The sequence below is a fragment of the Allobosea sp. 05T433 genome, from assembly GCF_056396065.1.
Genome location: NZ_JBFTKS010000025.1, coordinates 1 through 107,845 on the forward strand (window position 1 = coordinate 1; position 107,845 = coordinate 107,845).

The 107,845-nt window shown below is 66.2% G+C and carries 92 protein-coding genes and 2 pseudogenes; 42 read left to right on the top strand and 52 right to left on the bottom strand.

Features of this window, described 5'->3' with window-relative positions; translation table 11 throughout:
* Nucleotides 1-248 precede the first annotated feature (248 nt).
* A complete protein-coding gene (locus tag AC1DGP_RS26715) occupies nucleotides 249-941 on the bottom strand; it encodes a LuxR C-terminal-related transcriptional regulator (RefSeq protein ID WP_476776510.1) in 693 nt (230 codons plus the stop codon).
* A 697-nt stretch (nucleotides 942-1,638) separates the two neighbouring features.
* Here AC1DGP_RS26715 and gspD point away from each other — a divergent pair.
* The 10 genes from gspD to AC1DGP_RS26765 all read left to right on the top strand — a co-directional run bounded on the left by gspD (nucleotide 1,639) and on the right by AC1DGP_RS26765 (nucleotide 13,772).
* Nucleotides 1,639-3,912, top strand: coding sequence for a type II secretion system secretin GspD (gspD, locus tag AC1DGP_RS26720; RefSeq protein ID WP_441504846.1), 2,274 nt, complete (start codon nucleotides 1,639-1,641; stop codon nucleotides 3,910-3,912).
* A 51-nt stretch (nucleotides 3,913-3,963) separates the two neighbouring features.
* Nucleotides 3,964-5,718 (top strand): GspE/PulE family protein, encoded by a 1,755-nt coding sequence (locus AC1DGP_RS26725; RefSeq protein ID WP_476776509.1) that lies wholly within the window; start codon nucleotides 3,964-3,966, stop codon nucleotides 5,716-5,718.
* The gene (locus tag AC1DGP_RS26730) at nucleotides 5,715-6,935 is read left to right on the top strand and encodes a type II secretion system F family protein (RefSeq protein ID WP_441488823.1); all 1,221 of its coding nucleotides are present in this window, start codon (nucleotides 5,715-5,717) and stop codon (nucleotides 6,933-6,935) included. The genes AC1DGP_RS26725 and AC1DGP_RS26730 overlap by 4 nt, the downstream gene beginning before the upstream one ends.
* Nucleotides 6,932-7,390, top strand: a complete 459-nt coding sequence (locus AC1DGP_RS26735; RefSeq protein ID WP_476776508.1) for a GspH/FimT family pseudopilin — start codon at nucleotides 6,932-6,934, stop codon at nucleotides 7,388-7,390. Before AC1DGP_RS26730 ends, AC1DGP_RS26735 begins: the two co-directional genes overlap by 4 nt.
* Entirely contained in the window at nucleotides 7,371-7,802 is a 432-nt protein-coding gene (locus AC1DGP_RS26740) for a prepilin-type N-terminal cleavage/methylation domain-containing protein (RefSeq protein WP_476776507.1), read from the top strand. The genes AC1DGP_RS26735 and AC1DGP_RS26740 overlap by 20 nt, the downstream gene beginning before the upstream one ends.
* A 50-nt stretch (nucleotides 7,803-7,852) precedes the next feature.
* The gene (locus AC1DGP_RS26745) at nucleotides 7,853-8,431 is read left to right on the top strand and encodes a hypothetical protein (RefSeq protein WP_476776506.1); all 579 of its coding nucleotides are present in this window, start codon (nucleotides 7,853-7,855) and stop codon (nucleotides 8,429-8,431) included.
* Nucleotides 8,432-8,722: 291 nt separating this feature from the next.
* Nucleotides 8,723-11,125 carry a multicopper oxidase domain-containing protein gene (locus AC1DGP_RS26750; RefSeq protein WP_476776505.1) on the top strand — a complete coding sequence of 801 codons (2,403 nt, stop codon included), beginning with the start codon at nucleotides 8,723-8,725 and terminating at the stop codon, nucleotides 11,123-11,125.
* A gap of 67 nt (nucleotides 11,126-11,192) precedes the next feature.
* Nucleotides 11,193-12,164 carry an SCO family protein gene (locus tag AC1DGP_RS26755; RefSeq protein ID WP_476776504.1) on the top strand — a complete coding sequence of 324 codons (972 nt, stop codon included), beginning with the start codon at nucleotides 11,193-11,195 and terminating at the stop codon, nucleotides 12,162-12,164.
* A 192-nt stretch (nucleotides 12,165-12,356) separates the two neighbouring features.
* Nucleotides 12,357-13,223: a hypothetical protein gene (locus AC1DGP_RS26760; protein WP_476776503.1), complete on the top strand. Its 867-nt coding sequence runs from the start codon at nucleotides 12,357-12,359 to the stop codon at nucleotides 13,221-13,223.
* A gap of 27 nt (nucleotides 13,224-13,250) precedes the next feature.
* The gene (locus tag AC1DGP_RS26765) at nucleotides 13,251-13,772 is read left to right on the top strand and encodes a prepilin peptidase (protein WP_476776502.1); all 522 of its coding nucleotides are present in this window, start codon (nucleotides 13,251-13,253) and stop codon (nucleotides 13,770-13,772) included.
* A gap of 56 nt (nucleotides 13,773-13,828) precedes the next feature.
* Here the strand turns inward: AC1DGP_RS26765 and AC1DGP_RS26770 are convergent, their stop codons facing one another.
* From AC1DGP_RS26770 to gspG, 4 genes are read right to left on the bottom strand one after another with little or no spacing between them, the layout of a single operon-like run.
* On the bottom strand, nucleotides 13,829-14,380 hold the full coding sequence (locus AC1DGP_RS26770) for a hypothetical protein (RefSeq protein ID WP_476776501.1): 552 nt from the start codon (nucleotides 14,378-14,380) through the stop codon (nucleotides 13,829-13,831).
* Nucleotides 14,365-14,925 carry a type II secretion system protein GspM gene (gspM, locus tag AC1DGP_RS26775; RefSeq protein ID WP_476776500.1) on the bottom strand — a complete coding sequence of 187 codons (561 nt, stop codon included), beginning with the start codon at nucleotides 14,923-14,925 and terminating at the stop codon, nucleotides 14,365-14,367. Before gspM ends, AC1DGP_RS26770 begins: the two co-directional genes overlap by 16 nt.
* A gap of 1 nt (nucleotide 14,926) precedes the next feature.
* Nucleotides 14,927-16,024, bottom strand: coding sequence for a PilN domain-containing protein (locus tag AC1DGP_RS26780; RefSeq protein ID WP_476776499.1), 1,098 nt, complete (start codon nucleotides 16,022-16,024; stop codon nucleotides 14,927-14,929).
* The gene (gene gspG / locus AC1DGP_RS26785; protein WP_476776498.1) at nucleotides 16,021-16,680 is read right to left on the bottom strand and encodes a type II secretion system major pseudopilin GspG; all 660 of its coding nucleotides are present in this window, start codon (nucleotides 16,678-16,680) and stop codon (nucleotides 16,021-16,023) included. Before gspG ends, AC1DGP_RS26780 begins: the two co-directional genes overlap by 4 nt.
* 392 nt (nucleotides 16,681-17,072) lie before the next feature.
* Here gspG and AC1DGP_RS26790 point away from each other — a divergent pair, with 392 nt between their 5' ends.
* Nucleotides 17,073-17,630, top strand: coding sequence for a peptidylprolyl isomerase (locus tag AC1DGP_RS26790; protein WP_476776497.1), 558 nt, complete (start codon nucleotides 17,073-17,075; stop codon nucleotides 17,628-17,630).
* Between the two features lie 110 nt (nucleotides 17,631-17,740).
* Here AC1DGP_RS26790 and AC1DGP_RS26795 read toward each other — a convergent pair whose 3' ends face one another.
* Genes AC1DGP_RS26795 through argH form a run of 4 tightly spaced genes read right to left on the bottom strand, consistent with a single transcriptional unit; the run spans nucleotide 17,741 to nucleotide 21,674 of the window.
* Entirely contained in the window at nucleotides 17,741-18,571 is an 831-nt protein-coding gene (locus AC1DGP_RS26795) for an ABC transporter substrate-binding protein (RefSeq protein WP_476776496.1), read from the bottom strand.
* 21 nt (nucleotides 18,572-18,592) lie between these two features.
* On the bottom strand, nucleotides 18,593-19,372 hold the full coding sequence (locus tag AC1DGP_RS26800; RefSeq protein ID WP_441504836.1) for an amino acid ABC transporter ATP-binding protein: 780 nt from the start codon (nucleotides 19,370-19,372) through the stop codon (nucleotides 18,593-18,595).
* Entirely contained in the window at nucleotides 19,369-20,262 is an 894-nt protein-coding gene (locus AC1DGP_RS26805) for an amino acid ABC transporter permease (RefSeq protein WP_441504835.1), read from the bottom strand. The genes AC1DGP_RS26800 and AC1DGP_RS26805 overlap by 4 nt, the downstream gene beginning before the upstream one ends.
* Nucleotides 20,259-21,674 (bottom strand): argininosuccinate lyase, encoded by a 1,416-nt coding sequence (gene argH / locus AC1DGP_RS26810; protein ID WP_476832674.1) that lies wholly within the window; start codon nucleotides 21,672-21,674, stop codon nucleotides 20,259-20,261. Before argH ends, AC1DGP_RS26805 begins: the two co-directional genes overlap by 4 nt.
* A gap of 97 nt (nucleotides 21,675-21,771) precedes the next feature.
* Here argH and AC1DGP_RS26815 point away from each other — a divergent pair, with 97 nt between their 5' ends.
* Nucleotides 21,772-22,761: a LysR family transcriptional regulator gene (locus AC1DGP_RS26815; RefSeq protein ID WP_476832675.1), complete on the top strand. Its 990-nt coding sequence runs from the start codon at nucleotides 21,772-21,774 to the stop codon at nucleotides 22,759-22,761.
* Nucleotides 22,762-22,798: 37 nt separating this feature from the next.
* Here AC1DGP_RS26815 and AC1DGP_RS26820 read toward each other — a convergent pair whose 3' ends face one another.
* Nucleotides 22,799-24,679 (bottom strand): TRAP transporter large permease, encoded by a 1,881-nt coding sequence (locus AC1DGP_RS26820; RefSeq protein ID WP_476832676.1) that lies wholly within the window; start codon nucleotides 24,677-24,679, stop codon nucleotides 22,799-22,801.
* A 215-nt stretch (nucleotides 24,680-24,894) separates the two neighbouring features.
* Here AC1DGP_RS26820 and AC1DGP_RS26825 point away from each other — a divergent pair, with 215 nt between their 5' ends.
* The gene (locus AC1DGP_RS26825; protein ID WP_476832677.1) at nucleotides 24,895-25,608 is read left to right on the top strand and encodes a spermidine synthase; all 714 of its coding nucleotides are present in this window, start codon (nucleotides 24,895-24,897) and stop codon (nucleotides 25,606-25,608) included.
* Nucleotides 25,609-25,653: 45 nt separating this feature from the next.
* Entirely contained in the window at nucleotides 25,654-26,811 is a 1,158-nt protein-coding gene (locus tag AC1DGP_RS26830; protein ID WP_476832678.1) for a winged helix-turn-helix domain-containing protein, read from the top strand.
* Between the two features lie 22 nt (nucleotides 26,812-26,833).
* On the opposite strand, the gene AC1DGP_RS26835 is transcribed toward AC1DGP_RS26830, so the two are convergent.
* The 8 genes from AC1DGP_RS26835 to AC1DGP_RS26870 form a co-directional block, all read right to left on the bottom strand.
* Complete coding sequence (locus AC1DGP_RS26835; RefSeq protein WP_476832716.1) at nucleotides 26,834-27,931, bottom strand: NADH:flavin oxidoreductase/NADH oxidase; 1,098 nt, start codon at nucleotides 27,929-27,931, stop codon at nucleotides 26,834-26,836.
* Nucleotides 27,932-28,053: 122 nt separating this feature from the next.
* Nucleotides 28,054-29,010 (bottom strand): AEC family transporter, encoded by a 957-nt coding sequence (locus AC1DGP_RS26840; protein WP_476832679.1) that lies wholly within the window; start codon nucleotides 29,008-29,010, stop codon nucleotides 28,054-28,056.
* 148 nt (nucleotides 29,011-29,158) lie between these two features.
* Complete coding sequence (locus AC1DGP_RS26845) at nucleotides 29,159-30,502, bottom strand: YncE family protein (protein ID WP_476832680.1); 1,344 nt, start codon at nucleotides 30,500-30,502, stop codon at nucleotides 29,159-29,161.
* A gap of 75 nt (nucleotides 30,503-30,577) precedes the next feature.
* Nucleotides 30,578-33,499 (bottom strand): FAD-binding and (Fe-S)-binding domain-containing protein, encoded by a 2,922-nt coding sequence (locus tag AC1DGP_RS26850; protein WP_476832681.1) that lies wholly within the window; start codon nucleotides 33,497-33,499, stop codon nucleotides 30,578-30,580.
* 88 nt (nucleotides 33,500-33,587) lie between these two features.
* Entirely contained in the window at nucleotides 33,588-35,117 is a 1,530-nt protein-coding gene (locus tag AC1DGP_RS26855) for a tripartite tricarboxylate transporter permease (RefSeq protein ID WP_476832682.1), read from the bottom strand.
* Nucleotides 35,118-35,127: 10 nt separating this feature from the next.
* The gene (locus AC1DGP_RS26860) at nucleotides 35,128-35,625 is read right to left on the bottom strand and encodes a tripartite tricarboxylate transporter TctB family protein (RefSeq protein ID WP_476832683.1); all 498 of its coding nucleotides are present in this window, start codon (nucleotides 35,623-35,625) and stop codon (nucleotides 35,128-35,130) included.
* A gap of 164 nt (nucleotides 35,626-35,789) precedes the next feature.
* Entirely contained in the window at nucleotides 35,790-36,773 is a 984-nt protein-coding gene (locus AC1DGP_RS26865; protein ID WP_476832684.1) for a Bug family tripartite tricarboxylate transporter substrate binding protein, read from the bottom strand.
* Nucleotides 36,774-36,937: 164 nt separating this feature from the next.
* Nucleotides 36,938-37,675: a GntR family transcriptional regulator gene (locus AC1DGP_RS26870; protein WP_476832685.1), complete on the bottom strand. Its 738-nt coding sequence runs from the start codon at nucleotides 37,673-37,675 to the stop codon at nucleotides 36,938-36,940.
* A gap of 160 nt (nucleotides 37,676-37,835) precedes the next feature.
* On the opposite strand from AC1DGP_RS26870, the gene AC1DGP_RS26875 reads away from it, so the two are divergent.
* The 3 genes from AC1DGP_RS26875 (at nucleotide 37,836) to AC1DGP_RS26885 (ending at nucleotide 40,675) form a co-directional block, all read left to right on the top strand.
* The gene (locus AC1DGP_RS26875) at nucleotides 37,836-39,035 is read left to right on the top strand and encodes a pyridoxal-phosphate-dependent aminotransferase family protein (RefSeq protein WP_476832686.1); all 1,200 of its coding nucleotides are present in this window, start codon (nucleotides 37,836-37,838) and stop codon (nucleotides 39,033-39,035) included.
* Nucleotides 39,036-39,195: 160 nt separating this feature from the next.
* Complete coding sequence (locus AC1DGP_RS26880; RefSeq protein WP_476832687.1) at nucleotides 39,196-39,987, top strand: enoyl-CoA hydratase/isomerase family protein; 792 nt, start codon at nucleotides 39,196-39,198, stop codon at nucleotides 39,985-39,987.
* Nucleotides 39,988-39,997: 10 nt separating this feature from the next.
* Nucleotides 39,998-40,675, top strand: a complete 678-nt coding sequence (locus tag AC1DGP_RS26885) for a transglutaminase-like domain-containing protein (protein WP_476832688.1) — start codon at nucleotides 39,998-40,000, stop codon at nucleotides 40,673-40,675.
* Between the two features lie 38 nt (nucleotides 40,676-40,713).
* Here the strand turns inward: AC1DGP_RS26885 and AC1DGP_RS26890 are convergent, their stop codons facing one another.
* The 5 genes from AC1DGP_RS26890 to AC1DGP_RS26910 all read right to left on the bottom strand — a co-directional run bounded on the left by AC1DGP_RS26890 (nucleotide 40,714) and on the right by AC1DGP_RS26910 (nucleotide 46,653).
* Entirely contained in the window at nucleotides 40,714-41,451 is a 738-nt protein-coding gene (locus AC1DGP_RS26890) for a 2OG-Fe(II) oxygenase (RefSeq protein ID WP_476832689.1), read from the bottom strand.
* 189 nt (nucleotides 41,452-41,640) lie between these two features.
* Nucleotides 41,641-42,912, bottom strand: a complete 1,272-nt coding sequence (locus AC1DGP_RS26895) for an acyl-CoA dehydrogenase family protein (RefSeq protein ID WP_476832690.1) — start codon at nucleotides 42,910-42,912, stop codon at nucleotides 41,641-41,643.
* A gap of 12 nt (nucleotides 42,913-42,924) precedes the next feature.
* Nucleotides 42,925-43,965, bottom strand: a complete 1,041-nt coding sequence (locus AC1DGP_RS26900; protein ID WP_476832691.1) for a phosphotransferase family protein — start codon at nucleotides 43,963-43,965, stop codon at nucleotides 42,925-42,927.
* Nucleotides 43,966-43,996: 31 nt separating this feature from the next.
* Complete coding sequence (locus AC1DGP_RS26905) at nucleotides 43,997-45,238, bottom strand: MFS transporter (protein WP_476832692.1); 1,242 nt, start codon at nucleotides 45,236-45,238, stop codon at nucleotides 43,997-43,999.
* A gap of 11 nt (nucleotides 45,239-45,249) precedes the next feature.
* Nucleotides 45,250-46,653 (bottom strand): amidase, encoded by a 1,404-nt coding sequence (locus AC1DGP_RS26910; protein WP_476776488.1) that lies wholly within the window; start codon nucleotides 46,651-46,653, stop codon nucleotides 45,250-45,252.
* A gap of 169 nt (nucleotides 46,654-46,822) precedes the next feature.
* Here AC1DGP_RS26910 and gcvA point away from each other — a divergent pair, with 169 nt between their 5' ends.
* Complete coding sequence (gene gcvA, locus AC1DGP_RS26915) at nucleotides 46,823-47,725, top strand: transcriptional regulator GcvA (RefSeq protein WP_476776487.1); 903 nt, start codon at nucleotides 46,823-46,825, stop codon at nucleotides 47,723-47,725.
* A gap of 24 nt (nucleotides 47,726-47,749) precedes the next feature.
* Here the strand turns inward: gcvA and AC1DGP_RS26920 are convergent, their stop codons facing one another.
* Complete coding sequence (locus AC1DGP_RS26920; RefSeq protein ID WP_476832693.1) at nucleotides 47,750-48,613, bottom strand: DMT family transporter; 864 nt, start codon at nucleotides 48,611-48,613, stop codon at nucleotides 47,750-47,752.
* 134 nt (nucleotides 48,614-48,747) lie between these two features.
* On the opposite strand from AC1DGP_RS26920, the gene ftrA reads away from it, so the two are divergent.
* Nucleotides 48,748-49,728: a transcriptional regulator FtrA gene (gene ftrA, locus AC1DGP_RS26925; RefSeq protein WP_441488785.1), complete on the top strand. Its 981-nt coding sequence runs from the start codon at nucleotides 48,748-48,750 to the stop codon at nucleotides 49,726-49,728.
* 77 nt (nucleotides 49,729-49,805) lie between these two features.
* Here ftrA and AC1DGP_RS26930 read toward each other — a convergent pair whose 3' ends face one another.
* Nucleotides 49,806-51,044 (bottom strand): aspartate kinase, encoded by a 1,239-nt coding sequence (locus AC1DGP_RS26930; RefSeq protein ID WP_441488784.1) that lies wholly within the window; start codon nucleotides 51,042-51,044, stop codon nucleotides 49,806-49,808.
* A 148-nt stretch (nucleotides 51,045-51,192) separates the two neighbouring features.
* On the opposite strand from AC1DGP_RS26930, the gene ubiG reads away from it, so the two are divergent.
* Nucleotides 51,193-51,948, top strand: a complete 756-nt coding sequence (gene ubiG / locus AC1DGP_RS26935) for a bifunctional 2-polyprenyl-6-hydroxyphenol methylase/3-demethylubiquinol 3-O-methyltransferase UbiG (RefSeq protein WP_476769602.1) — start codon at nucleotides 51,193-51,195, stop codon at nucleotides 51,946-51,948.
* A 12-nt stretch (nucleotides 51,949-51,960) separates the two neighbouring features.
* On the opposite strand, the gene AC1DGP_RS26940 is transcribed toward ubiG, so the two are convergent.
* Together AC1DGP_RS26940 and AC1DGP_RS26945 are read right to left on the bottom strand one after the other, a co-directional pair.
* The gene (locus AC1DGP_RS26940) at nucleotides 51,961-52,332 is read right to left on the bottom strand and encodes a DUF4180 domain-containing protein (protein WP_441488782.1); all 372 of its coding nucleotides are present in this window, start codon (nucleotides 52,330-52,332) and stop codon (nucleotides 51,961-51,963) included.
* A 42-nt stretch (nucleotides 52,333-52,374) separates the two neighbouring features.
* On the bottom strand, nucleotides 52,375-52,683 hold the full coding sequence (locus tag AC1DGP_RS26945) for a hypothetical protein (RefSeq protein WP_441504815.1): 309 nt from the start codon (nucleotides 52,681-52,683) through the stop codon (nucleotides 52,375-52,377).
* A 381-nt stretch (nucleotides 52,684-53,064) separates the two neighbouring features.
* Between AC1DGP_RS26945 and ccrA the strand changes: the two genes are divergently transcribed.
* Nucleotides 53,065-54,339 carry a crotonyl-CoA carboxylase/reductase gene (gene ccrA, locus AC1DGP_RS26950; protein WP_441504814.1) on the top strand — a complete coding sequence of 425 codons (1,275 nt, stop codon included), beginning with the start codon at nucleotides 53,065-53,067 and terminating at the stop codon, nucleotides 54,337-54,339.
* Nucleotides 54,340-54,571: 232 nt separating this feature from the next.
* Nucleotides 54,572-55,501 carry an acetamidase/formamidase family protein gene (locus AC1DGP_RS26955; protein WP_476776484.1) on the top strand — a complete coding sequence of 310 codons (930 nt, stop codon included), beginning with the start codon at nucleotides 54,572-54,574 and terminating at the stop codon, nucleotides 55,499-55,501.
* A gap of 57 nt (nucleotides 55,502-55,558) precedes the next feature.
* Here the strand turns inward: AC1DGP_RS26955 and aac(6') are convergent, their stop codons facing one another.
* From aac(6') to AC1DGP_RS26970, 3 genes are all read right to left on the bottom strand, one after another.
* Nucleotides 55,559-56,005 (bottom strand): aminoglycoside 6'-N-acetyltransferase, encoded by a 447-nt coding sequence (gene aac(6'), locus AC1DGP_RS26960; protein ID WP_476776511.1) that lies wholly within the window; start codon nucleotides 56,003-56,005, stop codon nucleotides 55,559-55,561.
* A gap of 62 nt (nucleotides 56,006-56,067) precedes the next feature.
* Nucleotides 56,068-56,580, bottom strand: a complete 513-nt coding sequence (locus AC1DGP_RS26965; protein ID WP_476776483.1) for a GNAT family N-acetyltransferase — start codon at nucleotides 56,578-56,580, stop codon at nucleotides 56,068-56,070.
* A gap of 50 nt (nucleotides 56,581-56,630) precedes the next feature.
* Nucleotides 56,631-57,488 (bottom strand): YihY/virulence factor BrkB family protein, encoded by an 858-nt coding sequence (locus AC1DGP_RS26970; protein ID WP_476776482.1) that lies wholly within the window; start codon nucleotides 57,486-57,488, stop codon nucleotides 56,631-56,633.
* A gap of 204 nt (nucleotides 57,489-57,692) precedes the next feature.
* Here AC1DGP_RS26970 and AC1DGP_RS26975 point away from each other — a divergent pair, with 204 nt between their 5' ends.
* Nucleotides 57,693-58,577: a DMT family transporter gene (locus AC1DGP_RS26975; protein WP_441478411.1), complete on the top strand. Its 885-nt coding sequence runs from the start codon at nucleotides 57,693-57,695 to the stop codon at nucleotides 58,575-58,577.
* 79 nt (nucleotides 58,578-58,656) lie between these two features.
* On the top strand, nucleotides 58,657-60,333 hold the full coding sequence (locus tag AC1DGP_RS26980) for an acyl-CoA dehydrogenase family protein (protein WP_441504811.1): 1,677 nt from the start codon (nucleotides 58,657-58,659) through the stop codon (nucleotides 60,331-60,333).
* A gap of 83 nt (nucleotides 60,334-60,416) precedes the next feature.
* Here AC1DGP_RS26980 and AC1DGP_RS26985 read toward each other — a convergent pair whose 3' ends face one another.
* From AC1DGP_RS26985 to AC1DGP_RS27000, 4 genes are all read right to left on the bottom strand, one after another.
* The gene (locus tag AC1DGP_RS26985; RefSeq protein WP_476832694.1) at nucleotides 60,417-61,502 is read right to left on the bottom strand and encodes an ABC transporter ATP-binding protein; all 1,086 of its coding nucleotides are present in this window, start codon (nucleotides 61,500-61,502) and stop codon (nucleotides 60,417-60,419) included.
* Complete coding sequence (locus AC1DGP_RS26990; protein ID WP_441488774.1) at nucleotides 61,499-63,088, bottom strand: ABC transporter permease; 1,590 nt, start codon at nucleotides 63,086-63,088, stop codon at nucleotides 61,499-61,501. The genes AC1DGP_RS26985 and AC1DGP_RS26990 overlap by 4 nt, the downstream gene beginning before the upstream one ends.
* Before the next feature lie 56 nt (nucleotides 63,089-63,144).
* Nucleotides 63,145-64,140, bottom strand: a complete 996-nt coding sequence (locus tag AC1DGP_RS26995) for an iron ABC transporter substrate-binding protein (protein WP_476832717.1) — start codon at nucleotides 64,138-64,140, stop codon at nucleotides 63,145-63,147.
* A gap of 236 nt (nucleotides 64,141-64,376) precedes the next feature.
* Nucleotides 64,377-66,329 carry a bifunctional 2',3'-cyclic-nucleotide 2'-phosphodiesterase/3'-nucleotidase gene (locus AC1DGP_RS27000; RefSeq protein WP_476832695.1) on the bottom strand — a complete coding sequence of 651 codons (1,953 nt, stop codon included), beginning with the start codon at nucleotides 66,327-66,329 and terminating at the stop codon, nucleotides 64,377-64,379.
* A 267-nt stretch (nucleotides 66,330-66,596) separates the two neighbouring features.
* On the opposite strand from AC1DGP_RS27000, the gene AC1DGP_RS27005 reads away from it, so the two are divergent.
* Nucleotides 66,597-67,223 (top strand): glutathione S-transferase family protein, encoded by a 627-nt coding sequence (locus AC1DGP_RS27005; RefSeq protein WP_476832696.1) that lies wholly within the window; start codon nucleotides 66,597-66,599, stop codon nucleotides 67,221-67,223.
* A 105-nt stretch (nucleotides 67,224-67,328) separates the two neighbouring features.
* Here AC1DGP_RS27005 and AC1DGP_RS27010 read toward each other — a convergent pair whose 3' ends face one another.
* The 3 genes from AC1DGP_RS27010 to AC1DGP_RS27020 are packed head-to-tail and all read right to left on the bottom strand — an operon-like array spanning nucleotide 67,329 to nucleotide 70,497.
* On the bottom strand, nucleotides 67,329-68,180 hold the full coding sequence (locus AC1DGP_RS27010) for an HTD2 family dehydratase (protein ID WP_476832697.1): 852 nt from the start codon (nucleotides 68,178-68,180) through the stop codon (nucleotides 67,329-67,331).
* Nucleotide 68,181: 1 nt separating this feature from the next.
* Nucleotides 68,182-69,336: an acyl-CoA dehydrogenase family protein gene (locus AC1DGP_RS27015; protein ID WP_476832698.1), complete on the bottom strand. Its 1,155-nt coding sequence runs from the start codon at nucleotides 69,334-69,336 to the stop codon at nucleotides 68,182-68,184.
* A 15-nt stretch (nucleotides 69,337-69,351) separates the two neighbouring features.
* The gene (locus tag AC1DGP_RS27020; protein WP_476832699.1) at nucleotides 69,352-70,497 is read right to left on the bottom strand and encodes a CaiB/BaiF CoA transferase family protein; all 1,146 of its coding nucleotides are present in this window, start codon (nucleotides 70,495-70,497) and stop codon (nucleotides 69,352-69,354) included.
* Nucleotides 70,498-70,745: 248 nt separating this feature from the next.
* Between AC1DGP_RS27020 and AC1DGP_RS27025 the strand changes: the two genes are divergently transcribed.
* From AC1DGP_RS27025 to AC1DGP_RS27050, 6 genes and pseudogenes are all read left to right on the top strand, one after another.
* Nucleotides 70,746-72,047, top strand: coding sequence for an ABC transporter substrate-binding protein (locus tag AC1DGP_RS27025; RefSeq protein ID WP_476832700.1), 1,302 nt, complete (start codon nucleotides 70,746-70,748; stop codon nucleotides 72,045-72,047).
* 186 nt (nucleotides 72,048-72,233) lie between these two features.
* Nucleotides 72,234-73,139, top strand: coding sequence for a branched-chain amino acid ABC transporter permease (locus AC1DGP_RS27030; RefSeq protein WP_476832701.1), 906 nt, complete (start codon nucleotides 72,234-72,236; stop codon nucleotides 73,137-73,139).
* Nucleotides 73,139-74,080 carry a branched-chain amino acid ABC transporter permease gene (locus tag AC1DGP_RS27035; protein WP_441488766.1) on the top strand — a complete coding sequence of 314 codons (942 nt, stop codon included), beginning with the start codon at nucleotides 73,139-73,141 and terminating at the stop codon, nucleotides 74,078-74,080. The genes AC1DGP_RS27030 and AC1DGP_RS27035 overlap by 1 nt, the downstream gene beginning before the upstream one ends.
* Nucleotides 74,077-74,826 carry an ABC transporter ATP-binding protein gene (locus tag AC1DGP_RS27040; protein ID WP_476832702.1) on the top strand — a complete coding sequence of 250 codons (750 nt, stop codon included), beginning with the start codon at nucleotides 74,077-74,079 and terminating at the stop codon, nucleotides 74,824-74,826. The genes AC1DGP_RS27035 and AC1DGP_RS27040 overlap by 4 nt, the downstream gene beginning before the upstream one ends.
* 2 nt (nucleotides 74,827-74,828) lie before the next feature.
* Nucleotides 74,829-75,530 (top strand): ABC transporter ATP-binding protein, encoded by a 702-nt coding sequence (locus tag AC1DGP_RS27045; RefSeq protein ID WP_476832703.1) that lies wholly within the window; start codon nucleotides 74,829-74,831, stop codon nucleotides 75,528-75,530.
* Between the two features lie 17 nt (nucleotides 75,531-75,547).
* Nucleotides 75,548-76,981, top strand: a pseudogene (locus tag AC1DGP_RS27050) (aldehyde dehydrogenase family protein).
* Between the two features lie 396 nt (nucleotides 76,982-77,377).
* Here the strand turns inward: AC1DGP_RS27050 and AC1DGP_RS27055 are convergent.
* Both AC1DGP_RS27055 and AC1DGP_RS27060 read right to left on the bottom strand, forming a co-directional pair.
* Nucleotides 77,378-78,502 (bottom strand): zinc-dependent alcohol dehydrogenase family protein, encoded by a 1,125-nt coding sequence (locus tag AC1DGP_RS27055; RefSeq protein ID WP_476832704.1) that lies wholly within the window; start codon nucleotides 78,500-78,502, stop codon nucleotides 77,378-77,380.
* Nucleotides 78,503-78,585: 83 nt separating this feature from the next.
* Nucleotides 78,586-79,548, bottom strand: coding sequence for a LysR family transcriptional regulator (locus AC1DGP_RS27060; protein WP_476832705.1), 963 nt, complete (start codon nucleotides 79,546-79,548; stop codon nucleotides 78,586-78,588).
* 365 nt (nucleotides 79,549-79,913) lie between these two features.
* Between AC1DGP_RS27060 and AC1DGP_RS27065 the strand changes: the two genes are divergently transcribed.
* Complete coding sequence (locus AC1DGP_RS27065) at nucleotides 79,914-80,912, top strand: MBL fold metallo-hydrolase (protein WP_476832706.1); 999 nt, start codon at nucleotides 79,914-79,916, stop codon at nucleotides 80,910-80,912.
* Between the two features lie 107 nt (nucleotides 80,913-81,019).
* Here AC1DGP_RS27065 and AC1DGP_RS27070 read toward each other — a convergent pair whose 3' ends face one another.
* From AC1DGP_RS27070 to AC1DGP_RS27110, 9 genes are all read right to left on the bottom strand, one after another.
* Nucleotides 81,020-82,894 carry a bifunctional sugar phosphate isomerase/epimerase/4-hydroxyphenylpyruvate dioxygenase family protein gene (locus AC1DGP_RS27070; protein WP_476832707.1) on the bottom strand — a complete coding sequence of 625 codons (1,875 nt, stop codon included), beginning with the start codon at nucleotides 82,892-82,894 and terminating at the stop codon, nucleotides 81,020-81,022.
* Nucleotides 82,891-83,961 (bottom strand): Gfo/Idh/MocA family protein, encoded by a 1,071-nt coding sequence (locus AC1DGP_RS27075; RefSeq protein WP_441488758.1) that lies wholly within the window; start codon nucleotides 83,959-83,961, stop codon nucleotides 82,891-82,893. Before AC1DGP_RS27075 ends, AC1DGP_RS27070 begins: the two co-directional genes overlap by 4 nt.
* Nucleotides 83,958-84,695: an ABC transporter ATP-binding protein gene (locus tag AC1DGP_RS27080; RefSeq protein ID WP_476832708.1), complete on the bottom strand. Its 738-nt coding sequence runs from the start codon at nucleotides 84,693-84,695 to the stop codon at nucleotides 83,958-83,960. The genes AC1DGP_RS27075 and AC1DGP_RS27080 overlap by 4 nt, the downstream gene beginning before the upstream one ends.
* 12 nt (nucleotides 84,696-84,707) lie before the next feature.
* Nucleotides 84,708-85,451 (bottom strand): ABC transporter ATP-binding protein, encoded by a 744-nt coding sequence (locus AC1DGP_RS27085; protein WP_441488756.1) that lies wholly within the window; start codon nucleotides 85,449-85,451, stop codon nucleotides 84,708-84,710.
* A complete protein-coding gene (locus tag AC1DGP_RS27090) occupies nucleotides 85,448-86,506 on the bottom strand; it encodes a branched-chain amino acid ABC transporter permease (RefSeq protein WP_476825982.1) in 1,059 nt (352 codons plus the stop codon). The genes AC1DGP_RS27085 and AC1DGP_RS27090 overlap by 4 nt, the downstream gene beginning before the upstream one ends.
* Nucleotides 86,503-87,381 carry a branched-chain amino acid ABC transporter permease gene (locus AC1DGP_RS27095; RefSeq protein WP_441488754.1) on the bottom strand — a complete coding sequence of 293 codons (879 nt, stop codon included), beginning with the start codon at nucleotides 87,379-87,381 and terminating at the stop codon, nucleotides 86,503-86,505. The genes AC1DGP_RS27090 and AC1DGP_RS27095 overlap by 4 nt, the downstream gene beginning before the upstream one ends.
* A 185-nt stretch (nucleotides 87,382-87,566) precedes the next feature.
* Complete coding sequence (locus AC1DGP_RS27100; protein ID WP_441488753.1) at nucleotides 87,567-88,703, bottom strand: ABC transporter substrate-binding protein; 1,137 nt, start codon at nucleotides 88,701-88,703, stop codon at nucleotides 87,567-87,569.
* 57 nt (nucleotides 88,704-88,760) lie between these two features.
* Nucleotides 88,761-88,985: a hypothetical protein gene (locus tag AC1DGP_RS27105; RefSeq protein ID WP_441504791.1), complete on the bottom strand. Its 225-nt coding sequence runs from the start codon at nucleotides 88,983-88,985 to the stop codon at nucleotides 88,761-88,763.
* A gap of 101 nt (nucleotides 88,986-89,086) precedes the next feature.
* Nucleotides 89,087-90,028 (bottom strand): LysR family transcriptional regulator, encoded by a 942-nt coding sequence (locus AC1DGP_RS27110; protein ID WP_476832709.1) that lies wholly within the window; start codon nucleotides 90,026-90,028, stop codon nucleotides 89,087-89,089.
* A gap of 87 nt (nucleotides 90,029-90,115) precedes the next feature.
* On the opposite strand from AC1DGP_RS27110, the gene AC1DGP_RS27115 reads away from it, so the two are divergent.
* Both AC1DGP_RS27115 and AC1DGP_RS27120 read left to right on the top strand, forming a co-directional pair.
* Nucleotides 90,116-90,535, top strand: a complete 420-nt coding sequence (locus tag AC1DGP_RS27115) for a GNAT family N-acetyltransferase (RefSeq protein WP_476832710.1) — start codon at nucleotides 90,116-90,118, stop codon at nucleotides 90,533-90,535.
* A 74-nt stretch (nucleotides 90,536-90,609) separates the two neighbouring features.
* Complete coding sequence (locus AC1DGP_RS27120) at nucleotides 90,610-91,143, top strand: putative immunity protein (RefSeq protein ID WP_476832711.1); 534 nt, start codon at nucleotides 90,610-90,612, stop codon at nucleotides 91,141-91,143.
* 103 nt (nucleotides 91,144-91,246) lie between these two features.
* Here AC1DGP_RS27120 and AC1DGP_RS27125 read toward each other — a convergent pair whose 3' ends face one another.
* The 3 genes from AC1DGP_RS27125 to AC1DGP_RS27135 form a co-directional block, all read right to left on the bottom strand.
* Nucleotides 91,247-91,744 carry a DUF4142 domain-containing protein gene (locus AC1DGP_RS27125; protein WP_441488748.1) on the bottom strand — a complete coding sequence of 166 codons (498 nt, stop codon included), beginning with the start codon at nucleotides 91,742-91,744 and terminating at the stop codon, nucleotides 91,247-91,249.
* Between the two features lie 73 nt (nucleotides 91,745-91,817).
* Nucleotides 91,818-92,504, bottom strand: a complete 687-nt coding sequence (locus AC1DGP_RS27130) for a GntR family transcriptional regulator (protein ID WP_441488747.1) — start codon at nucleotides 92,502-92,504, stop codon at nucleotides 91,818-91,820.
* Nucleotides 92,505-92,549: 45 nt separating this feature from the next.
* Complete coding sequence (locus AC1DGP_RS27135) at nucleotides 92,550-93,968, bottom strand: SAF domain-containing protein (protein WP_441488746.1); 1,419 nt, start codon at nucleotides 93,966-93,968, stop codon at nucleotides 92,550-92,552.
* A 181-nt stretch (nucleotides 93,969-94,149) separates the two neighbouring features.
* Between AC1DGP_RS27135 and AC1DGP_RS27140 the strand changes: the two genes are divergently transcribed.
* The 5 genes from AC1DGP_RS27140 to AC1DGP_RS27160 all read left to right on the top strand — a co-directional run bounded on the left by AC1DGP_RS27140 (nucleotide 94,150) and on the right by AC1DGP_RS27160 (nucleotide 99,369).
* The gene (locus AC1DGP_RS27140) at nucleotides 94,150-95,178 is read left to right on the top strand and encodes a 4-hydroxythreonine-4-phosphate dehydrogenase PdxA (RefSeq protein ID WP_476826810.1); all 1,029 of its coding nucleotides are present in this window, start codon (nucleotides 94,150-94,152) and stop codon (nucleotides 95,176-95,178) included.
* Nucleotides 95,179-95,242: 64 nt separating this feature from the next.
* Nucleotides 95,243-96,238 (top strand): Bug family tripartite tricarboxylate transporter substrate binding protein, encoded by a 996-nt coding sequence (locus AC1DGP_RS27145; protein ID WP_476832712.1) that lies wholly within the window; start codon nucleotides 95,243-95,245, stop codon nucleotides 96,236-96,238.
* A 137-nt stretch (nucleotides 96,239-96,375) separates the two neighbouring features.
* Entirely contained in the window at nucleotides 96,376-96,864 is a 489-nt protein-coding gene (locus AC1DGP_RS27150) for a tripartite tricarboxylate transporter TctB family protein (protein WP_476832713.1), read from the top strand.
* 30 nt (nucleotides 96,865-96,894) lie between these two features.
* Nucleotides 96,895-98,406, top strand: coding sequence for a tripartite tricarboxylate transporter permease (locus AC1DGP_RS27155; protein WP_441504783.1), 1,512 nt, complete (start codon nucleotides 96,895-96,897; stop codon nucleotides 98,404-98,406).
* 45 nt (nucleotides 98,407-98,451) lie between these two features.
* On the top strand, nucleotides 98,452-99,369 hold the full coding sequence (locus tag AC1DGP_RS27160; protein ID WP_441488741.1) for a dihydrodipicolinate synthase family protein: 918 nt from the start codon (nucleotides 98,452-98,454) through the stop codon (nucleotides 99,367-99,369).
* A 266-nt stretch (nucleotides 99,370-99,635) separates the two neighbouring features.
* On the opposite strand, the pseudogene AC1DGP_RS27165 reads toward AC1DGP_RS27160, so the two are convergent.
* Nucleotides 99,636-99,980, bottom strand: a pseudogene (locus AC1DGP_RS27165) (VOC family protein); the annotation flags it as partial.
* A gap of 197 nt (nucleotides 99,981-100,177) precedes the next feature.
* On the opposite strand from AC1DGP_RS27165, the gene AC1DGP_RS27170 reads away from it, so the two are divergent.
* The 3 genes from AC1DGP_RS27170 to AC1DGP_RS27180 all read left to right on the top strand — a co-directional run bounded on the left by AC1DGP_RS27170 (nucleotide 100,178) and on the right by AC1DGP_RS27180 (nucleotide 107,454).
* Complete coding sequence (locus tag AC1DGP_RS27170; protein ID WP_441504781.1) at nucleotides 100,178-100,933, top strand: fumarylacetoacetate hydrolase family protein; 756 nt, start codon at nucleotides 100,178-100,180, stop codon at nucleotides 100,931-100,933.
* Nucleotides 100,934-101,185: 252 nt separating this feature from the next.
* Nucleotides 101,186-103,135, top strand: a complete 1,950-nt coding sequence (locus AC1DGP_RS27175; RefSeq protein ID WP_476832714.1) for an autotransporter assembly complex protein TamA — start codon at nucleotides 101,186-101,188, stop codon at nucleotides 103,133-103,135.
* The gene (locus AC1DGP_RS27180; protein ID WP_476832715.1) at nucleotides 103,135-107,454 is read left to right on the top strand and encodes a translocation/assembly module TamB domain-containing protein; all 4,320 of its coding nucleotides are present in this window, start codon (nucleotides 103,135-103,137) and stop codon (nucleotides 107,452-107,454) included. The genes AC1DGP_RS27175 and AC1DGP_RS27180 overlap by 1 nt, the downstream gene beginning before the upstream one ends.
* Nucleotides 107,455-107,845: the final 391 nt, after the last annotated feature.

The following is a 107,845-nucleotide window of genomic DNA, read 5'->3' on the forward strand; positions in this document are numbered from 1 at the left end:
ACGGCGATCTCGTCGCCGCCCTCGGCGACCGCAAGCTCCAGCCCGGAATGCCGGTCGAGGTCTTCATCACCACCGAGGAACGCACCGCGCTCTCGTTCCTGACGAAACCCTTCGCAGACCACGCCAACAGGATCTTCAAGGAGAGGTGAAACGGAGCCGACACGAGGGGAGGGGCGTGGCAATGCTTCAGACAGGCGTGGCCCGTGGCCACGATCCCATCAGGGCAAGGCGCCTTGCCAAGCCTGCTTCTAACCGAACGGCCCTGACAGGGTGTCATTCTCGATATCGCCACGCAGTGTAGCTGCTTGGCTGAGACCTTGCACGGCAATGACGGCCTCCAGGCGATTGCGGGCGCGGAGCTTTTGCATCAGCAGCGTCATGTAGCCCTTCACGGTCCTTTCGCTCAGCGACAGGGCGCTTGCGATCTCCCTGTTTCGCTTGCCGCTGGAAAGCAGCCTGACGATCTGATGTTCCCGGGCACTGAAGTTCGGCATGGGCGTCGGTCGCGTGTTGGCGGGCTTGTGTTTCAGGGCGCCGATGATCCGGGCTGCGAATGAGGGGGAAATGAACACCTCGTCGCGGCGTATTGCATCGATCGCCGTACAGAGTTCATCCGTCGAGCTTGATTTCAGCACGAAGCCGCTGACACCCGCATCAAGAAGCGCGATGGCGAGATTGGTATCGCTCGAGGCGGTGAAGACCAGGACCTTCATTGCTGGCCAGCCCGAGAGAACTTCCAGAAGCGCGCGGAAGGCGTCTCCGGGCATATTGAAGTCGAGGATCATCGCATCGGGGCGGTGATCGGTGGCGATGGAGCGGATGTGCCCGACAGTGGAGCCCATCGCGCTCAATGTCAGGCCGGGTTTGCGCCGGACGAGCGCAGCCATGCCCTCCAGGAGAAGAGGGTGGTTGTCTATGATGGATATTCTGTATTCGGCCATTGATGTTCCCCTGAGGCTGCGGAGAAATCAATTTTTGTGTCTATGAATATTTGAGTGTTGAGAATTTTGTCTGGATTTTGGGGGGCGAATGAATGGGCGTCTCTGCGCATGATCGTTCGAATGATCGAAGCGCGGAGCTGAATTTCAAGCCGTCTTGTTGTTGGGAGGATTGGCGGCGAAGGGCGGTCTCTCAAGGAGTTTGCTCCGCAATCTGGCCCTGCACGCGCCCATCTGCATGACCAGCCTGCAGAGTACCACGTGGCAGAGGCCCCACGAAGCGACGTTTCATCCTGCAGAAGCCGATGCAAGCCTGCCGTCGCGGCTGCAGTCCAGTCCGGCCGTCGGAGTTGCCAATGCGTCGGCGAGCCGAGGTTTCGTCCGGTCATCTCTTCTACTGCGGATTCCCGGTTACTGTCTCATATTTGTCTTCGCGTGCTTGGCGTGCGTTGCCTGCAGGGAAATCGGCCGAAGAGCCCATGAATACGGCTCGGGGGCACTGTTGCGCAGACGCTTATTATCCAAGGAATAAGATCACGCCCGATCGAATTTAATTGGAATCGAACGAATCGTTCGCCAAACTCGCGAGGCGTACCAGCAAAGCGTTGCCTACCTCATTATCAGTAGTTGGCGGGACATGGCTCGTACATCCGTAGATGGCAGGAAGCCGCCCCTCTCTAAAAGCCCCAGATGCATTGCGTTGGCTCTGCTTGGGGCGCTGCTGTTGAGCGCCTGCCAGGAATCCGGAATCGTCTCCTTCGAGAAGCAGGTCAACGCCACTCACTCGACGCGTTCGGTCGACGATGACGGCAAAAGGCGCCCCTTCGGACCCTATGCGAGCCTGCCGGACCCGAGTGGCGCCGGGCCGGCGCAGGCCGCCAAGGTCTTTTCGGGGGGAGAGTTCACCGGCAATCCCGACCAGTCGCGGATGCCGAGCGCTCTTCCGCGGGCGTCCGGGGGGCAGACTTATACACTCAATCTCGTCGATGCCTCGGTGACCGAAGGCGCGAAGGCCGTGTTGGGTGATATCTTCAAGACCAGCTTCACCGTCGATCCGAAGATCGAGGGCCGGATCACGATTCAGACGACGAGGCCGGTCGACAGTGCCGGCATCGCTGAACTCTTCGAGGCGTCCCTGCGGACCGTCGGCGCCGCGATCGTTCAGAACGGCAACATCTATCGGGTGGTGACGGCCGATCAAGCGGCGATGGGGGCGAGACTCGGCGGATCGGATAGCGGCGGCCAACAGATCGGGAACTCGGTCAAGGTGGTGCCGATGAGGTACATCGCGGCGACGGAAATGAAGCGCATCCTCGAGCCGATCGTGTCGTTCGGCGGAGTGGTGCGGGTCGACACATCCCGCAATGCGCTGCTGATCTCGGGCACGGCCCAGGAAATGAACTCCATCGAGGAGGCCATTTCAGTCTTCGACGTCAACGCCATGAAGGGTATGTCGTTCGCGCTCGTCCCAGTGCGAGGCGGAGAACCCGATGCCATTGTCGATGGGGTCAACCGCATCTTCTCATCGAATGCCGAAGGCGCGATGAGCGGCATGGTCCAACTGGTGCCGAACGCGAAGCTCAAGTCCATCCTGATCATAGCGAGGCAGCCGCAATATCTGCGTGAGGCCCAGCAATGGGTTCGCCGCCTCGACGATCAGGCCGCCGGGCCACAGCGGGAAATCCACAGCTACGTGCTCCGCAACCGGCAGGCCAAGGAACTCGTGGAGGTCCTGAATTCGATCTTCGCCAATGAGGTTACAGGCGGCGGAGATGCAGGCAGACGCGGCGGGCAGAGGGTGCGCAGCTCCGAGCCGGATGCCGCGGGCGTGCCGGGCCAGCTGGCCCAGGCCACGGGATTCTCGGGTGGCGGCTCGGGCGGTGACCGATTCGCAGGCGCTTTCGGGGGCGGCGCAGCACGCCGCAGCTTCGACATGTTCTCGGGCCTGCCCATCGGCGGTGCGACCCTGGCCACGGGAGGCCAGGAGAATGGCGCTGCCTCCGAAACGGCCGCGACGGGGTTCGGAGCGGGTGGGCCGGGCGGCGAGCCGCGGATCAAGGTCGTGGCCGACCCGGCGCAGAATGCGCTTCTCATCCTCGCCTCCCAGGAAGACTTCAAGCGGGTGGCCCGGGTCATCGCCAATCTCGACATCGTTCCCAATCAGGTCCTGATCGAGGCGACGATCGCCGAGGTGACGCTGAACGACGACCTCAAATTCGGCGTCCGCTGGTTCTTGCAGAACCAGCGCGGCAATCAGACGGGAACCTTCACCAACGCGATCGACGGGGCCATCAGCGCCGCGTTCCCGGGCTTCTCCTACGTTTTCAGGGCAGCCCAGGCCAACGTCACGATCAATGCGCTCGCCGAGGTCGGGCGGGTCAACGTTCTCGCTTCGCCGAGTCTCATGGTCGTCGACAAGAAGACCGCGACCCTGCAGATCGGCGATCAGGTGCCGATCACGACCCAGTCTGCGGTGAGCGTGCTGACGCCCGGCGCTCCGGTCGTGAACTCGGTCTCCTACAAGGACACGGGCGTGATCCTCAACATAACCCCGCGGATCAATGAATCGGGCCGCGTCCTGCTCGATATCGAGCAGGAGGTCTCGACCGTGCAAAGAACAACCACCTCCGGCATCGACTCGCCCACATTCGGGCGCCGGCGGGTGCGCACCACCGTTGTCGTCAATGATGGCGAGGGCATCACGCTGGGCGGCCTGATCCAGGACAGGACATCGCGGGTGGCGACGCAGGTTCCGGTCCTTGGCGACATCCCGCTGCTCGGCAATGCGTTCAAGGACAAGCGGGATCAGGTCGAGAAGACCGAACTCGTCATCATGCTGACGCCGCGTGTCGTGCGGGACCTGAACGAGGCGAAGGCGGTCACCGACGAATACCGGCGCAAGGTCGAGGCCTTTGCCCCGACGCGCGATCCCGGCCGCGTCGTGATCCAGAACGCCAAGCGCGTGCTACGATGATACGGAGATCATCAGGGCGATCTCCGGCACTGGGCTTCCGATGGAGGGAGCATGACCGAGCACGCTCGAACCGCACTGGCAGAAAACGATCCGCATAGCCGATCGTTTTCGGAGAAATTCGGAGCCTTCCTGCTGTCGCAGGGCCTTCTGGATGCGACATCGATAGGCCGCGCTCAACGCGCCGCGGCGACCGCCGGAGATCGCTTCGACCTCGTTCTGGCCAAACTCGGCATCATGTCCGAAGCGGATCTCGCGCTCAGCCTCGCACGCTATCTCGGGCTCCCGCTCTACGCGCCTGGTGACGAGAGCCTGCAGCCGCTTCTCACCGAGAAACTGCCGCCCTCCTTCGTGATCCAGAACCGGATTCTGCCGATCCGGCTGGAGGCGGGTACGCTGACGCTCGCCGTCGTCGATCCGCTAGACCAGATGCCGCTGGATTCGGTGCGCTTCGTCGTCGACCACGCGATCCGCCACGAAGTCATCACGCTTGCCGAGTTCGAGCGGCTCGCAGCGGTACTCTATGGCGAGATGAGCGCTGCCGAAGCGCTGGCGACACCTGTTCACGCGGGCGAGGATCCCAGCGAACACGACCTGCAGCGGTTGCGAGACAGCGCCAGCGAGGCGCCGGTGATCCGCCTTGTCAACCAGATCATTTCCGCTGCGGTCGATGCCCGCGCCTCGGATATCTATGTCGAACCGATCGGGAACGGGCTCTCCGTCCGGTACCGGATCGACGGGATGCTGCGCGTCACCGAAGAGGTGCCCGCGCGGCTGCGGGCCGCCGTCATCTCGCGCATCAAGATCCTGGCGAGGCTCGACATTGCCGAGCGCCGCCTGCCGCAGGACGGGCGCATCAAGCTCGCGATCCGCGGCAATGATATCGATTTCCGCGTCGCCACCATCCCCACCATCGACGGTGAGACGGTCACGATGCGCGTGCTCGACCGCAGCCGGGTCAAACTCGACTTTTCGAGCCTCGGCTTCGAGCCGGCACAGATCGCGGTGCTGCACAAGGTCATGGAGCAGCCGAACGGGATCATCCTCCTCACGGGGCCGACCGGCAGCGGCAAGACGACGACGCTCTACACCATGCTGAAACACGTCAATCGCCCGACGGTGAAGATCTTCACCGTCGAGGACCCGATCGAATATCAGCTCGCGGGCATCAGCCAGGTGCAGGTCCAGCAGACCATCAACCTCGATTTCCCGGCCTGCCTGCGGGCTATCCTGCGGCATCACCCCAACATGATCATGATCGGCGAGATCCGTGACACGGAGACCGCCCGGATCGCCGTGCAGGCGTCGCTGACCGGCCATCTCGTGTTCTCGACCTTGCACACCAACAGCGCCGCCGAGACGGTGACGCGCCTGATCGACATGGGGATCGAGCACTTCCTGCTCGGCTCGACCTTGCGCGGGATCATGGCCCAGCGGCTGGTGCGACGCTTGTGCATCTCCTGCGCAGAGCCGCACGAGGTCGCGCACGAGATCGCGGAGCAACTGACTGAAACGGTTCCGGCACTTCGCCAACTCGGCCCCGCGAAACTGCTGCGGCCCCATGGCTGCGAGAAATGCGGCTTCAGCGGGTTCCGCGGCCAGCTGTCGATCGCGGAGCTGCTGGTCGTCGACGATAGCGTGCAGCGGGCGATCCTGCAGCGCCTGCCCGCGATCGAGATCGAGCGCATGGCGCGCAGGGCTGGCGGAGGATCGATGTATGAGGACGGCGTCGCCAAGGCCTGGCGGGGGCTGACGACGGTCGAGGAAGTGCTGCGCGTGACGACCGCGCTGACGGTGGAGCAGCCATGAGGTTCCACTTCGAGGCCTTCGATGGGGCGGGAAACCTCATCGAGGATGATGTCGAAGCCGCGTCCACCGACGAGGCCCGAGACATCATTCGCGCTCGCGGTGTCACCCCCTACGAGGTTCGGGCCTCGGGGGGAGGGGATTTCCTGTTTCGCGAGATCAGCCTGGAGCGCGGCTCGCGGCGGGTCAACGATGCGCAACTCGCGCGCCTGGCTCGCGATCTTGCTGTGCTCCTGCAGGCCGGCCTGCCGCTCGACACCGTCTTGCGCATCGCCTCGACGACCACGGAAGAGCCGCGGATGCGGGCCCTCGCGCTTCAGTTGATGGAAGGGGTTCAGCAGGGCTCGATGCTTGCGGAGATCATGGAGGGAATGCCGGGCCGCTTCCGGCCCGAATACATCCGCATCGTTCAGGCGGGCGACGTCGGCGCCGATCTCGGCGGCGCCATGCAGGAACTGGCCGAACTGCTTGACCGGCGGGTCGAGATCAGGAGCCGGATTCGCTCCGCCATGGCTTATCCGGCCCTCCTGGTCTGCCTTGCCGCGGTGTCGATCTCGATCGTTCTGGGATTGCTGGTCCCAGCGGTGACGCCGCTCTTCCTGGAGAACGGCATGCCGCTACCCACGGTCCTGGCGGCCATGGAAGCGGTTCGGCAGAATGGAGCGTGGATCCTGGGCCTTGCCGCCGCGATACTGGTCATCGGTGGGTTGGGCATTCTCGCGGCCCGGCGGAGTACTGCGCTTCGGATCAAGCTGGACAGGCTCTACCTGTCTCTCCCCGTCATCGGGCGCATTGCGGAACTCCGCGAGGCGGGGCGCTTCATGCGCACGCTTGCGACCCTGGTCAAGGCCGGTGTCCCGCCGCTGCAGGCGCTGCAGGCCTCCTGTCCCCTGGTCAGGAACCAGCATACGCGCGAGCGGCTTGACCGGGCCGTCACGGATGTTCGGGCAGGCGTCAGCATCGGAGAGGCGGTCTCGGCAGCCGAGGCGCTGCCCTCTGTTGCTCAGCAGATGATCACGGTCGGCGAAGAAAGCGGCCGTTTGCAGGACATGCTGCTGCGCGCTGCCGTGATCCTCGAGCGCCAGGAACAGGTCCGGACCTCCCGCGCGCTCGCGGCGCTGACCCCGGTCATCACGATTTTCGTTGCGGGCATGATCGCGGTCATCATCTTCTCGGTGATGGGAGCGGTCCTCTCGATCAATGAATTGGCATTACGATGACCCGCACAGCACGCGCCATACCCGCCAACGCAGGCTTCACGCTCATCGAGGTGCTGATCTGCCTCGCCATCCTGAGCCTTGCCGTGACCATGGCTGCGCCCTTGCTGAGACGCACACCGTCGCAGGCACAGGTGACGGCTGACGCGACCCGTCTGGCGGCCGCACTTCGGGTCACCCGCGCTGCCGCCATGGCGCAGAGCCGGGACATGCTCTTCCTGATTGATGCGGACAGGCGTATCTACGCCTCGCCCGTGATCGGGGAAACGCAGATGGCGCCCCGTACCAGCATCGACATGGCGCTGGCCGAGGCCGAGCGCCGCTCCTCCAGCGTCGGCGGTATCCGCTTCCTGCCGAGCGGGCGTTCGACCGGTGGCGACATCCACTTGCAACTGAGCCAGGTCGGCGCGCGCGTTCGGGTCAGCTGGGCCACCGGCCATGTCACGCTCGATCAATAGCGGCACGCAGCGCGGCGTGAATGACCGTGCCCAGGCCGGCTATACGCTGCTCGAGTTCCTTGTCGCTTTTGCGATCCTGGTCGTAGTCCTGGCCTCGCTCCTGACAGCCTTTGCCGTCGCGATGCGCGGCGACCGCCAGGCCAGCTTCCTGACCTTTGCGACGCTGCTGGCCAGGAGCAAGCTGGCATCTGCCGGGCAGGACTTCCCCCTCAGGCCGGGAACGACGGCCGCGAGATTCGACAATGGCTATGAATGGCGCGCAGTTGTGCGCAGCTACGGCTCGGTCAAGCTGGGCGAGAACCGGCAGGTCGAGAGCCTCTGGGTCGATGTTACAGTCTCCGATCCCGCCAGCAACGGCACCCGCTCGGTGACCTTGTCGTCCCTCGAGGTCGCGCCGAGGTCCGGACCATGACCGTGGGGACCCATTCCGGAGCGCGGACCGGTGGCTTCATCCTTCTCGAGGTGCTGGTCGGGCTGATTCTGCTCTCCCTGACGCTCGGGCTTTTTGCCCTGACGCTGGGTTTTGCGAGCAGGATCGCCGAGGCGGGGCGTCTGCGCGACCGCGGCGCCGAGATCGCGGTCGGCGCTGCCGCAATCTCCGGCTGGCTGGCCGGCGCGCTGCCGCTCATTCAACCGCGTGCGACGGAGCGGCCGCTGGTGATGTTCGAAGGTCTCGCCGACAGGGTGTCTTTCGTCACCTTGAGCAACGGAGACGCACAGCCAGGGGGAATACTTGCGATCACGATTGCGAGTGAGAACGCAGATGCCCAGGGCGCCGGCGCCCTGGTCTTCGGCTCATCGCTCATGTCGATTGGTGCCGCCGCGTTGTCGGCCCAGAACACGGGAGAGGTCCTTGCACGGGGCGTGGCTTCGGCAACATTCAGCTATTTCGGCTCGCGGGAAGAGGGCGCCCCCGGGCGTTGGCATGATGAATGGAGAAATTCCGAGCGGCTGCCGCGTCTCGTCAGTCTACGTGTCAGGGTTATCGTCGAGCATAGATTTGAGGATTTTGAGCTAAATTTTCCTATTTTTACAGATTGATAGAATTGTATCTGTATTATTGTCGAAACTACTTGCTGCGAGGATCGGGTCTGGTGGATGGATTTTTTTTATATTTTTGATGTTATTCTTCGTCATAGGCTGTTTGGCAATCTGACGGTTCTGTAGAACCGTCTCGCTGTGATAGCATTCACGCGAGAGAAGAGGGTATTACGACCAAGGTCACGGACTTTGGTTCCATGCGCGGACCGACCTTCGCCCCTTCAGTTGCTTCCTCCTGAAAACTAGAATTCCTGCGATATTTTGCACGTTTTCAGCTCGGGGGAGGCGGTCGTGTATCTTCCACGCGAAACCACTGGCATCCGGTTGAGAGAAGCTCAGCGAGCCCTCGAGAACCGGCTCGAGATCGTCAAAGCCCTCTCGCTGGGCGAAATCACCAAACGCGACCTGCTGCGCTGGGGCTTTTTCACCGCCGGCGGGTTGCTGGTAGCGAAAAACGGGCTCAGTCCCTTCGCCAAGAGTGCCTATGCCCAGGTCCCGACCGGGGCGCCACGCAGCCCCACCTTTGGCGCGGTCAGGTATCACGACGCCATGCGGCGGCCCGAAGTCCAGAAGCCTGTGCCGCTTCTGCGTATGCCCAATGGCGATGCCGCCTGGCAGTTCGCCTCAGGAGGCCAGGAGCCGCCTGCCAAGAATTTCTCGTATCACACCGATTTCAGCAATTCCCGTGGCGCTGCCTACCGCAATCCGGTGACCGGAGTCGGACCCATGGAAGGGCGTCCGCCAGGCGAGTTCTTCGCCCATCAGCGCTGGGAGGAACTCTATCCGAAGCAGGGCTATCTGCTGTCGCTAGGGCAGGCTCGAGTGGGCAACAAGTTCTGCGATGGCATGCCTGACCAGAACCCGAACGCGATGTGGAGCTTTGGCCCTCGGCAGCCAGGACAGGCGGGCAATATGGCCGGCACACGCAACGGTCTCGGCATGCCGATCCTGATCAAGGCGCGCTATGGCGAACCGGTCCTCACCCGGATGTACAATGATCTCCCGGTCGACCGGGCGGCCAATGGCGGCTTTGGCCGGAACGAGGTCTCGATCCATTTCCACAACGCGCATAATGGCGCCGAGAGCGATGGCGCCTGCAACGCCTTCCACTTCCCCGGGACTTTCTATGACTATCACTGGGGAATAACCATGGCCCGGCGCGACATGCCGAGCCTCTGGCCGACGGGCGACCGCGACTATGTGCGCAAATGCTCCGGCCCCGACGACGGCGATGGTCTCGTCCCCGTTCCCGGAGATTTCCGGGAAATCCAGGGCAGCCTCTGGTTCCACGATCACCGCTTCTTCTTCACCGCCGAGAACGTCCACAAGGGCATGTTCGCGGTCTGCAATTTCTACAGCGGGCCCGACCGCGGGCGGGAGGATCTCGACGACGGCATCAATCTTCGATTGCCGAGCGGCACGCAGCTGAAATGGGGCAATCTCGACTTCGACGTCAACATGGTCATTTCGAACCCGGCCTTCGACGCCGATGGCCAGTGTCGGTTCGACATCTTCGACACCGACGGCTTCCTTGGCGACATGCTCTGCGTCAACGGCACCTATTATCCGCATTTCGAGGTGCTGCCGCGGCGCTACCGCTTCCGCTTCTTGAATGCGTCCATGTCGCGCTTCATCAAGCTCGCTCTGGGCGTGAACAAAAGCGCGCGGTTCTCGCAAGGCACGAAGGTGCCGTTCTACTTCATCGCCAATGACGGCAACCTGGTGGTCAACCCGATTCTGCTCACCGAACTGGACGAGCAGGGCGTTGCGGAGCGCTACGACATCGTTGTCGATTTCTCGGCCTTTGCGCCGGGCGACAGCGTCTTTCTGGTGAATCTGCTGGAGCAGACCGACGGGCGCAAGCCCAAGGGCGCCGTCTCCATGGATAAGGCCTTCAAGGGCAGGGATGACGACCCCTGCGTCGGTCCGATCCTCGAATTCAGGGTCGTCAGCCAAGTCCAGAGCGTCGACAACCCCGGCAAGGTCTACAACGCCAATAATCCGATCGACAAGGATCGCAGCGCCAACTTTGCCGATCCCGAGTGGAGAACCGGGGTCAAGACCCTGACCACCCAGGTTCCGATTGTCGCGCCCGTTCGCGAGCGGGTGATCGAGTTCGGCAGGTCGGGGGATGGCGATTCACTCGGGGCGGACGGGCAGTGCACACCCGATTGCGGAGACACCAAGGCCTTCCCCTGGAGTATCAAGGTCAACGGCCAGTCGGCGCACTCGCTCAACGCCAATCGTATCTCGGTCCTGATCCCTAAGCCGGGCGAGGTTGAGCACTGGACGCTCGTCAATGGTGGCGGGGGGTGGGACCATCCCATCCACCTCCATTTCGAGGAGGGGGTCACCATGGACCGTGGAAACCTCTCCATTCCAGATACGGAGCGGTTGGTACGCAAGGATGTCTGGCGCCTGCGTCCTTCGGGGAGGGTGAAATTCCAGGTGCGCTTCGGCGAATTCGGCGGCGCCTATGTGAACCATTGCCACAACACGGTTCACGAGGATTTCGCGATGCTGTTGCGCTACCAGCTGCTCACCCCGCCGCCAGGCGACCCCAACTACAAGGGGCAGCCGCAATATGTGCCGACGATGACGCCTATCCCGACACCCAATGGCGTCGTCTGGAAGCAGCCCGAAATTCTGCCTGAGGGCGATCCCAGGGTGGTGAAAGTCGCTTCCAAGACCTGAGCGGGCGTCTGCGCCCCGAGAAGGTGGGCCGAATTCGAGACCGCATTCGTTACTAAAGGGGCCGTTCATGCTCAGACGACTTTTTGCGATCAGCGCCATTCTCGCACTGTTTGGAAGTGTCGGCGGCAGCATCGCGGCCCCTGGTGGCTCGCCCTGGGGGCCAGGGTACCTGCCCAACGTCCCCGTCATCACGCAGGACGGCAAGACGCTGCGATTCTACGATGACGTGATCAAGGACAAGATCGTCGTCGTCAGCTTCATCTACACGACCTGTCGAGACATCTGCCCTGTGATGACGGCGCGCCTTGCGCAGGTGAAGGACAAGCTCGGCGATCTCGTGGGCAGCCGCATCTTCTTCGTCTCGATCAGCATCGAGCCGGAAGTCGACACCCCCGACAAGCTCAAGAATTATGCGGAGGTGTTCCAGACCGGACCAGGATGGGTCTTCCTCACCGGCAATGCCGCGGACATCACCGTGCTCCGGCACAAGCTTGGCGAGCGGAGCCGCAAGGTGTTCGAACATCGCAGCGATATCATGCTGGGCAACGACGTGACCGGCGAGTGGGCGAAGGATTCGGCCTTCAGCGACCTCAACACGCTCGCCATGACGATCAAGTCTATGGATCCAGATTGGCGCAACCAGATGGGGAAAGCCGAGACCGTCGCAACAGATGGTGTTGCCGCGCGCGGCGAGCGTCCCATTGCGGCGACCTCGACGGGATTGCCTGGCCAAGCCCTGTTCATCAAGGCCTGCGCCGCATGCCATACCATCGGCAGCGGCAAGCGCGTCGGCCCCGATCTCCAAGCGCTCACTGCGCGGCGGGATCGCGACTGGATCGTGAGCTACCTGATGGAGCCTGACCAGATGCGGGCGAAGAAGGACTCGATCGCGCTCGAGCTGGCGGGAGCCTACAAGATCCGCATGCCGACGCTGGGACTGTCGAAGAATGATGCGGCGGATCTGATCGCCTATGTCGACGCCATGTCCTATGTCTCTGCGTCGAACAAGAAGGCCCCCCCTGCGGGGCATCGTCACTGACCTGCATCCTGCGTGCCGGTGGTTGCCTGCCGATGGCCCGCAACCACCATTCTCGCTTTGGGAATGACATTTCCCGAGGGCAGCGCCACAGTCCCTGGTCCTTGCCTTGGATTCGGGCGGCAGATGATGAGAGCACGGCCGGGCTGCTATCTCCATAGCCGGCCTGCGGGAAGCCCGAGGCCAGCGGACTGCGTGGAAAGCCGCAGCGACAGCGGTTTTGCGCTGCTCGTCGTGATCTGGGCGACCGGGATCCTTGGCCTGCTGTTCATGACCTACATCGTGGCGGCGCGCTATCGCGCCATCGAGGCCGCGAGCCTGTCGCAGCATGCCCGCGCCGAGGCCATGGCGAATATCGGCATCAAGATCGCGATCCTCGATCTTCTCTCCGGCACCTCGCAGGGGAAGGCTCGCAGTGGCCGCTTCGGTGCTGACGGGACGCCTGTGGGCTGCAGTTTGGAGAATGGCTGGACGTTGGCGATCTCCGTCGCGGACGAAGGCGGCAAGGTCGATCTCAACACGGGCAACCTGGAACTGGTCGATGCGCTCATCCGCGGCGTGAGCGCGAACGGCGAGGCGGCAGCCCTGATCGTACGGAACATCCGGGGGTTGCGCGAGCTCACGGAGGACGCGGCCAGCGCGGCATCCGGGAGCTCATCCTCGGTGCGGGCGCTGAAATCCGTGGTCGAGCTCGATCAGATCCCCGGTATGAGCCGCGATCTGTTCCGGGCCCTCCTGCCTTTGATCACCGTCAATTCCGGGAGCACGGGGTTCGACCCCACCGTCGCACCGCTGCATTTGCTCGTGGCCCTGGCGCCGGGGGGCGCCGCCTTGTCGCGTGAGGTGGCCCGTCGGGACTTGCCGGCCCTCTACGTCTCTGAAACAGCAGGCAGGGCCTTCCTGATCGGGAGCGAGGCGTTGACCGGTTCCGGCGTGCGCTTTGCGCGCGACGCCGTCGTGGAGATCTCGCAGGACCTGCCGACGGGCTATCGTATTCGCGAATGGCGCGAAGGGGCGCCGCGTTCGGACGCAGGCACTGGTGGGCGAATGCCGCCATGCTGACGCACCATCCGTAAAGGGGGCCGGGGGATGCCGGATCTCGCTCACCTTGCAGCGCTGGCGATTCTCGTCGGGCTGACCTGCTACGCAGCCGCGGTGGATCTCCGGCAGATGATCATTCCCGATCCGGTGAACCTGGCGATCTTCGTATCCGGTATCGCGGCATCTTTCCTCCTCGGCGTCACCGGTCCGGTCTCGGCGCTCGCCGGGGCAGTGCTCGGAGGTGGCGGTCTCTGGCTCGTGCAACGGGCCTTTCGGGCCTATCGTGGCTATGACGGTCTCGGGCTCGGCGACGTCAAGTTCGCGGCTGCCGCAGGAGCCTGGACCGGCATGGAAGGTCTTGCCTTCGCGCTCGTCCTGGCTTCGCTCTCGGCCTTGCTCTACCTGCTGGCGCGCCGCCTCGTCGATTCCGGCTTCGACGCCCGGCAGCCAATGCCATTCGGCCCGTTCCTGGCGGTAGGTGTCGTGTCTGTCACCGGCTTCGCAATCCTGACCGGTGCGTCGATGGTCGAGATCATCGATGCCTGGTTATGGCGGTTGCACGGCGGCTAAAGCATCGGCCCGAAAAGTGGATTGCGGTTTTCGGCAAGGTCGGTCCATCTGAGCGCTCAACGCGTCATCGTGGCCGACTGGCCCTGCGCGCGGGCATGGAGCGGCAGCGTCACCTGCCGTGCTCCACGGGCCAGCGTCACCATCTCCGGATTGATCGATGCGACGACCCAGCCCTCATCGGTCGCTTCGCCCAGGGCGAACCATCGCCCGGCTTCGCGCAGCTGTCGGCGCAGCAGCGCCTTGCTCAAGCCCGAGGAGACGACGACGCCACCGATCAGATAGCTCGGTGGTGGCTCAAAGACCGGGCTCGCGACCGGCTCGGGCATGGGAGCCCTGGCGACGAAGCTTGCCGGTGGCCGCCTGCTGGAGGAGAACAGCGGCCTCGCATTCACCATGTCGGGCTGATAGCGCGGCGTTTCCGCCGGCGGAGCGAGGGCGTCGCTCGTGATTGATGCGGCCTTCGTCACCGCCGAAGCGGGCGGAGGCTCGATCGGATCCGCCAGGCTTCGCCAGGCGAAATTCACGGCGACGGCCGCCATTGCGGCGAGTCCTGCGAAGCCTGCAGCCTTGGCGAGGCCAGCCCCGCCGATGCTCAGCCCTTTGACCATCGCGTCACCCCATAGATCTCGATCGTGACGCCCAGTTTGTTGTCGCTGGCCTCCGCCTCGCCCGGCGCCGTCAGTTTCGCGTTCCGGATGAAGAGAAACGAGGGACCGTCCTCGAGGCTCGACAGAACCTCGGCCACGCGCGGCGTCGCTGCGGTGAACTCGACCCTCGCTCCGATCATGCGATGTCCGGACCAGTTGCGCGCCGGCAAGGTCGTCACCGAATTGAAGCTCACGGCGTGCTGATCGGCGGCCTCGCGGAGCCGGGTCAGCAGGTCGGCGGTCGAAAGGCTCTCGGTGTCACCCTGGAGAAAGCGCCGCCTGGCCCCGTCGACATCCTCCGGGCGCAGCGCGGACAGCGACTGCCTGCGCGCGACAGCCGAACCGAGATGCTCGATCATGACGGCGTTCTGCGTGATCTGGGTTTCCTGGTCCCTCAGGATCTGGAGCGCGGGGTCGATCACGAACAGGTAGATCCCCGCCAGGATCAATCCGTTCGCGGCGATGAAGGCGGTGAAACGGGTCCAGCTCTTGATCTGACGCCACATTTCATTTGCCCTCCTCGGTTGGGAGACGGGCCTTGCGCAGGGTGGCGCGGAGCGAGAAGTTCTCCTTGCCTGTGGCGCGGTCGAAGACCAGTGGCCCGGAAAGGGCCGCATTGTGCAGGATCGGCGATTCCTCCAGCAGTTTGATCAGGGCCGGAGCCGCATCGGAATAGCCGGTCGCGCGCAGATTGGCGCCGGTGATCTCGAGTTCCGTCAGGAAGGTTGAATCGGGAAGGATGCGGGACATCTCGTCCCAGACCTGGACGATGCCAGGTATGCTCCGCTGCGCTGTCAGCCGCGAGACGTCGTCGGCGAGCCCAAAGACGGATCTGAGGCTTTCCGTCGACTGCTGGGCGGGTCCCGAGATCTCGGCAATCTCCGCTTCCATGCTCTTCAGGAGCTGGGCCTGCCGCCAGGCGAGGACGAGATACCCGGTTACTGCGCCGAGCACCGTGAGCAGCACGAGCGCGATGGCGATCCGCTTGAACCAGGGGGAGGGTGTGTGTGGCTTCTGCGCAAATGGGACGGATACCGGGGGCAGGCCTTCGAAGACGGGCCCCTCCAGCGTCGCGATCTCGGAGGGAGCGACGGCAAGGCGCGCCAGCATCTGATCGAGCACCGCGCGGGGAAGCAGAAGATAGCGCAGTTCGAGCTTGCCGGCGGCTGCTCCCCTCAGATCATAGCCGACAAAGATGTCCTCGGGCTTGAGCGGTGTTTTCCGCGCGATGTGCTCCCGAACGATGCCTTCGGCCCGCGTCTGGGCGCGCCGCGGGATGACGAGCGACTGGGCGATGGCCTGAGGAGCCGAGAGCACGAGCCGGATTCGGCTGCTGGGTGCGAAGGAGGCCGCCTGCTCCTTGCAGCGGTTGAGCACGCTGCGGCTGTACTGCGCCCAGTTCGCGCGCTCGGCAAACAGCTCCCGGCCATCCGGCGCAAAGAGCGTGATGGTGACATGCTCCTCGGCAGGGACGATGACGAGCCGCAGGAAGCGGTCGGGCGCGGCCCATCTGCGGAGCGTATCGGGAAGAGAGGCCCGTAGCTCCTTGGCCCAGAACTCCGCGAGGGAGGCGATCCCTGAGCTCAGTCGACGGGAGCCGGTCATCGGGTCACGTTCCCGCGTGTCGCGGAAAGCTGCCTTTGCGCCAGGCTGTCCTCGCCTCCGCCCGGCCGGTCATTGCCGGCAATGGTGATCGCGAAACCGCGCCCATCATTCTGCACGGCATAGCCATAGGGCCTGCCCCACGGGTCGCGCGGAACAGTCGAGCCCTTGAGATAGGGGCCGTTCCAGGTTCGCAGATTCGACGGTGCGGCGACCAGAGCCTGGAGACCCTCCTGTTCCAGCGGGTAGCGGCCGTTGTCGATGAAGAACAATTCCACCGCGTTCGAGAGCGTCGTCGCCTGGATACGCGCGGTCGAGACCTTGGCATCGGTGAGATAGCCCACGACACGCGGGCCGATCAGGCCGACGACCAGGCCGATGATGCTGAGGACGACGAGCACTTCGACGAGGGTGAAGCCGGCCTGGCTCCGTCCCTTGTGCTGATGGCGGGTTGCCGCGACCATGCCACGCGATGACCGGTGCGGCAGGCCTGTCGATGTCGGGGGCTTGAGGCGATGCGGTTCCTGCTGATCCTCGCGTCCCGCAAGCTGAACCGCCGCCGGCATGCTTGCCGATTGCGTTTCCGGTCGCCAGCCAGGCCGCAGCTTCGCTGCGTTGGCGAGCATGGTGGCACGCATGCTGTCTGTCATCTTGGTCATGCCATTCCCCGCAGTCGAAGCCAGGTCCGAGGACGTCTATGGCGGGGACGCCGCCACGACGATCAACCTGGCGCACGGGCCGGGGAAACGCCTCGATGCACCGGGACCAGGCCCGGCGGAGGCTGTTCGATGCTTGAGGAACAGGCGCCGTATCACGTTGAGCGCTCCCTTCCGTGGTCCTCCATTATATCCCTCCTCGCCAGCGGTTTGGAACGGACCTTGGTCTGACGAGCTCGCCTCGTGGCCACCCTAGAAACGTCGGATGAAGCGCTCGCCCAACCCGGCGGGACCAATGGTTCCGGCGGACAGGCCTCTGCGCGATACTGGCGCCCGGATCGAGTCGTCTGGCCGCGCCTACGCAGCTCGACGGGATTTCAGCAGGGCAGAGAGCCATGGCAGGTCAGATGTTCGATGACGCGCCCGTACAGGTCGAGGTCGAGACGCCGGAGGGGGCGTTCCTTCTCGCCATCGACGTGGCGCGCGCGCCCCTGACCACCCGGAATTTCCTCGCCTATGTCGATGGCGGGCTCCTCGACAATGCCTCGGTCTATCGGATCGTGACGCTGGCCAACCAGCCGCCAGCGACGGTACACAAGATCGAGGTCATCCAATGGGGCTGGCCGGCGCCCGCCGACGAGCGCGAGCCACCCTTTCCGCCCGTGCCGCATGAGCCGACCTCGGTGACCGGGCTGCGCCATCTCGATGGCACGCTCTCGCTGGCGCGGCTCGCGCCCGGCACCGGCGGCCACGGCTTCTTCATCTGCATCGGCGACCAGCCGGAACTGGATGAAGGCGGCGGCCGCAACCCGGACAGGGCGGGCTTTGCGGCCTTCGGCAAGGTGATCGCAGGGCGCGACACGATTCAGCGGATTTTCGCGCGGGCCGAGCCGGTCGAATATCTGGAGACGCCGATCCGGATCCTGCGCGCACGGCGCCGGATACAGTCCTGAACGCGGCATGCTGCCATCAAAGCAGATCGCCCCGCGAACTGGGTTCGCGGGGCGATCGTGGACTGTTGTCCGACCTGACCATGCAGGCCTCGGACAAGGGCTGATGGGGCTTACTCGCCCTGGTTCATCACGATCGGCTTCAGCACATTGCTGGGCAGGCCGTATTTGGCGATCAGCGCGTCATAGGTGCCGTTCGCCTGGAGGCGATCGAGCGCACCCTTGACCGCATCGCGCAGTTGCGTGCCCTCGGCAGTCTTCGGGAAGGGGATGCCGGTCAGCGAACGGGTGAAGGGCGTGCCGAGCGGGACATAAGTGTTGGGCTCGAGCTTCTGGTTGTGGCTCATGGTCTCGCTGCCCTGGACGCCGCCCTGCAGGCGCTGCGTCTTGAGCTGCGTGCGCGCATCGACCGAACCCTCGGTGCCGACGACGTTGATCGCGGGCTTGCCCTTGGCGACGCAATTGGCCTCGCTCCACTCGCCGATCTGGCGGGGCCAGTTGGTCGAGCGGCTGGCGCCGACGCTTTTGCCGCAGAGGTCCTCAGGCGTCTTGATCGAGCCGGCAAGCGCGGTGACGGTGTAGAACTGGGCGCCCGAGACCATGTAGTCGATGAAGTCGGCAGTCTCGCGACGGGCCGGCAGGTCGCTCATGCCGGCCATGACCATGTCGACGCGGCCGGTATGCAGCGACGGCAGCATCTGGGCGAAGGCGGTCTCCTGCCACTCGGCCTTGACGCCGAGTTCCTTGGCGATGGCCTCGCCGAGGTCGTAGTCGAAGCCGGTCATCGTGTTGGTGGCCGGGTCCTTGTAGACGATCGGCGCATAGTTCGGCTGGGTCGCGATGATGATCTTGCCGGCGGTCTTGATGCGCTCCGGCAGGGCCTGGGCCTGGGCGGACAGCGCGGTGGCGGCGAGCAGCGTCGCTGCCAGGGTGAAACGAAGCATCGGGTTCTCCTTTTTGACCGATTATTTCAGAACGGCGGCGATGAAGTCGCGCGTGCGGGCCTGTTGCGGCGCCACCAGAACGGCATTGGGCGGGCCGCGCTCGACGATCTCGCCCTTGTCCATGAAGACGACGTCGGTTGCGACCTCGCGGGCGAAGCCGAGCTCATGCGTGACGACGATCATCGTCATGCCGCTGGCCGCGAGATCGCGCATCACGGCGAGCACTTCGCCGACGAGCTCGGGGTCGAGCGCCGAGGTCGGCTCGTCGAACAGCATCAGCTTCGGCTTCATCGCCAGCGCCCGGGCGATCGCGATGCGCTGCTGCTGGCCGCCGGAGAGCTCGATCGGGTAGGCGTTGCGCTTTTCGGAGAGGCCGACGCGGGCGAGCAGCTTCTCGGCTTCGGCGATCGCTTCCTGGCGTGGGCGCCTCAGCACCGTGACCGGGCCCTCGATGATGTTCTCGAGCACCGTCATGTGGTTGAACAGGTTGAAGCGCTGGAAGACCATGCCGGTCGAGAGGCGCTGGCGCGCGATCTCGGCGTCGCTCAGTTCATGCAGCTCATCGCCCTTGATGCGAAAGCCGATCAACTGGCCATCGACCCAGATCGCGCCCTGGTCGATTTTCTCGAGCTGGTTGATGCAGCGCAGCAGGGTGCTCTTGCCGGAGCCCGACGGCCCGATGATGCATTGCACCGTGCCAGGCGCAATGGTCAGCGAGACATTGTTCAGCGCGCGCAGGTCGCCGAAGCGCTTGGTGACGTTGGCGGCGGCGACGATCGCATTTGCAGGGGAGGCGTTCATGCTCCGGCCTCCTCGACGATCTGCGGCTTGGCACGGCGGTCGCCGCGCCCCTTGGAGAAGTAGCGCTCCAGGAAGAACTGGCCGATCTGCAGCAGCGTGACGACGATCAGGTACCAGCCGGCGGCGACGATCAGGAGCTCGATGACGCGGGCATTGGCATAGTAGATCGTCTGCGCATTGCGCAGGATCTCGGAGAACTGGATCACGCTGGCGATCGAGGTCAGTTTGACCATGCTGATCACCTCGTTGCCGACCGGCGGGATGATGACGCGCATCGCCTGCGGCAGCACGATCCGCCTCAGCGTCGTCAGTCGTGTCATGCCGATCGACTTGGCGGCCTCGGTTTGCCCGACATCGACGGAGAGAATGCCGCCACGCACCACTTCGGCGGTGTAGGCGCCCTGGTTCATGCCGAGCCCGAGCAGCGTCGCCATGAAGGGGCCAATGATGTCGATGGTGCGCCACTCGACCAGGCCGGGGATGCCGATCGTCGGGAAGACCAGCGCGAGGTTGAACCAGAGCAGGAGCTGCAGCAGCAGCGGCGTGCCGCGGAAGAACCAGATGTAGAACAGCGCGACGCCGCGCAGCACCGGGTTCGGCGACATGTACATGATGGCGAAGATGACGCCGAGCGCGATGCCGAGCGCCATGGCGCAGACTGTCATGATGATGGTGTTGACGAGCCCGCTCAGGATTGCGGGCGCGGTGAAGAACTGCCCGACGACCTTCCAGTCGATCTGGCCTTCGGCGAAAGCCTTCATCACCCAGGCCAACACCAGAATGATCAGCGCGGCAGCGACCCAGCGCCCGTAATAGCGGCGCGGTACGAGCTTCAGCCCGGCGATCCCGGCAAGGTCTCGCCCTATTCCAATTCCGACTGCGCTGGTCATCGCTGCGCTCCGCGGGTCCAAACGTCAAAATCCGCGAGCCAGCTGCGGAACCGGCTAATCTGCTCGGCGACGCGCGCTGGCGCGGTGCCGCCAAAACCGCTGCGGGCGGCCACCGCGGCATCAAGGGTGAGACAGGCCCTTACATCCTCACCGAGGCGCGGATCAATGGCGCGGAGCTCGATCGGCTCGAGTTGTTCGAGCTCGCGCCCCATTTCCTCGCAGTAGCGGACCAACGTCCCGGTGATCTCGTGAGCTTCGGCAAAGGGCACGCCCTTGCGCGCGAGATAGTCGGCGACCTCCGTCGCCAGCGCGAAGCCGGTGCCGGCCTGCGCCCGCATCACCTGCGGATGCGCTTCCATGCTGGCGATCAGTCCGGCGAAGGCCGGCAGCACTTCGCCCAGCACGTCGACGGCATCGAACGCGGCGCGCTTGTCCTCCGCGAGGTCGCGATTATAGGCGAGCGGCAGGCCCTTGAKCGCGCCGAGCATGGTGACGAGGTCGCCGGTCAGCCGCGCCGCCCGGCCGCGCGAAATCTCGGCGATATCCGGGTTCTTCTTCTGCGGCATGATCGACGAGCCCGTGGCGAAGGCGTCGTCGAGCGTGACCCAGCCGAACTGGCGCGAGGTCCAGAGCGTGACCTCTTCGGCCAGCCGCGAGAGATTGGTCGCGAGCATGGCGGCGACGAACAGGAATTCCGCGACATGGTCGCGCGCGCCGACGGCATCGACCGAGTTTTCGCAGGGCGCGTCATAGCCCAGTGCCTTGGCGCTGAGTTCGGGCGTCAACGCGATCGCCGAGCCGGCAAGCGCCGCCGCGCCGAGCGGCGACTGGCCGGAACGGCGCTCCCAGTCCTGGAGGCGCGAGGCATCGCGGGCGAGAACCTGGCCATGCGCCATCAGCCAGTGGCCGAATGTCACGGGCTGGGCGCTCTGCAGATGCGTGAAGCCCGGGCAGACCGAGGCGGCGTGGGTGTCCGACTGGGCCGCGATGGCGTCCAGCAGTTCCGCCAGCATGGCGCCGATCAGGCGAACCTGCTCGCGCAGATAGAGTTTCAGGTTGTTGGCCGCCTGGTCGTTGCGCGAGCGGCCGGCGCGGAGCTTGGCCCCGGCGTCGCCGATCCGGGCGATCAGGACCCGCTCGACGAAAGTGTGGACATCCTCGTCATCGGCGCTCGGGCTCAGGGTCCCGGCCTGGACCTCCTGCGAGATGGCTTCGAGGGCGGCAATGATCGCCTCCATTTCGGCGGCCGTGAGCAGTCCTGCGCGCAGCAATTCCGCTGCATGGGCCTTGCCGCCGGCGATATCCTGGGGGGCGAGACGGGCATGGGCGCTGGCGGCGCTCGAAAGCCGCATCAGCCGCGGATCCGGCTGCTTGCGGAAGCGGCCACCCCACAGGCGTGTCGTCTGGTTCATCGCTCTCCCCTTTGGTCTTTTGCAAAGACTGCCCCTTGACCCGTCAGCCAGCAAACGAAACGATCTCCGAAGGGTAGTCCAAAAAGGAATAGCTATTGTGGCCGGCAATCGCCTCCCGCCATCGACGACGGGACTCAGAGTTTTCCTCGCGGTTGCGCGGCTTGGCTCGACCGCGAAGGCTGCCGTCGCGGTCAATCTGACGCAGAGCGCCGTTTCCAAGCAGATTCAGGCGCTMGAGGAGCATCTGGGGACGACGCTGTTCGAGCGCACGCCGCAGGGGCTGAAGCTGACGGAAGCAGGCTCCATCTATAACCCCTACGCCGAGGCTGCGATCGAGCAGATGGAACGCGGCGCGCGGCGCCTGAGCGAACGCGCCGCCCAGGGGCGGCCGATCCGCCTCCACATGATCGCCATCGCCGGGGAACGCTGGCTGATGGAGCGCTTTCCGGTCTTCGCCCAGGCCCATCCCGAGATTGACGTGCAGTTCACCAATTTCGTCAGCGAGGAGGAGACGGAGGAGCCCGATATCGACATCGGCCACCAGAGCGGGCCACTGCCGGGGCGCGAGTCACATTATCTCTTCGGACGACAGGTCGCCCTCGTCGCCGCCCCCTCGCTGGTCGAGCGGATGGGCGGCTTCCAGCGTCCGGCCGATATCCAGAAGATGACCCTGCTTCAGCATTTCCAGATGCCGACCTTCTGGGCCGAATTCACCGAGACGCATGGCCTGCGGGGCGCGGTTCCCGCGCATACCGTGCGCTACGGCTACTATTCGGTGATCATCCGCGCGGCGATGGCGGGACTCGGCGTCGCGCTGGCGCCACGCTGCTATGTGGCGGAGGAACTGGCTTCGGGCGCCCTGATCAACCCGCTCGGTCTCGGCTTCGAGAGCGCAACCGGCTGCTGGCTCACCTTCAGCCCCAACACCGAGCACAGGCCGGGCTTCGAGGCGCTCGTCGCATGGCTGCGCGAGGAGGCGGCGATCTTCGACGCGGCGACGCTGGCCAAGGCGGCCAATGATGCCTCGGTCGTCGCCGCCAGCACTGCTCCGGTGCCCCGGCAAGCAAGGCGCAGCAGCGCGTCCTGAGCCGCGCTTCCGTCCCCGATGGCCCGCAGGATCAGCGCTACAGGAAGCCCGTCGAGATCCACGGCACAGCGGCGACGATCACGAGGCCGATGAGCAGGGCGAGCATATAGGCCCCGATATATTTCAGGCCCTCGTCCGGGTTGACCTTGCTGATCGCGCAGGCGCCGTAATAGCCGACGCCGAAGGGCGGGGCGAAAAGGCCGATGCCCATCGCGAGTACCACCACCATCGCGTAATGGACCTCGTGCACCCCGACCTGCTTGGCGATCGGGAAAAGCAGGGGGCCAAACAGCACGACAGCGGGGATGCCTTCGAGCACGCTGCCGAGGATGACGAAGGCGAGGATGGAGATCGCCAGGAAGCCCCAGGTGCCGCCGGGAATCGCAGACATCATGCGGGCGAGATCCTGCGAGAAACCCGATTGTGTCAGGCCCCAGGCCATGGCCGTGGCGCAGCCGATGATGAAGATGATCGCGCCGGTCAGCGAGGCGGTATCGACCAGCATCTTCGGCAGGCGCCGCCAATCGAACTGGCGGTAGAGCAGCAGGCCGGCGAGCACGGAATAGGCGATGCCGATCGTCGAGACTTCGGTCGCCGTGGCGACGCCCTCGACAACCGCGGCGCGGATGACGAAGGGCAGGGCGATGGCGGGCAGCGCGATCAGCGCGAGCTTGCCGATCTGCCGGCGCGACTGGCGCACGACATGGCCGAGATCCTCGTGGCGATAGCGCCACCTGACGACGCAGCAGAGTGCGATGCCGAGCACCATTGCCGGCAGCAGGCCGCCGGTGAACAGGGCCGCAATCGAGACGCCGGTGACCGAGCCGATGGTGATCAGCACGATCGAGGGCGGGATCGTCTCGGTCTGCGCGCCGGTCGCCGAGAGCAGGGCGACGAGATCGCCCGGCGCCGCGCCGCGCGCCTTCATTTCGGGGAAGAGCACCGGCGCGATCGCGGCCATATCGGCGATCTTCGAGCCGGAGATGCCGGAGACCAGATACATCGCGCCGATCAGCACATAGGACAGGCCGCCGCGGACATGGCCGAGCAGCCCGGCCAGGAACTCGATCATCGCCCGCGCCATGCCGGTCATCTCGATCAGCGCGCCAAGGAAGATGAAGAGCGGCACGGCGAGCAGCATGATGTGGCTCATGCCCTCATCGAGCCGTCCGACCATGACGATCAGGGGGGTCGAAGTCGTCAGCGCGAGATAGCCGAAGGTCGCCAGCGCAAAGGAGAAGGCGATCGGCACGCCGGAGAAGACGTTCAGCGCGACGACGCCGACGAAGAAGATCACCAGGTTGAGTTTGCCGAGCGGCTTCAGGACGGGGCCGGCAAGCCAGAACAGCAGCAGGAGGGCGGCCGTCAGGGCAATCGCGATCAGGGCCGGCTTGAACGAAGGCAGGCGCAGCATCCGGCAGAAGGCGACGACCAGCATCAGGCCGATACCGGCCGGGATTGCGGCTGCGCGCCAGGCATTGGTGATTTCGAGCGCCGGAGTGACGATGAACGCCTCCTCCTCGGCATATTCGAGCGCATGCGGCAGGAGCAGCAGCAGGAAGGCAATGCCGGCGGTGATCGCCAGCGCCTCGAGGCAGGCCCGCGTCTGCGGGCCCACACGGCTGACCAGGCCGGTCATGCGCATATGCTCGCCGCGCCGGAGCGCAACCACCGCGCCCAGCATGGAGAGCCAGAGGAACAGGATCGAGGCCAGTTCGTCCGACCAGACCAGCGGTGCATGGAAGACGTAGCGCGCCGTGACGCCGGCGCCGAGCAGGCCGATCTCGATGACGACGAGCACGGCCACGACCAGTTCGACCAGCCCGCCGACGCTGCGGTCGACGAGGCCGATAGCGCGACCGAGGCCGCTGGAGGGCCGGATGGCAGGCGCTTGCGACGCTGCGGCCTGAAGCTCCATGACGTTTCTTCCAGTCGTTGTTTTCGTGCCTTATAGGCGTGCGCGTGGCATCAGGCGAGCGCGATGGCAGCCGCTTCCCGGGCAACGGGTATTCGCTGGAGTCCGGCCTGAACCTGGCGAATCCACGCAGCGGGAATTGCGCAGCCGGCGCTGCTATGCTGTTGCGGGCGGCTGCTGCCCCAGAAACCCTGTCGCCCCAGAAGCCGAGAGAACCCGTGATTCCCTGGATCCAGATCGATACCGCGACGATGCCGGGTGGCGGCGGCGAAATCCGCCTCAAGCAGCGCGGCACGGAATTCTCGATCATGCTGGGCGCGACCGAGCTGATGAACAGCCGCCTCAGCGGCTCGGAGGAGGCGCTGGCAACGCTGGTCGCGGCGCGTCTTGCCGGCCGGCCGGAGCCCCGCATCCTGATCGGCGGGCTCGGCATGGGCTTTACACTGCGCGCGGCGCTGGCGGCATTCGGGCAAGGTGCGCAGATCGTGGTCTCGGAGCTCGTGCCGGCCGTCGTCGCCTGGGCGCGCGGTCCGATGGCTCAGGTCTTCGGGGATTGCCTCGCCGATCCCCGTGTCACCATCCGCGAGGAGGATGTCGCCCGAACGATCGGCGCCGCTCCCGCGGCGTTCGATGCGATCCTGCTCGATGTCGACAACGGCCCGGAGGGGCTGACGCGTCGGGCGAATGACGATCTCTACGACATGGCGGGCCTCGCCGTTGCACGCGCTGCCCTGCGTCCTGGCGGCGTCCTCGCCGTCTGGTCGTCGGGTCCCGATCATGGCTTCACCCAGTGCCTGCGCAAAAGCGGCTATGCCGTCGAGGAGGTGAAGACGCGCGCCAACGGCAAGCGCGGCGGCGCAAGGCACGTGATCTGGCTCGCGACCGGTCCTGGTGCCGCCCAGTCCGAGCGCGCGCGGCGGGCCGGTTCATGATCGCTCCTGACAGGAGGGCGCGCGCCGCGTCGCTATAGATCCGACATGCCGAGACGTCCGCCAAAACCCCTCTCGATCAGCCCGTCGCAGGCCCGCCGGATCTGGCTGCGCGCCCAGCGGMTCGATACGCTCGCTCCCTTTGGCGACGGCCCCGAAGCCACGCCGGCGGCGGTGGAGCATCTCGGTTATGTCCAGATCGACACGATCAATGTGGTCGAGCGCTGCCATCATCACATCCTGTGGACGCGCATTCCGGACTATCAGCGCGCGCATCTGCGCCAGGCCCAGAGCGTCGACAAGAGCGTCTTCGAATACTGGACGCACGCGCTGGCCTATGTCCCGACCCGGGATCTGCGTTTCTTCCTGCCGGAGATGAAGCGGCGGCGCGAAAACCCTCCGAGCTGGTTCAATTCGGTGACGAAAAAGGACCTGCGCAAGGTCATGGGCCTCGTTCGGCGCGATGGCGCGCTCTCGATCCGCGACATCGACGATGACGTGCTGGTCGAGAAGGATCATGCCTGGGCGAGCCGCAAGCCCTCGAAACGCGCCCTGCAGCTCGCTTTCTTCAGCGGTGCGCTGACGATCTGCGAGCGCGCCGGCATGCTGAAGAGCTACGAGCTTCCGGAGCGGCATTTCGGCTGGGAGCGCGCGCCACGCCCGGCGACCGAGAAACAGGTCCTCGACTATCTCCTCGACCGGGCCCTGCGTTCGCAGGGCATCGTCAGCCTCGACTCGATCTGCCATCTCGACGCGCCGCGCAAGGCCGCGATCCGCGAACTGATCGAGACGAGGCTAGGCCGCAGGACGCTCGTGCCCGTCACGATCGAAGGGGCGGGAAAGCAGGAGCACTGGGCGCAATCGGCGACGCTCGAGCCGACGCCGGCGCCGGATGCCGAGCTGGTCCATATCCTCTCGCCCTTCGATCCGCTGATCATCCAGCGCAAGCGGCTGAAGCTTTTCTTCGGCTACGATCACCTGTTCGAGGCCTATGTGCCGAAGGAGAAGCGGGCGATGGGATATTTCGCCCTGCCGGTTCTGGTCGGCGACGAGATCGTCGCGGCGATCGACCTCAAGGCCGACCGCGCGAACGGCACGCTTCTCGTCCAGCAATGGAACTGGGTCGGCAACGGCTCCGCCGAGCGGCACAAGGCGGCCATCGAGGACGCGTTGCATCGTTTCGAGCGCTTCCAGCTGGAGACCTGATCCAGCCGGCTCAGCCTTGCGTTCAGCCGAAGAGATTGCGGAACTGCCGCGGCTGGGAGCGCAGATACTGGTTCGGCGCCTTGACGCTGGCACCGAGATGGGCGGCGGCGTGCCAGGGCCAGCGCGGATCGTAGAGGATGCCGCGCGCCAGCGCGACGAGATCGGCATCGCCGGTGCCGACGATCGCTTCGGCCTGATCCGGCTCGGTGATCAACCCGACGGCGATGCTCGGCAGATTGGTCGCCTGCTTCACGGCCCGGGCGAAGGGGACCTGGTAATTCGGCCCAAGCGGGATCGCCTGCTTGGCCGAGAGGCCGCCGCTGGAGACATGCATGAAGCTGCCGCCGCGCGCCTCGACCGCCCTTGCGAAGGCGACGGTCTGTTCGACGTCCCAGCCGCCCGGGACCCAGTCGGTGCCGGAGACGCGGAAGCCGACCGGGATGTCCGCAGGGACCACGGCCCGCACGGCATCATAGACTTCGAGCGGCAGGCGCATGCGGTTCTCGAGCGAGCCGCCATACTCATCCCCGCGCTGGTTCGAGAGCGGAGAGAGGAACTGGTGCAGGAGATAGCCATGGGCGGCGTGCAGCTCGATCGCCTGCAGGCCCAGCCGCACGGCGCGCTTGGCCGATGCGGCGAAGTTCTCGCGGATGCGGGCGATGCCTGCGAGATCGAGCGCGAGCGGCGCCCGCGGGTGGTCGCCGAATGGGATCGCCGATGGGGCGAGCGTCTGCCAGCCGCCTTGGTCGAGCCCGAGCTGGCCGCCGCCTGTCCAGGGCGCGGCCACCGAGGCCTTGCGTCCGGCATGGCCGAGCTGGATGCCGATCGGCATGTCGGAATACGCGCGGACTGCCGCCAGTGTCCTGGCCAGGGCCGCTTCCGTCTCGTCCGACCAGAGGCCGAGGTCCAGCGGGCTGATCCGGCCCTCCGGCTCGACGGCCGTCGCCTCGATGAACATCAGCGCGGCGCCAGACAGGGCGAGATGGCCGAGATGGATCGTATGCCAGTCGGTCGCCCGGCCATCCTCGGCCGAATACTGGCACATCGGCGCGATCACGATGCGGTTGGCGAGTTCGAGGCCACCGAGCTTGTACGGGGTGAAGAGCTGGCTGGTCATGATACCTCCGGCGGTTCCATCGCGCCGCGCGGACGGACCCGCCGACCGGCCGTTTCTAGCCGTCTCGCCAAGTCGCTGACTACAGGCAACAGCGCAAGGGCACGGTTGCAGTTGCGAAGAGAGCGCTATGGCGCTCCCGTGGCAGCCGAGACCAGCCAGATCGCGACGGGGAAGGTCAGCGCCGCCAGGGCCGTGGAAAGCACGATCGCAGCCGCGATCGGCCGGCTATCGGTCTCGAAGCGCTCGGAGATGACGAAGACATTGGCCGCGATGGGCAGGGCCGAATAGAGCACGCCGGCCGTGACCCAGAACGGATCGAGCCTGAGCACGACCGCAAGCACGATCCAGGTCACCAGCGGGTGCAGTACGAGCTTGCCGACGACCAGTGGTGCAATCCCGAGGGCCGGGAGCTTGCTGCCGCCACCGCTCCATTGTCGCGCGGCGAGGCCGAGCGCGAAGACCCCGACCGGCGCAGCCGCATTGCCGAGGAAGGAGAGGAAGCGGTCGACCGGTTCCGGGATCGCGACCCCGCTGACCGAGAGCGCGAGGCCGCCTGCGATCGACAGCATGAAGGGGTTGAGGATCGTGCCGCGAATGAGCCGGCCGGCAATGGCGGGTGCCGAACCGGCGCCGCGCCCAGCCTCGATCAGTCCGATCGACAAGGGCACGATCAGCGCGGTGTCGCAGATCAGGCCGATCGCGATCGGCGCTGCGGCGCGCTCGCCGAGGAAGGCCAGCATCAGAGGAATACCGAGGAAGGCGAAATTGCCGCCGACGAGGCTTTGCCCGCGCGAGACCGCATTGGGGAAGGGCAGGGCGCGCAACCGCGTGCCGACGAGGATGCCAAGCGCCATGATCGTCACGCCGATTGCTGCCAGCGCCACGAAGAAGGTCGTGTTCCAGAGCTCGGCGATCGGCTGCCGCGACATCACGCGCAGCACCATTGCCGGCGTCGCGATCATGAAGGCGAAGGTGTTGAGCACCCTGACGGAATCAGAGCCGAATAGCGTGCGGCCGGAAACCAGCGCGCCGAGCGCGATCACCGCGAAGAACGGCGTGCTGGTGGCAAGGAATTGAAGCATCGATTGCGCTGACGGCTGGAGAACCCGCGCGTCATCCCGGCAAGGCTTGGGATGACGCGCGTTGTCCTGCTCTCTACCAGCCGGGGTTCGGCCTTGGCCATGCGGCCCGATGCCTGACCGCCCGCCGCCAACGCAGGCCCCGCCGTGATCAGTTCGCCTGGAAGGCGCCGATCATGTAGCTCTCATTGCCGATCTCGGTGACGCGGCCCTTCACCTCGTAGCTCGCGAGATCGACGATCCAGACCACGCTGGAATTCGACTTGCCCTTGGGCGCCCCGGTGATCGCGGCATATTTTCCGTCAGGGGTGATCGCGATGCCGCGCGGGCGCGAGGGCTCGCCGCCGGGCGTCTTCAACTCGACCCGCCTGATCGTTGCCGGCTGCCCGGCGATGGCCTTGGCGACATCGATGATGTCGATATTGTTCGAGCGGAAATGCGTCGACAGGATGCGCTTTCCGTCCGGCAGGAACGCCGCCACGAAGGGACGTGTCGGCACGGACTTGTCGTCGGTGCCGACCAGCACGCGGGCGATCTCGGCCTTGGCGGGGTCCGACAGCGCCTTCTCGACATCGATGATCGAGACGGTATTGCCGGGCGTGTCGGTCTGCGCGTTCTCGCGCGAGGCGTGCGCCACGAGCTTTCCGTCCGGGCTGGTCGAGATGCCGAAGCCGCCCGCCTGCACGGGGATGCGTGCAATCTCCGCCCCGGCTTCACCGGCGATCGCCTTTTGCAGGCTGATCACCGAGATATCGTCCGTGCCGCCATTGGCGCCGAAGATCGTGCCGCTGCCGAGCGGACTGATCGTCACGCCGTTGGTGTCGGGGAAACAGCCGAATTTCGGATCGGGCGCGCGGTGCGGCACGGGATCGGGCGGGCAGGGGAAGCCCGGCTTGCCGAAAGCCTGCTCGACCCGACGAATGACCTTGTTGCTGGCGAGGTCGACGATGCTGATATGGCGGCCGCCATCCTCGTCGCCCTTCTGTTCGGCATGGGCGAGCGCGGCATGCCGGCCGTCAGGAGCGATCGCGAAGCCGGTCGGCCCAAAGCCTTCCGTCTCGATATAACCCTCGACGGCCGCAAGCGTGCCGTTGCTCGCCGGATCGAGCGCCTTCTTGAGATCGACGATGGTGACGGTGCCGGCATGGCCGTGCTGGAAGGCGGCGGCATCGTCGGGCCTGGTGCGGCCGGAATGATTGACCACATAGGCGCGCCGGTAATCCGGCGCGATGGTGATGGTGATCGGCTGGCCGCTGGAGATTGTGTCGGCCTTGCCGGTCCCGGTCGCGTCGATATCGGGCGTGACGCGGATGCGGTTCACCACCGCTTTCGGCGTGCCGTCATTGGCCGGATCGATCGCCCTTTCCAGGTCGATCACCAGGACGACATTGTCCCAGCGCCCGCTTGCGAGGAAATAGTCCTTTGCCATGGCGGCCTGTATTCCTCCGGCAGCGATCAGCGCCGTTACGCCAGTCAGAAGCATCGTCCTTAGCATCGTCCGTCCTCCTTCGGCTCACCCGTTTGTCCGGGTCCTTGGTTGGGATGCCTGCTGCCGCTCCGGCCTTTCGCGTCAGCCCTCCAGCGCCATGTCGAGCACGCGGGCGACATGCAGCGCCTCGCGGCCGGCGCCATCGTGGATCTGGTGGCGGCAACTCGTGCCATCGGCGACGACGAGGTCCTGCGCTCCGGCCTTGCGCACGGCCGGCAGCAGCGAGAGCTCGGCCATGGCGAGCGAGACATCCATGGTGTCCGCGCCGTAGCCGAAGGCACCCGACATGCCGCAGCAGCTCGACTCGATCGGCTGGACGTCGAGACCCGGAATCGCGCGGAGCGTCGCCTCGACGGCGCCCATCGCCGCGAACGCCTTCTGGTGGCAATGCCCGTGCAGATGGGCGACGCGGCCCGCCTGGTCCTTCAGCGGCAACGTGGTCGTCCCCGCCTTGATATCGGCCGCGAGCAGCTCTTCGAGCAGGAAAGCCGCGCTGGCCGCGGGTTCAACCTGCTCCTTGGGCAGGATCGCGCCAAACTCGTCGCGGAAGGTCAGCAGGCAGGACGGTTCGAGCCCGACGATGCGGGCGCCCCCGGCAATATAGGGCGAGAGCGCATCGAGCGTGCGCTTGGCCTCGATGCGCGCCTCGTCGACCAATCCGGCCGAGAGGAAGGTCCGTCCGCAGCAGAGCGGCCTGCCGCCGTCAGCCGGTTCGACCTTGTGGAGGCGATAGCCGCCGGCCGCGAGCACGCGCTCAGCCGCCTCCATATTCTCGCGCTCGTAGTAGCGGTTGAACGTATCGCCGAAGAGCACGATGTCGCGGCCGTCGCCCTTCACATCGCCAGGCGTCGCCGGTTTGCCGGCCTGCACCCAGGGCTTGCGCCAGACCGGCAGCGAGCGGCGCGCGCTGAAGCCGAGCCAGCGCTCGCTCAGTTTGGCCAGAGCAGGGATGCGATCGCGCAGGTTCATCAGCGGCGCCAGTTTCGCGGCATAGGGCGCATAGCGCGGCAGCCAGGCGATCAGCCGTTCCTTCAGGGGCAAGCCATGGCGCTGGTGATAATGGTGGAGGAACTCGATCTTCATCCGGGCCATGTCGACGCCGGTCGGGCAGTCGCGCTTGCAGCCCTTGCAAGAGACGCAGAGATCGAGCGTCTCCTTCATCTCAGGCGAGGTGAAGGCGTCGGGGCCGAGCTGCCCGGAGATCGCGAGGCGCAGACTGTTGGCGCGCCCGCGCGTCAGATGCGTCTCGTCCCTGGTGGCGCGATAGGACGGGCACATCGTGCCGCCGGAGAGTTTCCGGCAGGTGCCGTTGTTGTTGCACATCTCGACGGCGCCGCCGAGCCCGCCCCAGTCGGACCAGTCGAGCGCTGTTGCGGCCGGGATCGGCGTCGCATAGCCCGGCGGAAACCGCATCAGGCTGCGATCGTCCATCTTGAGCGGCCGCACGATCTTGCCGGGGTTCAGCCGATTCTCCGGGTCGAACCCGTCCTTCACAGCCTCGAAGGCGCGCGTCAGCGGGCCGCCGAACATCGGTTCGACGAATTCGGAGCGGGAAATGCCGTCGCCATGCTCGCCGGAATAGGAGCCCTTGAACTGGCGCACGAGGTCGCAGGCGGCCTCGGCGATGCCGCGCATCGCCTTGACCCCGGCCTCGTCCTTCATGTTCAGGATCGGGCGGACATGCAGGCAGCCGACCGAGGCATGGGCATACCAGGTTCCGCGCGTGCCGTGACGGGCAAAGAGCTCGGTCACCGCGTCGGTATAGTCGGCGAGATGTTCGAGCGGGACGGCGCAGTCCTCGATGAAGGAGACCGGCTTCCCGTCGCCCTTCATCGACATCATGATATTGAGGCAGGCCTCGCGCACCTCCCAGACCGGCTTCTGCCGGGCCGGTTCGACGACCTCGACGACCGCGTCGGCAAAGCCGTGATCGGCCATGCACTGGTCGAGCCGCTTCAGGTCGTACTTCAGCGCCGCGAGATCGTCGCCGGCGAATTCGACCAGCAGCAGGCAGTTCGGCTGGCCCCTGGTGATGTCGGCGAGCGTTCGCACGAAGAGCGGGATATCGGCACCGAGCACCAGCACATTGTTGTCGACGAGCTCGACCGCGACCGGACCCAGCGCCACGATATGCTGCGTCGTCTCCATCGCCGCACGAAAATCCGGGAAATGGCAGACGCCCATGACGCGGTGGGTCGGCAGGGGCGAGAGCCTGAGCGTCGCCTCCGTGGTGATCGCGAGCGTGCCTTCCGAGCCGACCAGCAGATGCGACAGGTTCGGCCGGGCCGGGAGCAGCTCGTCGAGATTGTAGCCGCCGACCCGGCGCTGCACCTTCGGGAAGATGCGCTCGATCTCGTCGCGGTGCCCGTCCGCCAGGGACAGCATCCGCGTCATCAGGTCCCGCGTCCTGACCGAGGCATTGTCGCCGACCGGGTTCTCGCCCAGCGCAAAGGCCTCGCCGTCATGGAACTGCGCCCGCAGGGCAATGACATTGTCGACCATCTTGCCGTAGCGCAACGAGCGCGCGCCGGAGGAGTTGTTGCCGGCCATGCCGCCAATCGTGCAGCGGCTCGCGGTCGAGGGCTCGACCGGGAAGAACAGGCCGTCCTTCTTCACATGGCTGTTGAGCTGCTCCAGCACGATGCCGGGCGCGACCGAGACCGTGCGCGAGGCCGGGTCATAGTCGCGGATCGCGTTAAAATGCCGGCTCATGTCGAGGATCAGCGCATCGCCGATCGGCTGGCCGTTCTGCGACGTGCCGCCGCCGCGCGCGATCACCGGAACGCCGTGCTCGGCCGCGATCTGGAGCGCGGCCGCAATGTCGGTCTCGCTCTTCGGAAAGGCGATACCCTGCGGGATGATCTGGTAGATCGAGGCGTCGGTGGCATAACGCCCGCGCGTGAATGCGTCGAAGCGGACCTCGCCTTCGAGCGCCTGGGCGAGGCGCCGTTCGAGCCCGAGATTGCGCGAGCCCTGTTTGGCGAGGGGGGCAGCATGGGTCATCGCGTCACGTATCCATTCCAGTTCATCTCGACCCGGCTCTGCGTTTCAATTTGGCCGGGACGACCCGCGTTCGCGTCCGAACGCATTCTCACTCGGCGGCTTCTGCCGCCTTTCCGGCCCGGCCGCTTCTGCGCCGCACCGCCCCGATCAGGTCCGACACCGGCCCCCAGAAGAGCAGGATCATCGCGAGCGCAACCAGCGTCGTGACCAGCCCGTTGGCGAAGAAGACCCCGAGACTGCCGCCCGAGCCGAGCAGGGCCTGCCGGAAAGCGTCCTCGGCCCGGTCGCCCAGGACCAGCGCCAGCACCAGCGGCGCCAGCGGGTAGTCGAGCTTCTTGAAGACATAGCCGATGATGCCGAAGATCAGCATCAGCCAGATGTCGAAGATCGAGTTGGAGATCGTATAGGCGCCGATAGCGCAGACGATCAGGATCACCGGCGCGACGAAGGAGAAGGGGATGCGCATGATCGCGGCAAAGAGCGGCACGGTTGCCAGCACGATGATCAGGCCGGCGAGATTGCCGAGATACATCGAGGCGATCAGCCCCCAGACGAAGTCCTTCTGCTCGACGAAGAGCATCGGCCCGGGCTGAAGCCCCCAGACCAGCAGGCCGCCGAGCAGCACGGCCGCAGTGGCCGAGCCCGGGATGCCGAGCGCCAGCATCGGCAGCAAGGCGCTGGTGCCGGCGGCATGCGCCGCCGTCTCCGGCGCAAGCACGCCCTCGATCTCGCCTTTGCCGAAATTGGCGCCGCGCCGCGAGAAGCGCTTTGCGAGGCCATAGCCCATGAAGGAGGCGGCGATCGCGCCGCCGGGCGTCACGCCCATCCACATGCCGACGAGGCTGGAGCGGAGGAGCGTCGCCCAGTAGCGCGGCAGCCCGGCCCAGGTCCGCAGCACGACCTTGAGATCGATCGTCGCCTGTTTGCCCTTGAAGACCAGTCCCTCCTCGACGGTGAGCAGGATCTCGCTGACGCCGAACAGGCCGATTACGACGATCAGGAAATCGAAGCCGCGCATCAGCTCCGTCGAGCCGAAGGTCATGCGCAGATCGCCCGAGATCGAGTCGAGCCCGACTGCCGCCAGCAGGAAGCCGATGCAGAGCGAGGCCAGGATCTTTGCCCGGTTTTCCCGGCCCATGCCGATGAAGGAGCAGAAGGTCAGCAGGAAGACCGCGAAGAACTCGGCGGGCCCGAAGCGCAGCGCGAAGGAGGCGACCAGTGGCGCGACGAAGGTGATCAGGATGACGCCGGACAGCGCCCCGATGAACGAGGCCGTAAAGGCGGCCGTCAGTGCCTCGGCCGCCTTGCCCTGCACCGCCATCGGATAGCCGTCGAAGGTGGTCGCGACCGACCAGGCCTCTCCGGGAATATTGAACAGGATCGAGGTAATCGCGCCGCCGAACAGGGCCCCCCAGTAGATCGAGGAGAGCAGGATGATCGCCGAGGTCGGGTCCATGCCGAAGGTCAGCGGCAGCAGGATCGCGACCCCGTTGGGACCGCCGAGACCCGGCAAGACGCCGACGATGATGCCGAGCACCACGCCGATCGCCATGAATCCGACATTGTGCCAGGAGAGCGCGACCTGGAAGCCGGCGATCAGCGAGGAGAGATCTTCCATCAGCGCAACCTCAATAGCCGAGCATGGCTTCGAGCGGACCCTTGGGCAGGGGCACGCGGAACTGCTGTTCGAAGATCCAGAAACAGACGATCGGCACGAGGATGGCGGTGAGCACGATGCTCCACCAGCGCGAGGTCGCGACGACGGCCATGAAGACGAGGATGAAGATGCTCGCGGCGACATAGAGCCCGAGCGGCTGGATCAGTGCGACGAAGAGAACGAGCGGGCCGAGCACGCGCGAAACCTGCCCGAGCTGCTCGAAGGTGACGAAGACGCTGTTCTCTGCGCGAAAGGATTGCACCAGGATGAACAGCGAGGCGGCCAGGAACAGCCAGCCGACGCGGGCCGGGAAGAAGCCGTTCTGCGGGCCATTGTCCCAGCCGGCGCCGCGGCCATAGGAATCCCAGAGCACGACGAAGGCGAGGCCGATCAGGATCGTGGCCGTGACAAGTTCGACGGGGCGGCGCGAGAGGCCGCGCGGCGCTTCGCCTTCAGGATGAGCGGACATCGACATCTCCGGACGTCGGCAGAGGGATGAGGCCCGCCGTGACGGCGGGCCGGTCGGGCTCAGGCATCGGCCCGAAAAGCGGGCGCGGTTTTCGGAAAAGCCGATGCAAGCTTAGAAGGCTGCATGATCGGATCGGATAAGTTTCCGGTCCGATCATGCAAGGGCTACTTCGCCGTGAAGCCGGCATCGCCCATCAGCTTGGCGTGCTTCTCCTCATCGGCCTTGAGGAAGGTCACGAACGCCTCGCCGTCGCGATAGTCCGGAACCAGCGCGCTGCGGGCGAGGTAGTCCTTCCATTCCGGCGTCTCGGAGACCTTCTTGAACAGGTTCACGTAGAAAGCCTGCTGCTCCTTGGTGACCTTGCCGGGCATGAACATGCCGCGCAGCATCTGGTAGGTGACGTTCAGCCCCTGCGAGGCGCAGGTCGGAATATCGGCCCAGGATTTTCCGTCGGCGACCGGCGTCGAGTAGGTCATCTTCTGTTCGGAGAAGACGCAGACTGGCCGTGTCGCCCCGCCGCGCCAGTTGGCGACGTCCTCGGCCGGGTTGTTGGTGCTGGCGTCGATGTGATTGCCCGACAGCTGGGTCGAGGCCTGGCCGCCGCTGGTATGCGGGATATAGGCGAACTTGACCCCGCCGGCCTTCTCCATGCCGAAGACGATCAGGTTGTCCTCGCGCTTCGACGAGGTGCCGCCGATCTTGAGCGGGGGCGAGGCGGCCTTGGCCGCCGTCATGAAGTCGCCGGCGGTCTGGTAGGGCGCCTTGGCGTTGACCCAGAGCACGAAGGAATCCTGCGCCATCATCGCGATCGGCGTGTATTCGGTCCAGTTCAGCGGCAGCTTGGTCGCCATCGGGGTCATGAAGATGCCGCTCGATGTCGTGATCAGCTTATGCGGATCGCCCGCCGATTTCTGAATGTCGAGCATGCCCTCGGCGCCGCCGGCGGCCGGCTTGTTGACGACGATGATCGGCTGCGAGGTCAGGTTATGCTTCTGGATGATGCCCTGCATCGTCCGCGCCATCTGGTCGGAGGCGCCGCCGGCCGAGAAGGGCACGACGATTTCGATGGCTTTGGTCGGCTCCCAGGCCAGTGCGGGTGTCGTCGCGGCTGCAAGCGCCGCGCCAGCGGCAAGCCAATGCTGCTTCATGTCTTCCAACCTCCCTGCAACGCGCTCTGTCGGCGCCGTGGCGAGAGCCTAGAATCAAAAAATTTTGCATTCAATCTGAAAAATGATGATGGCCGAATTGACGACGACACTGCCCGGTCGCCGTCCCGCAGCAATGCCGGGGAGGTCTCAGGCTGGGGTTGTACTCAGGTAGGGCTGTTCTCGTCGTCCGCCTGCGCGGCGCTCTGATGCTGCGCGGCTTTTCGCTTGTTGCGCAGATGCAGGAACATGATGTCGCTGAGCTCGCTGCCGGCGCGTCGGCGCAGGGCATCGAGGATGGCCTCGTGCTCGCGCATCGCCTCGCCCCAGCGGTCGCGCTCCTTGTCGAGATTGGCGGAATAACGCACGCGCCGGATGCGGCCGGCAATGCTGTTATAGGTCGCGCTGAGCGTCGCATTGCCGGCGGCCGCGACGATCATGCGGTGGATGTCCTGGTTGCACTGGAAATAGCCGTGCATGTCGCGCCGCAGGTAGAAACGGTACATCTCGTGATGAGATTGCTCGATTTCGGCGATTTCCTCGTCGCTGATGCGTTCGCAGGCCAGTCGCCCCGCCAGGGCTTCGAGCCCGCCCATCACGTCGAACAATTCGCGCAGATCATCGGCGCTCAGGGCGCGCACGCGTGCGCCGCGATTGGGCAGGAGGTCGATCAGCCCTTCTGCGGCGAGGACCTTGAGCGCCTCGCGCAGCGGCGTGCGCGAGATGCCGAACCGGTCGCAGAGCAGGCGCTCGGGCACGCGTGCGCCATCGGCGAGATTGCCCTCGACGATATAGTCGCGCAGCGCGGCCAGGAGTTCGCCATGCAGCGATGTCTGCCCGGCGCCGTCCTCGCGTCGCAGCGGCGGGCTTTCGGTCGTCTCAGTGTCGAGCGCGATAGTCGTCATGCTGGTTTGCTACGCGAGTGGGCGGCCCCGTGTCGAGATGCGTCAGCATAATATTGCACGCGCGAACGGTGTTGCCAAAGGCAAAAATGAATGCAAAACATCGGCAATCACGAGCGGCGAGCCGGAAGCGCCGCCACGTCCGAATAGGGAGTTTATCGCCATGGCATCGCAGCAGGGTCGCCATTTCCTCCAGATTCCCGGCCCGAGCCCAGTGCCCGACCGGGTCCTGCGGGCCATGGACATGCCGGTGATCGATCACCGCAGCGCCGAGTTCGCCAAGCTCGGGCGCGAGGTGCTCGACGGCGCCAAGTCGGTGTTCAAGACCAGCCAGCCGGTGGTGATCTACCCCTCGTCCGGAACCGGGGCCTGGGAAGCTGCGATCGTCAATACGCTCTCGCCGGGCGACACCGTGCTGATGGCCGAGACCGGCCATTTCGCCACGCTCTGGCGCCAGATCGCCGGGCGTTTCGGCATCGAGGTCGATTTCATTCCGGGCGACTGGCGCCGTGGCGCCGATCCGGCCGCGATCGAGGCAAAGCTGGCCGAGGACCGCGGCCGCAAGATCAAGGCGGTGATGGTCGTTCATAACGAGACCTCCACCGGCTCGACGAGCCGGATCGCCGAGATCCGCAAGGCGATCGACAAGGCCGGCCACCCGGCGCTCTTCATGGTCGACACCATCTCCTCGCTGGCTTCGGTCGACTACCGGCACGACGAATGGCAGGTCGACGTCACGGTTTCCGGCTCGCAGAAGGGCCTGATGCTGCCGCCGGGCCTCAGCTTCAACGCGATCTCGGAAAAGGCGATGGCCGCCTCCCGGGCGAACACAATGCCGCGCTCCTATTGGGACTGGCAGGAGATGGTCAAGATCAACGCCAACGGCTTCTTCCCCTACACGCCGGCGACGAATCTGCTCTATGGCCTGCGCGAAGCAGTCAGGATGCTGCATGAGGAGGGGCTGGACGCGGTCTTCGCCCGCCATGAGCGCCTTGCCGCGGCGACGCGGGCCGCGGTGAAGGCCTGGGGCCTCGACATCCTCTGCGAGAACCCGGCGGAATATTCGCCGGTGCTGACCGCCGTGCTGATGCCGCCGAGCCATGACGCCGATCATTACCGCAAGGTGGCGCTCGAGAAGTTCAACATCTCGCTCGGCTCCGGCCTCGGCAAGGTGGCCGGCAAGGTCTTCCGGATCGGCCATCTCGGCGAGTGCAATGAACTGACCCTGCTTGGCGCGCTGTCCGGCGTGGAGATGGGGCTGGCGGCGGCCGGCGTGCCGCATCGCAGCGGCGGCGTGCAGGCCGCGATGGCCGCGCTCGAAAGCCGCGAGGAAGCCAATACACCGAAGGTTGCGGTCGCCTGACGAGGGGAGAAGTCCCGGGAGCCCTCTGAACCGAGAGAGCTCCCGGGGCTTTGCGCTCGCCTTGCGAGCATTCCTGCGCTGCCGCTGCGCAGGATTCGGAGTGCCGCAGGCCGAAATGCCCATGGTAGAACCGGGGCAATCGCCGCTCCGGAATCCGCCGATGACCGATCCTTCCAGTTCCATTCTGTTGACCGTCGAGGCCGGCGTCGCGGTGCTGACGCTGAATCGTCCCGACGTGCTGAACGCGTTCGATGCAGCCATGGCCGAAACCTTCCTGGCCCGGATCGAGCAGATCGCGGCGCGCCGGGATGTCCGTGCCATCCTGCTGAAAGGCGCGGGCAGGGGCTTCTGCGCCGGCGGCGACGTCTCGCAATTTACCGCCGGTGGCGACCCCGAGGCCGCGATCGAGGCGATCATCACGCCGTTGCATGCCGGGCTGAAGCGGCTCGATGAATTGCCGCAGCCGGTGATCGCCTGCCTGCATGGCGCGGTGGCCGGAGCCGGATTCAGTCTGGCGCTTGCCTGCGATCTGGCGATCGCCGCCGAGAACGCGAAATTCACGCTGGCCTATGCCCGGATCGGTGCGACGCCGGACGGGTCCGGGACCTATCATCTGCCGCGCATCGTCGGCATGAAGAAGGCAAAGGAGCTGGCGCTGCTCGCCGAGACGATCGATGCCGGCGAGGCGCTGCGGCTCGGCCTCATCAATCGCACCGTGCCGGCCGAGAGCCTCGATACCGAAGCCATGGCGCTGGCGCAGAAGCTCGCTGCCGGGCCGACCCAGGCCTATGGCCACATCAAGGCGCTGCTCGGCGCTTCGCTGAGCAACACATTGTGCGCCCAGCTCGACGCCGAGCGCGACGCCTTCCACGCCTCGACCCGGACCGCGGATTTCAGCGAGGGTGTCTCGGCCTTCCTGGAGAAGCGGCAAGCCCGGTTCGAAGGCCGCTAGAGGATTTAATATGCAGGAATCCCACCGCGTTCTCTTCACGAGCCCGGCCGAGTTCGTCGACAGCGACCATCCAATGGTGATCGCCGAGGCGCGCCTGTTGACTTCGGGCATCAGCGACCCTGCGGAGCAGGCTGGCATCCTCTATCAGGCGGTGCGCGACGGCATTCGCTATGACCCCTATGGCGACTATCTCAACCTCGAGACCTATCGTGCCAGCTCCGTGCTGGCGGCCGGCATCGGCTACTGCGTCGGCAAGGCTGCGCTCTATGCAGCCTATTGCCGGGCCATCGGCATTCCCGCCCGCATCGGGCTCGCCGACGTCAAGAACCATCTCGCCACGCCGCGCCTGCTGGAGGCGGTCGGCACCAATGTCTTCGCCTATCACGGCTATACCGAGGTTTTCCTCGAGGGGCGCTGGCTGAAGGCCTCGCCGACCTTCAACGCGCGGCTCTGCGACAGGCTCGGCGTCGCGACGCTCGGCTTCGACGGCAAGAGCGATGCGCTGCTGCAGAGCTTCGATGGGCAAGGCCGCAGTTTCATGGACTATGTCGCCCAGCACGGCAGCTTCTTCGACGTGCCCGTGAAGTTCCTGATCCGCGAGATGTCGCGCCTCTATCCGAAACTCTGCGTTCCCGGCGGACTGCGCGGCAGCATGGAGCGGGAGGCGCAGGCCTCGTCGTCGGGTTGACGCGGACACCGCCTTTGCCGGAGCGAAGCGCGTTTGCCTCAGCGCGCGTCGTGAAAGATCAGTCCGGTGGTGTAGCGCTCGCCCGAGCGCACCCGGCTGACGCCATGGCGGAGATTGACGCGGTAGGTGCCGCGCGAACCCCGCATCGGCCGGTGCTGCACGGCAAAGATCGCGGCCTCTCCCTGAACCAGCGGCACGACCTCGGGCCGTGACTGCATGCGCGGCCGCTGCTCGACCAGGGTGAACTCGCCACCGGTGAAATCGACGCCTGGCTGCGAGAGCAGGATGACCATCTGGAACGGGAAGAACAGGTCGCCGTAAAGGTCCTGATGCAGGCAGTTATAGTCGCCGGCGCCGTATTTCAGCAGCAGCGGGGTCGGCCGGGTCTGCCCGGCCTCGTGGCACAGGGCCAGGAAGGCGTCGAGCGCGTCGGGATAACGCTGCGCGATCCCGAGCGTCTCATTCCAGCGGTTGGCGATGGGGGCGAGGCGCTCATAGATGGCCGGCCGCACGGCCGCCAGAATCTCCGGCAGCGGATGGGCGAAATACTGGTACTCGCCACTGCCAAAGCCGTGCCGCGCCATGACGATGCGGCTGCGGAAACGGCCCTCGTCGGCATAGAGCGCAGCAAGCGCGCGGCATTCCTCCGGTCTGAGCAAGGGCCCGGTCAGGCCGACGCCATGGGAGTCGAGTTCCGCCTCGATCCGGCGCCAGTGCAGCGCGTCGACGCGCGCCGCGAGGGATGGAGGTTCGGGCAGTCTGGCTGCGGCGGGCATGGCAGGGGCCTTCTTCGACTGGCATGTGCGTGTCGAGGAAGGCTCCCATGCCTCGGGCATCGGTTTCCACCCGGTTTCTGCGCAGCTTGCCAGATCATCGGGCAGATCTCGTGTCCGGTCCGATCATCCAACCGTCCGTGATGGCACCGGCTCTCCCGAAAGCCGCAATCCGTCTCTCGGGCCGGTGCCTTAACCCGCGGGCTTGAGATAGGGCATCGTCACGCCTTGCTCGGCCATCGTGCTGCGATTGCTCGCCTGCCGCTTCTTGATCTCGGCACGGGCGACCGTGCGCAGATGCACCTCGTCCGGCCCGTCGATGAAGCGCAGCGCCCGGCCCCAGCTATAGATGAAGGCGAGCGGTGTATCATTGGAGAGACCGGCGGCGCCGAAGACCTGAATGGCCCGGTCGGCGATCTTGGTCTGCAGCCGCGTCGCCACGACCTTGATCGAGGAGACCTCGGTGCGCGCGGCCTTGTTGCCGTGCTTGTCCATCATCCAGGCGGCGCGCAGGCAGAGCAGCCGGGCCTGGTCGATTTCCATGCGCCCTTCGGCAATCCAGTCCTGGACATTGGCATAGTCCGAGAGATGCCGGCCAAAGGCCTTCCGCTGCAGCGCGCGCTCGACCATCAGTTCGAGCGCGACCTCGCATTGGCCGATCGTGCGCATGCAGTGGTGGATGCGGCCGGGCCCGAGCCGCGCCTGCGCCAGCGCAAAGCCGGCCCCTTCCTCCCCGAGCATGTTGGCGGCCGGGACGCGGACAGTGTCGAAATCCGTTTCGGTATGGCCTTCCGGTGAGTGGTGGTTCAGCAGCGGCAGGTTGCGCATCACGCTCACACCCGGCGTATCCATCGGCACGATCACCATGGAATGGCGCTTATGCGGATCGGCCTCCGGGCGCGTGTCCGAGAGGCCCATGACGATGCAGAATTTGACGTTTGGATGCAGGGCGCCGGTGGTCCACCATTTCCTGCCGTTGATGACATAGTCGTCGCCATCGCGGGTGATCGTGGTCTGCAGGTTGGTCGGGTCGGAGGAGGCGACGCCGGGCTCGGTGATGCCGACGCAGGAGCGGATCTCGCCCTTCATCAGCGGTACGAGAAAACGTTCGCGCTGCGCCGGCGTCGCGAACATGTGCAGGATTTCCATGTTGCCGGTGTCCGGGGCGTTGCAGTTGAACACCTCCGACGACCAGAAGATCCGGCCCATGATCTCCGCCAGGGGGGCGTATTCGAGATTGCTCAGCCGTGTGCCGGGCTCGTCGGGCTTCAGCGCCGGCAGGAACAGGTTCCACAGGCCCTCGGATTTCGCCTTCTCCTTCAGCCCGTCGATCAGTGCCAGCGGATAGCGCCCGGCCTCGACCTCCTGTTTCCACGTGGCGTCGGCCGGCTGGACATGGGCATCCATGAAGGCCTGCAGCCTCGCGCGCAGTTCTTCGACCCTGGCGGAATAGGCGAAATCCATGGTGATCCCCGTTCAACTCTGGTCGATGATGGTTACGGCCTGCCGCGCGAAGCTCTCCGCCATCCCGCCGACCGCGACCGCATTCTCCGCCGCGGCGTTGCCGGCCCTGGCGCGCGCCGCAATGCCGTCGAGGATGACGGCAAAGCGGAAGAGCGAGAAGGCGAGGTGGAAGCGTCCCGGCCCGTCCTTGCGCCCGGCCGCTGCGCAATAGCGGGAGAGGTATTCGGCTTGCGTCGGGATGCCGAGCGCCTCGTGGTCGAGGCCCATGATGCCCTGATACATGGCCGGGCCGGAATGCCAGGGCAGGCAGGAAAAGGCGGCGTCCGAGAGCGGGTGGCCGAGCGTCGAGAGCTCCCAGTCGAGCACGGCGACGACGCGCGGCTCGACCGGGTGAAACATCAGATTGCCCAGCCGGAAATCGCCGTGGACGATGGTCGTCTCCGCGCTTTCATCGAGATGGGCGGTCAGCCAGTCGATCAGCCGATCGATCGCGGGGATCTCGCGGGTCCTGGTCTCGCGCCATTGCCGGCCCCAGCGCGCGAGCTGTCGGGCATAATAGTTTCCCGGCTTGCCGTAATCGGCGAGGCCGGCCGCCTGCCAGTCGAAGCGATGCAGCGCGGCCAGGGTCTCGGCCATGGCGAAATACATCTGCCGGCGCTCGGCCGGCGCCACGCCCGGCAGTGCCGCGTCATGGAAGACACGGCCCTCAAGCCGCTCCATCAGATAGAAGGGCGTGCCGACGATATCGTCTTCCGCGTGGAACAGCAGCACCGGCGGCACCGGCACCTGCGAACCCGCGAGCGCCTTGAGGATGCGGTATTCGCGGTCGACCGCATGGGCCGAGGGCAGCAGCGGGCCCGGCGGCTTCTTGCGCATGACCAGCCGCGTGCCGGCTTCGGGAAAGGAGAGGAAGAAGGTCGGGTTCGACTGCCCGCCGCTGATGCGCTCCAGCGCCATCGCGCCGCCCGCCCGCCCGGGCAGGGCGGAGCGCAGGAAGGCTTCGAGCCGGGCAGGATCGAATTCGGGGGCGGCGGAGGCGGGGCCGGCGGACATGCCGGCATCATCGGGGCGGCAGGAGGCGAGGTCAACGCGGCAGGGAGCGTGGGGGGCTTGCGGAGCGTGCCACGATGAGAGCCGCGAGGAGGTTGGCGCAGGCGCAGGCGAGGATCGCGATCGCATAGCTCTGGTTCAGATCGAAGATGAGCCCGGCGGCCGTCGGTCCGATCAGGGTTCCAAACGCGACGCTCGTATAGAGAATGCCGATGATCCCGCTGACATTGCGCCCGCCGAAACGATCCATGACGACCGCCGGCAGCACGGCGACCCAGCCGCCATAGAAGACGCCATAGAGCAGGGCGAAGACGGCCAGCATCGCGAATCCGCTCGAGAGCCACCAGATGCCCAGAGAGCCGGCCATGCCCAGGAACACGACGAGGAGGGCGCGGTGGCGGCCGATCCGGTCCGCCAGATTCCCGAGGCAGAAGCGGCCGGCCGTGCTGCCGACACCGATCAGCGCGAGCAGCAGGACGGCCCGACCCTGCGGGACGCCGCGATCTAGCGCGTAGGGCACGAGGTGGACGAAGGGGACGAAGGCCCCGAACGAGCCGATCAGGCAGGCTGCGTAGAGCCTGATGAAGGGCCGCGACCACACCGCCTCGCGAATCGACATGCCGGTCGCCTGTGCCGTGATGCCGCCTGGGGGCAGGGCGTCCCCGTCCGGCAGCAGCCCGCGTTGGCGCGGATCGCTTTCGATCAGGAGCGCCATCGCTGCACCAATGATCGCCGCGAGCCCGCCAAGCGTGAAATAGGCGTTCCGCCAGCCGATCTGCTCGATCAGGAGCGAGGCGAGCGGCGGCATCACGAGCGTGCCGACACCGATGCCGCTGACCGCGAGACCCGATGCGAAGCCGCGGCGCTTGACGAACCAGCGCTGCACCGCGCCCAGCGCTGGAACATAGGAGCAGCCGATGCCGAGCCCGACGCCAAGGCCATAGGCCAGGTAGATCTCGGTCAGGCTCCGCGCCGCTCCCGCCGCGGCCATGCCAAGCCCGGTGAGGAGCATGCCGAGAAAGACAAGCCTGCGGGCTCCCCAGCGGTCCGCAAGCGGGCCGCTGATCAGTCCGAAGCCGAAATAGAGAAAGCCGGCGAGGGAGAAGACCAGGGAAACCGAAGCGCGGGAGGCGGAAAAATCCGCCTGCAGGGATTCGACAAAGGCGCTGAAGGTATAGGCGCTGCCGAAACCGACGAAGGTGACCGCAAACGCCGCCGCGACCACAAGCCAGCCATGGAAGATCGGGGAGGCGGGACGCGCCGGATTGGTGCTCATCGCAAGGCTCCTCAAAGGGTTGGGTGCTGGCGGTGCCATGTGGTCTCTGCCTGGAAGGCTGTGCCGGCACGGATCAGCATGGCCTCCCCCAGTTGCGCTGCAACGAGCTGGAGCCCGATAGGCATTCCCTCGCAGAAGCCGCCGGGCAATGTGAGCGTCGGGTTGCCGGTCATGTTGAAGGGGCAGGTATAGCGCTGCAGGTCGGCGATCAGCCCGGGCTGCTCTCCCAATGTACTGATCGTCGCGAGCGTCAGCGGCGCGAAAGGCTGAACCGGGGTCAGCAGCAGATCGATCGTGCCGAACAGGGCGGCGATGCGTCCACGAAAGGCCATGCGTCGCAGCAGGAGGCGCTGATAGTCGAGGCCCGACAGCGCGCGGCCCGTCTCGATGACCGAGGCGAGAACCGGGCCGTATTCGTCCTTGCACGCGGGGTAGGTCGCTTCATGGGCGATGGCGGCTTCCACTGCGCAGTTCGGTGCCCAATCGGCGACGATCTGCTTCACATCCGGAAAGCGGACCTCGACGATCTCGGCTCCGAGCGCGCGATAGGTTGCGATGGCCTCGTTCAGAGCCATTTGCGTCGTCGCATCGACCCCTTCGCTGTTCCAGGCTGGATCGAGGCCGATCCGCACGCCGCCGACGCCTTGCCGGGTCGCTGCGCGGTAGTCGGGAACCGGCGCGCCGAGCGCGGTCGGATCGGCTGGATCGGCGCCGGCGATGACGTGCAGGATCGCGGCGACGTCCCTGGTGTCGCGCGCCATCGGCCCGACATGGTCCAGCGTCGCTGCCAGCTCGAATGTGCCGTGACGGCTGACGCGGCCCCAACTCGGCTTCAGCCCGGTCAGGCCGGTGGCAGCGCAGGGCCAGCGGATCGACCCTCCGGTATCGGAACCGAGCGAGCCGTAGCACAGGCCGGCCGCCGTCGCCGCAGCCGAGCCGCTCGACGAGATTCCGGTCCAGTACGCGGCATTCCAGGGGTTACGGGGCGGCGTCACCATGGGGTGGTGGTCGGAATAAGCCCCCTCCGTCATCTGCAGCTTGCCCAGCACTACGGCTCCCGCCTCCCGCAGGCGGCGCACCACGGTGGCGTCCTCCCGCGGCCTGTGCTGCTTGTGGATCCGCATCCCACCGGCCGTCGGAAAGCCTCGCGTCCAGAACAGGTCCTTCACGGCAATCGGCACGCCATGCAGCGGGCCGCGATAGCGCCCGGCCGCGATCTCTGCCTCCGCGGCCTCTGCCTCGACCAGCGCGGTATTGGCCATCACGCCGGCAAAGCTGTGAAGCTCCGTGTCCAGGCGTTCGATGCGCTCGAGCTGCGACCGCGTCACTGCCACGGGCGAGATGTCGCGCGTCTGGATGCGCGCCGCGAGCTCCGACAATGAGAGGTAATGCGTCGCGTCGGGGAGGCTGGGCATGCATGGCTCCGGCTTGAATGGATAAATTAATGATTGAGTTTTTCTCTTGCTGGTCACTTCAAGGGAGCGAGCGATCCGCTGCAATGAAGTGATCAGTTGTAGCTAATTTGACGAATGATCGGGCTAGGGGCAAACTAGCAATTCTGCGAAAATAAGTTAGAAAAACTAAATGAAAACCGATCGGCTGCCACCGCTGAATGCTCTGCGCGCCTTCGAGGCCACGGCTCGGCATCTCTCCGTGAAGGAGGCCGCCGATGAGCTCTGCGTGACGCCGGGCGCGGTCAGCCAGATGCTCAAGGCCCTGGAGCTTCATTTCGGCACGCAGCTCTTCCGGAGGATCAATCGCGGCATGGCCCTCACGCCCGCCGGGCAGAGCCTGATGCCGCCGGTGCGCAACGCCTTCCGGCAGATCGCCGAGGCATCAAGGCGCATTGTCGCCGATCCCGGCACGGGCCCGCTGACGATCAGCACGACGCCATTCTTCGCGAGCGCCTGGCTGGTGCCACGCCTCAAGCAGTTCCACGACGCCCATCCCGATATCGATCTGCGGGTCGTGACCGGTACTGCTCTGGTCGATTTCGTCCGCGACGGGGTCGATGTCGCGGTCCGGCATGGCTTCGGCCGTTATCCGGGATTGCGCAGCGAGCTTCTGGTTGCGGTCGAGGTCGTTCCCGTCGCGGCTCCGGCCCTGCTCGCATCCCTCGGCAGGCCGCAGGATGCGGCTTGCCTGGCGCGCTGGCCGCAGGTCCATGACAGCGAGCGCAAGGCCTGGCAGCGCTGGTTCCAGGCGCAGGGCATCGAGGAATTCAGTGCGCCGCGCGGGCCGTCCTTCGACGATTCAGGCCTGATGCTGAAAGCGGTGCTTTCCGGTCAGGGCGCAGGATTGCTGCCGGCGGCGATGATCGAAACCGACATCGCGGAGGGGCGGCTCGTCCAGCTCGCGAATGTCGCGCTGCTCGAGGATTTCGCCTATTTTCTCGTCTTCCCCGATACAGGCCGGGTGCGGCCCAGGGTTGCCGCGTTCTGCGCCTGGATGCGGGAGGTCGCCGCCGCCTATAGGCAGGCGGCGTAGCTGGGCTGGTAGCTGATCGCCGCCTCAGGCCGTCCTCCGTTCCCTGCCCTGTGCCAGCAAGCCTCCCGCGATGATCAGGCCGCCGCCGAGGAGCGAGACGGGGGAAGGCAGGGTCGTGAATAGGAGGGTGTCGATCAGCATCGCCCAGAGCAGGCCGGAGAATTGCCAGGGTGCGAGTCCGGAGGCTTCGCCGCGCCGGAGCGCGCCAGCGATACAGGCGAGGGCAGCCGTCTGGATCACCGTGAAGAGCAGAACGAGGGCGAAGGCCTCCGCGCTGACCTGATGCCAGAACCAGAGCATCGTTGCCGCGAGCAGCGCGAAACCGACAACCGCGACCTGCATGGCGGTATCGAGGCTGTTCGCGACATCGCGCAGCCGGCGCACCAGGATCTGATACAGCGCGTAGCTGGCGGCCGCGCCAATCGAGGCGAGGATACCTGGCCAGGCTCCGCCTTCGCTCGGCCTGACGATCAGCAGCATGCCGGCAAAGCCGCTCGCAGCACCGAGCCAACGTCCGAGCGAGACGCGCTCGCCGAGCAAGAGCCCGCCCAGTGCAGTGAGCAAAAGCGGCGCCGTGAATCCAAGCGCCGAGGCTGCCGTGACCGGCATGAGGCTATAGGCGACGATCGCCAGCACGTTCGAGGCGACCAGCGCGGCAGCCGCGGCGCGCTGTTCCCATGCGCGCGGCGGGTGCAGCAACCGCGCCCGCGTGACGCCGCTCCTTGGCCGGGCCAGCAGGACGAGGCTTCCCGCCAGGACCAGAAGACAGCGCAGGAAGGTCACCTGCAGCGCGCTCAATCCGTAGGAGGAGACCAGGGTCTTCGACAGGGAGTAGCCCAGGACATAGAGCAGGCTGGAGGACAGCACGAGGCCGACCGCCAGCAACATCGTTCGGCTGCTCCGCTTGTCCCTGACCATCTCGACTCGCATCACCATGCCCGGCACCTCGCGATCACGGGCCGGACCATGCGCGCCCAAAGCGGTGCTGGTAAGTGGCGAGATAGACGACTATCGTAAAAATCATGCCAAAGCGCATAAAGGCATCTCCGCAGGCCCCGCACCGCGTCGTCGCGGTTGCCTATGACCGGCTCTGCACCTTCGAATACGGCATTGTCGCCGAGGTGTTCGGCTCGCGCCGGCCCGGGCTGCCGGAAAACTGGTACGAATTCCGCACCGCCGCCGGCGAGGCCGGGCGTTTGCGCGCCCATGGCAGCCTTGCGGTCGAGGCTGATGGCGGGCTCGACCTGCTGCAGGGGGCGGGCACCATCATCGTTCCCGGCTGGCGCGGCCTGGCCGAGCCGGTGCCGGAGCCGCTGGCGGGCGCGCTTCGCGCGGCGCATCGCGGCGGCAGCCGCGTCGTCTCGATCTGCGGCGGAGCCTATGTGCTGGCGGCTGCCGACCTGTTGGCCGGGCGCAGGGCGACGACCCATTGGCAGTACGGTGCTGATTTTGCGAAGCGCTACCCCGCGGTGCGCCTCGAGCCCGATGTGCTCTATGTCGACGAGGGCGACATCCTGACCTCGGCCGGCAGCGCGGCCGGCATCGACCTTTGCCTGCATATCGTCCGCCGCGACCATGGGCCCGAGGCTGCGAACCTGGTGGCGCGCAGCATGGTCGTGCCGCCGCATCGCAGCGGCGGCCAGGCACAGTTCGTCCGTCGCCCGCTACCGCCGCAGACCGGGTCGCGCCTGTCGCCATTGCTCGACTGGATGCGTTCGTCGCTGGCCGAGGACCTGACCTTGCAGCGGCTCAGCGACCGGGCCGGCATGAGCCAGCGCACGTTCTTCCGGCGTTTCACAGAGGCCACTGGCAGCGCGCCGGGCGAGTGGATCCTCAACGAGCGTGTCGCCCATGCCTGCGATCTGCTGGAGACGACCACGCTCGGGGTCGACGAGGTCGCCTATCGCGCCGGGCTCGGTTCCGCGGCGGCGTTGCGCCACCATTTCCGGCAGCGTCTGCGCACCACGCCAACCGCCCATCGGCTGCAGTTCTCGCGCGGCTAGGCGGCTTCGGCCGCGTGTTGCATCAGCTGGGCTCCAAACCGCGCGCTGTGCTGCGCGCGGTCGTGACGCGCTGAGGATCAGGCCGCATCCAGCCCATAGAGCGAGTGCAGCGTCCGCACGGCGAGCTCGGTATAGGCGGCGTCGATCAGCACCGAGAACTTGATCTCGGAGGTCGTGATCGCGCGGATGTTGATGCCCTTCTCGGCGAGCGCGTGGAAGGCGCGGGCCGCTACACCGGCATGGCTGCGCATGCCGACGCCGATGGCCGAGATCTTCACCACGTCGGTGGCGCCCTGCAGGCTCTGGTAGGCGATGCTGTCGTGGCGGCTCTCGAGCAGCGTCTTGGCGCGCTCGTAATCGGCGGTCGGGACGGTGAAGGTGATGTCGGTGGTCGCCTGGTCGTCCGAGACGACCTGGATGATCATGTCGACATTGATGTTCGCATCAGCGAGCGGACCGAAGATGGCCGCGGCCACGCCCGGCTTGTCGGCGACACGCCGGAGCGTGATCTGGGCTTCGTCGCGCGAAAACGCGATGCCGGTGACGATCTGCTGTTCCACGATGTCGTCCTCGTCGCAGATGAGGGTGCCTGGATTGGGATTGTCGGGGTCGTCGAAGGAGGAGCGCACATAGGTCGGTACGCGCTGGACCATGGCGATCTCGACCGAGCGCACTTGCAGCACCTTCGAGCCGAGCGAGGCCATTTCCAGCATCTCCTCGAAGGAGACCTTGTCCATGCGCCGGGCCTTCGGCACGACGCGCGGGTCGGTGGTATAGACGCCGTCGACATCGGTGTAGATGTCGCAGCGATCGGCCTTGAGGCCGGCGGCAAGCGCGACCGCGCTGGTGTCGGAGCCGCCGCGCCCGAGCGTAACGATGCGTTTCGTCGTTGCGTGCATGCCCTGGAAGCCGGAGCAGACCGCGATCTCGCGATTGCGGTCGAAGCCGGCGAGGATGCCGGCGCCGTCGACGCCCTCGATGCGGGCGGAGCCATGGGCGTCCGAGCCGAAGAGCGGGATCTGCCAGCCCTGCCAGGAGCGCGCCGGCAGGCCCATGGACTGGAGCACGATTGCCATCAGGCCGGAGGTGACCTGCTCGCCGGATGCGACCACGGCGTCATATTCCGCGTGATCGTAAAGCGGTGCCGCTTCCTTGCACCAGGCCACGAGTTCGTTGGTCTTGCCCGACATGGCGGAGACGACGACTGCGACCTGGTTGCCGGCGTCGAACTCGCGTTTGACGTGGCGGGCGGCATTCTTGATACGCTCGACAGTGGCGACGGAGGTCCCGCCGAATTTCATCACCAGACGGGCCATAGCGGTCCAAGGGCTCTCTAGAAACGCCCGGCGACGTGCCGGGACGAAAGGTCCCCCTCGCGCCGGGCGAAGGGCGGGTGTAGATGACGGGCAGCACCGCAAGTGTCAATGCGGTCCGCGCCCGATTGGCACAAAGGGGGAATTACGCATGGCATCCGCAGCGTCTCAAACCGGCTCGACGATCGATGCTGCCGAGGTTGCGCGCTTCGATGCCATGGCCAGGACCTGGTGGGACCCGAAGGGTCCCATGGCCGTGCTGCACAAGTTCAATCCGGTGCGGCTCGGTTTCGTAAAGGATCTCGCCTGCGAACGCTTCGGGCGCGATCCGAAATCGCTGCGATCGCTGGAGGGGCTGGCGCTGGTCGATATCGGCTGCGGCGGCGGCGTGCTGTCGGAGCCCCTGGCGCGGCTCGGCGCCGAGGTCACGGGGCTCGATCCGGCTCCGACCAATATCGCGGTCGCCCGAGCCCATGCCGAACGCAGCGGGCTTGCGATCGACTATCGCGAGACGACGATCGAGAGCCTCGTCGCCGAGGGGCGGCGCTTCGACATCGTGCTCGCCATGGAGGTGGTCGAGCATGTCGCGGATGTCGAGGCCTTCGTCGGCGCCTGCTGCGCGGCGGTGAAGCCCGGCGGCCTCTTGGTGATGGCGACGCTCAACCGCACGCTGAAATCCTATGCGCTGGCGATCGTCGGTGCCGAATATGTCCTGCGCTGGCTGCCCCGCGGCACGCATGACTGGGAGAAATTCGTCACGCCGGCGGAACTCGAGGCTGCAATCGCGCGCAATGGGCTGGAGCTCGGCGAAAGCACCGGGGTGGCCTACAACCCCTTCACCGATCGCTGGTCGGCGTCGCGCGACATGGATGTGAACTATATGCTCGCAGCGGCGCGGCCGGTCTAGCGGCCGGTCCCGTCAGCGCTCGGCTGGGGCCAGTCGCTCTTCCAGGGCGTTCAGGTCGTCCAGGAACCACAGGGCCTGGCCCTGGTTTGCCTCGCGAACGAAATCGCGTAGCGCCTTGCTCTCGGCGCTCCAGCGCGAGAGGTCGCCGATGATCGCGAGCTGCATCCGGTAATTGACGAATTTCTGGGCGACTTCGCCGGCGAGACGCGTGCTGAGCTTGAAGAAATCGTCGCTCAGGCGCGCGACCGGGATCACGACCAAATCTGCATCTTCGGCCCAGGCCGAACCCAGGAAATCGCCGATGTCGCGCTCGCTGGCGAGCAACGGGCCGTCTTCGGCGCATAGCAGCACGCGCCTGCCGCGAATCTCGAGGGAACTGTCCATGCCGGCGATTGTCTTGACCATGCGGCAGGAAAGCAAGCGACCTCAGATCACCCGCTTGGCGACCCCGCCCGCCACGAGCGCCAGAATCCCGGCTGTGGTGGCGGCAATGGCGGTGGCCATTTGCCGGTTCGCAATGATCACATAGCCGAGCCTTCGCCACAGGATCGCGCCGACAATGGCGCCGCCGACGAGGACGATGGCATTGGGAATGATGCCGAAGCCGTGCTCCCCAAGGATGCCGTCGGCAATCCAGCCCAGCAGCAGCGCGCAGCCGGCAGCGAAGCCAAGGAAGACCAGGAATTCCGGCAGTGGAAGGTCAGGAAGGCCGAGCAGTAGCAGCAATAGACGCATGGTCGATCGCTCCAAAGTATTTGCGGGCTGAAATTAGCACGGCTGGGCCGCTGGTCATGCAGGCTCGTGCTGGTGAGGTTAAAAAACGTCTGCAGATCGTTTCAAAATTCACAGCGAAGGACATGAGGCAAGGGGAGCTGATCTTCGGCTGCAGCGTATCGGCCGCCGCCCGACGAGCCCTGGGCGGAGATGCGCAATCTTCTCAGGCACGATCTTCGCGTTCCATCGGAACATAAGCCGGGATTCGGACTTGTTTTTTGCAGTGCGACATAATTCCTTAGGAGGATAGCGCAGCGCAGCATCGAGCCGCATGATCACCTCAACTCCGTCGGCCGCCCTTTCGCGGCGCAAGGCGGCGAGGAAGACCAAGGGGAGAGAGCCATGTCCAAGCCGCAGCCTGTTCCGCACCGCCCGCTGAAGGATCTCTACGAACTGAACGAGCTGCCGCCGCTCGGGCATGTCCCCGCCACCATGTATGCCTGGACCATCCGGCGCGAGCGCCATGGCCCGCCGCAGGAGAGCTTCCAGGTCGAGGTCGTGCCGACCTGGGCGATCGGCGAGGAGGAGGTGCTGCTGCTCGTGATGGCTGGCGGCGTCAACTATAACGGCATCTGGGCCGGGCTCGGCCAGCCGATTTCGCCCTTCGACGTCCACAAGGGATCGCTTCATATCGCCGGCTCCGATGCGTCCGGCATCGTCTGGGCCGTTGGTTCCAAGGTGAAGCGCTGGAAGGTCGGCGACGAAGTCATCGTCCATTGCAACCAGGACGATGGCGACGACGAGGAGTGCAATGGCGGCGACCCGATGTTCTCGTCCTCCCAGCGCATCTGGGGCTACGAGACGCCGGACGGCTCCTTCGCCCAGTTCTGCCGGGTGCAGTCACGCCAGCTGATGCAGAAGCCGAAGCACCTCTCCTGGGAAGAGTCGGCTTGCTACACGCTGACCCTGGCGACCGCCTACCGCATGCTCTTCGGGCACGCCCCGCATACGATCAAGCCGGGCGACAACGTGCTCATCTGGGGGGCGTCGGGCGGGCTCGGCGTCTTCGGTGTGCAGCTGTGCGCGGCTTCGGGCGCCAACGCGATCGGCGTGATTTCGGACGAGAGCAAGCGCGACTACGTGCTCGGCCTCGGCGCCAAAGGCGTGATCAATCGCAAGGAGTTCAATTGCTGGGGCCAGATGCCCAAGGTCAATTCGCCCGAATATACCGAATGGACCAAGGAGGCTCGCAAGTTCGGCAAGGCGATCTGGGACATCACCGGCAAGAAGGATGTCGATATCGTCTTCGAACATCCCGGCGAGGCGACCTTCCCGGTCTCCTGCCTCGTCGCCAAGCGCGGCGGGATGGTCGTCTTCTGCGCCGGCACCTCGGGCTTCAACATCACCTTCGACGCCCGTTATGTCTGGATGCGGCAGAAGCGCGTGCAGGGCTCGCATTTCGCCCATCTCAAGCAGGCGAGCGCCGCCAACCAGTTCGTGCTCGACCGGCGCGTCGACCCCTGCATGTCCGAGGTCTTTCCCTGGGAGAAGATCCCGCTCGCCCACCACAAGATGTGGAAGAACGAGCATGCTCCCGGCAACATGGCCGTGCTGGTCTATGCCCCGCGCACCGGCCTGCGGAATTTTGACGATGTCGCGGAGGCGCTTGGCGGCTGAGCCGCGCGCGGCCGGCGAAGGCTCTGTCAGGACCGCCTCACCAGCCTGATCCGCGGGAAGCGCCCCGTCCAGGCCGGGATGCGTCGCGCGCATGTCCCCGGCCGGCTAGCGCGCCAACAAATGTTTCGACTACGGTGACGCAAGGCCAGATCCACAACGGATTCGGCCGGGACGCTTCGCGACGGCTGACCCTTGCTCCCTGAAGCGCCCGCAAGACTGGCAGGTGAGATTTATGGCGCTTCATCGTTTCGTCCCGCATTCCTATTCCAATGTCATGGCCACGCTGCCCCCGGTCCTCACGGTCGCCAGCGGCGACACGATCGTGACGACGACACTCGATGCCGCCGGCATCGACCATGAGGGCGTGCAGCGGGCCCCGCGCGGCAACCCGATGACCGGTCCGTTCGCCGTTGCGGGAGCAGAGCCGGGCGATGCGCTGATCGTGACGATCGACAGGATGACGCCGAACCGCAAGACCGGCTGGACCTATTCGCCACTCTCGCAACAGGTGGTCGATCCGCGCACGGTGGCCGAGCTGCCGAAGAGCGAGCGCTTCGAATGGGCCATCGACGCCGAGAAGGGCACAGTCAGGCTGATCGGCGCCTCGGAGCGCATCTCGGGCTGGAGCTTTCCGCTGGCACCGATGATCGGTTGTTTCGGCGTGGCTCCGGCCGGCGGCCAGGCGATCTCGACTGCGACCAGCGGCTCCTATGGCGGCAATATGGACTATCGCCGCTTCGGGCCGGGCGCGAGCATCGCTTTCCCGGTTTCCGAGGCGGGCGGGCTGTTCTTCCTGGGGGATGGCCATGCCTGCCAGGGTGATGGCGAGATCGTCGGCACCGGCATCGAGACCAGTTTCGAGATCGCGTTCACCCTGCATCTGCGCAAGAATGCGCCGGGCCGGTGGCCGCGTTGCGAGACCGCGACCGAGATCATGACCCTGGCCAGCGGCCGCCCGCTCGACCAGCCGCTCCAGTTCGCGACGACCGAGATGCTCCGCTGGATCGTCGACGACCTCGGTGTCGATACCGTCGAGGCGAGTCATCTGCTCGGCCAGTTGGTCCGTTACGACGTCGCCAACATCTTCAACCCCGCTTATTGCGTGGCCTGCCGGCTGGAGAAGAACGACATCACCAGAGCGATGTCGCTGCTCGGCAAGTAATCCCTGGCGAGGCGTCGCCCGGCTGGCAGTCCAGGGCAATAACGGTCGGGCAAGAGCTCAGCCGGCCTGTAGCGGCTTGCGATAGAACACCACCCGCTCGGTTTCCTCGAAACCGAGCGCCTCATGCGTCTGCTGCGAGACGGCATTGGACAGATCGGTGTCCGAGGCGAGTTCGACGCAGCCATGGCCCTTTGCCCAGGTCTCGACGGCTGCGCAAAGTGTCCGGGCGACGCCGTGGAGCCGCCGGCCGGGCGCGACATAGATTCCTTCGAGGAAGCCGACGGGCGAGGTTTCGCAGCCATTGACGTAGTCGTGCCGCAGGGCGGCCTCGGCAAGGCCGATGGCCAGGCCAGCATCGTCCCGCGCGATGAACGCCGTATCGTTCGGGCTTGCGAGAATGCCTGCGGCTTCGTCGCGATGCTCCTGCGCTGTCGAATCCGGCCACAGCGCCAGGCGCAGCCTGACCCAGTCCTCCAGCATCTCATCCGTGCAGGTTTCGATCAGCATCGGACCAGCCGCGTCCCTCTTGCCAGTTGGATCGGCAACAATGCGGTCGCGCCCGCCGGTCACGACGCCAGGCGTTCCAGCATGGTGTAGGGACCGCCCTTGTAGGTGGTGCTTCCGAAGGGCCGGTATCCGAACTTGTCCGCCAGGCGCAGCGAGGCGACGTTTTCGGGGGTGATGATGCAGACGGTGCGGGCAGGGGCGTGCGTGCGGGCAAGCCAGTCATGGCTCGCGGCGACCGCCTCCGCAGCCAGGCCCCGTCCATGCGTCGAGCGCGCCATGATCCAGGAGGCTTCCGGGAATCCGTCGAAGCGCTCGCCCAGGCCGCGGTGGAAATCGGCGAGGCCGACATCGCCGACCAGTTCGCCGCTTGCCTTGTCGAAGACGGCGAACATGCCGTAGCCGAGCAGCGACCAATGGCCGGCATAGCGCAGCAGCCGGCTCCAGCCATCCTCCCGCGACAATTGCGGCACGGCAATGAACCGGAACAGGTCCCGGTCCGAAAACATCGCGTACCAGGGTTCGAAATCCTCCAGCGCGTGAGGGCGCAGGAGCAGGCGTGGTGTCTCGATCATGGCGGGTCAGAAAGCAGCAGCACGACTCGGCGTCAACGCAGGAGAACGCCCTAGAGCCCCGCGATCGCTTCGCCGGGGTCGGCCCTTGGCGCCCGCGCGATCGCGAAGGCAGCGTTCAACTCCGCGCCATAGAGGAAGATCGCGGCGAGCCAGTACAGGAAGACGAGCGCGATCATCGCCGTCGCAAGGCCGGCATAGGTCGTGACATAGGCACCTGCAAAGCCGTCGAGATACCAGCCGAAGCCGAGGCCGCCGACGAGCCAGAAGGCGAGGGTGACGAGAATGCCGGGCCAGAGCGTCCGGATATGCGGGGCGCGGGCCGGCAGCGTGCTGTGTGCGACGATCAGCGCCAGCACGATCAGCATGGTCGCGCCAGCGACGCGCAGGAAGCTGAGCAGGATGGAGAGTGGCGCCAGCCAGGGCGCGAAGCCGATCAGCCAGCGCAGGACCAGCGGCCCGAGCACCACGAGAAACGCGAAGGAGAGCATGAACACGGCGCCGCCGATCACGTAGAGGATCGATTCCAGCCGTGTGTGCCACCAGGCCCGCCATTCATAGGCCTCGTAGGCACGGTTGAGGCCGATGCGCAGCGCCTCGACGCCGGACGACGAGAAATACAGCGCCAGCAGCGCGCCAAAGGTCAGCGCGTCGCTGCGGACCGCCGTCAGCACCGAGCGCACCTCGCGTGCGATCGGGATGGCGATCTCCTTGGGCCAGGCCTCGAGCAGCAGCGCGGTTGCCTCATCGGCCGCATTCTGCGTGCCGAAGACGCCGCCGAGCGCGGTCACCAGGATCAGGAAGGGGAAGAGCGACATCAGCACGGAGAGCGCGATATGGCTCGCGATCGCCCAGGAATCATGGGCGAGGAAACGCTCGAACGCGAGGGAGGGGACGGACAGCAGCGACATGCGGAGACTCGGGCGAGCGGGCGCTGATTGTGACCTCAACCCGCCCCGCCGTCATCCAGGCTCTGTGCCCGATCCACCCGCGGCCCCTCGCTGGCCCGGCATGACGCATTCGTTCCCTCCCCCGGACATGCCGTCCCGGCGTCGTCGGACGGCGACAAGCGCTTGCTCCGGGATTATCAGGGCGATCAGCGAAAGCCGGTGCCCATGCTCGAATCGCCCCTGTTCCTGCGCGTCATCCCGCTCGTCTTCACGCTTCTCTGGTCGAGCGGCTGGATCGTTGCCGGCTATTCCGCGCGCTATGCCGACCCGCTGACCTTCCTGGCCGTCCGCTATGCCTGTGCCGGCCTGCTGCTCATCGGCCTGGCGCTCGCCGTCGGTGCCCCCTGGCCGAAGGGCCGCCGCGCGATCATCGACTGCATCGTCACCGGTATCCTGCTGCATGCCGTTTATCTCGGCGGCGTCTGGTGGGCGGTGCGCCATGGCCTGCCGGCCGGAGTTTCCGGCCTGATTGCCGGCCTTCAGCCCGTGCTGACTGCGCTGTTTTCCCCCCTTCTGGTCGGCGAACGCATCTCGCCGGTGCGCTGGGCCGGGATTCTCTGCGGTTTCCTCGGCATCGCCCTGGTGCTCGAGCCGAAGCTGGTCGGCGTCGATCCGCAGGCGCTCGCCGGCATCCTGCTGCCGGTCGGCGTCAATATCGTCGCGATGTTCGCCGTGACCTTCGGCTCCTTCTATCAGAAGAAGCGCATCGTCACCGGCGATCTGCGGACCGTGACCGCCTGGCAGTACACCGCGGCCTTCCTCGTCACGCTGCCCGTCGCCTATGCGCTCGAACCGATGCGGATCGAGTGGAACCTGACCATGGCCCTGGTGCTGGCCTGGTCGGTCCTGGCGCTCTCGCTCGGTGGAATCGGGCTCTATCTCTGGCTGATCCGGCGTGGCGAAGTCTCGCGCACCGCGACCTTCCTCTATCTCGTGCCGCCGGCCGTCGCGGTCGAGGCCTGGTTGCTCTTCGGGGAGACGCTGACGCCGCTCCAGCTCGTCGGCATGGCTGTGGCGGTGCTCGGCGTCGTGCTGGCCAGTCGAAAATAGTCTGGCCCCCAGCCGAAAGGTGGATTTCGGATTCGCCAGGTTCTCTCCTATGCTGCGTCGCAACAAAGGGAGAGAGATCATGAGCGCCAACGTCGCCCGCCACTCCGAGGCCCCTGGCTCCGCCGTCGAGCTGATCGGTGCCGCGCTGCCAGGCTTCGAGACGCTGCTCGACCAGGCGATCGCTGCGGTACGCCAGAAGGTGCTGGTCGACGGCAAGATCTCGTCTTCGAGGCTCGAAGCCGAGCAGCACGCGGCGCATGGCCTGTCCTGGCTCGCGACCTATGTCATGGCGTTGCGAGAGCTGAAGGCCTATGGCGAGCGCCTGCAGGTGGAGGACCGCTACGGCGCCACCGAGGATTACGCGCTGCGCGTCGGCGCCGGTGAATATGCAGCCCAGATCTTTGGCGGCATCCCGATGAGCCAGGGCGAGATCGTCAGGCTCCCGGCGCTCGGCCTTGGCCAGAAGTCGATCGCCGCCGCGCGTGGCGAAGCGGCGGAAACCCTGATCTCCGAGGGCAACACGCCGGAAAACCGCGCGCGCCTCGTCGCCTTGTTCAGCCAGTCGCAGGGGCTCGCCAGTGTCGGCGATCCCGGCCTCGACGAGACCCTGGAAGCGATCCGCTCCGAGATGCGCCGCTTCTGCGAGGCGGAGGTGACGCCGCATGCGCACGAATGGCATCTGGAGAACCACTACATCCCGATGCCGGTCGTCGAGAAAATGGCCGAGCTCGGCGTCTTCGGCCTGACCATTCCCGAGGAATTCGGCGGCATGGGCCTCAGCAAGGTCTCGATGTGCGTCGTCTCGGAGGAGCTTTCGCGCGGCTATATCGGCGTCGGCTCGCTCGGCACCCGCTCCGAAATCGCGGCCGAGCTCATTCTCTGTGGCGGCACGCCGGAGCAGAAGGCGCATTGGCTGCCGAAGATCGCCGCGGGCGAGACCTTGCCGACGGCCGTCTTCACCGAGCCCAATACCGGCTCGGACCTCGCTTCGCTGCGCACCAAGGCGGTGCGGGATGGCGATGTCTTCAAGGTCCATGGCAACAAGACCTGGATCACCCATCCCGTTCGCGCCGATATCATGACGCTGCTTGTCCGCACCGACCCGGACGCACCGGGTTATCGCGGCCTCTCCATGCTGATTGCCGAAAAGCCGCGCGGCACGGACGAAGACCCGTTCCCGGTTGCCGGCCTGACCGGCGGCGAGATCGAGGTGCTCGGCTATCGCGGGATGAAGGAATACGAGCTCGCTTTCGACGGTTTCGAGGTCAAGGCCGGGAACCTGCTCGGTGGCGTCGAAGGCCAGGGCTTCAAGCAGCTCATGCAGACCTTCGAGGCGGCCCGCATCCAGACGGCGGCGCGCGCCATCGGCGTGGCGCAATCGGCTTTCGATCTGGGGCTGCGCTATGCGCAGGAGCGCATCCAGTTCGGCAAGCCGCTGATCGCCTTCCCGCGCGTCGCCGACAAGCTCGCGATGATGGCGGCTGAAATCCTGATCGCCCGCCAGCTCACCTATTTCGCCGCTCGCGAGAAGGATGCCGAGCGCCGCTGCGATCTCGAGGCCGGCATGGCCAAGCTGCTCGGCGCCCGGGTTGCCTGGGCCGCCGCCGATAACGCGCTGCAGATCCATGGCGGCAATGGTTTTGCGCTGGAATACCCGATCAGCCGCGTCCTCTGTGACGCCCGCATCCTGAACATTTTTGAGGGTGCGGCGGAGATTCAGGCGCAGGTGATCGCACGGCGGCTGGTCGAGGGCTGACAGCCCCCGGACCCGCCGGAGGAAGCCGGCTGTGTTTGCATCGGCTTTTCCGAAAACCGCAATCCACTCTTCGGGTCGATGCGTTAGCGCTTCGCCTTCCCGGCAGGCTCCAGGGCGGTCGCGCCATCGAACGGGTAGGCCGCGCCGGAGACCTCGATCGCCACATGCGTTCCCCGCTCCGGCGGGGACAGGTCGGATGAGCGCAACTGCAGCAGGGTGTCCGTGTCCGCATCGAGCGCGATCGTGACGAGGCTGCTGGCGCCGCCGAACTCGACCTCGACGATCCGCCCTCCGGTGCCGCCAGCGAGCTCTGAGGCGGCCGATGGCCGCAGGCGAAGCTGTTCGGGGCGCAGCAGGATCGTTGCCGGGCCGCGCCGGGTTCGGTCGGTGATCGCAATCTGCCCGAGTGCGCAGCGCGCCGCGCCATCGGCCAGCTCCGCCTGCAGCAGGATCGCGTCGCCGAGGAAACGAGCGATCGCGGGGTTGCGTGGTTGCATGTAGAGCAGCCGCGGCGGCCCCGCCTGGACCAGTCGGCCCTCCTTCAGCACGACGAGCTGGTCGGCGAAGCCGAGCGCTTCACCCTGGTCATGCGTGACGAGGATCGCGGTCACCGCGAATTCTCGCAGCACGTCGGCCACCTTGCGGCGCATGGTCTCGCGCAGCCCGGTATCGAGGGCGGAGAAGGGCTCGTCCAGAAGCATCAGCCGCGGCCGCCGGGCGAGCGCACGGGCGAGGGCGACCCGCTGCTGCTGGCCGCCGGACAACTGGTGGGGCCGCCTCTCAGCCATGCTGCGCGGCAGTTCGACAATGTCCATCAGCTCTGCAATCCGGGCATCCCGGTCGGTCTGGTTCCGCGTCAGCCCAAAGCCGATATTCTCGGCGATGCTGAGATGCGGGAACAGGGAGCCGTCCTGCGTCACGACGCCGATCCCGCGCAGATGCGCGGGGACGCCAAGCCCGCCATCGACGATGATCTCGTTGCCGATGGTCACGGTGCCCGCGGCGGCCGTCTCGAAGCCCGCGATGATGCGCAGCAGGGTCGTCTTGCCCGATCCCGAGGGGCCGACGATCGCGGCCCGTATGCCGGGCGCGACCGAGAAGCTGATATCGTCGAGGGCAAGCGTCGCGCCGTACTGCTTGCTCAGGCCGGAAACGGTCAGGACGCTCACAGGCCGTTCGCCTTTCGCGACTGCCGGTGCAGCATCACGGCCATCGGGATGGAGAGGATGATCATCAGGACCGCATAGGGCGTCGCCGCGACATAGTCGATCTCGCCGGTCAGCGACCAGAACTCCGTCGCCAGCGTCCGCGTCCCATTGGGCGAGAGCAGGAGCGTGGCGGTCAGCTCCGTGGTGATGCCAAGTCCGACCAGCGCCATTGCCGCGCCAAGCCCGGGCGCGGCCAGGCGCAGCGTGACCTGCAACACCGCCAGCAAGGGCGGCCGCCCGAGCGCCGAAGCCGCCCATTCGAGCTCTACCGGCACCTGCGCGAGGCTGCCGCGCAGACCGATCAGCGCGCGCGGCAGGAAGATCAGCGCATAGGCGACGAGCAGCATGAACCAGCTCTGGTACAAGGGCAGCGCCACGCGGACCGTGATCGTGACCAGCGCGAGCGCGACGACGATGCCCGGCAGCGAGCCGACATAGACATGGCAGGCTTCGAGCCGCCGTTGCCAGAGCCCCGGCCGCCGCACGCACAGCCAGGCGATCGGGATGGCGGCAGCACTCGTGAGGGCGGCGCCGGCCACGGCATAGAAGACGGTCGTGCCGAAGGCACCGGCGAGATCGGAGATCCGCCAGGCGTCCGCTCCGCCGAGAACGAGCCAGCGTCCGAGCGTCAGGCTGGGGACGCCGAGCGAGAGCAGTGCATAGGTGAGAAGCAGGCCGAGGCACGGCAGCGTCCAGATTCGGCCGGGCTTCAGCCGGGGAGCCGTACGCGGCGCCCCACTGCCGACGCGGGCCTGACGTTCACGGCCGCGCAATGCTCGGTCGAGCACCAGCAGGCCGAGACAGCACAGTACCAGCACGCCGGCCAGCATGTTGGCTGCCGGACCGTTATAGCTCGACTGGAACTGGTCGATGATCGCCGTTGCGAAGGTGTCGAAGCGGATCATCGCGAACAGCCCGTATTCGGCCAGCAGGTGCAGGCCGATCAGAAGTGCTCCGCCGGAAACCGGGAGGCGCAGCTGCGGCAGCACGACCTGGGTGAAGACCTGGCGGGGCGAGCGTCCGAGGGAGGTCGCAATCTCTTCCAGCGCCGGGTCGAGCCGGCGGAGCTGCGCTACCACGGGCAAATAGATGAAGGGCGTATAGGCCAGTACGGAGATCAGGGTCGCGCCGGGCAGGCCATGGAGGTGGGGGGCAAAGCTCGCCCAGGCATAGCCTTGGACGAAGGCCGGTACCGCCAGGGGCGCGACGGCAAGCCATGACCAGGCGCGTGCCCCGGGGATCGTCGTCCTCTCGGTGAGCCAGGCGAGCAGGATGCCGAGCGCAGCCGCGGCCGGGACGACGCAGAGCTCGAGCAGCAGCGTGTTCAGCAGGAGTTCGCCGACGCGCGCGCGGAAAACCAGCGCGACGACCGTGTCCGCGCCGGTCTGGATGGTGATCGCGATCAGGAACGCGAGCGGTGCCAGGCAGAGCAGGGCGACAAGCGCGGCTGCAACCGTCACGGCCTCGTTCAGGCGCCCGTGCAGCGGCCGCAGGGCTGGGTGTCTCTGCAGCGACGTGCTGACAGCGGGCTCGGATACCGTGCTCATAAGATTCTCGATTTGCACGGGCAGCGATGGCGGCTCGCTGCCCGGCAGAGGGGCTGTCAGAGCAGCCCGGCCTTGGTCATGAGTTCGGTGACCGCCTTGCTGTCAAGCTTGGACGGTTCGACCTTCGGCGCTTCGAGTTGCGGCAGGGGCACGAGCTTGGGGTTGGATTCCGCGCCCTTGGCGACGGCATACTCGAAGGAATCCCCGATCCTCAGGATGTCCTGGCCACCCTTGCCGGCGACCCATTTCACGAAGGCCTCGGCCTCCGGCTTGTGCTTGCTCGAGGCCAGCACACCGGCGCCGGAGACGCTGACGAAGGCGCCTGGATCCTGGTGCCTGAAATAATGCAGCGCGACATTGCCGCTGTTCTCGGCGGTCTTCGCCTGATCGCCGAAGAAGTAATAGTGGTAGATCACGGCGCCTTCGACTTCGCCCGTATTCACCGCCTTCATCGCGACGCTGTTGCCGCGATAGGGCTTGGAGCCCGCCTTCATCGCCTTGAGCCAGGTCGCGGTCTCCGCCTCGCCCTTGAGGACGAGCATCGCACCCACGATTGCCTGGAAATCGGCGCCGGACGGCGAGGCGCCCCAGCGATCCTTCCAGGCCGGTGAGGCCAGATCCATGATCGACTTCGGCAGCTTGTCCTCGCTCAGCTTCGTCTTGTCATAGGCGAAGACGGTCGAGCGAGCCGCAACGCCGAGCCATTTTCCATTGGCCGGACGCAGCGCGTCGGGGACGAGGTCCAGCGTGGCGGGCGAGAGCGGGGCGAACAGGCCGGCATTGTCGACCAGCACCATCGCGGGCGAGTTCTCGGTGATGAAGACATCGGCCGGGGAGGCCGCGCCTTCCTGGACGATCTGGTTGCCGAGCTCGGTATCGCTGCCCTTGCGGAGCGTCACCTTGATCCCGGTTTCCTTGGTGAAGGCGTCCGACCAGGCTCGCGTCAGGCTCTCATGCTGGGCGTTATAGACGACGATTCCCTCGGGGCTGGGGGCCGGCGCCGCCTGGGCGAGCGCAAAGCTCGAAACCCCGGACGAGAGGATGCCCAGCATCAGGGCGGACGCCAGATGTCGGAAGGAGAAAGCCATGGCGTGTCTCTGGGTTGAAATCTATCGGCGCGACAGTTGATGTCGCGCGAATACGTATTGGCATCAAAAATATCGCTGTCAACGAAGATGACAGTTATTAGAACTCATCTAAACTGAGGTTTGGGAAGGTAAGATAATTTGCCGACAGCTTACTCTCTGTATTAACGACTGTTTGCTGTGCGGGATGTCGTAAGGTTGTCTTACAGAAGACGGTACTTCACGAATCCGTCACCACCATCGCCAGCCGGTTGCGCCTTCAAATCAGCTGGCAGTTTTCCGGCTGCGGCTGGCGAAGTCAGGAAGGTGACGTTCACGCCGGCCGGAAGTGCTACCAGCGACCAGTTACCATCGGCCTTGGGTTCGATCGTTTTCTTCTCGATGATGTAGCGTACGATCACGTCGCGGTTGAGATCGGGCGCCTCCAGCACCACGGTCGTCCTGGTGCCGGGAAAGTTCCCGCCGCCCGAGGCACGGTAATTATTGGTCGCGATGATGAACTCGGCCTGGTCGTCGATCGGCTTGCCAGCATAGGCGAGGTCAACGATGCGGCGAGCGTCGCGCGCGACAAGCGCGCCATTGCCGTCATAGCGCGAGGGCTGGGTCACATCGATCCGGTAGGTCACGCCGTCGATCACATCGAAATTGAAGGGGGGGAAGCCGGGGTCGATCAGCGGCTGCTCCTCGGTCTTGGCCGGGTCGATGCGGTTGAAGATGCCGGCCGAGCGCTCCAGCCACTCGCGCACCTCGGCGCCGGTGATCTTCACCACCTGCACGGAGTTCGGGTACAGGTAGATATCGGCGACGTTCTTGATCGCGATCGGGCCGGCCGGGATATCGGTGTAGAAGCTCGGCCCCGCGCGGCCGCCGGACTTGAAGGGCGCGGCCGCAGAGAGCACGGGCAGCCCCTTCCACTGCGTCTGCGCCATCAGGCCTTCCACATAGGCCGTCTGCGCCTCGGCCACGATCTGGACCGAGGGATCGTCGGCAACCAGCGCGAAATAGCTGTTGATCGGGCTCGCGGTGGAGCCGACCGGCTCGCGCATATAGATCAGCGTCGCCTCGTGATCGGCCTTCACGGTTGCGAGCACCGATTGTTCGGTGGCGGCCTTCGACACGATCTTGCGGTCCGGTGTGCGCTCGAAGATCGGGCGCGGTTCGACCTTGAAGGCGGCAACCTTCCAGCGCCCGTCGCGCTTTTCCAGTTCGAGATCGATCAGTCCGAGATGCGACCCCCAGAAGCCGGGCTGGCAGGCCGGCTTACCGTGCAGAGAGCCCAGCTTGTTGTCGACACCCTCGATGCCGTCAAAGGCCTTGCCGCCCGGGAAAACCAGATGCTGGTGGCCGGTCAGGATCACGTCGATGCCGTCGAGCCTGGCGAGATGCAGTGCCGCATTCTCCTCCATGCCCTTGCGAACGCCGCCTGCGATGCCGGAATGACAGAGCGCGACGACCAGGTCGGGTCCGGCCCTGAGCAGGTCGGGCAGGTGCTTGCGGGCGGCATCGACGATGTCCGTTGCCACCAGCTTGCCGTCGAGATTGCCCTTGTCCCATTGCATGATCTGCGGCGGCACGAAGCCGATCACGCCGATCTTGAGCAGCTGCTTCTGGCCGGCCTCGTCCTCGAAGCTCTGGTCGAGCATGATCCAGGGGTCGATCAGCGGTGTGCCTTCGGGGCGCGTTACATTGGCGCAGACCAGCGGGAATTCCGCCTTGGCGAGGCCGTTCTCGAGGAACGGGAGGCCGTAATTGAACTCGTGATTGCCGAGCGTACCGCAGGCATAGGGCAGGGCGTTCATGGCAGCGAGCATCGGGTGCGTCTCGCCGGGCTTCAGCCCCTTCTTGTAGGCGATGAAGTCCCCGAGCGAAGAGCCCTGCAGGAAGTCGCCATTGTCGAACAGGATGCTGTTCCTGGCTTCCGCCTGCGCCAGCTTGATCAGGCTCGCCGTCTTGGCGAGGCCGACCGTGTCGTCGGCGGCGTMACGAAAATAGTCGTAGGGCACGACATTGACATGGAGATCGGTGGTCTCCAGCACGCGCAGCTTGAGCTTCACGGGGCTCTGCGCAGCGAGGCCGGAAGGCAGCGTCGCTGCGGCGGCCATGGCTGCTCCGGCCTTGAGGGTTTCACGGCGGCTGAATTCGGTTGCGCGTAACATCGGACCCAGCCTCTGGATATCTGTTCTGAATGTCGCGAGGCTAGAGCATGCTGCGAAAAACTGGCAACGGTTATTCGCATAAAGCATGCTCTAAACTATTAGAGTCGACCGCGTTTCCTGCGTTTGGATGATTTCGTCCAAACGCAGCTTGGGCGAGCATCGTGCCGGTCGTATGGCACGCCAAAGATGAGTGGCTGCTTGCAGCTCTCCCGCCTTGCTTGCCTGGACGCGTCGGCCGATGGCAGGCTTCGACAGGAGGCGCCCCGCATGATCCTGATCGGCCAGTATGATTCCCCCTTCGTGCGGCGCGTCGGCATCGCATTGAGGCTGTACGAACTGCCCTTCGAGCATCGGCCATGGTCGGTCTTCGGCGATGCCGAGAAGATCCGGCCCTACAACCCGCTGACGCGCGTGCCGACGCTCGTGCTGGATGACGGTCTCGTGCTGGTCGAAAGCCACGGGATGCTCGACTATCTCGACGGTCTCGTCGCCGCCGAACGCCGTCTGTTCCCGGTCACGGAACCGGCCCGGCACCGGGCGGTGCGCACGGCCGGGCTGGCGATGGGCTTCGCCGAGAAGGCCGTCAGCCTGTTCTACGAGATGAAGCTGCATCGGGAGATGTCGCAGGTCTGGGCCGAGCGCTGCCGCGCCCAGATCCTCGCGACGCTGACCATCCTGGAGGCGGAGCGCAGCCAGCACAGTGCAGGCGGTGCGTTCGCCGGGCGTGTCGGGCACGCCGATATCGCGCTTGCGGTGGCCTGGCGCTTCCTGATGGAGGCCCATCCTAGTATGGCCTCGCCCAGCGACTACCCGACACTTGCCGACGAGGCCGCAAGGTTGGAAGCGCTGCCGGTCTTTCAGGCGATCGCGCAGCCCTTCGTTCCTCCGGCCTGAGCGGCTGCAGCATCATACCGGTTATCGTGTCCAGTCTGATGCTGCAGCGCTTTGTCGTTGCATCGGCTTTTCCGAAAACCGGTATCCACTTTTCAGGCCGATGCCCTACGCAGCGCGGCTGACGCCTTCCATGCGTACCCGGCCATCGGACCCTTCCGTCCATGCCGCGATGCTGCCATCGGGCTGGCGCTTGGCCTTCACCAGGAAGTCATCGCCTGCGATCAGCGGCGCGACGCCGCGGTAATCCAGCCTGATCGGTTCGCCGCCCGACAGCGTCGCGATGATGTTGAGCAGCAGCGTCGCCTGGATCGGCCCATGTACGACGAGGCCGTCATAGCCTTCCTCACCCGTCACATAGGGATAGTCGTAATGGATGCGATGGCTGTTGAAGGTGATGGCGGAGTAGCGGAACAGGAAGACCGGTGAGCTCGCGACCTGCCAGACCAGATCGGCCGGTCGCGGGTCCTCCGGTGCGGGCGCAGGGGAGGCGGGCGCGCCCGGCTTGGCGGCTTCGCGGTAGACGATGTTGTGGCGCTCGCGAAGCGCGACGCCGCGTGGCGTAATAAGCTCGTGGTCGACGGCGACGAAGCAGAGCGGCCCCGTGCGACCCTGCTTGTAGGAGATGTCGCCGATCACCGAGCGGCGCGTGACCTCGTCGCCCGTCTGCAGCGGCGCAAGGGTCTCGATCGTTCCGCCAGCCCACATCCGGCGCGGTAGCGGCACGGGCGGCAGGAATTCGCCCTTGGCGGCATGGCCGTCAGTGCCGATCGCGCCCATCGGGGCGATCGGCTGGGCCAGGCACCAGTGCAGGGCAAGGGGCGCCTCACCCTCGGCATAGGGCGCCAGGTGCGGCGCGAAGGTCGCCTCGAAGCTCCGCACCAGACGCGGTGTGACGAGGTCGGCGGCTGCTTCAGTCCTGCCGGTCCAGCGCTTGAGGGCGTCAAGATCGATGCTCATCTCAGTAGGACCTCGGCATGCCCAACACATGTTCGGCGAGATAGGACAGGATCAGGTTCGTCGAGATCGGCGCGACCTGGTAGAGCCGTGTCTCCCTGAACTTGCGTTCGATGTCGTATTCCTCGGCAAAGCCGAAGCCGCCATGCGTCTGCACGCAGGCATTGGCCGCCTCGAACGAGGCGTCGGCCGCCAGCATCTTCGCCATATTGGCTTCGGCGCCGCAATCCTTGCCCTGCTCGTAGAGCCGCACCGCCTCGCGCACCATCAGCTCGGCGGCGCGCATGTTGGCGTAGGCCTTCGCGATCGGGAACTGGACACCCTGGTTCTGGCCGATCGGGCGCCCGAAGACCTGCCGATCCCTGGCATAGTTCGAGGCTTTCTCGATGAACCATTTCGCGTCGCCGACGCATTCGGCGGCGATCAGGATGCGCTCGGCATTCATGCCGGACAGGATGTAGCGAAAGCCCTTGCCCTCCTCGCCGATCAGGTTTTCGGCGGGCACGCGGACATTGTCGAAGAACACCTCTGTGGTGGCATGGTTCATCATCGTGCGGATCGGCCGGATGGTGAGGCCGGCTTTCAGCGCTTCGCGCATGTCGAGGATGAAGACCGAGAGCCCATCGGTGCGCTTGGCGACCTGCTCGCGCGGTGTCGTGCGCGCCAGAAGCAGCATCAGGTCGGACTGCGCGGCCCGGCTCGTCCAGATCTTCTGCCCGTTGACGACATAATGGTCGCCCTCGCGCCGGGCGAAGGTGCGCAGCGATGTGGTGTCGGTGCCGCTCGTCGGCTCGGTGACGCCGAAGGCCTGCAGCCGCAGGGCGCCGGACGCGATCCTGGGGAGATAGCTGCGTTTCTGCTCGGCCGAACCATGCCGGAGCAGCGTGCCCATGATGTACATCTGGGCGTGGCAGGCCCCGCCATTGCAGCCCTGCCGCTGGATTTCCTCCATGATCACGGTCGCGGCCGAGAGTGGCAGGCCGGCCCCGCCATACTCCTCCGGGATCAGCGCTGAGAGGAAGCCGCTTTCGGTCAGCGCGGTGACGAACGCGGCGGGATAGGCCATCTCGCGGTCGAGCTTGCGCCAGTATTCGCCGGGGAAATCGGCACAGAGTTTTGCGACGGCGTCGCGGATCTCGGTATGATCGAGGTCTTGCATGGCGTGTTGCTTGTCTCAGGCGGATTGAGCGGTGGCCGTCACGGCGAATTCGGCACGCAGAGCGGCTTCATGCTCGCCGAGCTCCGGCACGCGCCGCATCTCCGCCCGTTTGCCGTCGACGATGGCGGGAGGGGCCAGGACCTCGATCGGACCCGCCGGCGTCTCGACGGTCAGCGTCGTCGCGGCCGGGTGGGTGATCAGGTCGCCGACGTTCGAGACCGTGCCATAGGCGATTGCGGCCTGATCGAGCGCGGCGGTGACGGCCGCAAAGGGCCTTGCGATCAGGATCGCCTGGATCGCGGCATCGAGCGCGGCCCGTTCCCGGACGCGGAGCACATTGCTGGCGAAGCGCGGGTCGTCGGCCAGGGCCTCGTCCTGAAGCACCTCGCGCGCCAGGACCTGCCATTCGCGCTCGCTCTGCACTGCCAGAAGCACATTGCCGTCGGCGAGCTCGAAGACGCCATAGGGTGCGATCGAGGGATGGGCGAGGCCGAGGCGGGGCGGCTCGATGCCGCCATAGCGCCGGGTCAGATAGGGCACGTTCATCAGGTCGGCGATGGTGTCGAACAGCGAGAGCGCAATCTGCGAGCCTTCGCCGGTGCGGGCACGCCGGAGCAGGGCCTCGAGAATCGCCGCATAGGCGGCATTCCCGGTGGCGATATCGGCGATGGAGACGCCGATCCGCGTCGGCCCCGAGCTTTCGTTGCCGGTGATCGAGGACAAGCCGGCCTCCGCCTGGATCAGCAGGTCATAGGCCTTGCGCGTGTAATGCGGCGTGCCGGGCGCATAGCCCGAGACATCGCAGGTGATCAGGCGCGGATGGCGCTTGCGCAGCTCGGCGCTGCCGATGCCGAGGCGGCCGGTCGCGCCGGGAGCGAGGTTCTGAATGAAGACATCGGCCTTGGCCAGCATCGCCTCGACCATGGCGAGGTCGTCGGGCTGCTTCAGGTCGACGCGACAGGATTCCTTGCCCCGGTTGATCCAGACGAAATAGGAGGACAGGCCATTGGCGTAGTCGTCATAGCCGCGCGAGAAGTCGCCCTCCGCCCGTTCGAGCTTGATGACGCGCGCGCCGGCATCGGCCAGCCGGCAGGTCGCTACCGGCACGGCGACGGCCTGTTCCAGCGCCACAACCAGGATTCCTTCGAGAGCATTCGTCATCACGTTGAGCCAGTTGGTCTTGTCCTGCGGGCGAAACGGACCTTTCGAGCCACGCAAGTCAAATAGAGTTTTGCGATGGCATCCATAGCGCGGCGAACCGAGCGCGTCCGGCGGACGGACTATAGAAAATCGCTATGGCCTTCATCGCTTTATTCTTCTTGTCGGCCTCTTTCGCCTATGAGCCCCTTTCGGCCCCGGGAGACGCGCCGCCGCAAGAGCGCGCCCCAGTGCAATGAGGGAGATGCACCATGGTGAGGATGAAATGGGCGGCGGCGCTTGCCGCTGCTGCGATGCTGGGCGCGCCGGCGCTGGCGCAGGACAAGCCGAAGGAGCTCGTGGTCGGCATCGCGACCTTCCTCTCCGGCCCGGCCTCCGTCTTCGGTGTGCCGGGCAAGAACGCGGCCGATCTCTTGATCGAGGAGCTCAACGCCAAGGGCGGCGTTCTCGGCGTGCCGGTGAAGCCGGTCTATGTCGACGAGGGCGCCGGCACGAACCAGCTGCTCTCGGAATACCGCCGCGTCGTGCAGGAACAGGGCGCGCAGGTGATGTTCGGCGCGATTTCGAGCGGCAGCTGCAATGCGCTCGCTCCCGTTGCGGAGGACCTCAAGGTCGTCAACGTGATGTGGGATTGCGGCACGCAGACCATCTTCGAGGAGGGCAAGTGGAAATACTCGGTGCGCACGCAGGCTCATGCCGGCGCCGAAATGATGTCGACCCTGCTCTACCTGATGAAGGCCAAGCCGGACTTCAAGACGATTGCGGTGGTCAACCAGGACTATGCCTGGGGGCGCGAATCCTGGGCCCTGTTCCAGGCTGGCCTTAAGGCGCTGAAACCCGATGTGAAGGTCGTTGCCGAACTCTTCCCGAAATTCGGGGCTCCCGACTTCTCAACCGAGATCACGCGCCTCTCCGCCCTGCGGCCCGATGTCGTGCTCTCGACCTCCTGGGGCGGCGATCTCGACACCTTCGTCCAGCAGGCGGCGGCGCGCGGCCTGCTCAAGCAGTCGACCTTCGTGCTGCCGCTCGCGGAGAGCTCGCTGGAGCGCCTCGGCAATGTCCTGCCCGAGGGCGTGATCATCGGCGGGCGCGGCGACCATTACTGGCTGCACCCCAAGCACAAGAACTCGCCGGAGATGCTGTCCTTCGTGAAGAAGTACAAGGACAAGACCGGTGTCTACCCGATCTATCCGACCTTCCACATGGCGCAGGCCGTGATCGGGCTCGCTAAGGCCTATGAGAAGGCAGGCCAGGCCGCGGGCGGAAAATGGCCGAGCAAGGAGCAGGTGATCGCGGCCTTCGAAGGGCTCGAGTTCAAGAGCCTGACCGGGACGATCTCGATCCGTTCGGACCATCAGGGGCTCGAGGACCAGTTGCTCGGCACTACCAAGCGCGTGCCGGACTATCCCTTCGCCGTCTACGACAAGATGGCGCTCTATCCCGGCAAACTGGTGACGACGCCGCTCGGCGAGAAGTCGCTGGAATGGTTCGCCAAGGTCAAGCCGGAGCTGGTGACCGACAAGTCGATCGAGACCTTCGATTACGCGAAGTGAGGCGAATGGCGGGCTGTCCCTGTTCGAGCCGGATCAGCCCGTTCACCCCCTCCAAACTGCTGCCGTCACTCCGGGCGGGCCGGAACCATCGTCGATCACTGACCCCGCGATGGATGCCGGCCTTAGCGCTTCGCCGCAGCCGGGATGACGCTTCAACCCTGTGGCGCAAGGACGAAAAGCCGGTTCATGCCTCCTGAAATGCTTTTTCTCGCGGCGCTCGACGGCCTCGCCTATGGCTCGCTGATCTTCCTGGTCGCGGTCGGGCTGTCGCTGATCTTCGGCGTGCTCGGCGTGCTCAACGTGGCGCATGGCAGCTTCTATGCGATCGGCGCCTATGTCGCGGCCGCCGGCGTGCTGGCGATGACAGGCATGGGCTTGCCGGCCTGGCTGGCCTTTCCCTTCTTCATCGTCGCAGCCGTGCTGGTTGGCGTCGTCGTCGGCGGGCTGGTCGAGACCCTGCTGCTGCGGCGGATCTACGGCAAGGAGGAGGTGCTGCAGCTCCTCGTCACCTTCGCCGTCTTCATGATCCTCGAGGATGCGCAGAAGGTCGTCTTCGGGGTGCAGCCCTATTTCGCCAATGCGCCGATGAACTGGCTCGGCACCATTGAGGTCTTTGGCATCTTCTACACCCAGTACCAGCTCATCCTGATCCCGGTCGTGGCGCTTCTCGTGCTGGTGGGCTTGCGCCTCTTCCTGCGCCGCACCGCCTTCGGCCGTGCCATCGTGGCCGTGACGCAGGATCGCGAAGCGGCAACCGCGATGGGGATCGACGCGACGCGGGTCTACCTGATCACCTTCATCATCGGGGCCTCGCTTGCCGCGCTTGGCGGCGCGCTCTCCTCGGCCACGACCTCGCTCACCCCCGGCATCGGCTCGGGCATGATCGTGCTTTCCTTCGCGGTCGCGGCCACCGCCGGGCTCGGCCGCATCGAGGGCGCGGCGGTCGCGGCCCTGCTGATCGGGCTCGGCCGCTCGGTCGCCGTCTATTTCGCGCCCGAATTCGACGTGCTGATCCCCTATCTGATCATGGTCGCGGTGCTGCTGATCAAGCCCGAGGGCCTGTTCACCACCGTACAGACGAGGAAGGTGTGATGGCCCGCCAGCTCATCATCGGCGCGGGCCTGCTCGCTGCGCTCATCATCTTCCCGCTGCTCTCGCCCTGGTCGACGGTCATCCTGACCGTCGCGCTGTGCGAGGGGTTGGCGGCGCTCGGCATCCTCGTGCTGCTGCGGGCCGGGCAGGTCTCCTTCGGCCATGGGCTCTATTTCGCCTTCAGCGCCTATGTCGTCGCCTTCATGGCGGCGGCCCGCTTCGGCCATGAGGTGCTGATCCTCGTGCCGGTCGCAACCGCGGCCTCCGGGCTGCTTGCGGCCCTGGTCGGGCTCTTCGTCGTGCGCTACCGGGCGATCTTCTTCGGCATGCTGAACCTTGCCATCTCGATGGTGTTCTTCTCGCTGCTGGAGAAGCTGTTCTCGATCACGGGCGGTGCCGACGGCAAGCGCGTCCCGCGCCCCACGCTCGCCGGCATCAGCCTCGAGCGCGGCGAGTTCGAGCTCTGGATCTTCTACATCACGCTGGGCCTGGCGGTTCTCGCAGCGCTCGGCGTCGCGCGCTATCTCCTTTCGCCCGGCGGCAAGGCACTGGAGGCGATCAAGTCGAACGAGACGCGGCTCGAATATCTCGGCGTCTCCAGCCGCAAGGTGCTCTTCGGCGCCTATGTGCTGTCGGGCCTGCTGGCCGGCCTCGGCGGGGCGGTCATCGCGCTCGTCTCCGGCCATGTCACGCCGGAACTGGCCTATTGGGTCCGTTCGGGCGAGTTCGTTTTCATCGCCATCCTGGGCGGGGTAGGCGGCGTCGTCGGCCCCTTCCTCGGGGCGTTGATGTTCCAGATCATCCGGGGCTATGCGGCGGTCTACGCGCCCGAGACCTGGCATGCGGTGCTCGGCGTGATGCTTCTCGTCATCATCTTCTTCGCGCCGAACGGGCTCTATGGCCTGATGACGGGCCGCAAGCCGGCGGGGACGGGCCAATGAGCGCACTCATCCTCGAAGCCCGGGACCTCGAGCTGCGCTTCGGCGGCGTGCGGGCCGCGAATGGCGCGAGCCTCAAGGTCCACGCCAATGAGCGCATCGCGATCATCGGACCCAACGGCGCCGGCAAGACCACCTTCATCAATCTCTGCACCGGCTATCTCAAGCCGCAGGCGGGGCGGGTGTTCTTCGCGGGAAGCGACATCACGGCGCTCTCGCCGCGCGCCATCACCCGGCTCGGCGTCGGTCGTTCCTTCCAGATCCCGCAGCTCTTCCTCGAGAACACGGTGATCGAGAACCTCTTGCTGGCGCTCAGCGCCCGGGAGGGGACATGGTCGCCCTTCCTCAGGCTCGACCGTCATCCGAAGACCGAGGAGATGTGGGCGCTGCTCGACATCGTCGGGTTGAAGGAGGCCGGCCGCCGCATCGTGCGCGAGCTGCCGGAGGGCATGCGCAAGCTCATCGACATCGCGGTCGCGCTCGCGCTCGAACCGAAGCTGATCTTCATGGACGAGCCGACCAGCGGCGTTTCCAGCCATGAGAAGTTCCAGGTGATGGATACGCTCACCCGTGCGCTCGATGCCCGCGCCACTACCGCCATCTTCGTCGAGCACGACATGGATGTGGTCGCGCGCTACGCCAGCCGCGTCGCCGTCTGGGCCGGTGGGCGCATTGCCCATGAGGGCACGCCCGACGAGATCCTGAACCATCCCGAGGTCCGCGAGACCGTCATCGGCGTGGGAGTCTGATCATGCTGGAGATCACGGGCCTGACTGCCGAGATCGAGGGCGTGCAGGTGCTGCGCAAGGTCGATCTGTCCCTGGCCGAGGGCGCGACGGTGGCGCTGATCGGCCGCAATGGCGCGGGCAAGACCAGCCTGCTGCGTGCCATCATGGGCTTCATGAAGGTGACTGCCGGGGAGATCTCCTTCGCCGGCAGGCCGTTGCTGCATGTCAAGCCGCATGAGCGCCCGCGCCTTGGCATCGGCTACGCCCCGGAAGACCGCCGCCTGTTCTCGACCTTCACCATCGAGGAGAATATCCGCCTGCCGGCCGAGGTGATGAAGGTGCGCGAGGCCGAGATCGCCAGGCGCCTGGAAGGCGTCTACCAGGTGCTGCCGGAACTCGCCGATCTGCGCCACCGGCCGGCCGCCGGCCTCTCCGGCGGGCAGGGCAAGATGGCTGCGCTGGCGCGCGCACTGATGGTCGGCACGCGCATCATTCTGCTGGATGAGCCGTTCCAGGGGCTCGCCCCCGTGCTCGCCAATCGTTATGCCGCTGCCTTGCGCGCCTTGCGCGACAGCCATCCCGACATCGCCTTGCTCATCACCGAATCCAATCCCAGCCTGCTCCGGACCTTCGCCGAGCGCAGCTATGCGATCGAGCGCGGCGAGGTGACCGAGATTGCCGGCGGTCTGGCGGCGAGTTCGCTGGAAGCGGCAGGCCTGCACTGACTTCGGAAGGACACCCTATGACGCAGCATTTCATCAATGGCCGCCATGTCGACGGCCGGACAGGCGAAACCATGGCGGTGCTCGCGCCCGCGACCGGTGAGGAATTCACCCGCATCGCCTGCGGCACGGCCGAGGATATCGACGATGCGGTGAAGGCGGCGCAAGCCGCCTATGAGGGCGCCTGGGGCAAGCTGACGGCGGCAGAGCGGGGCCGGCTGATTGCGAAGCTCGCGCTCAAGGTGCAGGACCATTTCGACGAACTGGCCAGGATCGAGGCGTAGGATACCGGCAAGCCGATGGCGCAGGCCAGGGCCGATATCGAGGCGACGGCGCGCTATTTCGAATTCTATGGCGGCGCGGCGGACAAGGTGCATGGCCATGTCATCCCCTTCATGAACGGGTACAGCGTCAGCGTCGTGCACGAGCCGCACGGCGTCACCGGCCATATCCTGCCCTGGAACTATCCGGCGCAGATGTTCGGCCGCTCGCTGACGGCGTCGCTCGCCATGGGCAATGCGGTGGTGCTCAAGCCCGCGGAGGAGGCCTGCCAGACGGCGCTCAGGCTGGCCGTTCTCGCTTCCGAGGTCGGCTTTCCCGATGGCGCGATCAATATCGTCACCGGGCGCGGCCATGAGGCGGGCGCCGCACTCTCGGCCCATCCCGGCATCGGCTTCATGTCGTTCACCGGCTCGCCCGAGGTCGGCAAGATGGTGCAGAAGGCCTGCGCCGAGAACCTGATCGGCTGCACGCTGGAACTCGGCGGCAAATCCCCGCAGATCGTCTTCGACGATGCCGATTTCGACGCGGCGGTTCCGATCGTCTGCAAGGCCATCGTGCAGAACACCGGGCAGACCTGCTCCGCCGGCAGCCGCGTGCTGGTCCAGAAAAACGTCTATGACGCGTTCGTCGGCGCCGTCGCCAGGCAGTTCTCCATGCTGCGGGCCGGCACGCCGGAAATGGATCTCGATTGCGGGCCGGTGATCAACGCCAGGCAGCAGGGCCGGGTGCAGAGCTTCATTGACCAGGCCCGCGAGCAGGGCATCCCGGTCCTCGCCGAGGGGCAGATCGCGCAGGGCGTGCCGAATGGCGGCTTCTACGTCACGCCGACCCTGTTCGGTCCGGTGCCGCGGGGCAACCGCCTGGAGCAGGAGGAGGTCTTCGGGCCGGTGCTCTCGGCGTCCCCGTTCGAGGACGAGAGCGACGCCATCCGGCTTGCCAATTCGACCGCCTATGGACTCGTGGCCGGCATCTGGACCGGCAATGGCGGACGCCAGCAGCGTGTCGCCAAGAGCGTCCGCGCCGGGCAGGTCTTCATCAACGGCTATGGCGCCGGCGGCGGCATCGAGCTGCCCTTCGGCGGCACAGGCAAGAGCGGCCATGGCCGCGAGAAGGGCTTCATGGCGCTGGAAGAGTTCGCGGTGACCAAGACGATCGTCCACAAGCACGGCTGACTCTTTCACGGTGAAGCGCCGGGACCTCGCCGGAAAATCCTTTCCGATAGTTATCTGGAGGGGAATCCCGCCCTTCCTTCTCCCCTTGCGGGAGAAGGTGGCCCGAAGGGCCGGATGAGGGGTCGCGGTGCCCTTGCCGGTTATCGCCCCGCAAGCCTCAAACCTTCCAACGTCGCGCGACCCCTCACCCCAACCCTCTCCCCCAAGGGGAGAGGGGGCACGTCGCGCTGAATCCCGCGTCGGTCGGCACGGCCGCATTCGGGCCGCTCTACGATCATGCCGGGTTCGCGGCGCTGGCAGTGGTCGCTGCCGCCTTGATGCTCGCGGCCACGCTTGCGGCTGCGCTGGCGCGGCGCACGCCGACGCCCCCCAAGGCATGAGCCTCGAGGCGGATGCCTACATCAGGATCACATGGCGGATCGTGCGGCCTTCGGCCAGCGCGTCAAAACCCTCGTTGATCTCGTCGAGCCCGCTCGTGCTGGTCAGCAGCTTGTCGACCGGCAGCTTGCCGCGCAGGTAGAGGTCGATGAAGCGCGGGATGTCGCGGCCGGGAATGCAGCTCCCGACATAGGAGCCCTTCAGGGTCCGCTCCTCGCCGACCAGCTTGACCGGAGCGAGCGCGAGCGTGTGCGCCGGGTTGGCAAGGCCGGCCGTGGTCGTCGTGCCGCCGCGCCTGGTGATCTGATAGGCGAACTCGAGTGCCTTGACCGAGCCTGCCATCTCCAGACCGTGGTCGACGCCGCCTTTGGTCGCCGCGCGGATCGCCTCGACGACGCCGGGATCGCCGGCATTGAAGGTGTCGGTAGCGCCCAACTCGCGGGCGATCCGGAGCTTGTCCTCGGAGAGATCGACCGCGATCACGCGGGCGGCGCCGCAGGCGACAGCGCCGAGCAGCGCGCTCAGCCCGACGCCGCCGAGGCCGACGACGGCGACGCTCTCGCCGGCGCGGACCTTTGCCGTGTTCACCGCGGCGCCAACCCCGGTCAGCACCGCGCAACCGAACAGCGCCGCGATCTCGTGCGGGATATCGGCCTCGATCTTCACCAGCGAGTAGCGCGAGATCACCGCATGCTCGGCAAAGGCCGAGACGCCGACATGGTGGTTCACCGCCCGGCCATTGGCCGAGAGCCTGCGCCCGCCGCCGAGCAGCTCGCCTGCGCCATTGGCCGCGTTGCCGGGCTCGCACAGGGCAGGGCGACCCTCGCTGCACGGCGCGCAATGGCCGCAGGAGGGGACGAAAACCATGATGACGCGGTCGCCCTTCTTGAGGTCGTTCACGCCGGGGCCGGGCTCGACGACCTCGCCGGCCGCCTCATGGCCGAGCACCATCGGCACCGGGCGGGGCCGGTTGCCGTCGATCACCGAGAGGTCGGAATGGCAGAGTCCGGCGGCCCGCACGCGGACCAGGACCTCGCCCGGACCGGGCGGAGCGAGCTCGACCTCTTCGATCGCAAGCGGCCTGGAGCGCGCATAGGGCGCGGCGACGGGGCTGGCATTCAGGACGGCGGCGCGGATCTTCACGGGCGTTTCCTTGGGCAGGCTGAGTTCTATGGCCGGTGCGAAGGTCGGGCGCGATGCGAGCCCTGTCAAAGAGGAAATCGCGATCAGCCGTATAAGGCCGGGCGATCACCGTCCTCACCGAGCGTCGCCGTCCAGGTTTCGTCGGCCACCAGCCCGCGCAGGATCTCCCAGGAAAGCTGGCCGATGGCGCGCGCCGCAGCCGGCATCGGGCGCTCGGTCGAGTAGGCGAGATAGACCTTACGATGGAGTGCGGGCCGGTCGATCCCCCAGGTCTGGAAGATGCCGGCCCTGGCCTGCGCGCTGACGGCCATGCGGGGCAGGATGCCGTAGCCCAGCCCACGCTCCGCCAGCCGCTTGATCTGCGAGTAGGATTCGATCTCAATCGCCGGGTTGATGGCGGCGTGGACGCCAAGCGCGGCCTCGTCGATCTGGTCGCGCAACCCGTGCCCCTGGCCAGGCAGGATCAGATCGAGTTTGGCCGCCTCGGTCAGGCTGACGGTGCCCCCGGCCGGCGCCGCGACAGCATTCAGCGAAGGCGCTCCGAACAGGCAGAGCTCCTCGGTCAGGACATGGTGGATGCCGAGGCCCTTGGGGTCGGAGGTCGAGTAGATCACCGCGAGATCGACCTCGCCGCGGCGCAGCCAGTCGAGCACGAAGCCGCTCATCGCCTCGGCGATACGGATGCGCACCGCGGGGTAGCGGTCCCGCGCCGCCTCGATCAGCGGCACGCTGAACTGTTCGCTGACGGTGCCTGGCAGGCCGATGCGGACCTCGCCGCCGGGCGCGGCCGATACGCCGCGCACGGAGTCGCGCAGTTCGGCGAATTCGGCGAGGATGGAGCGAGCCCGCGCGAGCAGGCGCTCGCCTGCTTCGGTCGGGATGACGCCGCGCGTGCCGCGATGCAGGAGCGGCACGCCGAGCTCATCCTCCATATGGCGCAGATGCTGGCTGAGCGCCGGCTGGGCGACGCGCAGCTTGGTCGCAGCCTTCGAGAACGAGCCCTGTTCGACGATCGCGGTGAAATAGCGGAGCTGGCGCAGATCCATCGCGGCTTCATCTCTCCCGGCGGCCCATGAATGATCGCCGCATGGTGGTAGCGTCCGCGGCGTGCGAAGGCCAGAGACCCCCGGCACGGCGATGCAACGGCTGAACGGCAACGCGCTGCGGGGCGCAGCGAAACGACGTGAAATCAGCGTCGTGTCGCGCCCTCTCTGAAACACTCTTGCCGGGGGCGCCCAAGCTTTCGGTTATGCGCGCCAGAGCGAAGGCTTATTGGCCGTCACGCAACGGCACGTGCATCCTCGCAGGTGGCGTGAGGACGGGAGGCCCTGTTCAAGGAGCGCCTCATCCTGAACGCCCAGCAGCAGCAACCGGCGCAAGACGCCGGATGGTCACGTTCAGGAGGAATGCCATGTCCAGGGATCTGATCTTGCCGAGCCGTGCCAGCCGTCGCGGCTTCCTCAGCGGCGCTGTCGCGCTTGCGGCGGGGGCGACCATGCCGATCGGCGCCACGTCCTTCGCCAAGGCGCCGCTCTCCAACAATCAGGCGCCCTATTTCTACCGCTTCATGCTCGGCCCTTCCGAGGTGACGGTCATCTCCGACGGGCCGCTGCCGCTCGGGGACCCCGGCACGAATTTCGTCGGCGTCGCCAAGGACGAGGTCTACAGGATGCTGGAGACGAACTTCCTGCCGAAGGACAATGTCGGCCTCGAGCAGAACGTTCCGGTGGTGAATTTTGGCGATCGGCTGGTGATGTTCGACACCGGCATGGGCTTTTCGAAGGCCTTCGGCCCGACGACCGGGCGCCTGCAGAAGAGCCTGCAGGAGGCCGGCATCAAGCCCGGGGATATCGACGCCATCGTCTGCAGCCATGCCCATATCGACCATATCGGCGGCATCTGCACGGCGGACGGCAAGGCCAATTTCCCCAATGCGCAGATCTATATCAGCCAGATCGATTTCGATTTCTGGACGGATGAAAGCAAGCTCGGCTCGCCTCTCAAGGCCTTCGTCGAACACGCGCGCGCCAATCTTCTGCCGGTGCGCGACCGCATCGTCTTCTTCCGGGATGGTCAGGAATTCCTGCCGGGCATCCAGGCGATCGCGGCGCCGGGCCACACCGCCGGCCATCACATCTTCATGGTGTCCTCGGGCGGAAAGACCTTCGCATTCCTTGGCGATCTGACCCACCACGCGGTGCTGCTGCTCGAGAAGCCGCTGATGGAATTCGCCTATGACAGCGACCCCAAACAGGCCGCACAGTCGCGCGTGAAGCTGCTCGGCATGCTGGCGGCCAACAAGACACCCGTAATGTCCTATCACTTTGCCTGGCCGGGTTTCGGTAATCTGGCCAAGGCGGGCGATGGCTACCGTTATTTTGCCGCACCTATGGACATGCTGCGTGGGTGAGTGAGCTGCGCTGCGGTGCTCCTCCCCCTGCGGCGCCTCACCGGGGCCGGGGTCTGCACGAATGCTTCGGCCTTCGCGCAGGCTCCGGCCTTCCCTTGCCGGGCCTTTCAGTCTCGCAGGGGGCGGGGCACCGTCACCGGGCGTGCCTCGCGGGCCTGGGCGGCAAGGCGCATCGGTGCATTGACCGCGCCAAAACCGGAATAGCCGCTGCGACGCTCGACGATCTCGAAGAAGAAGCGCTGGGCGAAGACGTGACTGTAGACCTGCAGGAACTCGGCCTCGCCGTCGCGGTCGTAGAGGATGTGGTGCTCGCGCAGCCGGTCGATGACGTCGGGCTCCAGTCCGTGCCGGGCCTCCAGGTCGTCGTAATAGTTCGCGGGGATGTCGAGGAAGGACAGCCCTGCCGCGCGCATCGCCGTGACGGCGGCAAAGATGTCGGGTGCGCTGAAGGCGATATGTTGCACTCCGGAGCCGAAATGCTCGGAGACGAAGCGTGAGGAGAGCGTCCGTGTCGCCTGCGAACCGTTGAGCACGAAGCGGACGGCACCGTCTCTGCTGATGATCGGCCGGCTCGCGACCAGTCCGGCGGGATCGGCGACATCGGTCTGCTGGATGCGCTCCAGTTCGAAGAGCGAGGTATAGAACAGCAGCCAGGACAGCATCTCCTCGTAGTCCATCGACTGCGAGATATGGTCGACGCTGTCCAGGAGGGCAGGCGAGGGCGCGCGCTCATCTGCCGTTGCGATGAACTCCTTCTCCCAGACATGGCCGAGCTCGCCCTTGGGCTGGGTGAAGTAGATCAGCGCGCCGCCGACTCCACGGATCGCCGGAATATGCATCTCGCCCGGCGCGATCGGTTGCTCGAAGGCCGCGATTTTGAGCTGCTTCGCCCGCGCCATGGCCTGCGCCACATCCGCTACCCGCAGCCCGATCGCGCAGACGCCGGGCCCGTGCATGATCGCATGCGACTGGGCAAAGCCGTCCTTCTCGGTGTTGAGCACGAGATTGATGCCGCCCTGGCTCCAGCGCGTCACCGCCTTGCTGACATGGTGCCCGGTCTGCCGGAAGCCGAGCGCGGTGAAGAGTTCCGCCAGGCTGTGGGCCGTCTCCTCGTCGAGCGCGAACTCGATGAACTCGACGGCAAGGCAGGGCGCGCGCGGTGGCAGCTCCGGCGCGACCTGGTCGGCGAGCTGGATCAGCGAGCGCACGCCGTCGGTCGCGAGCCGCCGGGCCGAGCCGGCGCGAAACTGGTCGTTGAAGACCTCGAGTGAGAGCGGCCCGGAATAGCCCGTCGCCTCGACGGCCCTGACGAAATTCGCCACCGGCAGATCGCCCTGTCCGGGGAAGCAGCGGAAATGCCGGCTCCAGCTCAGCACATCCATGTCCAGCGCGGGCGCATCGGCGAGCTGGACGAGGAAGATGCGGTCTCCGGGGATCGTCGTGATCGGCCCCAGGGGCGAGCGCCGCGCAAGCGTGTGGAACGAGTCGAGGATCAGGCCGATGCGCGGATGGTCGGCCCGGCGCACGATCTCCCAGGCGTCGCGGTAGTCGTTGATATGCCGGCCCCAGGCCAGCGCCTCGAACCCGACCTTGACGCCATGTTTCTCCGCCAGGGCTCCGAGCTCTCGCAGATCGGCCGCTGCACGGTCGATGCCGGCCTCGGCCTGCGGCGAGACATTGGAGCAGATCAGCATCAGCTCGGCGCCGAGCTCGTTCATGATCGCGAATTTGCGCTCGGCCCGGGCGAAGGCGCGGGCGCGCTGCGGCTCCGGCATGCCCTCGAAATCGCGGAAGGGCTGGAAGGCGGCGATGCCCAGGCCGAGATCGGCGATCATCCGGCCGACATCGCGCGGGCTGCCGTCGAAGGTCAGGAAGTCATTCTCGAAGACCTCAACCGCATCGAACCCGGCGCCGGCGATGGCTTGCAGCTTCTCGGCAAGATCGCCGCTGAGCGAGACGGTGGCGATCGAGGTCGGTTTCATGCTGCACCTGTCCCGGACAAGACCCGCAGCGGAGCGGGCTTGACGGTTGCCCCGGTTCGGGCTGCCTCTGCAACGGCCTCGACGACCGCCAGCGTGCGGGCGGCATCGGCTGCGCCGGTCAGCGGCGCTTCGCTGCCGCGGATGACGGCGCAGAAGTGCCTGAGTTGTTCGGCCAGCGGTTCGACAGGCTCGACGCCACGGCTCTCGTGCTGGAGCGGCTCCCACCAGCCGGCCTTGTCCCGGTAGTGCCAGAAATCGAGCTTCGGCAAGGCCAGCGAGCCTTCGCTGCCGGCGATCAGGTAACAATGGCCCTCGCGCTGCGGATAGGCCTTGTTCTCGCCCGAACTGAGCTCCCAGCTCCAGGGCGAGGGCGTTACGTCCGAGACGGTCGCGGTCCCGAGTGCACCATTGCTGAAGCGGAAGATCAGGGCGGCGCTGTCCTCGACGGCAAAGCCGCGTGTCGCGTTGGAGGTGATGGCCTGCACGCTGTCGATCTCGCCGCAGATGAAGCGGAGATTGTCGATATCGTGGATCAGGTTGATCAGCACCGGCCCGCCGCCCGGTTCGCGCCGCCAGGCGACGTCGAAATAGTCGTCCGGCTTCTTGATCAGGAACAGCGCATTGACGGCGACCAGCCGGCCGATGCCGCCTTCGCCGACGATCCTTCGCGCCGCCTTGACGATCGGGTTGTGGCGGCGGTGATGGCCGGCAAGCACGGCGACGCCCGTGCGCGCCTGGGCATCGACGAGCTGTTGCGCCGCAGCGACGCTCTCGGCGAGCGGCTTCTCGACCAGCACCGGCACGCCGGCCTCGAGGCAGTCGATCGCGCCCGGGACATGCAGCGCATTGGGCGTCGCGATGATGGCGCCGTCCGGCTTCATCGCTGCCAGCATCTCCTGCTGCGACGGGAACCAGCGCAGATTCCGCTCGGCCGCGATGGCCTTTGCCGCCTCGGTCGGGTCGCAGATGGCGGCCAGTGCGCAATCCGGCGAGGCCTCGATGCGCAGGAGATGGGCGCGGCCGATCAGGCCGGCGCCGACGAGCGCGATCTGGAGAGGTTTGCTCATGCGGCCTCCGTCATTGCGCCGCCGAGGAAGAGCTGGCCGACGCGCGGATCGGCGAGGATATCGGCAGCCGGTCCCTGTATCCTGGTCTGGCCCAGCTCCAGCACAAGCCCCTCATCGGAGATCTCCAGCGCCGAGCGGGCATTCTGCTCGACCATCAGGATGGTGACGCCGCGCGTGCGCAGATTCTGCAGAATGCCGAAAGTCTCCTGCACCATCATCGGCGACAGCCCGATCGAGGGCTCGTCGATCAGCACGAGCTTGGGGTCGAGCAGCAATCCGCGCACGATCTCGAGCTGTTTCTGCTCGCCGCCCGAGAGGGTGGACGCCTGCTGGTCGGCCTTGCGGCGCAGCGCCGGAAAGCGATCGAGCGCGGCTTCCAGCCGCTTCGGCATATCGGTGATGCGCGAGCCCGCCGCGACTGCGCCGAGCTCGATATTATGGCGCACGGAGAGCTCGGGGAAGATGTTGCGCCCCTGCGGCACATAGCAGATGCCGGCCTCCAGGAGCTTGCGCTGGTTCCAGTGGGTGATTTCGGTGCCGTCCAGCCGGATATGGCCCTCGCGGACCTTGAGCAGGCCGAAGATCGCCTTGAAGACGGTCGACTTGCCGGCGCCGTTGGGGCCGATCACCGTGGTGATGGCGGCGCGCCGGACCTTGAAGCTCGTGCCGTTCAGGATGGTCATGGCGCCATAGCCGCCGACCACGCCGTCGAGTTCGAGGATATGGGCGTCCATTCCAGTCGCTCCTCAATGGCCGAGATAGGCTTCGATGACCTGTGGATTGGCCCTGACTTCGGCAGGCGTTCCCTCGGCCAGGACCTTGCCTTCCGCCAGCACGAGCACGCGGGTGCAGAGCGACATGACGAAGTCCATGTTGTGCTCGATCACCACGAAGGTCGCGCCCTGCTCGGCATTGATGGCGCGCAGGCGCTCCTTGAGGTCGCCGAGCATGGTCAGGTTGACGCCGCCCGCCGGCTCATCGAGCAGCACGAGGCGGGGCCCCGCCATGAAGGCCATCGCGGCATCGAGCAGCTTCTGCTGGCCATAGGAGAGCCCGCCCGCCTTGGCGTCGACGAGATGGCCGAGTTTGAAGAAACCGATCATCCGGTCGGCCTTCTCCGTCAGCCCGGCATCGCGCCGCCCGAAGAAGCGCGTGAGCATCGTGCCCTCATGTTCCTGGCCGGCGAGGATCAGGTTCTCGCGCACCGAGAGCTCGGGGAAGACCTGGAGCAGTTGGAATGTGCGGCTGACGCCGAGGCGGTTGAGGTCGGAGGGGCGCATGCCGGTGACCTCCTTGCCGTCGAGTTTCACCGTGCCCTCGGTCGGGTCGAGCTGGCCCAGGATGCAGTTGAACAGGGTCGACTTGCCGCAGCCATTCGGCCCGATGATGCCGAGGATCTCGCCCTCCTTGACGGAGAAGGAGACACCGTTCACCGCCTTGATGCCGCCGAAGGCCTTGTGGATGTTCGAGACTTCGAGGACCGGGCTCATGAGCGGCCTCCGGTATTGGCGGCCACGCTCTTGCCGATCTTGCCCTTGCCGGTGAGCTTCGCCCAGCCGCGTTCGAGCAGGCCGCTCACGCCCTGCGGGCAGGCGATCAGCAGCAGCATGACGATGGTTGCGAAGATGATCAGGTAGAGCGACCCGACGACGCGCAGCCATTCCGGCAGCACCACGCCGAGCAGCGCGCCGATGAACGGGCCGAGCAGGTAGCCGGCGCCGCCCGCGACCACCATCAGCAGCAAGAAGAAGCTCTGCGACAGCGAGAAGGGCGAGGGGTCGATGAATTCGACCAGCGGAGCGTAGAGCGCGCCTGCAAAGCCGGCATAGGCCGAGCCGATCGCGAAGGCGAGCAGCGTGTACATGCGCGTGTCGATGCCGAGGCTGGCGGCCCGGATCGGGTTCTCGCGCAGCGCCGTGAAGGCGCGGCCCCAGGGCGAGCGGATCATCCACCATAGCGCGATCGCCAGGATCAGGGTGACGATGACGACGAAGCGGTGGAAGGCGAGCGCGCCGTCGAGCTTGAGCCCGAAAAAGCTGGGGCGCGGGATGTTCGAGAGCCCGAAGACGCCGCCGGTCAGCCATTGCTCGTTGCGCAGGATCAGCCAGATCAGCGTGGAGAAGGCGAGCGTGACGAAGGCGAGGTAATGCGCCTTGACCCGCAGCGCCGGGAAACCGAGCACTAGCCCGACCGCGAAGGTCAGCAGGCCCGAGATCGCAAAGGAGGCGTACCAGTTCAGCCCGACCTTGGTGGTCAGCAGCGCCGTCGCATAGGCGCCGAGCCCCATGAAGGCGGCCTGTGCCAAAGACTTCAGGCCGGCGTAGCCGAGCGTCAGGTTGAGGCCCATCACGGCAATGCTCATCACCAGCCAGAGCGAGAGCACATAGGTACCATAGCGGCCCATGCCGGCCGGGGCGAACCAGAGGATGACGGCGCCGAGCATCAGCGTGATCAGGGTGCCGTCGGCGAAGGCGGCAAGGGACGGCACTCTTGAAAGGCGGCCGCGCTGCTGCGGCAGGCTTGCCTCGGTCGCGGGCGCGGTCATACGCGGCGCTCCTCTTTGCGGCCCATCAGGCCTTCCGGCTTGAGCAGGATGATGACGACGAGAAGAACCAGCGGCACGGCCAGGCGATAGGAGGATGAGATATAGGCCGCCGCCATGCTGTCGACGATGCCGACCACGAGTCCGCCGACCAGCGCGCCGCGCACCTGGTTGAAGCCTCCGACGATGGCGGCGATGAAGGCGAACAGGCCGATGACCTCGCCGTTCGAGAATTTTGCCAGATAGATCGGTGAGATCAGCACCGAGGCGACGACGGCAAGCGCGGCGTTGATCACGAAGGTCAGCAGCACCATGCGCTCGACCGGGATGCCGAGAATGCGCGCGACGGTCGGGTTCTGGGCCGTGGCCTGCATCTGTCGGCCAAGCCGCGTGCCGCCGACGAACCATTGCAGCAGGCCGATCACGGCGAAGGCGACGACGATGATGGCGACATGCTGCAGCGAGATCGAGGCGCCGAAGACCGAGATCGTCTGGGTCGGCACGAAGGAGGGGAAGTTCTGAGCCTCCGCCGAGAAGCCGTCCTTGGCGCCTTCCTTCATGATGATCGAGAGCGCCATCGTGGCGATGGCAAGCGGCAGCACGCCGTGCCGGATCATCGGATCGACCACCGCGACCTTGAACCCGACGCCGAAGATCAGGATGAAGGCGGCGATGCCGATCAGTGCGCCCAGCCAGATCGGCGCGCCGAACAGCTTGATGGCGAGCAGGACCAGCACCGCCGGCAGCATGACGAACTCGCCCTGGGCGAAATTGATCGTCTGCGAGGTCTGCCAGACCAGCGTGAAGCCGATCGCGGCCAGCGCGTAGATCGCGCCTGTGGCGATGCCGGCGATGAGATAGGCGATGAATTCAGCCATGGCGCGTCCTCGTCCTGTTGGCGCTGCCTGTGTTGCGACCTGCCGTCGTCCCCCTGGCGCTGGCGGCCGCAGGCCGCATGGAGCCGCAAGCCAGTTCCGGCGCGTTGCGTCCGCTTCTGGATCCCGGGCGTCCGTTCGGTCGCCCGGGATGACGTGGCGAGGTGTTTTCGTCGTAAGGCCTGGTCTTACGGCTTGATCTTGGGCAGGGTCGCGTTGATCACCTGCTTGCCGTTGATCACCTCGGCGAGGAAGCTCTCGCGGTCGAGGTCGCCATTGCTCTCGATGGTGGTTTCCATCAGGATTCCCGGCTCGTCCGAAGGCTTGATCGTCGCGCCGCGCAGCGTATCGGCGAGGCCCTTCTTGTCGAACTTGTTCTGCTTCTCGGTCGCCCACTTGATCATGTAGACGGCCATGTAGCCCTTCAGGCCGTTATGGTCGGAGGCATAGTTGTACTTGGCCTGGTACTTCTTGCCGAATTCCTGGAAGGCCGGGATCGGCGCGTCGATCGAGAGGCCGACATGGCCCTTGACGCCGTTGGCAGCGTCGCCCGCGAGCTCGATGACCTTGGCGCCGAGCAGCGTCGTCTCGCCGACCATCGGCTTGCTGATGCCCTGCTGCTTGGCGGCGCGCAGGAAGCGGGCGCTCTCTTCCTCGTTGAGATAGACGAAGATCGCGTCGGCATTCGAGTTCTTGATCTTGATGGCGTCGGCGGCGAAATCGGCCTGGCCCTGTTCGGTCGCGACATCGGCCGCCACCTTGATGCCGGCCTTCTCGAGCTCGGGTAGGATGGCGTCGCGCCCGCCCTTGCCGAAGTCGTTATTGACCCAGACGACGGCGACCGAACCCGCCTTGACCGTGTTCTTCAGGTAGTTCGCGATCTTCGGCATCGCCGCAGCCTGGCTGAGCGAGGTGCGGAACAGGTACTGGTTGCCCTGCTTGGTCAGGCCGGCAGCCTCGCCGCCGACGAACTGGGCGATCTCTGCACGCTGGGAAATCTGCATCGAGGCGCCGATCGGGCCGGAGAAGACCGGGCCGAGCACGGCATAGGTGCCCTCGTCGATGGCGCGCTGCACCGCGGCGCGGGTGTTCCCCGGGTTGGTCTGCGTGTCGTAATGGACGATCTCGATCTGCTTGCCGAGGATGCCGCCCTTGGCATTGATGTCGGCGACGGCGAGATCGATGCCGTTCTTCCAGTTGGTGCCGGCGGTCGCGCCCGCACCCGAGAGCTCGACGACGTCGACGAGCTTGACCTTGTCCTGCGCCAGCGCCGGCGTCGCGAGCCCTGCGCCGAGGGCCGCGGCGATGATCCATTTGAATGTCATGATGTTTCCTCCAGTTGTCCGGTTTCTTGTCTCCGCCCGGTCTCGCCGGGGCGTCGCTCAGGCAGCGCGATCAATCGTCGCGCGCGCCGCCATGACCCTGTCGAAGGCCTCGGCCTTCGCGTTATCCGAAGGCTCTGCGCCGATGATCTCGATCAGGTGGCACCGCGCTTCGAAACGGGCGGCCCGTGCGGCCGCCGCGTGCATCGCCAGTGACACAGAATGCGCGATCGGCGAGCCGAGCAGCACACGCGTGGTCCTGTTGGCGACGGCGATTGCCGGCATGTCCGATCCCTCTTGGCTCGCCCGTCATGGTCGCAGGCGTTGCCATACGTCACATAAACCGATTTAGGCTAGTAACGCGATAACCAATTCAATCGCATTACCTAACCTGATGTTATCCTTTCCACCGCCTTGACTGGGGCGCGCAGGCGGGATGAGACCACCGCGTTCATCTCCTCGCGCAGCAGGGTGACGAAGGTTTCGGCATAGAGCGAGGGCGCCTTGTCGTTCTTGATCGCAACATAGGTCTGGAAGCGGGTCGGCTCCTCGATCGGGATCGCGGTGATGCCCTGCATCGAGCCATGCGCGACGGTGAACTGGTCGATGATGGCGATGCCGAGCCCGGCCCGCACGAGCGAGCAGACCGTGGTGCCGAAGCGGGCCTTGATCCGCATGTCATAGGCCAGGCCCTGCCGGCTGAAGATCTCGCTCATGACCCGGCCATAGGGATCGTTGGGATCGATGCCGATCAGTTCGTGCTGCACGATCTCGCGCGCCGACAGGCAGGCGCGGCCGGCAAGCTCATGGCTGTCGGGGACGATGCAGAGCAGTTCGCCCACCGCCAGGGGGACGAAATCGATACCGGGATGGTCGAGCTTGTAGCTCATCGCCGCGATCTCGCCCTTGCCGAGCAGGAGATAGTCGAGCGCCTCCTCGATCTTCAGGATGTTGATGTCGATGCGCAGGTCCGGATGCTTGCGCCGCAGCCGCTCGATCGCACGAGGCACCATGACATGGCAGATGCTCGGCACGGAGCCGAGCTTGAGCTCGATCTCGCCGCCGCGCTCGATGCGGGCGAGCGTGTAATGCAGGTCGTCGACCTTCTTGTAGACCCCGTTGATCTGCTCGAAGATATCGTTGGCCTCAGGGGTCGGAATGTAGCGCCCATGCCGGCGCTCGAACAGTTTCAACCGCAGCGTGCGTTCGGTATGCTTCATCAGGCGGCTGATGCCCGGCGCCGAGACGCTGAGCAGCTTGGCCGCCCCGGCAATCGTGCCGGTGATCATGATGGCGCGGATCACCTCGATCTGGCGCAAGGTCAGCATGACCAGCGTATCCTTCCCCATCCTGTTTTGCGACAAGCGGAGGCGAGGGCCGGATGACTGTCAAGCGGGCCGAACGGGGAGCAGATCGTGGAAGTCGAGATCAGGCGGGTAACCGCGGCGGATATGGCCCTGTTCGACCGCGTCGGCGAGGATGTTTTCGACGAGCCGGTCGATCCGGCAAGGCTCAGCGCCTATCTCGCCTCGCCGGGCCATCTCATGCTTGTCGGGCTTCGCCAGGACGTGGTGGTGGCGCAGGTCGCCGCCGTGATCCATCGCCATCCCGACAAGAAGACGGAACTCTATATCGACGAGGTTGCCGTTGCCCCCGCGCTGCAGCGCCAGGGACTGGCGCGGCGGATGCTTGACGACATGTTCGCCTGGGGCCGCGAACTCGGTTGCGAGGAGGTCTGGGTCGGAACCGAGCTGGACAACGAGCCGGCGCGCGCGCTTTACGAACGGCCGTTCGGATCGGGCGGCGTCTTCGTCATGTATGCCTGCGTGCTCTAGGCTTGGCGCCTGTCACTCGCGCTATCGCTCTGGCACCGCAATCGGGTTTTCGGTGTCTCGCCAAGGGGACGACGATGGCCGACGACAAGACCGCGATGCAACTCGGCGAGGACGAACTGCGCGAGATCGCGCTCTATGCCGCAAGCTGTGCCAGGCAGGCTCTGTCGCTCTTCGAAGCGAGATACCCTGCCGATCATCGTCCGCGAGACGCGATCGAGGGTGCGGAGGCATTCGGTCATGGAGGCAGGCGGACCGCTTTGTTGCGCTCGCAGGCCTGGGCGGCGCATGCCGCCGCTCGCGAGGCGCAGGACCCTCCCGCTGCCGATGCCGCCCGGGCCGCCAGTCTCGCGGCCGCGGCCGCGTATCTGCACCCCAAGGCCACTCCGCACCAGGTCAGGCACATCCTCAGCGCAGCGGCTCATCAGGCACGGGCCCTGGAAATCGCAGCGGGAGATGACGAGACCGTCGGCAATGAGCAGCTTCGCTGGGCTCTGAAACACGCGCCTCCGGCCGTTCGCGACGTCTTGCGGCGCATGCCCAACGTGCCTACCGGTCGAAGCCGCATGGGAGATTTCCTCCGTCAGCTCGACACCGGACTTCGGGGCTAGTGGCCGGCTCTTCTGCGAGTTCGCGCAAGGGTCGCACCCCCGTCTTCAGAGACCGGAACCCGGGCCGGGGCGCTCGAGACGACGCCGTGCCGGGGAGCGCGCTTCAGTCCGCGCCCGGCAGCTTTCGGGTCAGTTCGGCCTGGGTTTGCAGGAGCGGCAAGGTCTTGGTGGCAAAACCCTTCAGTTCGGTATCCGTGCCAGCCTGGGCGTAGCCGGAAAACAGCGCCATCGCCTCGTCCTGGGCTTGCTTCTGCGCGGCGACATAGGCGCGGTCGAACTCAGGCCCCTGCTTGTCGCCGAGCTCGCGCAGGATGTCCTGATGGGCCTGGTCGGGCCGTTCCGGCAGGGCGATGCCAGAGCGCTTCGCCACGATCTGGCGCAAGCCGGTGCCTGCGATCGTGCGGTCGTTCACGGCCTGATGCGCAAAGGCCTTGATCTCGGGCGAGGAACTCTTCTGCAAGGCGAGCGTGCCGAGCTCGACGGCCATCATGTTCGAGACTGCGGCTCGTCTGACGAATTCATCGGCCTGGAGCGCTTCCTGTGCAGGAGCACGGGAAACGCAAAACGCCAGTGCCACCAGGGCAAGCAGGACTGCTCTCATCAATTCCTCGCAGCTGTGCGGCCCCCCAATGAGGGATAACCTGCAATCCGCGCCGAGGTTCCGGATATCGGGGTTAGAGGACGTCGCTGACACGCAGCCGTGTCGAGTCCATGTGCCGGCCGATGACGTCCGCCAGTGCGTCCGCGTCGCGCTTCTTCAGCGCGACGATCATCTCCTCATGCTCCGCCACGGCCCCGGCCCATTTCACCGGGCCCTCATTGCCGATGAAGCGCAGCCGTTTGATCCGCGCCTGCAGGGTCTCGTGCATCTCCATCAGCACGGCATTGCCGGAAGCGGCCACGATGGCGCTGTGGATCGCCTGGTTGAGCTTGAAATATTCGAGCCGGTTCTTGGTCTCATATAGCTCCAGCATCTGCCTGTGCAGTGCGTGGATCGCCTCGATCGTCTCGTCGCTGGCCAGCTGACAGGCCATCCGGCCTCCGAGTTGCTCGAGCGTCTTCAGCACCTGCAGGATCTGGGCGAGATCCTTGTCGGTGAAGCGGCGCACGATCGCGCCCTTGGCGGGCAGGATCTCGACCAGCCCCTCGCTTGCCAGCGTCTTGATCGCCTCGCGCAAGGGGGTGCGCGAGACGCCGAGCTGGGCCCCGACCTGCCCTTCGTTGATCCGCTGGCCGGGGGCGAGCCGGCCTTCGATGATCATGTCACGCAGGCGCTCCAGGACCTCGTCATGCAAGGTGCGCCGGGTGATGCGCGGATAGATATCCGGCGTGGCCCGGGTGATGTCGGCTTCGTTTGTCATCGCCGTCCCTCGTTTTCATCGTTACGGCATGGGGTCGTCAGCCTGTCAACGCGCCGCAGCTGCGCGCTCCACCGGGCTTTCGGCGAAGATCTCGTCCTGCCTGCGCCGGGTCTGGAGCAGGACCGAGCCCTGATCGATCTCGACATCGCCGAGTTTGATCGCGGCTCCGGCCGCCACGGGGCGAACCAGCTTGCGGTTGGCAACCAGGTAGAACGGGGCAGGGCGGTCATCGGCGAGCGCCGCGGCCGGACGCATTTCGGCGCCGACGCTGTCGATGCTGTGGTGATGGCCGCCCATGGTGAGCACGGTGCCGGCCGGCAGGTCCCGCTCCGCAACGGCAACCAGGTCCCAGCGCGGACGATAATCCTCGCCATAGCCGGACCGGCCGAGCCCGGCCGCATCGAGAATGCTGGTCGCGGCCTCGATGCCGAGCAGGTGTCGCGGCAGGTACAGCATCGCGGTCTTGGCAGTGCGGCTGACCACATGGCCCTTGCCGGCAAGCATGTCCCACGTGGCATCGTCCTCGCAGCGCACGACGATGAAGACGCCGCCGGCGAAGCTCGCTTCCTCCGCCAGACGGAGATGATGGAAGACATCGACGCGGCGTGTGCCCGCGCTCAGGCCACCCTGGCGGCGTTCGGCGAAGAGGTCGGCGATTTCGGGAATGCGGGCCGGCGGGGCATGGAAGCCGGGCGTATCGGGGCCAAGCCCGGTCGCATTGGCGACAAGCGTCATTTCGCAGAGATCGGGAACGGCCCTGAGCGGGAAGGCGCTGCCCAGGATGCGGGCACGCTCGGCGGCATTGCCGACGATCGAACGCGAACCGGGCAGCCAATGCTCGCGCAACTCAGGGAGCGAATGCGTCACCCCGTTGCAGGTCACCGCACCGGTCCCGGCATCGAGAACGAAATCATATTCGCTCGACTTGCCGGCGGCGATGATCTCCAGCCCGAGCAACTCGGCCCAGGTGACGAGGGCAATCAGCAGGCTCGGCTGGTCGCCGTCCACCGGCGTGACGACKACGCCCTTGTCCTGCGCCATGCGGGCGAGACCGGGGCCGACGACGCTGTCAGCTTCCTTCGAGACAAGCGCGACATGGCGCCCGGCTTCGATCGCCGCCAGGCTGTGGCGGGTTGCGGCTTCCGGGCTGCCGGTCGCCTCGATCAGCAGGTGGAAGGGCAGGTCGATGACGGTCTCCAGACGCCCGGCGGCAATATGGCGACCGGCCGCCCAGGCCGCCTTGGCTTCCGCCGGTGTTTCGCAGGCGACGATTTCGGAGGCGGGAATGCCGGCGGCCGCCATGGCACGGGCCGCGCCTTCCGCGGTCATGTCCACAGCGATGCGCGCATTGACCAGCCTGATCCGCCTTGCCTGGCCCAGGAAGCTCTGGCCGAAGCCGCCGCTGCCGACCAGGCAGGTCTCGATCGGGGTCTTGATGCCGTTGTAGAGCGAATGAAAATTCATGGGCAGATCCTCCGGGGCGCCGCGTCGCGACTCTGAACCGGCCGCCACTTTGCGCTCAGCCTATAGCAAGATGGATATGCTGCATACAGCATACTTGTAGCATCTAGAGGGCTATGCTAGGTCGATGGCCAAGTCTGGCCCTGATCACATCCGGCCATGTGGGAGAATGAGAGCGATGGACATGCGCGCAAACGGATCACTGCCGACGATAGCCGTCGCGATGGGGGATCCGTCCGGCATCAGCCCCGAATTGCTGGCGCGCATCCTGCTCGAGCCTGATCTGCGCTCGTCTGCCCGCTACGTCGTCTTCGGCGACAAGCGCCTGCTCGATCTCGGCGCTGCGGACGCCAAGGTCGACCCGGACGTGCTGGTCATTCGCGAAGGCGACGAGATTCCGGCCCAGTCGGCGAAGCCGGTCTTCATCGATCTCGCCAATCACGATCCGGCCGCGCTCGAGCGTGGCAAGGCGACGCTCGCCGGCGGCCAGGCGGCGACCGATAATTTCCGTCGCGCGCTCCGCTTCGCTGGGGAAGGCAAGGCCGATGCCGTGTTCTTCACGCCCTTCAACAAGGCTGCGATGCGCTTCGCCTATCCCGGCTATGACGACGAGATCCGCTTCGTGCGCGATGCCATCGGCTATGAGGGCGATGCCAGCGAGTTCAACATTCTCGACGGGCTGTGGAACGCCCGTGTCACCTCGCATATCCCGCTGTCCGAGGTCGCGGCTGCGATCAGCCAGGAGCGCATCCTCAAGGCGCTGACGCTGGCCGACGGCAATCTGCGCGCTGCCGGCTTCAACCCGCCGCGCATTGCCGTGGCCGGCATCAATCCGCATGCCGGCGATGGCGGCAATTTCGGCCGTGACGAGATCGAGACGATCGAGCCCGCCGTGAAGCAGGCCAAGGCCCGGGGCTTCACCGTCGAGGGGCCTTTCCCCTCCGACACCGTCTTCCTGCGCGCCAGGAACGGTGATTTCGATGCCGTGCTGACGATGTATCACGACCAGGGCCAGATCGCGATGAAGCTGATCGGCTTCGACCGTGGCGTCACGCTGATCGGCGGCTTCCCGTTCCCGATCTGCACGCCGGCGCACGGCACCGCCTATGAGATCGCAGGCAAGGGCATCGCCAATCTCGGCGCGACCCGTGCGGCGCTCAGCCTCGCCATCAAGATGGCGAATGAAGGAAGGGCCGCACGCAAGGCGGCTTGAGTTCACCGCGGCCGGGCAGCCGTTTCATGAGCCGCCCGGCATCTAATCACGAAGGGAGAAACGAATGAAAAAKACGAGCATTGCGGTTGGTATTGCGGTCGCGTTCAGCCTGGCCGGTGCAACCGCCGCGCAGGCCTGGCAGCCCACCAAGCCGGTGGAATTCGTGGTCACCTCGGGCGCCGGCGGCGGCACCGACAATTTTGCCCGCGTCATCCAGTCGATCATCACCAAGCACAAGCTCTTCGACCAGCCGATCGTGGTGGTGAACAAGGGTGGCGGCAGCGGCGCTGAAGGCTACATCCATGGCCGCGCCGGCAAGGGCGACCCCCATCGCGTCATCTTCGGCACCAATAACGCCTATCTGCTGCCTTACGTCGCCAAGCTCGGCTACAAGCTCTCGGATCTGACGCCGGTCTCGGCGCTGGCGCTGGACGAGTTCATCCTCTGGGTCAACGGCCAGGCTCCCTATGCCGATGCCAAGAGCTATATCGATGCGGTCAAGGCCAAGCCCGGCTCGCTCAAGATGGGCGGCAGCCAGTCGAAGGATACCGACCAGACGCTGACCTCGATGATCCAGGAAGCCGCTGGCGTGAAGTGGATCTACGTGCCGTTCCAGGGCGGCAGCGCAGCCGCCGTGCAGCTCGCAGGTGGTCACATCGACTCCAACGTCAACAACCCCAACGAGAATATCGGCCAGTGGAAGGCCGGCCAGGTGAAGCCGCTCTGCGTGTTCAGCCCGGTCCGTCTCGCCAAGGGCGAGGCGGTCTTCGAGGGCAAGGGCTGGGGCGATATCCCGACCTGCAAGGAGGCTGGCCTCCCGCTCGAGACCTTCCAGATGCCGCGCACGGTCTGGCTGCCGGCCGAAGTTCCCGCCGATGCGGTCGCTTACTACGCCGACATCATGGAGAAGGTCAGCAAGACGCCCGAGTGGCAGGAATTCATCACCCGCACCTCGCAGACCGGCCGCTTCATGAAGGGCAAGGAATTCGCCGATTTCGTCGCCAAGGACGAAGCCGCGAACAAGAAGACCTTCGAAGCCGAAGGCTGGGTCGTCAAGTAAGACGGTTCCCTGCCGCCGGCCGGCCCACGGGCCGGCCGGCGGCAGGTCGTTTCCTGACCCGGCGCCTTCGACAGGACCGGGACAGGCGCGTTGAATGTGAAGAGACGGCCTGAAGCCGTTCGCTGGAGGAGGCTGCGATGATCACCCGCTTCTGGGCTGAATCCGCCATGGCCGTGGTCACGATGATCTTCGGGCTCGGCATCGTCTATGGTGCACTGGACTTCGGCGTCGGCTGGGATTCGTCCGGGCCACAGCCGGGCGCCTTCCCCTTCTATACCGGTCTGCTTGTCGCGGCCGCGAGCCTCGGCACCTTGGTGCTGACGCTGAGCAAGCGCTTTGCCGGAAGCGGCAATCTGCAGGACGTCTTTCTCGATCGCGAGCAGGGCAAGCGCGTTGCCGCCTTCTTCCTGCCGATGCTGGCCTTCGCCGTGCTGAGCGTCACGCTCGGCATGTATGTCGCGACCATCCTCTATCTCGTCTTCACCATGCGCTTCCAGGGTCGCTACAGCTGGTTCGCCTCGCTCGGCACCGCCTTCGTGACGGCCGTGCTGTTCTATCTCGCGCTCGAAAAGTTCTTCCAGATCGGCCTGCTCAAGGGGCCGCTCGAGTCTTTCCTCGGCCTGTGATCATCTCCCTTTCCGGATCGGTGCCGCCTCATGGATAATGTCGCCTCCCTGATGCACGGCTTCTCGGTCGCGCTCACCACTCACCACATCCTGCTGATGATGGCGGGCGTCCTGCTCGGCATCCTGGTTGGTGTCCTGCCCGGCCTCGGCGCGCCCAACGGCGTGTCGCTGATGCTGCCGCTGACCTTCTCCATGGATCCGGTCTCCGCGATCATCCTGCTGACCTCGCTCTACTGGGGCGCGCTTTTCGGTGGCTCGACCACCTCGATCCTGTTCAACATCCCGGGCGAACCATCCTCCGTCGCAACCACATTCGACGGTCACCCGATGGCCAAGCAGGGCAGGGCGACCGAAGCCTTGTCATTCGCGTTCCTCTCCGCCGGCTTCGGCGCGATGGCGGGCGTCATCCTGATCACGCTGCTCTCCGGCTGGGTTGCCAAATTCGCGCTGAAATTCTCCTCGCCCGAGTATTTCGCGGTCTATTTCATGACCTTTGCGAGCTTCATCGGCCTTGGTGGCGCCACCCCCTTGAAGGCCATCGTCTCGATGGGTGTCGGCTTTGCGCTCGCCTCGGTTGGTATGGACTCGGTCTCCGGCAGCGTCCGGCTGACCTATGATCTCGACGTGCTGCTCGCCGGCGTCAGCTTTCTCATCGCCGTCATCGGGCTGTTCGGCATCGGCGAATTGCTGCTGACCATGGAGGAGGGCCTGAAGTTCGACGGTGTCCACGCCAAGGTCAGGATGACCGACGTTCTGAAGACCGCAGCCAAGCTGCCGCGCTACTGGCTGGCGCTGCTGCGCTCCAGCGTCATCGGCATCTGGATGGGGATCACGCCTGGAGGCCCGACCGCGGCCTCCTTCATGAGCTATGCCATGGCCAAGCGCTCCTCGCGCAATCCCGAGAAGTTCGGCAAGGGCGAGCCCGAGGGCGTGATCGCGCCCGAGACCGCCGACCACGCGGCCGGTTCGGCCGCGATGCTGCCAATGCTCGCGCTTGGCATTCCCGGCTCGGCGACGGCCGCCGTGATGATGGGCGGCTTGATGATCTGGGGGCTCAATCCCGGCCCGATGCTCTTCGTCGAGCGCCCGGATTTCGTCTGGGGCCTGATCGCCTCGATGTATCTCGGCAATGTCGTCGCGGTCATCGTCGTGCTGGCGACCGTGCCGCTCTTCGCCTCGATCCTGCGCATCCCGTTCTCGATCGTCGGGCCGCTGATCGTGATCATCTGCTTCATCGGTGCCTTCACCGTTGCCAGCAAGGAATTCGACATCTGGCTGGCGCTGATCTTCGGGATCGTCGGCTACCTCTTCAAGAAGCTCGATTATCCGATCGCGCCGCTGGTGCTCGCCATGGTCATCGGCGACAAGGCCGAGGATGCCTTCCGGCAATCGATGATCTTCTCACAAGGGTCGCTCTCGATCTTCTGGTCGAACCCGCTGGTCTCGACCCTGATGTCGATCGGTGTCCTGCTCCTGGTCATGCCGCTGCTCGGCTCAGGCCTGCGTCGTCTCAAGGGCGGCCGCGCCACGCGCCCGGCCTGACCGTTGCCTCGATCCTCCGTATCTCCGCGAAAACAGAGTCCGACCATGACCGAACCCTATAAGGGCATTCTGCCGATCGCTCCGACGATCTTCCACGACAACGGCGACCTCGACATCGAGGGCAACAGGCGTGTCATGGACCTGATGGTCGATCAGGGCGTCGACGGTATCTGTATCCTGGCCAATTTCTCCGAGCAGTTCCTGCTCACCGACGAGGAGCGCGACCAGGTCATGCGCCTCTCGATCGAGCAGGTCGCCGGCCGCGTGCCGGTGATCGTCACGACCTCGCATTTCTCGACCCGGATCGCGGCGCAGCGCGCCAAGGCCGCGGCGGATGCCGGCGCGAAGATGCTGATGATGATGCCGCCCTATCACGGCGCGCTGCTCAAGGCCGACGAGCAGGGCATGATCGAGCATTTCAAGCATGTCACCGATGCCTGCGGCCTTCCGGTCATCCTGCAGGACGCGCCGCTCTCCGGCGTCACCATGACGGTTCCCTTCATGGTGCGGCTGGCGAAGGAGGTCCCGCTCGTCCGCTATTTCAAGATCGAGGTTCCCGGCACGGCGAACAAGCTGCGGGCCCTGATCGAGGCGGGCGGCGAGGCCGTCGTCGGCCCGTTCGATGGCGAGGAGGCGATCACGCTGATGGCCGATCTCGATGCCGGCGCGACCGGCACGATGACCAGTGCCATGATCCCCGACCTGATCAAGCCGATCCTGACCGCGCATGCCTCGGGCGATCGCAAGACGGCGGCGGCGCTCTATCGCGACGTGCTGCCGATCATCAATTACGAGAACCGCCAATGCGGCCTGCGCTCGGCCAAGGCGGTGATGAAGGAGGGCGGCGTGATCAGGAGCGAAGCCGTCCGCCACCCGCTGACCCCGCTGCACCCGAAGACCCGCGAGGGCCTGATCGAGTTGGCGCGCGAACTCGACCCGCTGGCGCTGCGCTGGGGGAAATGAGGCGGCGCGCCGCGGCTGGCGCCCGCCGGGAGAGGATCAGCGTCGGGTCAATAGGACCCGATGCCGCCGGACGGCGGCGGCAGGTTGCCGCGACGGTCTCTCGTGATGAATTCCGGCGTCACCTGGAACGCCCGGGACAGCCAGGTGATATAGGCCGACAGCAACTGCTCGATGGCACGCATGGGTTGCCTCCACATTTGCAGGAGCAACCCTAGCATGAAACGCGGCGTCTTGCCCGGGATTTTGGACGAAGGCGCATATGCCTTCGTCCAGACCGCAAGCTCGTAGCCGTCCGGATCGGCGAAGTGAAAACGCCGCCCGCCGGGGAAATCGAAGGCCGGCTTGACGATGCGCCCGCCTGCGGCTTCGACCTGCGCCTGTGACGCGGGAAGATCATCGGCATAGAGGATGATCAGCGGGCCGCCCGGTTGCGGCGTGCCCTGGGTGGTGAACCCGCCTTCGAGACGGCCGTCAGTGAAGGCGCAGTATTCCGGCCCATAATCGGTCATCGTCCAGCCGAAGGCCTTCTCGTAGAAGGCGCGCGCCCGGCCGAGATCGGAAACGACGAACTCGACATAGTCGATGCGCCGGTCATTGGACGATGGGCTCATGACGTTCTCCTTCGATTCATGTTCGTCTGATCTGATGGAGCAACCTCCGGTCATGATCCGGCAGGAGGTGAAGGATCAGGGGCGCTGCTGAGGCGCATCTTGTTCAAGGGCGCCGTGCTGCTGTAGCAGCTTGGCAATCACCGGGCCTCCTGTGCACCATGCACATCCACAGGCTCAGACTGATAGGGGCGAGACGCATGCCGACGACGACCGAAACCTCCTTGCGTGAAGCCTTCGTCCGGGCGCGCCGCAGCCGCAGCCTCGTCGACATCGAGACGCTTCCCGTTCCGGCCGATCTCGAAGCGGCTCTGGCCGTGCAGGCCGATGTCAGCAGCGACATGGGCTATGCGCATCTCGGCTGGAAGGTCTCGATCACGGATGGGCGCGGGCTCGTCGGACTGATGCCCGGGCCGTTCCTGAAGCCTGGCGATACCTATCGCTCGGTGCCCGGAGCCGAGCTGCGGCTCGAGGTCGAGCTCGCGATCCGACTCGGGCGCGACATGCCGCGCCGTCCTGGCAAACCCTATAGCCGGGCCGAACTTCTGGAGCATTGCCACAGCGCCTTCGTCGGCATCGAGATCATCGAAAGCCGTATCGCCGACTGGACCCATGTTCCATTCCCGCTCTGGTTGGCCGATGCGATGGGCCATGGCGGCTATCTGATCGGCCAGGACGTTCCCTTCGAGGTCTTCGACGAGATCGCCGATCTCACCTGCACGGTCGAACTCGACGGCGACGTGCTCTATGACAAGCCTGCTCACCACGCCAATGGCGACCCGCTGACCCCGGTGCTGGCCTGGGCCAATCGTGAGACCGAGAGTGCGCTTGGCGGCCTCGTGGCCGGCCAGATCATCACCACCGGCAGCCTTTGCGGCGGCGTTCTGGCGCCCAATCTCGGCCCGGTCATCGTCAGGCTCGATCCGCTGGCTGCGATTTCTTTCGCGCTCGCCTGACGTCGGGACCGCCCGGCAGGACGAGGCAGCTTGCAATCGAGCCCGCTTTCGCCGCGCGGCCCGAGGCAATTATCGCGGGCTGCAGGCGCGCCAGGGACAGCTTTGACGAGCAGAATTGTGGTCATGACGAGGCATGACCACAAAATCATCTCATTCTATTGGTCTTGATAGTGTTGCGTTGGAGGAATGATGCGGGGTTTGCGGCGTAGGGTGCGCGGGGTTGCAGGCGGAGGCGGTTACGCTTTCGCCGCTATGCTTGCCATCCAGCCGGTACCCGCCGAGGCTTTCGACCTCTCCTCGCTCGACATATTCGGCTTGTTCGGCTCCTCGGATAAGCCGCCTGCGGTCAGCAGCACGACGCTGCCCTATCAGCTCGAGTTCGACGTCAGCGGGGCCACCGATGCCAAGGCCCTGACGCAGACGCTGCGCGACGCCTCGCTGCTTTACCGGCTCAGGCAGGATGCGCCGCCCGATGGCGAGACCCTGGCCCGGCGCATGGTCGCCGATCTCAACCCGCTGATCGATGCCCTCTGGTCGCAGGGCTATTTCAATGCGGATGTGACGATCGCGGTCGACGGTAACGGTCTGCGCCTCGGCAACGAGCCCGGCCCGGCGCTGGTGCGCGCGCTTGAAGCCTATCGCAACCGGGCCCCGGCGCCGGTCACCGTGCGGGTTGTGACCGGCCCGCTCTTCAGCCTGCGCAATGTCGAGGTCGTCGAGCAGGGCAAGGGCGGGGGCGGTGCCATTGCCGATCCCCACAAGGTCGCGCGCCTGAAATCGGGCGACCCCGCGACTTCGGCCGCCTTGCGTTCGGCGCAGTCATCTCTGGTCGATCACCTGCGCAACCAGTCGCGCCCGCTCGCCAGGGTGGTCGCGCTACGCCCGGTCGTCGATCATGCGGCGAAGATCATGGATGTGACCTATGTCGTCGAGCCCGGGCCGGTCGCCGGTTTCGGCGATGTCGGGATCGAGGGCACGGTCGATGTCCCGCCGCATGTCGTTCGCTCCTTCATCTATCTGGAGCCGGGCGACCCCTATTCGCCCAAGGCGCTGGCCGACACGCGCAAATCGATCACCTCAATTCCGGCCATCGGCTCCGCCCGTATCCGCGAGGCCGACCGGCTCGACGCCAATGGCAACCTGCCGATCTTTGTCGACATCACGGAGCGGCCGAAGCGGCTGATCGGCTTTTCCAGCCGCTTTTCCACCATCGATGGTCCGGCGGTCAGGACCTATTGGGAGCACCGCAACCTGCTCGGCGGTGCCGAGCGGCTCAGGCTCGAGGGCGATCTCTTTCTCGCCCCGCGGATCAACGGGACCACGATCCAGAGATTTGGCGATTTCGAGCAGTCCGACCTTGGCGGGCGCTTTGCGTTCAGCTTCATGAAGCCGGCGCTGAACGGAACCCGCTACGACCTGCTGGTCGACGGCGTCGCGACGCGCGAGCGCGTCGGCACCAATCGCTATGGCGGCTATACCGCCCGCTACGCCAATGTCACCAGCAGCATTCGCCGGCGTTTCAGCGACACCTTCTCGGTCCAGGCCGGCCTGGAGGTCGAGCGCGGCCAGACCAGCGATGTGCTTGGTCAGATCACCTACACCCTTGTCGGAATCCCGCTTTCTGTCCGATACGACACGACCGACAGCCTGCTCGATCCGACGCGCGGTGTCCGCCTCACCGCCTCCGTGGCGGCATATCCGACCTTCATGGGATCGACGGTCGGCATCGTCCAGACCAAGGGCGCGATCTCCGGCTATTACGCGCTCGATGAGGAGGCCCGTTATGTGCTGGCTGGGCGCATCGGCTTCGGCTCCGTGGCCGGCGCGGCGCTCGACGAGATCCCGTCGACGCGGCGCTTCTACGCAGGCGGCGGCGGTTCGGTGCGCGGCTACGCCTATCGTACGCTGTCGCCCCTTGGCCCGTACAACCAGCTGATCGGCGGACGCAGCCTGTTCGAAGCCTCGGTCGAGGCGCGGATCAAGATCACCAACACCATCGGCATCGTGCCGTTCTTCGACGTCGGCACGGCATTCGAGGAGAGTTTCCCCGCCTTCAACCAGACGCTACGGATGTCGGCTGGTCTCGGGTTGCGCTATTATACGCCGATCGGCCCGATCCGCTTCGACGTCGCTGCGCCGCTCAATCCGCGCAAGGGCGACAAGCCGGTCGCGGTCTATATCAGCATCGGGCAGGCCTTCTGATGGGCAACCGGCTCACCCTTTCGCGCCTGGCGCTTCTGGCCCTGCTGCTGGTGGTGGGGCTGGTCGTCTCGGCCCGCTTCGGCGGTTTCGCTCAGAACGCGCAGAATGATCGCGGGGTTCTGGCCGACCTGATCTCGCGCGCCCTGTCGACACCGAACAGCCAGGTCTCGATTGGGGCGGTCGATGGCGCGCTGTCCTCCGACGCGACGATCCGTGATGTGGTTCTCTCCGATCGCGACGGCGCCTGGCTGAGGGTCGACCGCGTACGGCTGATCTGGACCCGCACGGCCCTGCTGCTCGGCAGGCTCGAGGTCGACCGGCTCGAGATCGGCACGCTCGAGATCTTGCGCAAGCCGATTGCCGACCCGGCGGCAGCGCCGACCAGCGACCAGCCGCTTCTGCCGGAGCTGCCGGTCAAGGTGAACATCACCGCCTTCCAGCTCAATGAGTTGTCGCTGGGCGCCCCGATCGTCGGCGTTCCGGCCCGCCTGGGCGCAACCGGAGCAGCATCGCTTGGCGCTCCATCCGAAGGGCTTTCGCTGCGTCTCGAGGCGCGCCGGCTCGACGCGCCGGGCGAGTTCACGCTCAGGCTCGGTTTCGTGCCGCAGACTACGCGCCTGCAGATCGCCGCCAAGGTCGACGAGCCGCAGGGCGGCCTGATCGCGCGTGTCGCCAATCTCCCGGACCAGCCGCCGGTCAAGCTCGACCTCAATGGCGATGGCCCGCTCGACGCCTTCCGCTCGACCCTGACCTTCACGGCCGGCCCGACCATTGGGGCGCAGGGCTCGGCCAATCTCTCGCGCGTCGGTACTGGCCGTGACCTGGCCCTGGCCCTCGATGCCCGTATCGAAGGGCTGATGCCGGCGCCGGCCGCACCGGTCTTTGCCGGCTCGACCCGTCTCGACGGCACGGTCGGCTTCGTCGATGACGGTGCCGTCGACCTGCGCAACATCGCGCTCGTTTCGGCGCTGGCGCGCCTCGATGTCGTCGGCCGCTACGGGGCGGACAAGAATCTCGATATTCGCGTCACGGCCGCAGCCGTGCCCAATGCCAATGGCCGCACTGTTGCCGCCGGCACCGAGATCGGCAAGCTCGCCCTGGATGCCACCGTCAATGGCCCGGTGAACGGGCCGCGCGTCGTCGCCTCGCTCGACGCTCAGGATCTGCGCCTGCCGACCGGTCGTCTTGGCAAGCTCGTGGCGCGGTTCACCGCGACGCCGAACGGATCGATCGGCAATGCCGACACGCGCATCGCGCTAGTCTCGGACGGCGAGGCGACGGGCGTGGCGCTAGCCGATCCCAGGTTCGCCCGCGTCGTCGGCGACCGCATCGTCTTCACGCTGCGCGGGACAGGGCGGGGCGAGGGGAGTGCCGATTTCGAGACGTTGCGGCTCGCGATGTCCGGCGTGGAACTCGACTACAAGGGGCAGCTCGGCAAGGCCCGCATCCTGGGGCAGGCTCGCGCAGTCCTGCCCGATCTCTCGCGCCTCAGCGGGCTTACCGGCCGCAAGCTTTCAGGCAAGGCACAGCTCGGCGCCGATCTCGATGCGGTGCCGCGCCAGAACATCTATTCCGCGAGCCTCGATGGCCGTGGCGATCAGATCGGGACCGGGGAGGCGGCGCTCGACCGGCTGCTCGCCGGCAATCTGACGCTGGCCGGGCGCGTCGGGACACTCGCTGACGGCGGCGTGAATGTCAGTGGTCTTCGTCTCGCCGGGCAGCATGTCGCCCTCACGGCCGATGGCGGCATCGGCCGCGAGCGCTCGGATCTGCGGGCTGCCATCACCCTGCCTGACCTGAAGCGAGCCGATCCACGCCTCTCCGGCAAGGGCGAGGTCACGGCACAGCTTACCGGACCGCAGGACAAGCTCGATGCCTCGGCACGGATCGCGGTGACGAATGCGAGCGCGCTCGGTCGTCCGATCCCGCGGCTGTCGCTCGATGCCGTGATCCGCGACCTGCAGGGTGCGCTCGAGACGCGGGCGACGCTCGCGGGTGAGATCGAGGGCAAGCCCGCGACCGGCACGCTGCAATTTGCACGCCTGCCCGATGATGCCTGGGACCTGTCGAAGCTCGATCTCGCCATCGGCTCGGTGAAGCTGACCGGCGCGGTCACGCTCGACCAGGCCAGGCGCGCAGCCGGTCGGCTGACGCTCGCCGCGCGCAATCTCGACGATCTCTCGGCTCTGGCCCTCACCAGGCTCGGCGGACAGCTCGATGCGGACCTCACGCTCGCTCTTGTCGAGGGGCGGCAGAACCTGGACCTGAAAGCCAAGGGCACGCGCATCAATGCCGCCGGGGTTTCGCTCGACAAGCTCGATGCCAGCGTCGGTGCCACGGATCTCCATGGCCGCCCGGCGATCGACGCTGCGATCGCCATCGATCGCGCGGTGATCTCTGGCGAGGCGATCAACGCGATCCGCTTCGATTCGAAGGGCGGGCCGGATGCGAGCGCCTTCACCCTCAGCGCCAATGCCCGGGGCTTCACGCTCAATGGCGCTGGCCAGCTTGTTCCCGGCGATCCGCTGCGGCTCGACATCGCCTCCTTCGATGCCCGGCGCGAGGGCAAACGCATCACGCTGGCCAACCCCGCTTCGCTGAGTTTCCCCACTGGCGGTGTCGAGATCTCGAAGCTGGTGCTCGCCATCGACGCCGGCCGGCTCAGCCTTGATGGCCGGGCGGGCGAGACGCTCGATCTGCGCGTGAATGCGAAGGACATCCCGCTTTCGGCGGTCAAGCTGCTGGCCCCGAAGCTCGATCTGTCCGGCACCTTGAACGCCGAGGCGCAGATGTCCGGCAAGCCGGATGATCTCGCCGGTCCCTGGCAGATCCGGATCGCGCGGCTGGTGACTCCCGAAACCCGGAGCGCCGGCCTGCCTCCGGTCGAGATCAGCGGCAACGGTCAATTCTCCGGCCGGCAGACCAGCGTCGAAGCGACGCTGACGGCCGGCCGCGGCGCGAATCTCGCGGTTCGCGGCACGGCGCCCCTGAGCGCAAGCGGCGCGCTCGCTCTCACCATTCAGGGCAAGCTCGACGCTGCTCTCGCCAATGCGCTGCTCGCGGCGCAGGGGCAGCGGCTGACCGGCACAGTGACGCTCGACCTGCGGGCCGGTGGCACGGCGGCAGCGCCCGAACTGAACGGCGTTGCGACCCTCGCCAATGGCAGTTTCACCGACGCTCTCCAGGGCGTGCGGTTGACCGGGATCGAAGCGCGCATTGCCGCCAATGGCGACAATCTGCGGATTGAACGCGCGGTTGCCCGCGCGGCCAATGGCGGCACGTTGTCGGCGTCAGGCCAGGTCCGCGTCGACCCTGCCGCCGGTTTCCCGGGAGAGATCAAAATCGAGGGACGCCGTGCCCAGCTTGTCTCGAACGGCATCGTGACATCGGTCGCCGACCTCAATCTCGCGATCGGCGGTCCCCTGGCGCAGCGCCCGCGCGTCGATGGGCGTGTCGATATCATCTCGCTTGACGTCGCGGTGCCGGATCGGTTGCCGGCTTCCTTGCGTCCCGTCGACGGAATTCGTCACGTCAATGCGAAGGGCGCTGCGGCGGTGCGGATTGCCGCGCAACGCAAGGCGGCGCGCAGCGCCGGCAAAGGCGGACGAGCGGCGCCTGCCTTCGATGCCGCACTCGCCGTCACCATCTCTGCGCCGAACCGCGTCTTCATCCGTGGACGCGGGATCGACGCTGAGCTTGGCGGCGAGTTGCGCGTCGGCGGCACGCTTTCGGCCCCCGTGCTCGATGGCGGCTTCGATCTCAGGCGCGGCCGCTTGTCGGTCGCGAGCCAGCGGCTCGATTTCAGTCGCGGCCGCCTGACCTTCACGGGTGGCGTGATTCCGGAGCTCGATTTCGTCGCCGAGACCCGCGCCTCGGACGTGACCGCGCGAATCCTCGTCACCGGGCCGGCGGACCAGCCCGCCTTCGCCTTCACCTCCCAGCCCGAGCTGCCGCAGGACGAGGTGCTGTCGCGTCTGCTCTTTGCCCGTGCCTCCGGCTCGCTCTCGCCGTTCCAGGCCCTTCAGCTGGCGCAGACGGCCGCGCAATTCGCGGGGACCGGTGGCGACGATGCCTTTGAGAAGCTGCGCAAGTCGCTCGGCGTCGACAATCTCGACATCCAGATGGGTGCCGGCGGACCTACCGTCGGTGTCTCCCGCTATATCGGCGACAACGTCTCGATCGGAATCAAGGCCGGCGCCAAGCCCGAGGATAGCGGCGTCTCGATCGGCATCGATGTAACGAAGCGGCTTCGCATCCAGGCCGAGACCGGCGCGGATGGCAGCGCTGCCGTCGGCGTCGGCGCCGAGTGGGAATACTGACTGGCGCCAGCGCGCCGTTCCGGATGGCTGTGGCTTGAGTCGCCCATTCCGATTCGAACAGGCCGTGATTCTGCCGCCTTTTGCCTGCAGGACATGCCCAGCCGGGGCGCGCGGTTAACGGCGAGTAAATTTCGACCCTCAAAGCGTGGCGCGCCTGCAACACCGGGTTTCAAAGCACCCCCTCGGACCTCGCGGCGGCGTGATCTCGGTTGATCGGCCACCCGGCATTCGTATGGTGAAGGTGCGTCGGGACGTTCCCGGTCGCTGTTTTTCGTCTTCGCCTCTGAATGGTTCAGGGACGTGGGCGAAAGACCGGGATAGGCGGGTTCGCCGGTTTGGTCTCCTGGGGCCGATCGTCAAGAACACGCCGAAGCCCGAGGGTCTCGAAACT

Bases quoted from the DNA above. Each gene is read 5' to 3' on its own strand.
- AC1DGP_RS26715 (WP_476776510.1), bottom strand. From the start codon at position 941: ATGGCCGAATACAGAATATCCATCATAGACAACCACCCTCTTCTCCTG.
- AC1DGP_RS26725 (WP_476776509.1), top strand. From the start codon at position 3,964: ATGACCGAGCACGCTCGAACCGCACTGGCAGAAAACGATCCGCATAGC.
- AC1DGP_RS26730 (WP_441488823.1), top strand. From the start codon at position 5,715: ATGAGGTTCCACTTCGAGGCCTTCGATGGGGCGGGAAACCTCATCGAG.
- AC1DGP_RS26735 (WP_476776508.1), top strand. From the start codon at position 6,932: ATGACCCGCACAGCACGCGCCATACCCGCCAACGCAGGCTTCACGCTC.
- AC1DGP_RS26740 (WP_476776507.1), top strand. From the start codon at position 7,371: ATGTCACGCTCGATCAATAGCGGCACGCAGCGCGGCGTGAATGACCGT.
- AC1DGP_RS26755 (WP_476776504.1), top strand. From the start codon at position 11,193: ATGCTCAGACGACTTTTTGCGATCAGCGCCATTCTCGCACTGTTTGGA.
- AC1DGP_RS26765 (WP_476776502.1), top strand. From the start codon at position 13,251: ATGCCGGATCTCGCTCACCTTGCAGCGCTGGCGATTCTCGTCGGGCTG.
- AC1DGP_RS26770 (WP_476776501.1), bottom strand. From the start codon at position 14,380: ATGGTCAAAGGGCTGAGCATCGGCGGGGCTGGCCTCGCCAAGGCTGCA.
- gspM (WP_476776500.1), bottom strand. From the start codon at position 14,925: ATGTGGCGTCAGATCAAGAGCTGGACCCGTTTCACCGCCTTCATCGCC.
- AC1DGP_RS26780 (WP_476776499.1), bottom strand. From the start codon at position 16,024: ATGACCGGCTCCCGTCGACTGAGCTCAGGGATCGCCTCCCTCGCGGAG.
- gspG (WP_476776498.1), bottom strand. From the start codon at position 16,680: ATGACCAAGATGACAGACAGCATGCGTGCCACCATGCTCGCCAACGCA.
- AC1DGP_RS26790 (WP_476776497.1), top strand. From the start codon at position 17,073: ATGGCAGGTCAGATGTTCGATGACGCGCCCGTACAGGTCGAGGTCGAG.
- AC1DGP_RS26795 (WP_476776496.1), bottom strand. From the start codon at position 18,571: ATGCTTCGTTTCACCCTGGCAGCGACGCTGCTCGCCGCCACCGCGCTG.
- AC1DGP_RS26800 (WP_441504836.1), bottom strand. From the start codon at position 19,372: ATGAACGCCTCCCCTGCAAATGCGATCGTCGCCGCCGCCAACGTCACC.
- AC1DGP_RS26805 (WP_441504835.1), bottom strand. From the start codon at position 20,262: ATGACCAGCGCAGTCGGAATTGGAATAGGGCGAGACCTTGCCGGGATC.
- AC1DGP_RS26820 (WP_476832676.1), bottom strand. From the start codon at position 24,679: ATGGAGCTTCAGGCCGCAGCGTCGCAAGCGCCTGCCATCCGGCCCTCC.
- AC1DGP_RS26840 (WP_476832679.1), bottom strand. From the start codon at position 29,010: ATGCTTCAATTCCTTGCCACCAGCACGCCGTTCTTCGCGGTGATCGCG.
- AC1DGP_RS26845 (WP_476832680.1), bottom strand. From the start codon at position 30,502: ATGCTAAGGACGATGCTTCTGACTGGCGTAACGGCGCTGATCGCTGCC.
- AC1DGP_RS26850 (WP_476832681.1), bottom strand. From the start codon at position 33,499: ATGACCCATGCTGCCCCCCTCGCCAAACAGGGCTCGCGCAATCTCGGG.
- AC1DGP_RS26855 (WP_476832682.1), bottom strand. From the start codon at position 35,117: ATGGAAGATCTCTCCTCGCTGATCGCCGGCTTCCAGGTCGCGCTCTCC.
- AC1DGP_RS26860 (WP_476832683.1), bottom strand. From the start codon at position 35,625: ATGTCCGCTCATCCTGAAGGCGAAGCGCCGCGCGGCCTCTCGCGCCGC.
- AC1DGP_RS26865 (WP_476832684.1), bottom strand. From the start codon at position 36,773: ATGAAGCAGCATTGGCTTGCCGCTGGCGCGGCGCTTGCAGCCGCGACG.
- AC1DGP_RS26870 (WP_476832685.1), bottom strand. From the start codon at position 37,675: ATGACGACTATCGCGCTCGACACTGAGACGACCGAAAGCCCGCCGCTG.
- AC1DGP_RS26875 (WP_476832686.1), top strand. From the start codon at position 37,836: ATGGCATCGCAGCAGGGTCGCCATTTCCTCCAGATTCCCGGCCCGAGC.
- AC1DGP_RS26880 (WP_476832687.1), top strand. From the start codon at position 39,196: ATGACCGATCCTTCCAGTTCCATTCTGTTGACCGTCGAGGCCGGCGTC.
- AC1DGP_RS26885 (WP_476832688.1), top strand. From the start codon at position 39,998: ATGCAGGAATCCCACCGCGTTCTCTTCACGAGCCCGGCCGAGTTCGTC.
- AC1DGP_RS26890 (WP_476832689.1), bottom strand. From the start codon at position 41,451: ATGCCCGCCGCAGCCAGACTGCCCGAACCTCCATCCCTCGCGGCGCGC.
- AC1DGP_RS26895 (WP_476832690.1), bottom strand. From the start codon at position 42,912: ATGGATTTCGCCTATTCCGCCAGGGTCGAAGAACTGCGCGCGAGGCTG.
- AC1DGP_RS26900 (WP_476832691.1), bottom strand. From the start codon at position 43,965: ATGTCCGCCGGCCCCGCCTCCGCCGCCCCCGAATTCGATCCTGCCCGG.
- AC1DGP_RS26905 (WP_476832692.1), bottom strand. From the start codon at position 45,238: ATGAGCACCAATCCGGCGCGTCCCGCCTCCCCGATCTTCCATGGCTGG.
- AC1DGP_RS26910 (WP_476776488.1), bottom strand. From the start codon at position 46,653: ATGCCCAGCCTCCCCGACGCGACGCATTACCTCTCATTGTCGGAGCTC.
- gcvA (WP_476776487.1), top strand. From the start codon at position 46,823: ATGAAAACCGATCGGCTGCCACCGCTGAATGCTCTGCGCGCCTTCGAG.
- AC1DGP_RS26920 (WP_476832693.1), bottom strand. From the start codon at position 48,613: ATGTTGCTGGCGGTCGGCCTCGTGCTGTCCTCCAGCCTGCTCTATGTC.
- ftrA (WP_441488785.1), top strand. From the start codon at position 48,748: ATGCCAAAGCGCATAAAGGCATCTCCGCAGGCCCCGCACCGCGTCGTC.
- AC1DGP_RS26930 (WP_441488784.1), bottom strand. From the start codon at position 51,044: ATGGCCCGTCTGGTGATGAAATTCGGCGGGACCTCCGTCGCCACTGTC.
- ubiG (WP_476769602.1), top strand. From the start codon at position 51,193: ATGGCATCCGCAGCGTCTCAAACCGGCTCGACGATCGATGCTGCCGAG.
- AC1DGP_RS26940 (WP_441488782.1), bottom strand. From the start codon at position 52,332: ATGGACAGTTCCCTCGAGATTCGCGGCAGGCGCGTGCTGCTATGCGCC.
- AC1DGP_RS26945 (WP_441504815.1), bottom strand. From the start codon at position 52,683: ATGCGTCTATTGCTGCTACTGCTCGGCCTTCCTGACCTTCCACTGCCG.
- ccrA (WP_441504814.1), top strand. From the start codon at position 53,065: ATGTCCAAGCCGCAGCCTGTTCCGCACCGCCCGCTGAAGGATCTCTAC.
- AC1DGP_RS26955 (WP_476776484.1), top strand. From the start codon at position 54,572: ATGGCGCTTCATCGTTTCGTCCCGCATTCCTATTCCAATGTCATGGCC.
- AC1DGP_RS26965 (WP_476776483.1), bottom strand. From the start codon at position 56,580: ATGATCGAGACACCACGCCTGCTCCTGCGCCCTCACGCGCTGGAGGAT.
- AC1DGP_RS26970 (WP_476776482.1), bottom strand. From the start codon at position 57,488: ATGTCGCTGCTGTCCGTCCCCTCCCTCGCGTTCGAGCGTTTCCTCGCC.
- AC1DGP_RS26975 (WP_441478411.1), top strand. From the start codon at position 57,693: ATGCTCGAATCGCCCCTGTTCCTGCGCGTCATCCCGCTCGTCTTCACG.
- AC1DGP_RS26980 (WP_441504811.1), top strand. From the start codon at position 58,657: ATGAGCGCCAACGTCGCCCGCCACTCCGAGGCCCCTGGCTCCGCCGTC.
- AC1DGP_RS26990 (WP_441488774.1), bottom strand. From the start codon at position 63,088: ATGAGCACGGTATCCGAGCCCGCTGTCAGCACGTCGCTGCAGAGACAC.
- AC1DGP_RS26995 (WP_476832717.1), bottom strand. From the start codon at position 64,140: ATGCTGGGCATCCTCTCGTCCGGGGTTTCGAGCTTTGCGCTCGCCCAG.
- AC1DGP_RS27005 (WP_476832696.1), top strand. From the start codon at position 66,597: ATGATCCTGATCGGCCAGTATGATTCCCCCTTCGTGCGGCGCGTCGGC.
- AC1DGP_RS27010 (WP_476832697.1), bottom strand. From the start codon at position 68,180: ATGAGCATCGATCTTGACGCCCTCAAGCGCTGGACCGGCAGGACTGAA.
- AC1DGP_RS27015 (WP_476832698.1), bottom strand. From the start codon at position 69,336: ATGCAAGACCTCGATCATACCGAGATCCGCGACGCCGTCGCAAAACTC.
- AC1DGP_RS27020 (WP_476832699.1), bottom strand. From the start codon at position 70,497: ATGACGAATGCTCTCGAAGGAATCCTGGTTGTGGCGCTGGAACAGGCC.
- AC1DGP_RS27025 (WP_476832700.1), top strand. From the start codon at position 70,746: ATGGTGAGGATGAAATGGGCGGCGGCGCTTGCCGCTGCTGCGATGCTG.
- AC1DGP_RS27030 (WP_476832701.1), top strand. From the start codon at position 72,234: ATGCCTCCTGAAATGCTTTTTCTCGCGGCGCTCGACGGCCTCGCCTAT.
- AC1DGP_RS27035 (WP_441488766.1), top strand. From the start codon at position 73,139: ATGGCCCGCCAGCTCATCATCGGCGCGGGCCTGCTCGCTGCGCTCATC.
- AC1DGP_RS27040 (WP_476832702.1), top strand. From the start codon at position 74,077: ATGAGCGCACTCATCCTCGAAGCCCGGGACCTCGAGCTGCGCTTCGGC.
- AC1DGP_RS27045 (WP_476832703.1), top strand. From the start codon at position 74,829: ATGCTGGAGATCACGGGCCTGACTGCCGAGATCGAGGGCGTGCAGGTG.
- AC1DGP_RS27060 (WP_476832705.1), bottom strand. From the start codon at position 79,548: ATGGATCTGCGCCAGCTCCGCTATTTCACCGCGATCGTCGAACAGGGC.
- AC1DGP_RS27065 (WP_476832706.1), top strand. From the start codon at position 79,914: ATGTCCAGGGATCTGATCTTGCCGAGCCGTGCCAGCCGTCGCGGCTTC.
- AC1DGP_RS27070 (WP_476832707.1), bottom strand. From the start codon at position 82,894: ATGAAACCGACCTCGATCGCCACCGTCTCGCTCAGCGGCGATCTTGCC.
- AC1DGP_RS27075 (WP_441488758.1), bottom strand. From the start codon at position 83,961: ATGAGCAAACCTCTCCAGATCGCGCTCGTCGGCGCCGGCCTGATCGGC.
- AC1DGP_RS27080 (WP_476832708.1), bottom strand. From the start codon at position 84,695: ATGGACGCCCATATCCTCGAACTCGACGGCGTGGTCGGCGGCTATGGC.
- AC1DGP_RS27085 (WP_441488756.1), bottom strand. From the start codon at position 85,451: ATGAGCCCGGTCCTCGAAGTCTCGAACATCCACAAGGCCTTCGGCGGC.
- AC1DGP_RS27090 (WP_476825982.1), bottom strand. From the start codon at position 86,506: ATGACCGCGCCCGCGACCGAGGCAAGCCTGCCGCAGCAGCGCGGCCGC.
- AC1DGP_RS27095 (WP_441488754.1), bottom strand. From the start codon at position 87,381: ATGGCTGAATTCATCGCCTATCTCATCGCCGGCATCGCCACAGGCGCG.
- AC1DGP_RS27100 (WP_441488753.1), bottom strand. From the start codon at position 88,703: ATGACATTCAAATGGATCATCGCCGCGGCCCTCGGCGCAGGGCTCGCG.
- AC1DGP_RS27105 (WP_441504791.1), bottom strand. From the start codon at position 88,985: ATGCCGGCAATCGCCGTCGCCAACAGGACCACGCGTGTGCTGCTCGGC.
- AC1DGP_RS27110 (WP_476832709.1), bottom strand. From the start codon at position 90,028: ATGCTGACCTTGCGCCAGATCGAGGTGATCCGCGCCATCATGATCACC.
- AC1DGP_RS27120 (WP_476832711.1), top strand. From the start codon at position 90,610: ATGGCCGACGACAAGACCGCGATGCAACTCGGCGAGGACGAACTGCGC.
- AC1DGP_RS27125 (WP_441488748.1), bottom strand. From the start codon at position 91,744: ATGAGAGCAGTCCTGCTTGCCCTGGTGGCACTGGCGTTTTGCGTTTCC.
- AC1DGP_RS27130 (WP_441488747.1), bottom strand. From the start codon at position 92,504: ATGACAAACGAAGCCGACATCACCCGGGCCACGCCGGATATCTATCCG.
- AC1DGP_RS27140 (WP_476826810.1), top strand. From the start codon at position 94,150: ATGCGCGCAAACGGATCACTGCCGACGATAGCCGTCGCGATGGGGGAT.
- AC1DGP_RS27150 (WP_476832713.1), top strand. From the start codon at position 96,376: ATGATCACCCGCTTCTGGGCTGAATCCGCCATGGCCGTGGTCACGATG.
- AC1DGP_RS27155 (WP_441504783.1), top strand. From the start codon at position 96,895: ATGGATAATGTCGCCTCCCTGATGCACGGCTTCTCGGTCGCGCTCACC.
- AC1DGP_RS27160 (WP_441488741.1), top strand. From the start codon at position 98,452: ATGACCGAACCCTATAAGGGCATTCTGCCGATCGCTCCGACGATCTTC.
- AC1DGP_RS27170 (WP_441504781.1), top strand. From the start codon at position 100,178: ATGCCGACGACGACCGAAACCTCCTTGCGTGAAGCCTTCGTCCGGGCG.
- AC1DGP_RS27175 (WP_476832714.1), top strand. From the start codon at position 101,186: ATGCTTGCCATCCAGCCGGTACCCGCCGAGGCTTTCGACCTCTCCTCG.
- AC1DGP_RS27180 (WP_476832715.1), top strand. From the start codon at position 103,135: ATGGGCAACCGGCTCACCCTTTCGCGCCTGGCGCTTCTGGCCCTGCTG.